The sequence below is a fragment of the Photobacterium sp. 270122K genome, from assembly GCF_059941365.1.
This window is the reverse complement of sequence record NZ_JBPOEN010000003.1, coordinates 346,029-461,371: the sequence shown is the minus strand read 5'-3', so window position 1 is coordinate 461,371 and position 115,343 is coordinate 346,029. Positions and strand designations below refer to the sequence as shown.

At 47.7% G+C, this 115,343-nt stretch carries 113 protein-coding genes and 1 riboswitch (2 of these 114 cut by a window edge); of the genes, 48 read left to right on the top strand and 65 right to left on the bottom strand.

Annotated elements, in window-relative coordinates:
- Positions 1-708, top strand: the 3' end of a protein-coding gene (locus ACSF8W_RS08200) for a glycosyl hydrolase family 18 protein (RefSeq protein ID WP_500846586.1). It extends 1,812 nt beyond the left edge of the window; only the last 708 of its 2,520 coding nucleotides appear in the window; the start codon falls outside the window, past its left edge; its stop codon occupies positions 706-708.
- 364 nt (positions 709-1,072) lie between these two features.
- On the top strand, positions 1,073-1,315 hold the full coding sequence (locus tag ACSF8W_RS08195; protein ID WP_500846584.1) for a hypothetical protein: 243 nt from the start codon (positions 1,073-1,075) through the stop codon (positions 1,313-1,315).
- A 257-nt stretch (positions 1,316-1,572) separates the two neighbouring features.
- On the opposite strand, the gene ACSF8W_RS08190 is transcribed toward ACSF8W_RS08195, so the two are convergent.
- Both ACSF8W_RS08190 and ACSF8W_RS08185 read right to left on the bottom strand, forming a co-directional pair.
- Positions 1,573-1,899, bottom strand: a complete 327-nt coding sequence (locus tag ACSF8W_RS08190; RefSeq protein ID WP_500846582.1) for a peptidylprolyl isomerase — start codon at positions 1,897-1,899, stop codon at positions 1,573-1,575.
- A gap of 496 nt (positions 1,900-2,395) precedes the next feature.
- Positions 2,396-3,082 (bottom strand): VC0807 family protein, encoded by a 687-nt coding sequence (locus ACSF8W_RS08185; protein ID WP_500846580.1) that lies wholly within the window; start codon positions 3,080-3,082, stop codon positions 2,396-2,398.
- A gap of 320 nt (positions 3,083-3,402) precedes the next feature.
- Between ACSF8W_RS08185 and ACSF8W_RS08180 the strand changes: the two genes are divergently transcribed.
- Positions 3,403-3,942 carry a hydrolase gene (locus tag ACSF8W_RS08180; protein ID WP_500846579.1) on the top strand — a complete coding sequence of 180 codons (540 nt, stop codon included), beginning with the start codon at positions 3,403-3,405 and terminating at the stop codon, positions 3,940-3,942.
- Positions 3,943-4,043: 101 nt separating this feature from the next.
- Here the strand turns inward: ACSF8W_RS08180 and ACSF8W_RS08175 are convergent, their stop codons facing one another.
- Positions 4,044-4,805 (bottom strand): DmsC/YnfH family molybdoenzyme membrane anchor subunit, encoded by a 762-nt coding sequence (locus ACSF8W_RS08175; protein ID WP_428478262.1) that lies wholly within the window; start codon positions 4,803-4,805, stop codon positions 4,044-4,046.
- Positions 4,806-5,371: 566 nt separating this feature from the next.
- Positions 5,372-6,775, bottom strand: a complete 1,404-nt coding sequence (locus tag ACSF8W_RS08170; protein ID WP_500846577.1) for an MDR family MFS transporter — start codon at positions 6,773-6,775, stop codon at positions 5,372-5,374.
- 299 nt (positions 6,776-7,074) lie between these two features.
- Here ACSF8W_RS08170 and nagA point away from each other — a divergent pair, with 299 nt between their 5' ends.
- Positions 7,075-8,199 (top strand): N-acetylglucosamine-6-phosphate deacetylase, encoded by a 1,125-nt coding sequence (nagA, locus tag ACSF8W_RS08165; RefSeq protein WP_500846575.1) that lies wholly within the window; start codon positions 7,075-7,077, stop codon positions 8,197-8,199.
- 94 nt (positions 8,200-8,293) lie between these two features.
- On the opposite strand, the gene ACSF8W_RS08160 is transcribed toward nagA, so the two are convergent.
- The gene (locus tag ACSF8W_RS08160; RefSeq protein WP_500846574.1) at positions 8,294-8,596 is read right to left on the bottom strand and encodes a hypothetical protein; all 303 of its coding nucleotides are present in this window, start codon (positions 8,594-8,596) and stop codon (positions 8,294-8,296) included.
- Between the two features lie 324 nt (positions 8,597-8,920).
- On the opposite strand from ACSF8W_RS08160, the gene ltaE reads away from it, so the two are divergent.
- On the top strand, positions 8,921-9,940 hold the full coding sequence (ltaE, locus tag ACSF8W_RS08155) for a low-specificity L-threonine aldolase (protein WP_500846716.1): 1,020 nt from the start codon (positions 8,921-8,923) through the stop codon (positions 9,938-9,940).
- 116 nt (positions 9,941-10,056) lie between these two features.
- On the opposite strand, the gene ACSF8W_RS08150 is transcribed toward ltaE, so the two are convergent.
- Together ACSF8W_RS08150 and nhaD are read right to left on the bottom strand one after the other, a co-directional pair.
- A complete protein-coding gene (locus ACSF8W_RS08150; protein WP_500846572.1) occupies positions 10,057-10,716 on the bottom strand; it encodes a hypothetical protein in 660 nt (219 codons plus the stop codon).
- A gap of 211 nt (positions 10,717-10,927) precedes the next feature.
- Entirely contained in the window at positions 10,928-12,316 is a 1,389-nt protein-coding gene (nhaD, locus tag ACSF8W_RS08145; protein ID WP_500846714.1) for a sodium:proton antiporter NhaD, read from the bottom strand.
- 295 nt (positions 12,317-12,611) lie between these two features.
- On the opposite strand from nhaD, the gene ACSF8W_RS08140 reads away from it, so the two are divergent.
- The 4 genes from ACSF8W_RS08140 (at position 12,612) to ACSF8W_RS08125 (ending at position 16,265) form a co-directional block, all read left to right on the top strand.
- A complete protein-coding gene (locus ACSF8W_RS08140) occupies positions 12,612-13,454 on the top strand; it encodes an ABC transporter ATP-binding protein (RefSeq protein WP_500846570.1) in 843 nt (280 codons plus the stop codon).
- A complete protein-coding gene (locus tag ACSF8W_RS08135) occupies positions 13,451-14,422 on the top strand; it encodes an ABC transporter ATP-binding protein (protein ID WP_500846568.1) in 972 nt (323 codons plus the stop codon). The genes ACSF8W_RS08140 and ACSF8W_RS08135 overlap by 4 nt, the downstream gene beginning before the upstream one ends.
- Complete coding sequence (locus ACSF8W_RS08130) at positions 14,419-14,889, top strand: DUF2753 family protein (RefSeq protein WP_500846566.1); 471 nt, start codon at positions 14,419-14,421, stop codon at positions 14,887-14,889. Before ACSF8W_RS08135 ends, ACSF8W_RS08130 begins: the two co-directional genes overlap by 4 nt.
- Positions 14,890-15,023: 134 nt before the next feature.
- On the top strand, positions 15,024-16,265 hold the full coding sequence (locus ACSF8W_RS08125) for a D-alanyl-D-alanine carboxypeptidase family protein (protein ID WP_500846565.1): 1,242 nt from the start codon (positions 15,024-15,026) through the stop codon (positions 16,263-16,265).
- A 111-nt stretch (positions 16,266-16,376) separates the two neighbouring features.
- Here the strand turns inward: ACSF8W_RS08125 and sgrR are convergent, their stop codons facing one another.
- From sgrR to fdhF, 5 genes are all read right to left on the bottom strand, one after another.
- On the bottom strand, positions 16,377-18,083 hold the full coding sequence (sgrR, locus tag ACSF8W_RS08120) for an HTH-type transcriptional regulator SgrR (RefSeq protein WP_500846563.1): 1,707 nt from the start codon (positions 18,081-18,083) through the stop codon (positions 16,377-16,379).
- 158 nt (positions 18,084-18,241) lie between these two features.
- Positions 18,242-18,664, bottom strand: a complete 423-nt coding sequence (locus tag ACSF8W_RS08115) for a hypothetical protein (protein WP_428478252.1) — start codon at positions 18,662-18,664, stop codon at positions 18,242-18,244.
- A 340-nt stretch (positions 18,665-19,004) separates the two neighbouring features.
- Positions 19,005-19,391: an NADH:ubiquinone oxidoreductase gene (locus ACSF8W_RS08110; protein ID WP_500846561.1), complete on the bottom strand. Its 387-nt coding sequence runs from the start codon at positions 19,389-19,391 to the stop codon at positions 19,005-19,007.
- A 708-nt stretch (positions 19,392-20,099) separates the two neighbouring features.
- A complete protein-coding gene (locus ACSF8W_RS08105; RefSeq protein ID WP_500846559.1) occupies positions 20,100-21,677 on the bottom strand; it encodes a glutamate synthase-related protein in 1,578 nt (525 codons plus the stop codon).
- Between the two features lie 228 nt (positions 21,678-21,905).
- Positions 21,906-26,093, bottom strand: coding sequence for a formate dehydrogenase subunit alpha (gene fdhF / locus ACSF8W_RS08100; RefSeq protein WP_500846557.1), 4,188 nt, complete (start codon positions 26,091-26,093; stop codon positions 21,906-21,908).
- A 371-nt stretch (positions 26,094-26,464) separates the two neighbouring features.
- Here fdhF and ACSF8W_RS08095 point away from each other — a divergent pair, with 371 nt between their 5' ends.
- Positions 26,465-27,418, top strand: coding sequence for a chemotaxis protein CheV (locus tag ACSF8W_RS08095; protein WP_500846555.1), 954 nt, complete (start codon positions 26,465-26,467; stop codon positions 27,416-27,418).
- Positions 27,419-27,500: 82 nt separating this feature from the next.
- Here the strand turns inward: ACSF8W_RS08095 and ACSF8W_RS08090 are convergent, their stop codons facing one another.
- The 3 genes from ACSF8W_RS08090 to pdsO all read right to left on the bottom strand — a co-directional run bounded on the left by ACSF8W_RS08090 (position 27,501) and on the right by pdsO (position 29,594).
- Positions 27,501-28,280, bottom strand: a complete 780-nt coding sequence (locus ACSF8W_RS08090; protein ID WP_500846553.1) for a PEP-CTERM sorting domain-containing protein — start codon at positions 28,278-28,280, stop codon at positions 27,501-27,503.
- 296 nt (positions 28,281-28,576) lie between these two features.
- A complete protein-coding gene (locus tag ACSF8W_RS08085; protein ID WP_500846551.1) occupies positions 28,577-28,813 on the bottom strand; it encodes a hypothetical protein in 237 nt (78 codons plus the stop codon).
- Between the two features lie 19 nt (positions 28,814-28,832).
- Positions 28,833-29,594, bottom strand: a complete 762-nt coding sequence (gene pdsO / locus ACSF8W_RS08080; protein ID WP_500846549.1) for a sortase-associated OmpA-like protein PdsO — start codon at positions 29,592-29,594, stop codon at positions 28,833-28,835.
- Positions 29,595-29,870: 276 nt separating this feature from the next.
- On the opposite strand from pdsO, the gene pdsR reads away from it, so the two are divergent.
- The 3 genes from pdsR to ACSF8W_RS08065 all read left to right on the top strand — a co-directional run bounded on the left by pdsR (position 29,871) and on the right by ACSF8W_RS08065 (position 33,902).
- Positions 29,871-30,557, top strand: coding sequence for a proteobacterial dedicated sortase system response regulator (gene pdsR, locus ACSF8W_RS08075; RefSeq protein ID WP_500846548.1), 687 nt, complete (start codon positions 29,871-29,873; stop codon positions 30,555-30,557).
- Positions 30,554-32,818, top strand: a complete 2,265-nt coding sequence (gene pdsS / locus ACSF8W_RS08070; RefSeq protein ID WP_500846546.1) for a proteobacterial dedicated sortase system histidine kinase — start codon at positions 30,554-30,556, stop codon at positions 32,816-32,818. The genes pdsR and pdsS overlap by 4 nt, the downstream gene beginning before the upstream one ends.
- 484 nt (positions 32,819-33,302) lie before the next feature.
- Positions 33,303-33,902: a hypothetical protein gene (locus ACSF8W_RS08065; RefSeq protein ID WP_500846545.1), complete on the top strand. Its 600-nt coding sequence runs from the start codon at positions 33,303-33,305 to the stop codon at positions 33,900-33,902.
- A 10-nt stretch (positions 33,903-33,912) separates the two neighbouring features.
- Here ACSF8W_RS08065 and ACSF8W_RS08060 read toward each other — a convergent pair whose 3' ends face one another.
- The 3 genes from ACSF8W_RS08060 to ACSF8W_RS08050 all read right to left on the bottom strand — a co-directional run bounded on the left by ACSF8W_RS08060 (position 33,913) and on the right by ACSF8W_RS08050 (position 36,525).
- Complete coding sequence (locus ACSF8W_RS08060; protein ID WP_500846544.1) at positions 33,913-34,209, bottom strand: hypothetical protein; 297 nt, start codon at positions 34,207-34,209, stop codon at positions 33,913-33,915.
- Between the two features lie 334 nt (positions 34,210-34,543).
- Positions 34,544-35,662 carry a glycine cleavage system aminomethyltransferase GcvT gene (gcvT, locus tag ACSF8W_RS08055; protein ID WP_500846542.1) on the bottom strand — a complete coding sequence of 373 codons (1,119 nt, stop codon included), beginning with the start codon at positions 35,660-35,662 and terminating at the stop codon, positions 34,544-34,546.
- Between the two features lie 227 nt (positions 35,663-35,889).
- Positions 35,890-36,525 (bottom strand): helix-turn-helix domain-containing protein, encoded by a 636-nt coding sequence (locus ACSF8W_RS08050; protein ID WP_500846540.1) that lies wholly within the window; start codon positions 36,523-36,525, stop codon positions 35,890-35,892.
- Positions 36,526-37,173: 648 nt separating this feature from the next.
- Between ACSF8W_RS08050 and gcvH the strand changes: the two genes are divergently transcribed.
- Together gcvH and gcvP are read left to right on the top strand one after the other, a co-directional pair.
- Entirely contained in the window at positions 37,174-37,551 is a 378-nt protein-coding gene (gene gcvH, locus ACSF8W_RS08045) for a glycine cleavage system protein GcvH (RefSeq protein WP_500846539.1), read from the top strand.
- Positions 37,552-37,699: 148 nt separating this feature from the next.
- Positions 37,700-40,597 carry an aminomethyl-transferring glycine dehydrogenase gene (gene gcvP, locus ACSF8W_RS08040; protein ID WP_500846538.1) on the top strand — a complete coding sequence of 966 codons (2,898 nt, stop codon included), beginning with the start codon at positions 37,700-37,702 and terminating at the stop codon, positions 40,595-40,597.
- Between the two features lie 135 nt (positions 40,598-40,732).
- Here the strand turns inward: gcvP and ACSF8W_RS08035 are convergent, their stop codons facing one another.
- The 3 genes from ACSF8W_RS08035 to ACSF8W_RS08025 all read right to left on the bottom strand — a co-directional run bounded on the left by ACSF8W_RS08035 (position 40,733) and on the right by ACSF8W_RS08025 (position 44,053).
- Entirely contained in the window at positions 40,733-41,125 is a 393-nt protein-coding gene (locus ACSF8W_RS08035) for a lysozyme inhibitor LprI family protein (RefSeq protein WP_500846536.1), read from the bottom strand.
- 2 nt (positions 41,126-41,127) lie between these two features.
- Positions 41,128-41,736: a DUF8812 domain-containing protein gene (locus ACSF8W_RS08030; RefSeq protein ID WP_500846535.1), complete on the bottom strand. Its 609-nt coding sequence runs from the start codon at positions 41,734-41,736 to the stop codon at positions 41,128-41,130.
- Positions 41,737-42,655: 919 nt separating this feature from the next.
- Positions 42,656-44,053 (bottom strand): MBL fold metallo-hydrolase, encoded by a 1,398-nt coding sequence (locus tag ACSF8W_RS08025; protein ID WP_500846533.1) that lies wholly within the window; start codon positions 44,051-44,053, stop codon positions 42,656-42,658.
- Between the two features lie 330 nt (positions 44,054-44,383).
- Here ACSF8W_RS08025 and ACSF8W_RS08020 point away from each other — a divergent pair, with 330 nt between their 5' ends.
- The 5 genes from ACSF8W_RS08020 (at position 44,384) to ACSF8W_RS08000 (ending at position 47,303) form a co-directional block, all read left to right on the top strand.
- On the top strand, positions 44,384-44,968 hold the full coding sequence (locus ACSF8W_RS08020) for a GNAT family N-acetyltransferase (protein ID WP_500846531.1): 585 nt from the start codon (positions 44,384-44,386) through the stop codon (positions 44,966-44,968).
- Between the two features lie 181 nt (positions 44,969-45,149).
- A complete protein-coding gene (locus ACSF8W_RS08015; RefSeq protein ID WP_500846529.1) occupies positions 45,150-45,638 on the top strand; it encodes an ABZJ_00895 family protein in 489 nt (162 codons plus the stop codon).
- Positions 45,639-45,784: 146 nt separating this feature from the next.
- Complete coding sequence (locus ACSF8W_RS08010) at positions 45,785-46,060, top strand: hypothetical protein (protein WP_500846527.1); 276 nt, start codon at positions 45,785-45,787, stop codon at positions 46,058-46,060.
- Positions 46,061-46,212: 152 nt separating this feature from the next.
- A complete protein-coding gene (locus ACSF8W_RS08005) occupies positions 46,213-46,653 on the top strand; it encodes a hypothetical protein (RefSeq protein WP_500846525.1) in 441 nt (146 codons plus the stop codon).
- A gap of 56 nt (positions 46,654-46,709) precedes the next feature.
- The gene (locus ACSF8W_RS08000; RefSeq protein ID WP_500846524.1) at positions 46,710-47,303 is read left to right on the top strand and encodes a class I SAM-dependent methyltransferase; all 594 of its coding nucleotides are present in this window, start codon (positions 46,710-46,712) and stop codon (positions 47,301-47,303) included.
- Positions 47,304-47,348: 45 nt separating this feature from the next.
- Here the strand turns inward: ACSF8W_RS08000 and ACSF8W_RS07995 are convergent, their stop codons facing one another.
- A complete protein-coding gene (locus tag ACSF8W_RS07995) occupies positions 47,349-48,236 on the bottom strand; it encodes a LysR family transcriptional regulator (RefSeq protein ID WP_500846522.1) in 888 nt (295 codons plus the stop codon).
- A 128-nt stretch (positions 48,237-48,364) separates the two neighbouring features.
- Between ACSF8W_RS07995 and ACSF8W_RS07990 the strand changes: the two genes are divergently transcribed.
- The gene (locus ACSF8W_RS07990) at positions 48,365-48,883 is read left to right on the top strand and encodes a lactoylglutathione lyase family protein (protein ID WP_428478225.1); all 519 of its coding nucleotides are present in this window, start codon (positions 48,365-48,367) and stop codon (positions 48,881-48,883) included.
- A gap of 78 nt (positions 48,884-48,961) precedes the next feature.
- Here the strand turns inward: ACSF8W_RS07990 and ACSF8W_RS07985 are convergent, their stop codons facing one another.
- The 5 genes from ACSF8W_RS07985 to ACSF8W_RS07965 form a co-directional block, all read right to left on the bottom strand.
- Positions 48,962-49,852 carry a 6-pyruvoyl trahydropterin synthase family protein gene (locus tag ACSF8W_RS07985; RefSeq protein ID WP_500846520.1) on the bottom strand — a complete coding sequence of 297 codons (891 nt, stop codon included), beginning with the start codon at positions 49,850-49,852 and terminating at the stop codon, positions 48,962-48,964.
- Between the two features lie 80 nt (positions 49,853-49,932).
- The gene (locus ACSF8W_RS07980; RefSeq protein WP_500846518.1) at positions 49,933-50,661 is read right to left on the bottom strand and encodes an acyloxyacyl hydrolase; all 729 of its coding nucleotides are present in this window, start codon (positions 50,659-50,661) and stop codon (positions 49,933-49,935) included.
- Positions 50,662-50,878: 217 nt separating this feature from the next.
- Positions 50,879-51,256, bottom strand: a complete 378-nt coding sequence (locus ACSF8W_RS07975; RefSeq protein ID WP_500846516.1) for a SpoIIAA family protein — start codon at positions 51,254-51,256, stop codon at positions 50,879-50,881.
- Between the two features lie 267 nt (positions 51,257-51,523).
- Positions 51,524-51,931 (bottom strand): hypothetical protein, encoded by a 408-nt coding sequence (locus ACSF8W_RS07970; RefSeq protein WP_500846515.1) that lies wholly within the window; start codon positions 51,929-51,931, stop codon positions 51,524-51,526.
- Between the two features lie 155 nt (positions 51,932-52,086).
- Positions 52,087-52,539, bottom strand: coding sequence for a methyltransferase family protein (locus ACSF8W_RS07965; RefSeq protein ID WP_500846513.1), 453 nt, complete (start codon positions 52,537-52,539; stop codon positions 52,087-52,089).
- Positions 52,540-52,695: 156 nt separating this feature from the next.
- On the opposite strand from ACSF8W_RS07965, the gene ACSF8W_RS07960 reads away from it, so the two are divergent.
- A complete protein-coding gene (locus ACSF8W_RS07960) occupies positions 52,696-53,208 on the top strand; it encodes a M48 metallopeptidase family protein (RefSeq protein ID WP_500846511.1) in 513 nt (170 codons plus the stop codon).
- A gap of 117 nt (positions 53,209-53,325) precedes the next feature.
- On the top strand, positions 53,326-53,751 hold the full coding sequence (locus ACSF8W_RS07955; protein ID WP_428478218.1) for a DUF3010 family protein: 426 nt from the start codon (positions 53,326-53,328) through the stop codon (positions 53,749-53,751).
- Positions 53,752-53,850: 99 nt separating this feature from the next.
- Here the strand turns inward: ACSF8W_RS07955 and lhgD are convergent, their stop codons facing one another.
- From lhgD to gloA, 6 genes are all read right to left on the bottom strand, one after another.
- Positions 53,851-55,176: an L-2-hydroxyglutarate dehydrogenase gene (gene lhgD, locus ACSF8W_RS07950; RefSeq protein ID WP_500846509.1), complete on the bottom strand. Its 1,326-nt coding sequence runs from the start codon at positions 55,174-55,176 to the stop codon at positions 53,851-53,853.
- A gap of 55 nt (positions 55,177-55,231) precedes the next feature.
- Complete coding sequence (locus tag ACSF8W_RS07945; protein ID WP_500846507.1) at positions 55,232-55,768, bottom strand: P-loop nucleotide/nucleoside kinase family protein; 537 nt, start codon at positions 55,766-55,768, stop codon at positions 55,232-55,234.
- 31 nt (positions 55,769-55,799) lie between these two features.
- Positions 55,800-56,501, bottom strand: a complete 702-nt coding sequence (locus ACSF8W_RS07940; RefSeq protein WP_500846506.1) for a class I SAM-dependent DNA methyltransferase — start codon at positions 56,499-56,501, stop codon at positions 55,800-55,802.
- Positions 56,502-56,605: 104 nt separating this feature from the next.
- Positions 56,606-56,764 (bottom strand): hypothetical protein, encoded by a 159-nt coding sequence (locus ACSF8W_RS07935; protein ID WP_500846505.1) that lies wholly within the window; start codon positions 56,762-56,764, stop codon positions 56,606-56,608.
- A 203-nt stretch (positions 56,765-56,967) separates the two neighbouring features.
- The gene (locus ACSF8W_RS07930; RefSeq protein ID WP_500846712.1) at positions 56,968-58,071 is read right to left on the bottom strand and encodes an alkene reductase; all 1,104 of its coding nucleotides are present in this window, start codon (positions 58,069-58,071) and stop codon (positions 56,968-56,970) included.
- Between the two features lie 28 nt (positions 58,072-58,099).
- The gene (gene gloA, locus ACSF8W_RS07925; protein ID WP_500846503.1) at positions 58,100-58,486 is read right to left on the bottom strand and encodes a lactoylglutathione lyase; all 387 of its coding nucleotides are present in this window, start codon (positions 58,484-58,486) and stop codon (positions 58,100-58,102) included.
- A 274-nt stretch (positions 58,487-58,760) separates the two neighbouring features.
- On the opposite strand from gloA, the gene ACSF8W_RS07920 reads away from it, so the two are divergent.
- Together ACSF8W_RS07920 and yidZ are read left to right on the top strand one after the other, a co-directional pair.
- Positions 58,761-59,990: an MFS transporter gene (locus tag ACSF8W_RS07920; protein ID WP_500846501.1), complete on the top strand. Its 1,230-nt coding sequence runs from the start codon at positions 58,761-58,763 to the stop codon at positions 59,988-59,990.
- Positions 59,965-60,933: an HTH-type transcriptional regulator YidZ gene (gene yidZ / locus ACSF8W_RS07915; RefSeq protein ID WP_500846499.1), complete on the top strand. Its 969-nt coding sequence runs from the start codon at positions 59,965-59,967 to the stop codon at positions 60,931-60,933. The genes ACSF8W_RS07920 and yidZ overlap by 26 nt, the downstream gene beginning before the upstream one ends.
- Positions 60,934-60,991: 58 nt before the next feature.
- Here the strand turns inward: yidZ and ACSF8W_RS07910 are convergent, their stop codons facing one another.
- The 7 genes from ACSF8W_RS07910 to ACSF8W_RS07880 form a co-directional block, all read right to left on the bottom strand.
- Positions 60,992-61,954 carry a GlxA family transcriptional regulator gene (locus ACSF8W_RS07910; RefSeq protein WP_500846498.1) on the bottom strand — a complete coding sequence of 321 codons (963 nt, stop codon included), beginning with the start codon at positions 61,952-61,954 and terminating at the stop codon, positions 60,992-60,994.
- A gap of 105 nt (positions 61,955-62,059) precedes the next feature.
- Positions 62,060-62,836 (bottom strand): MBL fold metallo-hydrolase, encoded by a 777-nt coding sequence (locus tag ACSF8W_RS07905; protein ID WP_500846496.1) that lies wholly within the window; start codon positions 62,834-62,836, stop codon positions 62,060-62,062.
- 162 nt (positions 62,837-62,998) lie between these two features.
- On the bottom strand, positions 62,999-63,463 hold the full coding sequence (locus ACSF8W_RS07900; protein ID WP_500846495.1) for a GNAT family N-acetyltransferase: 465 nt from the start codon (positions 63,461-63,463) through the stop codon (positions 62,999-63,001).
- An 83-nt stretch (positions 63,464-63,546) separates the two neighbouring features.
- Positions 63,547-63,762 carry a DUF3820 family protein gene (locus tag ACSF8W_RS07895; protein WP_500846493.1) on the bottom strand — a complete coding sequence of 72 codons (216 nt, stop codon included), beginning with the start codon at positions 63,760-63,762 and terminating at the stop codon, positions 63,547-63,549.
- Between the two features lie 196 nt (positions 63,763-63,958).
- Positions 63,959-64,561 carry a YceI family protein gene (locus ACSF8W_RS07890; protein ID WP_500846491.1) on the bottom strand — a complete coding sequence of 201 codons (603 nt, stop codon included), beginning with the start codon at positions 64,559-64,561 and terminating at the stop codon, positions 63,959-63,961.
- A 166-nt stretch (positions 64,562-64,727) separates the two neighbouring features.
- Positions 64,728-66,707 (bottom strand): alkaline phosphatase D family protein, encoded by a 1,980-nt coding sequence (locus tag ACSF8W_RS07885; protein ID WP_500846489.1) that lies wholly within the window; start codon positions 66,705-66,707, stop codon positions 64,728-64,730.
- A gap of 119 nt (positions 66,708-66,826) precedes the next feature.
- The gene (locus tag ACSF8W_RS07880; RefSeq protein WP_428478209.1) at positions 66,827-67,699 is read right to left on the bottom strand and encodes a LysR family transcriptional regulator; all 873 of its coding nucleotides are present in this window, start codon (positions 67,697-67,699) and stop codon (positions 66,827-66,829) included.
- A gap of 133 nt (positions 67,700-67,832) precedes the next feature.
- Here ACSF8W_RS07880 and ACSF8W_RS07875 point away from each other — a divergent pair, with 133 nt between their 5' ends.
- The 3 genes from ACSF8W_RS07875 (at position 67,833) to ACSF8W_RS07865 (ending at position 73,055) form a co-directional block, all read left to right on the top strand.
- Complete coding sequence (locus ACSF8W_RS07875) at positions 67,833-69,206, top strand: MATE family efflux transporter (protein ID WP_500846486.1); 1,374 nt, start codon at positions 67,833-67,835, stop codon at positions 69,204-69,206.
- 211 nt (positions 69,207-69,417) lie between these two features.
- Positions 69,418-69,518: riboswitch (cyclic di-GMP riboswitch) on the top strand.
- Between the two features lie 156 nt (positions 69,519-69,674).
- Positions 69,675-72,263 carry a glycosyl hydrolase family 18 protein gene (locus ACSF8W_RS07870; protein ID WP_500846709.1) on the top strand — a complete coding sequence of 863 codons (2,589 nt, stop codon included), beginning with the start codon at positions 69,675-69,677 and terminating at the stop codon, positions 72,261-72,263.
- Between the two features lie 264 nt (positions 72,264-72,527).
- A complete protein-coding gene (locus ACSF8W_RS07865; protein WP_500846484.1) occupies positions 72,528-73,055 on the top strand; it encodes a hypothetical protein in 528 nt (175 codons plus the stop codon).
- Positions 73,056-73,158: 103 nt separating this feature from the next.
- Here the strand turns inward: ACSF8W_RS07865 and ACSF8W_RS07860 are convergent, their stop codons facing one another.
- Entirely contained in the window at positions 73,159-74,451 is a 1,293-nt protein-coding gene (locus tag ACSF8W_RS07860; protein WP_500846482.1) for a methyl-accepting chemotaxis protein, read from the bottom strand.
- 173 nt (positions 74,452-74,624) lie between these two features.
- Positions 74,625-75,545 carry a LysR family transcriptional regulator gene (locus tag ACSF8W_RS07855; protein ID WP_500846481.1) on the bottom strand — a complete coding sequence of 307 codons (921 nt, stop codon included), beginning with the start codon at positions 75,543-75,545 and terminating at the stop codon, positions 74,625-74,627.
- Positions 75,546-75,681: 136 nt separating this feature from the next.
- Between ACSF8W_RS07855 and ACSF8W_RS07850 the strand changes: the two genes are divergently transcribed.
- Complete coding sequence (locus ACSF8W_RS07850) at positions 75,682-76,029, top strand: DoxX family protein (protein ID WP_500846479.1); 348 nt, start codon at positions 75,682-75,684, stop codon at positions 76,027-76,029.
- Between the two features lie 86 nt (positions 76,030-76,115).
- Here ACSF8W_RS07850 and ACSF8W_RS07845 read toward each other — a convergent pair whose 3' ends face one another.
- On the bottom strand, positions 76,116-76,568 hold the full coding sequence (locus ACSF8W_RS07845) for a hypothetical protein (RefSeq protein ID WP_500846478.1): 453 nt from the start codon (positions 76,566-76,568) through the stop codon (positions 76,116-76,118).
- A gap of 141 nt (positions 76,569-76,709) precedes the next feature.
- Between ACSF8W_RS07845 and ACSF8W_RS07840 the strand changes: the two genes are divergently transcribed.
- Positions 76,710-77,054, top strand: coding sequence for a hypothetical protein (locus tag ACSF8W_RS07840; RefSeq protein WP_500846476.1), 345 nt, complete (start codon positions 76,710-76,712; stop codon positions 77,052-77,054).
- Positions 77,055-77,197: 143 nt separating this feature from the next.
- Here ACSF8W_RS07840 and ACSF8W_RS07835 read toward each other — a convergent pair whose 3' ends face one another.
- The 7 genes from ACSF8W_RS07835 to ACSF8W_RS07805 form a co-directional block, all read right to left on the bottom strand.
- On the bottom strand, positions 77,198-78,373 hold the full coding sequence (locus tag ACSF8W_RS07835; RefSeq protein WP_500846474.1) for a tetratricopeptide repeat protein: 1,176 nt from the start codon (positions 78,371-78,373) through the stop codon (positions 77,198-77,200).
- A complete protein-coding gene (locus ACSF8W_RS07830) occupies positions 78,370-78,987 on the bottom strand; it encodes an energy transducer TonB (protein ID WP_500846472.1) in 618 nt (205 codons plus the stop codon). Before ACSF8W_RS07830 ends, ACSF8W_RS07835 begins: the two co-directional genes overlap by 4 nt.
- Entirely contained in the window at positions 78,987-79,391 is a 405-nt protein-coding gene (locus tag ACSF8W_RS07825; protein ID WP_500846470.1) for an ExbD/TolR family protein, read from the bottom strand. Before ACSF8W_RS07825 ends, ACSF8W_RS07830 begins: the two co-directional genes overlap by 1 nt.
- Entirely contained in the window at positions 79,391-79,951 is a 561-nt protein-coding gene (locus ACSF8W_RS07820; RefSeq protein WP_428480094.1) for a MotA/TolQ/ExbB proton channel family protein, read from the bottom strand. Before ACSF8W_RS07820 ends, ACSF8W_RS07825 begins: the two co-directional genes overlap by 1 nt.
- The gene (locus ACSF8W_RS07815) at positions 79,951-81,300 is read right to left on the bottom strand and encodes a MotA/TolQ/ExbB proton channel family protein (protein ID WP_500846467.1); all 1,350 of its coding nucleotides are present in this window, start codon (positions 81,298-81,300) and stop codon (positions 79,951-79,953) included. Before ACSF8W_RS07815 ends, ACSF8W_RS07820 begins: the two co-directional genes overlap by 1 nt.
- A 1-nt stretch (position 81,301) precedes the next feature.
- Positions 81,302-82,063, bottom strand: coding sequence for a DUF3450 domain-containing protein (locus ACSF8W_RS07810; RefSeq protein ID WP_500846465.1), 762 nt, complete (start codon positions 82,061-82,063; stop codon positions 81,302-81,304).
- 207 nt (positions 82,064-82,270) lie between these two features.
- Complete coding sequence (locus ACSF8W_RS07805) at positions 82,271-84,364, bottom strand: TonB-dependent siderophore receptor (RefSeq protein WP_500846464.1); 2,094 nt, start codon at positions 84,362-84,364, stop codon at positions 82,271-82,273.
- 263 nt (positions 84,365-84,627) lie between these two features.
- Between ACSF8W_RS07805 and ACSF8W_RS07800 the strand changes: the two genes are divergently transcribed.
- Positions 84,628-85,065, top strand: a complete 438-nt coding sequence (locus tag ACSF8W_RS07800) for a hypothetical protein (RefSeq protein WP_500846462.1) — start codon at positions 84,628-84,630, stop codon at positions 85,063-85,065.
- Positions 85,066-85,154: 89 nt separating this feature from the next.
- Here the strand turns inward: ACSF8W_RS07800 and ACSF8W_RS07795 are convergent, their stop codons facing one another.
- Positions 85,155-86,525 (bottom strand): histidine kinase sensor domain-containing protein, encoded by a 1,371-nt coding sequence (locus ACSF8W_RS07795; protein WP_500846460.1) that lies wholly within the window; start codon positions 86,523-86,525, stop codon positions 85,155-85,157.
- Positions 86,526-86,835: 310 nt separating this feature from the next.
- On the opposite strand from ACSF8W_RS07795, the gene ACSF8W_RS07790 reads away from it, so the two are divergent.
- Positions 86,836-87,462 (top strand): hypothetical protein, encoded by a 627-nt coding sequence (locus tag ACSF8W_RS07790; protein WP_500846458.1) that lies wholly within the window; start codon positions 86,836-86,838, stop codon positions 87,460-87,462.
- Between the two features lie 88 nt (positions 87,463-87,550).
- Here the strand turns inward: ACSF8W_RS07790 and ACSF8W_RS07785 are convergent, their stop codons facing one another.
- The 3 genes from ACSF8W_RS07785 to ACSF8W_RS07775 all read right to left on the bottom strand — a co-directional run bounded on the left by ACSF8W_RS07785 (position 87,551) and on the right by ACSF8W_RS07775 (position 90,776).
- Positions 87,551-88,453 (bottom strand): L,D-transpeptidase family protein, encoded by a 903-nt coding sequence (locus ACSF8W_RS07785; RefSeq protein WP_500846456.1) that lies wholly within the window; start codon positions 88,451-88,453, stop codon positions 87,551-87,553.
- 251 nt (positions 88,454-88,704) lie between these two features.
- Positions 88,705-89,829: an acyl-CoA desaturase gene (locus tag ACSF8W_RS07780; RefSeq protein WP_500846454.1), complete on the bottom strand. Its 1,125-nt coding sequence runs from the start codon at positions 89,827-89,829 to the stop codon at positions 88,705-88,707.
- Between the two features lie 203 nt (positions 89,830-90,032).
- Positions 90,033-90,776: a hypothetical protein gene (locus ACSF8W_RS07775; RefSeq protein ID WP_500846452.1), complete on the bottom strand. Its 744-nt coding sequence runs from the start codon at positions 90,774-90,776 to the stop codon at positions 90,033-90,035.
- Between the two features lie 265 nt (positions 90,777-91,041).
- On the opposite strand from ACSF8W_RS07775, the gene ACSF8W_RS07770 reads away from it, so the two are divergent.
- The 5 genes from ACSF8W_RS07770 to ACSF8W_RS07750 all read left to right on the top strand — a co-directional run bounded on the left by ACSF8W_RS07770 (position 91,042) and on the right by ACSF8W_RS07750 (position 95,691).
- Complete coding sequence (locus ACSF8W_RS07770) at positions 91,042-91,887, top strand: lipase family protein (protein WP_500846450.1); 846 nt, start codon at positions 91,042-91,044, stop codon at positions 91,885-91,887.
- Positions 91,888-91,955: 68 nt separating this feature from the next.
- The gene (locus tag ACSF8W_RS07765; protein WP_500846448.1) at positions 91,956-92,708 is read left to right on the top strand and encodes a nitroreductase family protein; all 753 of its coding nucleotides are present in this window, start codon (positions 91,956-91,958) and stop codon (positions 92,706-92,708) included.
- A 91-nt stretch (positions 92,709-92,799) separates the two neighbouring features.
- On the top strand, positions 92,800-93,303 hold the full coding sequence (locus ACSF8W_RS07760; RefSeq protein ID WP_500846446.1) for a hypothetical protein: 504 nt from the start codon (positions 92,800-92,802) through the stop codon (positions 93,301-93,303).
- A 127-nt stretch (positions 93,304-93,430) separates the two neighbouring features.
- Positions 93,431-93,970 (top strand): heme NO-binding domain-containing protein, encoded by a 540-nt coding sequence (locus ACSF8W_RS07755; protein ID WP_500846444.1) that lies wholly within the window; start codon positions 93,431-93,433, stop codon positions 93,968-93,970.
- A gap of 2 nt (positions 93,971-93,972) precedes the next feature.
- Positions 93,973-95,691 (top strand): ATP-binding protein, encoded by a 1,719-nt coding sequence (locus ACSF8W_RS07750; RefSeq protein ID WP_500846443.1) that lies wholly within the window; start codon positions 93,973-93,975, stop codon positions 95,689-95,691.
- A gap of 110 nt (positions 95,692-95,801) precedes the next feature.
- On the opposite strand, the gene ACSF8W_RS07745 is transcribed toward ACSF8W_RS07750, so the two are convergent.
- On the bottom strand, positions 95,802-96,983 hold the full coding sequence (locus ACSF8W_RS07745; RefSeq protein WP_500846441.1) for an amino acid aminotransferase: 1,182 nt from the start codon (positions 96,981-96,983) through the stop codon (positions 95,802-95,804).
- Between the two features lie 222 nt (positions 96,984-97,205).
- On the opposite strand from ACSF8W_RS07745, the gene ACSF8W_RS07740 reads away from it, so the two are divergent.
- Both ACSF8W_RS07740 and ACSF8W_RS07735 read left to right on the top strand, forming a co-directional pair.
- Positions 97,206-97,520: a DUF3081 family protein gene (locus tag ACSF8W_RS07740; protein WP_500846440.1), complete on the top strand. Its 315-nt coding sequence runs from the start codon at positions 97,206-97,208 to the stop codon at positions 97,518-97,520.
- Between the two features lie 321 nt (positions 97,521-97,841).
- A complete protein-coding gene (locus tag ACSF8W_RS07735) occupies positions 97,842-98,006 on the top strand; it encodes a hypothetical protein (protein ID WP_500846439.1) in 165 nt (54 codons plus the stop codon).
- A 117-nt stretch (positions 98,007-98,123) separates the two neighbouring features.
- Here the strand turns inward: ACSF8W_RS07735 and ACSF8W_RS07730 are convergent, their stop codons facing one another.
- From ACSF8W_RS07730 to ACSF8W_RS07715, 4 genes are all read right to left on the bottom strand, one after another.
- Entirely contained in the window at positions 98,124-98,525 is a 402-nt protein-coding gene (locus ACSF8W_RS07730) for a VOC family protein (protein WP_500846438.1), read from the bottom strand.
- 347 nt (positions 98,526-98,872) lie between these two features.
- On the bottom strand, positions 98,873-99,124 hold the full coding sequence (locus ACSF8W_RS07725; RefSeq protein WP_428478553.1) for a hypothetical protein: 252 nt from the start codon (positions 99,122-99,124) through the stop codon (positions 98,873-98,875).
- Positions 99,125-99,243: 119 nt separating this feature from the next.
- Positions 99,244-100,680 (bottom strand): ArnT family glycosyltransferase, encoded by a 1,437-nt coding sequence (locus ACSF8W_RS07720; RefSeq protein WP_500846436.1) that lies wholly within the window; start codon positions 100,678-100,680, stop codon positions 99,244-99,246.
- Positions 100,677-101,759, bottom strand: a complete 1,083-nt coding sequence (locus ACSF8W_RS07715; RefSeq protein WP_500846435.1) for a glycosyltransferase family 2 protein — start codon at positions 101,757-101,759, stop codon at positions 100,677-100,679. Before ACSF8W_RS07715 ends, ACSF8W_RS07720 begins: the two co-directional genes overlap by 4 nt.
- Positions 101,760-101,899: 140 nt before the next feature.
- On the opposite strand from ACSF8W_RS07715, the gene ACSF8W_RS07710 reads away from it, so the two are divergent.
- Positions 101,900-102,580 carry a response regulator transcription factor gene (locus ACSF8W_RS07710; protein WP_500846433.1) on the top strand — a complete coding sequence of 227 codons (681 nt, stop codon included), beginning with the start codon at positions 101,900-101,902 and terminating at the stop codon, positions 102,578-102,580.
- A complete protein-coding gene (locus tag ACSF8W_RS07705; protein WP_500846432.1) occupies positions 102,577-103,875 on the top strand; it encodes a sensor histidine kinase in 1,299 nt (432 codons plus the stop codon). The genes ACSF8W_RS07710 and ACSF8W_RS07705 overlap by 4 nt, the downstream gene beginning before the upstream one ends.
- Here the strand turns inward: ACSF8W_RS07705 and ACSF8W_RS07700 are convergent.
- A complete protein-coding gene (locus ACSF8W_RS07700; protein WP_500846430.1) occupies positions 103,832-104,254 on the bottom strand; it encodes a GtrA family protein in 423 nt (140 codons plus the stop codon). The two genes, ACSF8W_RS07705 and ACSF8W_RS07700, sit on opposite strands and share 44 nt — an antisense overlap.
- Before the next feature lie 193 nt (positions 104,255-104,447).
- Between ACSF8W_RS07700 and ACSF8W_RS07695 the strand changes: the two genes are divergently transcribed.
- From ACSF8W_RS07695 to ACSF8W_RS07680, 4 genes are all read left to right on the top strand, one after another.
- Positions 104,448-105,359 (top strand): polyprenyl-phosphate transporter, encoded by a 912-nt coding sequence (locus ACSF8W_RS07695; RefSeq protein WP_500846429.1) that lies wholly within the window; start codon positions 104,448-104,450, stop codon positions 105,357-105,359.
- A gap of 175 nt (positions 105,360-105,534) precedes the next feature.
- On the top strand, positions 105,535-105,996 hold the full coding sequence (locus ACSF8W_RS07690) for a hypothetical protein (RefSeq protein ID WP_500846427.1): 462 nt from the start codon (positions 105,535-105,537) through the stop codon (positions 105,994-105,996).
- Positions 105,993-106,583, top strand: coding sequence for an SCO family protein (locus tag ACSF8W_RS07685; protein WP_500846426.1), 591 nt, complete (start codon positions 105,993-105,995; stop codon positions 106,581-106,583). The genes ACSF8W_RS07690 and ACSF8W_RS07685 overlap by 4 nt, the downstream gene beginning before the upstream one ends.
- Before the next feature lie 173 nt (positions 106,584-106,756).
- Positions 106,757-107,020, top strand: a complete 264-nt coding sequence (locus ACSF8W_RS07680) for an Lpp/OprI family alanine-zipper lipoprotein (protein WP_047875312.1) — start codon at positions 106,757-106,759, stop codon at positions 107,018-107,020.
- 42 nt (positions 107,021-107,062) lie between these two features.
- On the opposite strand, the gene ACSF8W_RS07675 is transcribed toward ACSF8W_RS07680, so the two are convergent.
- A complete protein-coding gene (locus ACSF8W_RS07675) occupies positions 107,063-107,734 on the bottom strand; it encodes a response regulator transcription factor (protein WP_500846424.1) in 672 nt (223 codons plus the stop codon).
- Positions 107,735-108,548: 814 nt separating this feature from the next.
- Between ACSF8W_RS07675 and codB the strand changes: the two genes are divergently transcribed.
- On the top strand, positions 108,549-109,808 hold the full coding sequence (codB, locus tag ACSF8W_RS07670) for a cytosine permease (protein ID WP_500846423.1): 1,260 nt from the start codon (positions 108,549-108,551) through the stop codon (positions 109,806-109,808).
- A gap of 13 nt (positions 109,809-109,821) precedes the next feature.
- Complete coding sequence (locus ACSF8W_RS07665; RefSeq protein WP_500846421.1) at positions 109,822-111,108, top strand: cytosine deaminase; 1,287 nt, start codon at positions 109,822-109,824, stop codon at positions 111,106-111,108.
- Between the two features lie 171 nt (positions 111,109-111,279).
- Here the strand turns inward: ACSF8W_RS07665 and ACSF8W_RS07660 are convergent, their stop codons facing one another.
- Together ACSF8W_RS07660 and ACSF8W_RS07655 are read right to left on the bottom strand one after the other, a co-directional pair.
- On the bottom strand, positions 111,280-112,500 hold the full coding sequence (locus ACSF8W_RS07660; protein WP_500846419.1) for a S1 family peptidase: 1,221 nt from the start codon (positions 112,498-112,500) through the stop codon (positions 111,280-111,282).
- A gap of 186 nt (positions 112,501-112,686) precedes the next feature.
- The gene (locus ACSF8W_RS07655; RefSeq protein WP_500846418.1) at positions 112,687-113,172 is read right to left on the bottom strand and encodes a hypothetical protein; all 486 of its coding nucleotides are present in this window, start codon (positions 113,170-113,172) and stop codon (positions 112,687-112,689) included.
- A gap of 245 nt (positions 113,173-113,417) precedes the next feature.
- Here ACSF8W_RS07655 and ACSF8W_RS07650 point away from each other — a divergent pair, with 245 nt between their 5' ends.
- Positions 113,418-113,981, top strand: a complete 564-nt coding sequence (locus ACSF8W_RS07650) for a PhnA domain-containing protein (RefSeq protein WP_500846416.1) — start codon at positions 113,418-113,420, stop codon at positions 113,979-113,981.
- Between the two features lie 161 nt (positions 113,982-114,142).
- Here the strand turns inward: ACSF8W_RS07650 and ACSF8W_RS07645 are convergent, their stop codons facing one another.
- Entirely contained in the window at positions 114,143-114,811 is a 669-nt protein-coding gene (locus tag ACSF8W_RS07645; protein ID WP_500846414.1) for a YdcF family protein, read from the bottom strand.
- 158 nt (positions 114,812-114,969) lie between these two features.
- Positions 114,970-115,343, bottom strand: partial view of a YaeQ family protein gene (locus ACSF8W_RS07640; protein ID WP_500846412.1) — the 3' portion only. Its footprint extends 166 nt past the window's final position; the window shows 374 of its 540 coding nt (coding positions 167-540); its start codon lies off the right edge, out of view — the gene reads right to left on this strand; its stop codon occupies positions 114,970-114,972.

The following is a 115,343-nucleotide window of genomic DNA, read 5'->3' as shown; positions in this document are numbered from 1 at the left end:
ACGGCAGCCGGTGTTGTTGCTCTTGACGGTTCAGCATCAAAAGATGTTGATGGTCAAATCGTGGCTTACAGCTGGACACAAACATCGGGTCCTTCAGTATCACTGACTGGCGCGAACACCGTTTCTGCTTCTGCTAACATCCCGGCCGTCACTGTTGAGACGACGTTTGTATTCTCACTAACAGTAACGGACAACAAAGGTGCAACAGCGGTTGACACGGTTGTAGTAACTGCCACACCTGAAGGTAGCACGGGTCCGACAAATACTGCACCTGTTGCCGCTATTACTGCACCAGCAACTGCAAACGCAGGTGATGTGGTTGTTGTTGACGCAAGCGGTTCAAGCGATGCAGATAACGACACGCTAACGTACACGTGGAACATTCCAGCGGGCGTTCAGGCGACACAAAGCGGTTCAAGCCTGATGTTCACAGCAGGTAGCTACCCTGCAGATATGACACTGACGTTCTCAGTAACTGTTTCTGACGGTGAACTGTCTGACAGCGCAAGCGCATCTGTTGTTGTTCTGGGCGATGCACCAGTGGTTGAATGTCCAAACGCATACAAAGCAGGCGTTATTTACACCTCTGGTGATGTCGTTTCTCACAATGGCAAAGAGTACTCTGCCAAGTGGTGGACACAAAACCAAGAGCCAGGCACAACGGGCAAATGGGGTGTATGGAAAGAGCTTGGTGCAGCTGGCTGCTAATAAGCACTGTTCACAAGTAATTTCATTACTGTAAAAACCACAAAGGGATGCGAAAGCATCCCTTTATTTTTGCTTGTACCGTATTAAATAAGTGACGATGGAGAAGTTTAAAATATAGGCAGTTTTTCTCAATGTCGATATGCACTAGTCAAGTAAACTGGGATAATCAATCAAAATACTGACAAGTAATTATTGAACTATTTTCAATATATCCAGCGATAATCACAAATAAATAATAGACTAAACATTAGTTGCAATCTCTCGAACATCATGTTCACACTTACACGATCACTCTATTGTCTCGCGGATTTACTGTTATACATTACTCATCAATTAATAATCCTCTAAATACAAAGGTTACAAGATGAAAATTGAATACGTCACAAAATCAGGTAAATACAAAGATGAAATACAAATACCCCACCGTCAAAAAAACAATAAATACGTTGTAAGCCCAACTCGATTTTCAGCAGACTATATATATGTCGATACATATGAAGAAGTTTATGAACATTTACAACAGGGACTAAAGGTTAGAGTCAGTGGGCGAGATATCACAACATCTAGCAGTTTAGTAAAACTAAGCTCATTAATCGTTGAGGTGTAGCATTGTCAATACTTAATGCCACCCCAGAGCAACGCAACAAAATCACAACAATCCAATATTATTAACAAACATCCAGATACTCGAGAGAGAGTGGCTTCAATTTTCTCACTCCTAAGCATACAAAGAGATGCAAACTGCTTGAGTGATAATTATTTTGGCCGAGGTATTTCTGATTAATATTAAATAATACTTCCGCCTAGTTTCGGCATAAAAAAGGCGCACACTGCGCCTTTTTTATGCGATAAACCAATCATCAATCAAACGGTGTAAAGCACCTTGATCACGTGATAGCCAAATTTGGTTTTTACCGCCTCTGGGATCAAACCACGCAAATTCGGGTTCTTTAGTTTTAGGGCTTCACTGGTGCTGATCGCTTTACCAGAGAACACTGCCTTGTCGAATTGCGGTACCATTGCGCCTTTACGAAACTCACCTAAATCCCCACCTTTCTTGCCCGATGGGCATGATGAAAACTTGGTGGCCAGTGTTTGGAACTTCGCACCTTGTTTCAATTGGGAAATGATGTCATCAGCTTGTTCCTTGTGCTTCACAAGGATATGCAACGCATGCGCTTTACTGGCCATAACTCTTTGTCTCTTTCGGTATTATATACCGCGCATTTTACACGATAGGCCGATGAGCTCAAATAGATGACGTCAAATGCGATTATTCATCCTGCTGCTATCCACACTTTCACTACCCATAACCCGTATCAGCAATAACACGCGTCCCCCAATCCATTACCGCCAGCAAAAGCTGCGCCCATAAAAAAACCGCCTATTCAGGCGGTTTTTACTGTTCGATGACTAGCGTGTGTCCCTTAATTATTTGCACTATCGTTATAGGTCCAAAATTCGTGAAAGCAATCAAAATGGCGATGAACATAGTGGTTCTATCTTCAAGCCATTTTGGGCAGATAGCGCGGATTTTGGCCATAACCCTTCGGGCTGCGCTATTTCCTGCGCATGACTGCCTTAAAAATTGCTCATTTGGCCCACCAAATCACACATTTTTTAAGTTGTCCTGCTTGAAAATAGCAGCAGCGATGGACGCAACATAATTGAGGGACACACCCTAGCCTTACTCGGCTTTCAGGATCTGTGCAGATTCCAATTGCGTCATCTGACGAATTTTACGCCACATATAGAAGAAGATACCCATCATCATAATCATGGATGGGATCGCAATCATCGGATAGCTCACCAATGTCATACGGCCCAATTCTTCATTGAACGCTTGAGTACCGGATGGACTGGTCACAATCACTTTCGCCAGCACGTAGTTCATCACCGATGAAAATACGAAGGTTGAAGCGAACAGATAATTCGCGGTCACCAAACTGCGGTCAAAGGCTTGTCGGTTGCCCAACTCTTGCAGTTTTTCATGGATCAACGACATGTTAAGCACGGTATCGTTAATCAACATCTTGCTGACGACCGGGTACTTGGTAAACGTAGAAAGAAAAACACCTGTACCGATTAAGCCAGGGATCAGCGCTTCTTTCACCGCTAGCCACTTGTTATCAAGCTCTAGCAAACCGATACCGCCCGTCAATAAGACGCTCACGATACCTAACAGCGAGATGAAGTTGAATTTCTTGTACTTGAAGAGTTCATACCCGCCAAAAATAACGGGGAAAGCCAAGGCAACAAGCAAACCGCCAACAGCGCCAAGGTGCTCATCGCTACTGAATTTCATCAAAATAACGGAAGGCACAATGACATTGAAAATGATGTCGTTCAGTGGGCTAGGTTTCTTTTCTGTCATAATATTTTACAAACGTCTCCAAACTGTATACATCTGCATTGTTCCGCGAATTCTTGCTGCTGTAAACCCTCTGTACGTTACAAAAGATTAAATCAGCCCTGCAGAGCTCTCAAAACAGCAAGAAAATGCTAATTTACTTAATGTTCAGCCCCGTTAACGCGGCTAATTATCGTTGCCACCACGGTATACTGTCGACGTTTACACCACATAACACATCCGCCGACATAGATTGTATAGCACCAATATTGCCCTATTGGCTATATTCAATAGAAAGCATGGCGTCACAATGACGCGCCACACAGACAGAAGGAATGTCGCTTATGCTCTCCCACTCCGATACCGCATTAGTCATCGTCGATGTACAAGGCAAGTTAGCCCACATGATGGATGAGAAAGAAACCCTGTTCCATCACCTCGCCACCATGGTCAGCGGCGCAAAAGTGCTTGAGTTGCCCATCATTTGGGTTGAGCAGTTACCGGACAAATTAGGCCCAACGATCCCAGAGATCGCACACCAACTTGAACACCTGCGCCCTATCGCTAAAAACACCTTCAGTTGCTACGGCAACGACGCCTTTGTGGCCGCGCTGGAAAACACAGGATGCCGTAATGTGTTAGTCATGGGGATAGAAGCCCATATTTGTGTGTATCAAACTGTGCGCCATTTGCTGGACAAGGGCTATAACGTCGAAGTGATCGCTGATGCGGTTTCTTCCCGCAAGCCGCACAATAAAATGATCGCTCTGGAGAAAATGCAGCAATGGGGGGCGGCATTAACGACAACCGAAATGGTACTATTTGAATTACAAGGTGTCGCGGAAGGGGTTCGCTTTAAGCAGTTACTGTCAGTCATTAAATAAAAAACAGCCGTGACGCATTGCCTCGTCACGGCTGTGTTGTCATTCAATAAAGCACCAGCGATGGCCCCGACTGTTAATAAACGGCGGTTAGTAAACGACTGTTAGTAACCGACGCCGGCACAGTAAGAAGAAACAATCATCAACACCAACGCAAATGTCATGACATTCAATGCGGGTTTACTCTTGGTCAGCAACGGCATAAACCACACGCCAACGGCTGCAATCAATAAGCCTAAGCTCGTCACCTGGGCAATAAACGGGGCTGCCTCCCCTCGTGTTTCCGCCAATGATGCCAAATCCGTTAATTGTGGCAAGCCTGTCAAGAAACAGATCACCATGATTACGGCCCCAACGTAAGGCAGAGCACGGTTAAATTCATCCACTTTATGTTCGGCTTTTACAAGGGAAGCATGCGCCAGCAAGGTGCCACCACAGAGCGTCGTCGCCAAGAAATGCGACGCCACTAACCACTGTTCACTACGAACAAATAATCCATGCAGCAGATAAGCGGTTCCGGCAGCAATCACTAACACCAAATACGCTTTACGTAGGCGATCACTGCCCACCAAGCCTTTTTCTGCAAACCAATACAGCAGTGCTAACGCAAAGAAACCAACCACCATCAAGGCCTCTTGCCCTAACATGGGTGAGACAGAAAGCTGAGAAAAAATCAGGGTAATTTCACGTAAGAACAAACCACTGAACAGTAGCAGCCACAACGCAGGCATCGTACGGTGCAAACGATCCATCTGACCAAAGCAGAGCTTACCCGTCAGAATACATCCACCCAAAACAATAAAAGCACCAATCGCTAATTGGTAAAAAACACTTGAAAGAATCAATGGCCATTCGTACCAAGCCATAACTCACACCTCTATGCAGCAACGTGTTGCTGACTCTCATTATTATCAAAGCTGCGTATTGTGCCCTACCTCATCCCTTTGTTCTATCTCTATCTGCAACAACGACCAAGAAGCATCAACTCGTCACATCGCGGTAGATTGACAACCTGATTTCAGAATAGAATTAAGTACTCAATTTTCATATAATTAGATTTAAAACAAACTAAAAAACAAAGAACTAAAACTTACCCAATAAACAACGGTAACCATATGAATGTGCTTGTGTTGATGATATATTTTCTTTTATTCCCACTAGTACTTGCTTTTGACAAATACACTACACACGAACACTTTCGTATATCCCTAATAGGTATTGATATAACTGCCACCTACTTTGCTATTAAAGTTACAAACACTAAAGTGAAATCAAGGTTTGTATCAATATTAATGTGGTCATACCTTTCTATAAAACTATTCTTAGGAATATTTATTATTATATTTTCATTTGATGCAGGATTAAGTATTTAAATACACTGAAATTAGGAGAGACGAAAAGTCTCTCCTACACATCTATTCCGGATGCAACATCACTTCACATCATGCGGTCGCTGAGTCGGTGCAACATCATTCGACAACGACTGTGCTTTCAATCGCCACACCGTGATCACAAACGCCAGAATCGCAATCATCGCCATGCCGCCGTAGGTTAACGTAAACCCCGCCGCCAATTGTTCAGGGGCGAAATCTTTCAAGCCATGGGCACTGCCCTCACCAACCAAGACCGGAACTTTAAGGTGGAACAATGCCGCACAGAAGGCTACACCAATTGCGCCACCCAATTCACGCCCATAGCCAAAGAGGGACAAACCAATGCCGCGATCACTGGCAGGCAACACGTTCTGTACCACCACGTTGAGCGAAGGTAGCGTAAAGCCTAGCCCCAACCCCGCCATCGCCAGCGCGACAATAGGCATGATGCCCATATACAATTGTCCCATTGCCAATGCCGACAACGCAAAGCCACCCACCACCAGTGATTTGTAGTAACCGGTTTTGGCAATGCGCTTACCGCCACAATACGCACCGCCAGTGATGCTCATCATGAACACCATCATGTATAAACCACTGGCAGACGCCGACAAACCTTGCTCCCACTGCATCTGTAGCGGCAAATACACCAGCACAGCAAACATCAACAACTGGGAACACATGATCAATAGTACGCTGATCGTGTAACCCGGTAACGTCAGCACGCGCATAGGAATGATCGGATCCGCAGCACGGCGTTCCACCAGCACCAAAAGCAACACTGACACCAACAAGCTGATCGCCAAAATCTGATTATCAATCACCGATTCGGGTGAAAGCAGCAACAGTAAAATGGTCGTCACGGCCATCAATAAACCCGCGCCAAACCAATCAAATCGGCTTTTCCGCCCTTTATTCAGGTGTTTGAGTTTGGTATTGATCAACCACAATGCAATCGCCCCGAGTGGCAGGTTAATCCAAAAAATCCAACGCCAATTCAAGTGTTCCGCAAAATACCCGCCCAGCAATGGGCCAGCAATGCTGGACACCGCATACACCGCAGAGATATACCCTTGGTATTTCCCCACCTCACGCGCAGGGATACAATCTGCAATCACAGTAAAGGCCAATGCAATCAATCCACCGCCACCAATGCCCTGCAACACACGCGCACCAATCAAGGTCGGTAAATCTTGCGCTAATCCACACGCCACCGAACCTAACAAAAACAAGGCAATACTCACGTTAAGCATTTTAACGCGACCAAACATATCACTCAGTTTGCCGTACAAAGGCAGCACTGCCGTCGCCGCAAGCAAGTACGCCGTGACAATCCATGTTAACGCTTGGCCCGCGCCTAATTCTTCTCCAATAATGGGCAAGGGTGTAGTAACAATACTTTTTTCCAGCGAACCCAGCGCAATCACCAACGCTACGCTCGCAAATATGGTTTTCGGCGACATATTTATTCCTCAATAAGACGCAGTATGATAAATCATGCTGCTCGCTTCTGAAATAGCCGATACTCCGCCTGCCTATAAAAACTGACAACAATGTCAATATGTTATGCTTCGATGCTACGCGCTTAAAGTCCCTGTCATGCTATTGACATCATAGTGGAAGTGGTCTAACTTAATTTTAATTAAAAATTAAGTTAAGCGGTTTGGTCTTCTTTGATCAGTTAGTGCTTGGTCTGTTAGTGTTTACGATGAAGCCATGGCCATACCGCTTTGTAAGAATTTGCTTGCTAAGAGGATTGCCTATGTACGCCATCACCCACGTTAACGTTTTCACCGGCACGTCAACCCTACACAATCACGCGATTGTGGTTGAGGGTGACACCATCAACGCCATTGTACCGATGAAAAACGCTCAGCTTCCAGAAGAAACCTATTCAGCACAAGGCCTTACCGCTACCGCCGGTTTTATTGATTTACAACTAAATGGCTGTGGTGGCGTGTTGTTTAATATCGATATCGAAAAAAATACGCTCGATATCATGAATAAAACCAACCTGAAAAGCGGGACCACCCAATACCTGCCAACGTTCATCACCAGTGAACACGACAAGATGTGTCAGGCGATTGATGTGGTGGCTGACATAGAGAACAAAGAAGCCGAAGGCATTTTAGGCTTGCACCTTGAAGGGCCGTTTATCAGCACAGCGAAAAAAGGCGCACATGCTGAAAATCACATTCGTGTATTGGATGAGTTAACCGCCCATTACCTTGCGGATAATCAGTCTTTGATTTCGGTTGTTACACTCGCCCCCGAAAATACATCGCAAGCCGTGATCAATATCCTCAATGATGCGGGTATTACCGTGTCGATGGGCCACACCAACGCCAATTACGATGAATTAGCGGCGAAACAAAATATCAGTATGGCCACCCACCTTTATAACGCGATGACCCCACTAGGTTCACGTGAACCGGGTGGCGTCGGTTATATTTTTGATAAAAAACCCCATGCGGGGATCATCGTCGACGGTATTCACTCTTCGTTCGCTTCCGTGCGCATTGCCCATGAAATGTTGGGTGAAAAACTGTTTATGGTGACGGATGCGGTTACCCCTGCTGGCACAGATATCACCGAATATGACATGGCAGGGATTCAAGCCTATGTGACTGATGGTAAATGTCATTACGCTGATGGCACCATTGCTGGCGCGGCCATTACCATGATTGAAGGGGTGCGTAATCTTATTCAACACGTGGGTGTCAGCCGCGAAGAAGCGTTGCGCATGGCAAGCCTATATCCGGCGAAAGCGATGGGGATTGATGATCACTACGGCAAATTAGAAAGCGGTTATAAAGCCAATATCACACTTCTCAACGACAATAATGAAGTGTGTGGTGTTTTCCAAATGGGGACAAAGCGCATTTAATCCGCTTCACGAACTCCGTGTTTCTTTTTTATCTCCGAGAACAATAAAGCCCTGTTAAACAGGGCTTTTCATTCAGGCACCCATACGCGAACATTCATAAATCACGCATAAGTGCTTCGTACTCGTCTTCCGCAGCTTCAATCAGTTTGGCAAGTTCTCTCGCATCATCACTTGTTAGACTCACATGCCACTTTACCGTTTCCGATTTGGGGCCTTGTTTGCACAGCAGCTCCGTTTTCTTGCCTCGCGTTTCAAACACAAGTTGCTCGAACGGTGCCGTGAAGAGGTTGTTTTTTTCTAAGACATTGACTTTAAGTTCACCAATGGGATTCACTGTCACATCCACATGAAGTCCCGCTTTTCCCGGTATAATAAACTGTCTGTTTTCGGTCAACATACGCCAGCCTCCGATCTGTCTTCACCCTGTTTTGTCCATGCACATAACACGCACTACAACAACTTCACAACGCCGCATCATCGTTGGACATCACTCGCATAAACACTGGGTTTCAGTGTCACTTTTGCTCTCTCTAAGTTTAGCCAAGTCACATTCCATTCGTTAACATTTCCCCCCTACAACAAACAGATTCCGTTGTTTTTTTGCCTTGCATCATAAATTCAAACATTCATTGCCGAAAATCGTCATGGTCAGTGGCGATTTCTCAAAAACAAACTAGGTGCTATATTGGCTTTTCACTATGACGAGCCCAAGGAAGTAATGATGATTGATTTTCGCTCAGACACCGTAACCCGCCCAACAGAAGCCATGCGACAAGCGATGGCAACAGCAGACGTTGGCGATGACGTTTATGGCGACGATCCCACGGTGAATGCACTGGAATGCTGGGCCGCCGAACGCCACGGTTTTGAAAGTGCGCTGTTTTGTAGCTCTGGCACACAAGCTAACCTACTCTCATTAATGGCGCATTGTGAACGGGGAGATGAATACCTGTGCGGGCAACAAGCTCATAACTATAAATTTGAAGGGGGTGGCGCGGCCGTATTAGGTTCGATTCAACCTCAACCGATTGAAAATGAGAATGATGGCACCCTGCCCTTTACCAAATTAGCCGCCGCCATCAAACCACTCGACCCGCATTTTGCCCGCACCCGCTTACTCAGCTTAGAAAATACCATCAATGGCAAGGTGCTTCCCCTCGACTATTTGGCACAAGCTCGTGAGTTTGTTGACACACACGGTTTAAAACTGCATTTGGACGGTGCCCGTGTGTACAACGCGGCTGTGGCACTCAATGTCGACATCACCGAAATTAGCCAGCACTTTGATTCCATGACCATTTGCTTATCCAAAGGCTTAGGCGCACCCATCGGCTCCTTGGTGTTGGGCGATCACGCTTTCATTCAACGCACACGCCGCTGGCGTAAAGTGCTGGGTGGCGGTATGCGCCAAGCTGGCATTTTAGCGGCCGCCGGCAAAATTGCGTTGACGGATCACGTCGAGCGTTTAGCCATTGACCATGCGAATGCAAAATATTTGGCCGAGCAACTGAATACCGTATCGGGCTTCACGGCGAATGTTCAGCATGTACAGACGAACATTTTGTTCGCCAAAGTGGCTGACACCATTGATCAAGCCCAGCTTGTAGCGACGTTGAAAGCGCAAGGTATCTTGATCACCGCCGGTCATCCGATGCGGTTTGTCACCCATCAGGATATTTCCCGCGAAGACATCGACACCTTTATTACAGCACTGAAAGCCGCTGTTGCAGAGCAAAGCTAAGTCGCTGTATTTCTTTATGCGGCAAAGACAAGAAAAGCACCCTCGGGTGCTTTTTCTAATAGAACCTTTGCTAATGGTACCATTGCTAATGCTGCTCTCTATTACGATCACTTAGCCTAAAAACGGTACCCCAGGCTCACGGTCGATAATCCGTGTTCAACGTCAATATCGTCATCGTCTAATGTCGTCGGCACCACCAAACGTAGCCCGAGTTCCCAACGTTTATAGTTCACCACCGCACCAAGGTGCGCGTTCACACCCAACCCAGCAGCGGAAAATGCTGTTTGCTGCCCCGTTGACGTGTCAGCGGTAAGTTTACCGTCGATATCGACATAATGTGCACCGACCCCAACCTCAACGCGCCAACTTTTGCATCCAGTACACAGGTCTTTATCGCCCCACTGATAAAACAATACCGGCGTAAAAGACACGGAATACCCGTCCAATTCACCATCACGAAAACCCTGATGATCATCGCCATCGTAATCCAGCTTAAAATAGCTGCCGCTTAATTCCGTGTGATAACCCCAGCGCGTCGTTTCTGTGAAATACGCCGGCGGTTGAATCAGCATCAGAAAGGGACTGATCGCGGTCGATGAATTAAATGGTGCATCATCAAACACGCCCGCCTGACTGACCTCAACATTGCCACTGGCTTTTACCACGCCCAACTTAACCGTTGGCATGCGCAGTACTGTTTCCATATCCATCGCCACGGCCATCGACAATGGGCTCAGTAAAGCGATCGCGAGCCCCACATATCCAGCGTTATTCATGCGTCATCCTTTTCGACATCCCAACAGCAAGGATTCAACGTATCCTGTGTGCTTCTTTTTTTAGTAAATCACATCAATAACTTAAAACAAATATCGACCTGCATAACGGGCCCACTTTCGTCAACATTAGTGACAGCCTACACACTTCCGTCTTATCTAGGCCGTATCCACTGTTTACTATTCAAACAATAATGAGCGGTCCCCCCCCCCGTTAAAACAAATGTTGATTGAGCCAAAGGTGACAAACGATACTTGCGGCATAACCCAGTGCAATCACTGGCATCCACTTCAGATGCCCAAAGAAGGTATATTTCCCATGCGCCGCCCCCATTAACGCAACCCCCGCCGCTGAACCGATCGATAGCAAACTGCCTCCAACCCCTGCCGTTAACGTCACTAATAGCCAATTACCCAGGCTGAGATCAGGCTGCATCGTCAACACCGCAAACATGACCGGTATATTATCCACCACAGCAGACAGTAAGCCGACCACGATATTGGCCCACACCGGATCCCACTGACTGTACATGACCTCTGAGACCATCCCCAGATACCCAAGCAAACTGAGCCCACCCACGCACATCACCACGCCATAGAAAAACAGTAACGTGTCCCACTCGGCATGAGAGACCCGCTTAAACACATCAAACGGCACGACAGAGCCCAGTCGCTTTAAGGCCACGTCATCATTATTCGCCACGGCAGCAGCTTTCTTTTTTTCCAGTGAACGCGGCAAGGTTTTGCGCAGATAAAAGCCAAAAAATTGTAGATAGGCCAACCCCATCATCATGCCGATAACCGGCGGGAAATGGACCACAGCATGGAAAGCGACAGCCGTCATAATAGTCAAAATAAACAAGCCAACAATTCGCCGCGCCCCCCGCTTCAGTTCCACATACTCATAAGCGGTATTCGGCTGGGTTTTCGGTACAAAAAACGCCATGATCACTGCAGGAACAAGGTAGTTCACTAAAGAAGGGATGAATAAATCAATGAACTCAACGAAGCTGACTAACCCCGCTTGCCAGACCATCAAGGTCGTAATATCGCCAAACGGGCTGAACGCGCCGCCCGCATTCGCGGCAATCACAATGTTAATACAGGCAATGTTGATAAAGCGGATATTGCTACCTCCCACTTTCAACACCACTGCGCACATCAACAACGCCGTGGTTAAGTTGTCTGCAATCGGCGATATGACAAAAGAGAGAATGCCCGTAATCCAAAACAAGGTGCGATAATTGAAGCCTTTACTGACCATCCAGGCTTGTAAGGCATCAAACAACCGTCGCTCTTCCATCGCACTGATGTAGGTCATCGCCACCAACAGGAAGAGCAATAACTCGGCGTATTCCAACAAATTATGTTCAATGGCACGTTGTGCAACGTCGGTCGCACCATGCTGCTGATACACATAACCAATCATTAGCCAAATCAATCCTGCCGCCAACAGCACCGGTTTCGATTTACGCAGTTGTAAGTATTCCTCCCCCATCACTAAGCAATAGGCCAAGGCAAAAATCACTAATGACACATAACCAATGGGGGATTGAGTGAGGTCTAAACCGGCCGTCGCGGCCAATGTGGGCGGGGCAATCATGCTAAGCACAACAACAATGATAAGGTGACAGACTTTCATCCTTTCTCTCTCCTCCTGAGGTATACGTATTTCTATTTCTCATTCACACAGTGTACACATTCCTTTTTGACAATTTCGTGAGGTAACATCCATTTAACATGTTCGCATAGACACGCCTTTTTTACATTCGGCAATGAAAACGTGCAACGTATTGTGTTCTTTTGCAGTAAGGATCACTAACTCGTGGATTGGACCTTACATTAAATGCAAATGCGAATTATTTTAATTCAGATTAATAATTAGCATGGAGTACATTATGGAACAGGCTTACCATCCCGATCCCCTGCTTCAGGTGCGGTCGCTTGAGGTGACCTACATCACTGAAAAAGGTGACTTCAAAGCCGTTAAGCGCGTAAGTTTTGATATTGGTAAAGGGGAAATTTTCGGCCTCGCCGGTGAATCCGGTTGCGGTAAAAGCACCATTGCCTTTGCCATTAACCGTCTGCATAAGCCGCCCGCGTTAATCACGCACGGCCAAGTTCAATTCCAAGGCAAAGATTTACTGTCGCTGACCGAACAAGAAATGGGTGTTATCCGCTGGCGTGACATCGCCATGGTTTTCCAAAGTGCGATGAACTCTCTCAACCCTGTACTGCCACTGCTTGAACAATTTTCAGATGTGATGCGCCACCACTTGGGTTATAGCCGTCAACAAGCCAAAGAACGGGCCGAAAAGTTATTGGATTTGGTCAATATTCCCCGAGATCGCCTGAATGACTACCCGCACCAATTCAGCGGCGGTATGCGTCAGCGGTTGGTGATTGCCATTGCCCTGAGCCTGAGCCCCAAACTGATCGTCATGGATGAGCCAACCACTGCCTTGGATGTGGTGGTGCAACGTGAAATTTTGCAGCAAATTTTCCAGCTACAGAAAGAATTTGGCTTCTCCATTTTGTTCATTACCCATGACTTGGCGCTGATGAGCCAACTGTGTAACCGCATTGCCGTGATGCGTCACGGTGAAATTGTTGAAGTGAATACGGCAAAAGCGATCCGCAATGATCCCCAGCACCCGTACACGCAGCAGCTTTGGGCTTCATTCCCGAACATTCACGAAGACGCCAGCCACATTACGATCAGCGAGGAAATCACGGCATGAACAATCACACGAACAAGAATGTGAACCCGCCCCTGACCCCAATCATTGAAGTCAATAATGTCGTCAAAGACTTTAAAGCTGGCGGTGGCTTTAGCAGCAGTGAAACATTCCGCGCGCTCGACCACATTAACTTCAAACTCTACCCCGGCCGCACGTTAGCTCTGGTCGGGGAATCAGGCTGTGGCAAAAGCACCTGTGCCCGATTGATCACCAAAGTCCATGACGTTACATCGGGTGAGATTCTGTTTAATGGCACCAACATCAATGAGATTAAAGGCCGTAAAGACACGTTAAATTACCGCAGTAAAGTACAAATGGTCTTTCAAGACCCGTTCGGCTCACTCAATCCCACCCATACGATCCGGCACCACCTGACGCGTCCATTATTGATCCATGGTCGTGTCCCTGATAAAAAAGCGGTGCAACCCAAGCTGGAAGAATTAATGGCGTTGGTAGAATTACCGGTCGATGACCTGGAAAAATACCCACACCAACTCAGTGGTGGCCAACGCCAGCGGGTTAACTTAGCCCGAGCCATTGCGGTCGGTGCCGAAGTGATTCTGGCCGATGAGCCGACATCGATGCTGGATGTCTCGATTCGCCTCGGGGTGTTGAACTTAATGAAGGAAATGAAGCAGAAAATGGGCATTGGTTTTCTGTACATTACGCACGATTTGGCGACCGCGCATTACATTGCAGAAGAAACCGCCGTCATGTATCGGGGGAAAATTGTTGAGTGGGGCGATACCCATTCTATTTTGCGCAATCCCACCCACCCTTATACGCGACTTTTGATCTCTGCCGTACCGGATCCGGATTTACCGTTTGCCAATCTTGTCGAAACTGAACCAAACTATTCAGTAAGTGCCGATAAAATCCGCGCATTAAGCATTGAACCGTCAGACGGTTTCCAACAGCTTGGCGCCAATCATTTTGTCGCGAACTGGAAAAAGGACAAGGTGGCATGACAGAAATCATATGCTGGCTAGATCAACTCAAAGCACACTTGCAGCGTGAATCTGAAAACGGGATCCCCTATTTGGTTCACGCCGTCAACCATACGCCTGAGGCCGTTTTTGGCCCCATCCACACCGAACAGCACAGTGAAGCGCTGGCCTACTGGTTTGCGGCTTGCCAACAATTACACCGTCGCTTCCAGCAACAAGGCGACAGTGAGCAGGCCTACAGCTATCAGCAATTTGCCTACAGCAAATTACAGGCATTAGCGAGTGATCCCCAGCAAGATCCCGCAATGACACGCTGGTGTTTAAAAAAGCTCGATCGCATGATTGTCAGTATGATGGAATTTTGCCAGCAACAGTCATCAGACCGTTGGCAACAAGAAGGCAGCGCTTTAGTTGAATTGCATGTGGTCTATATGCAAGGCCAACAGCATATGAATCTGGCGTATTCACCGACGTCCGCCTCCCGGTAACTCCGCACGACGAGTGCAGTTACCGTGTCAGCTTTGTCATTCAGGCAAAGCTGACAGCAAATTCATCCACTTCCGTCAAAATTTTACTAAGCTAAGTAAAGTATTGATATGACATGTGCAGGGATGAATTCGCTATGACACAAACCCGAACACTCACACTTCGCCATACCGTCGCTCCCCTCCTCTCTGTATTGGCAATGGCCTTTGTCGCGGTACTGCCAGCGCAGGCGAGTACCGTTCCAACACCGCCAGAAATCGCAGCGAAAGCCTGGATATTGATGAGTTATGAGTCTGGTCAGGTTATTGCGGGGGAAAATATAGATTCGCCACACGCACCGGCCAGTTTAGTGAAAATCATGACCAGCTTTGTGGTAGGAAAAGAACTCAAAGCCGGCCACATTACCGCTGACGATTTGGTCATTATTAGCGAAAATGCGTGGGGGAAGAAATTTCCGGGTTCCTCGAAAATGTTTCTGAACGTCGGGGATGAAGTGTCGGTGGATGATCTTAATCGTGGCGTGATCATTTCATCGGGCAATGATGCCACCGTTGCATTGGCAGAGCATGTCGCAGGCCACCAGCCTGCGTTCGTGGAAATGATGAATAAGCACGCCGAAAAAATTGGCATGACCAACAGCTACTTCTCTAATCCGCACGGGCTTGATGCCAACGAACAGGTCATCACCGCGTATGACATGGCATTGCTAACTCGCTCTCTGATCCAAGAACTCCCCACCCTTTATCCCATGTTTAAAGAGAAGTCCTTCACGTTTGGTAAAATCAAACAAGGCAACAGAAACGCATTACTGTGGGATACCACCATCAATGTCGATGGCGTTAAAACCGGTTATACCAAACAAGCCGGTTACAGTTTAGTTTCGTCAGCAGAACAACACGGCCAACGTTTAATTGCTGTCGTACTGGGTACAGACAGCAGCCAAGCCCGCCGCACAGAAAGCAAGAAACTCCTGACGTGGGGCTTTCGCTTCTATCAAGATATTCAACCGCAATTTAGTGGCAAAGAACTCGCCCCGCTAAAGGTCTGGTATGGTTCCCCTTCTTCGATCAACCTTGAAGTTGCCGATGGTGGCATCATTACGGTGCCACGCAGACAACGCAAACAGGTCGAACACCAGATCATCTATGACTATAACCTCGAAGCACCGGTTGAAAAAGGCCAGCAAGTCGGCAAAGTTGAATGGTATCTCAATGACGAGATCATTGCTGAGCAAGCGCTGCTTGCCAAAGAAGAGTCAGAAAAAGCACCGTGGTATCGGTCGATGGTTGACGTTGTATGGCGACCGATTAACCAATGGTTCACCGCGCAGGATTGGGATCCACGTGATGACGATAAAAACCGCGGTAGCGCGCAGTAAACATTTCACTCTTGGTGCTTCATATTTGCCACATGGCAAACGCGACCTAAATCGCCAATACAAAAAACCCTGTGAGCAAATCACAGGGTTTGTTTTTATTTCACTCACGCATCACGATACATCGTGCTCGGGTTTCATCCACACCGACTTGAAATCAAACCACCCCATCGAGTTAGATTGCATACCCTGCACTACACCCGAATCATCCACCCCTAACCAGTTATGGAACAAAGGCAAGATTTGACCAAACTCTACGAGCTTGGCGCCCAATTGCTGACACGGTGACGGCACGTTTTTGTTTCGTCGCCAATGCGCCACCTCGGCCTCCAAAGCGGCAAACTCTTCTTCCGGCATCGCACGAGCGATATGGTCGAAATTAAAGAACCACGCCAGCAACGCATCATCGCGGTAATTCATCAGGCTCATCCCGCCCAACCAGATATCAATTTTACCCGCATGTTTACCGAGTGCGATCTCCGTGGTCGATAGCTCGAGGATTTTTAGCTTGATGCCATCATCAGCCAAAATATCTTCTATCGCTTTTGCCACATGCGGATAAACCGGATGCTGACACGCAAAGGCAATCGTCAAGGTCCGTTTTGCTGGCGGCGCAGCCACTGCGCGACTCACCAACGGCACATGCGCCCACCCAGGTAAAATCCCGTAGGCATTGGTTAAACGAAAATCACCAATTTGCTCTTTGTTTAATCGCTGCAAGATATTCAGCGCGGTTAAGCGCCCCTGCAAATAGGTTAGCCACAGCGGATCAACCGGCAGCCCCGACACGCGATTAAACAAAAGGTAGTTACAGCCTTCATCGAGTTTCAATCGCGTCGATGTGCTCACGCCCCCCAATTGGGTCGCATCAGAGGCAGGTTGTAAATAACACGATGCCACTTCAGACAGCATCCAAATATCTACCACATCAATCAATGCACGGAAGCCGAAATACTGTTCAAACGCCTCAAGCTTGAAGCGTTTATTGTCATTTTGAATCACCTTATACGGGCCGGTGCCGATAGGAAACAGCACAGTCCGATCCGTACTGTCCACATCCGCAGGCTGTATCACAGCCACCAAATTGGTCAGTAAGTCTGGAAAACGGTGATCATCCATTGAGAGATGGATATCAATGGTATTGGCAAAAGGCGCATCCACACAGTGAATATGACTAAATAACCGATGCGTTTTCACTTTCTCAAACGTCGCAATAATATCGCGATGCTCAAGCAGTCGCCCATCATGGAATCGTACCGACGGACGTAAATAAAAACGCCAATGTCGTGGGGTGATTTCCTCCCAATGGTGGGCTAAATCCCCTTCGACTTCCTCTTTTTCATCATTAATGCGCGTAAGGCCATTAAAAATTTGTCGAACAAGGTGCTGTTCCGAACGCCGCAAAGGCTGAAGAGGATTCAAATTACTGAAAGCGCGGTAATACGGCAAGCGTACAATTTGTTTACCGTGTGCCGTCGTGTGACCCAACTGTTCTTGAATGATTTGCGCGAGTTTATCGGCATTATTACCTAATGCCTCTAAGGCCGGCTCTAACTTACCTTCCGCGACTAAATTTCGCGCATGATTGAGTTGTAACTCACTGTCCGTACTGTGAAATATCAAACGAGATTGTTTACCTCGCCCAACTGCTGGCTCCCACGCAATCCAGCCAGTATCGACCATTTTATTGATCACCATACGCACATTACGTCGCGTACAAAAAAGCACTTCCGCAATATCTTGCAGATTTGTATCGCTGTCTTGACCAGAAAAATGATGATAGAGGCGTTGAAACTGAGACTTGAGCCGTTGACCACTCATAAAAGAGGAACCTACATGAATTAGACATACCTAAGTAGACTTCCTATTTTAACGTAAATCCTTGAATGTACCAGTGCAGATCCAATTTCGTTCACTCACGGTTAAGGTCTTATGCCTTAATGGAGCGCGATTAAAGCATGCCAATGGCTCAACAACAGTTAATTAAACATGGAAGCATCCGTATCTGCCACCATCAGTTTATGGCTGTCTTTCAAGCGCACATGCTTGTAACCCCCATTGCCGTAATAATCTCGGCAAGAATTCAACACCCAATCACGGTAATCATGTAACTGCTCTCCATTGAATTGGTGGGTAGAAACCACCCCTTCCGCCCAAGACAGGGCCATGAATGACACTAATTCCCACTGATTACCTGCCAGTGATTTCGCTTGATGCTTAAAGTGTTTTTCTAGGCCAATCAAACTTTGGTATTCTCGATCGCTGTAGTCATCTTGATTGAACACAATAGGCGGGACAACAATTTTATAGCAACGCGCCAATTCTTTTGCCCTGCTGAGATCCGCAGCCGCAACGGTATGGCTAAATAAGACCAGCAAAATCAAAACAATTGTGGTTTTCATTCGAATTTCCACCCCTCATCAACATGCCTATATTGCAACACAGCAATCGAGCCTCACTGTTCTAAAACTAATGCAATTACCACGCCCAAATTTACCGACAAATAGGTGGAATTAGTTAAACACTTGTCTCTACGATAACTTCTGCGTTTTCTCTTCTACTCTACTGTATATCTTTCATTCTATTGCAATTTGGTATATCGATTCGGTAATTGCAAATTGCGATCTGTTTTCGCATTGATGAAATCGTGTTTTCGGTAGACATGTATCAAATTGCGGCAACAAAAAACGGGCTAAACGCCCGTTTCTTCTTTTTTCTGTGACAAACGTAGACATCAGTCAATCAGATTGTCTTAGCCGCTAAAGAGGCTTCTGTTTGCTGTTTAGCCAACTGTTTTTTCATTGTGAACTCTCGCCACACCGAATACAGGTAGGTCACAACAATCGAGAAGAACAAGTAAGAGAGCGAGAACACAAACGGGGAATTAATCACATCGGCTTTCAGCCCCCACATCACCCCTGTAATCGTCACCCCAATTTTGGCCATCAACCCCATGAGTAACATCAAGAATGCGAGTTGCGGATAACGGGTCGAACAACGAAAAGCCAACCAATAAGCCGATCCCACGGCAATAGCGGCAATACCCAGCCCCGCCATAAACGAATGAAAATGCTCACCGGAAAATACGCCTGCTGATGCCGATAAAAGTAAAATTAATGCTAATTTCATACACACCCCCTTAGGAAAAGTAGAAAATGCGTTCTTTCTTCACTCACTCATTAGATGCGACTATTTTCTCACTTTTAATCAAAAATGCACACTGCATATATTTTGACCTATCGCGGTATAGCCTACACAAAATCATCAGTTTACATTTTGTAACACGTTAACGCACTGACCTTTCAGAGTATATACCAGAAAGGTAACACCCGTGTTAATGCAGCTGTTTTATGTAAGAAATTGTACGCTTGCTCTCAAAAGCAACGTTTCTTTCTTCATGCCGCCTAAACATGCCGAACACATCAGCATTTACCGCTTACTTTGTGGGTATTTACGAAATAAAATGATGATTTTATCAAGACGCTAATATGACAAATTTCGCACACACCGTAAGACAAATACAACACGACAGACCTCCCTTCTACTTCGAGACACAACCGTCACTATCCCTAGCAGCTCCCATACCTCTCCACCCAACTCACCTTTACTTACACTCTCTTGGGGACACTTCATGTGGTTGCGTTTTTCGCGCACCTGCCGGCGTCTGAGGGGGATATTTCCTATTCGCTTTCCCTTTGCATGCGGTGTTGCTGGCAGCCGTCACCATCGGCTTCTTCTGCGGTGTTGACCACCTAAGCGGACGCAAAAAAGGAAGGTCATCGCCTTCCTTTTGTTGTTGGTTAAGAGCAGCCAAATTGATGTTCAGGAGGATTAACATTACGTTTTATCGACGGCCGTTATTCCGGCATATTTCACGCCTGAAAGCAGTGCCATCTCACGGTGCCATGTCGCCAAATCATTCGCATTGAACTGGCTTAACTCATTGTGTCCACACGCTCTCGCCATCACTTTCATTAACTCGGTTGATGCATCAAAGAAGTTTTGCAGTTGCTTCGAGGCTTTCTCTACGTTTAATCGCTGACGCAAATCCGCTCGTTGCGTGGCAATTCCTGCCGGACAATTATTGGTATTACACATGCGAGCCGCCACACACCCGATAGACTGCATGGCGCTATTGGCAATCGCGACCCCATCCGCCCCTAACGCTAGCGCTTTGACAAAGTCGATCGGTACCCGTATGCCACCGGTGATAATCAAGGTGACACGGCCACTGGCCCCCACCTTATCGAGGTATGCTCTAGCACGGGCTAACGCCGGAATAGTAGGAACGCTAATATGATCGCGAAACATCTCAGGCGCAGCACCGGTACCACCACCGCGTCCATCCAGAATGATGTAGTCGGCACTGGCATCCAACGCAAATTGGATATCCTCTTCAATATGATTGGCACTGAGTTTAAAGCCTATGGGGATCCCGCCTGTGACATTACGTACGTGATCGGCAAAACGCTTAAAATCTTCTGTTGTGTGTAAGTCTGTAAAGGTTGGCGGCGAAATCGCGGGTGTACCCGCTTCAATACCCCGTACTTGCGCAATTTTACCGATATTTTTCGCCCCCGGCAGATGGCCACCCGTGCCGGTTTTTGCGCCTTGCCCGCCCTTAAAATGAAACGCTTGTACCTGTTTGAGTTTTTCCTCGTCATAACCAAATTGCGCACTGGCTAATTCGTAAAAATAGCGACTATTAGCGGCCTGCTCTTCCGGCAGCATGCCACCTTCTCCGGAACAAATACCCGTGCCTGCCAGCTCTGCCCCTTTGGCTAAGGCCACTTTCGCTTCTTCCGACAAGGCACCGAAACTCATGTCTGACACCAACAATGGGATCGCTAATTTCAACGGTTTTTTCGCCTGCGGGCCAATCACTAACTCTGTCGCCACTGGCACATCTTCCTGCAACGGTTGTGTCGCCATTTGTGCCACCATGATTTGCAAGTCATCCCAGTGTGGTAATAAATGACGCGGCACACCCATGGAGGTCATTGGCCCATGGTGACCCATGTTTGCCAATCCCTCTCGCGCTAACTGGTGAATAAAGGCCACGGTTGGCTCGTCAGTCGTGGCTTTGGCGACGGGCATGTCATTTCCACCAGAATGTTTTTCTTCTGTTTCGGGTTCAGATTCCTGATCTGGCGCCTCTTTACCCACAAGTTCGGAGGAAAACTGTTGATGGGTCCCATCACAGAAAGGGGCATCTCTTGTGTATTTACAGCGACAAAGAAAGGCATCACCACTGTCTTTAGCGGTAAAAGCGTGCGGGGTAAAATCGGTGCCAGCATGGGAACCATCACAGTAGGGTTGGTTTTTAGAGCGGCCACAGGTACAGAAATAATATTCTTGTCCTGCCTGAAGTGTCACTTTGATCGGTTTATTGTCTGCAATAATGGGCTTGCTCATACGCTACACGTCCTATGATTTCTTGTTATGTTGATAAATCACTTTATAGCGTAGAAGAAAGCATATGATTGGTCGTACTCGTCGGTCAATACGCCGTCACATCAACAATTTGATCCCAATGATCCCATACCAGCTACAGCCTACAAATTTCAGGCGAAAAAAAGCCCACACTGGCGAACCCAGTGTGGGCTTATGTCATTTAACGCATCAAGGCGATATTAAACCGGATTAAGCAGGCAGTATTTCTACTTCGGCTTCTGTCTCAGCAACGTGTGCTTTTTCGATCTTCACCGCAGCCACCTTGAACTCAGGGATCTTGGCGTGCGGGTCTGTCGCGGTCACGGTCAGTTTGTTTGCCGCTGATTCCACAAAGTGGAATGGCACGAATACCACACCCTCTTGCATACGCTTGGTCACAAACGCTGGCGTTTCGATGCTGCCACGGCGTGTTGACACTTTCAGCATCTCACCGTTACTGATCCCCAAACGCTCGGCATCTTGCACTGAAATCATCGCACGCGGACCGGCCAGGTTATCCAACCCTTTGGTCTTACGCGTCATAGTGCCAGTGTGGAATTGTTCCAACAAACGGCCTGTGGTCAGTACCATTGGGTATTCCGGATCTGGCAGTTCAGCCGCGTAACGGAACGGTACCGCCGCCATCTCACCCTTGCCGCGCATCATGCTGTCTTTATGCATAATACGCGTACCTGCATGTGACGTGCTTGGACATGGCCACTGAATGCCTTCTGCCCCAACGCGATCCCATGTGATGCCCGCATACTGTGGCGTCAGCACATTGATCTCATCGGTAATATCACGTACCGATTCATATGCCCAATCACTGCCCATAGCGTTAGCAATGGTTTGGATAATGCGCCAGTCTTCCATTGCTTCACCCGGTGCACGCAATGCTGGCGACACACGCTGAACGCGACGCTCGGTGTTAGTAAAGTGACCAGATTTTTCAGCAAACGAGAACGATGGCAATACCACGTCCGCGAGCTGTGCGGTTTCGGTCAGGAAGATATCCTGCACCACCAAGAAATCCAATCTCGCTAATGCTTCCAGCACGTGCTTCTGATCAGGATCACTCAGCACAGGGTTTTCACCCATCACATACAGACCACGTACCTGCTGCTTACACGCCGCATCGACAATTTCTGTCAGTGTCAGGCCATCTTCTGCCGGCAGTTCCGGACAATCCCACGCTTTGGCAAATTTCTGGTGTGCCTCTGGGTTACGGATTTTCTGGTAACCCGGGAAGTCTTTCGGCAATGCACCCATGTCACACGCACCCTGTACGTTTGACTGACCACGTAGCGGGTTAATACCGCCGCCTTCAATACCGATGTTGCCACACAGCATTTGCAGGTTGGCAATCGAACGCACGTTGTCGTGACCCGTCGTATGCTGCGTAATACCCATGGAGTAGTACACTGCCGTACGCTCTGCAGTACCGATCATCTCTGCCATGTGCAGCAGATCCGCCTGCTTCACGCCGGTGATCAGTTCTACATTGGCTGGTGAGTAATCCTCACGCATCACTTCGTCTTTCAGCACATCAAAGCCAGCGACACGTTCAGCGATGTACGCCTCATCTTGCCAGCCGTTTTTGATGATTTGCTGCATGATACCGTTCAACAGCATCACATCCGTACCCGGACGGTGCGCCACATACAGTGAGGCATGATCCGCGATCTCAACGTGTTTTGGATCCGCCACCACCAAGCGCGCTTTACCCGCACGCAATGCCTGCTTAATGTGCGAGGCAATGATTGGGTGTGCCGCTGTCGTATCCGAACCAATGATGAAAATCAGATCCGAATGCTGAATGCTTGGGATGTCGTTGGTCATCGCCCCGCTGCCCAGTGACGCTTCCAAACCCGTTACGGTGGTGGAGTGGCACAGACGCGCACAGTGGTCGATGTTGTTGGTTAACAATTCACGACGGAAGAACTTCTGGAACGCAAAGTTATCTTCGTTGGTGGTTTTCGCTGATGAGAAGCCCGCCAGCGCATTACCGCCGTGAGTCGCTTTAATCTCACCCAGTTTGTCAGCCACCAAAGCAATGGCTTCAGACCATGTCGCTTTTTCCAGCTTGCCGTTACGGCCACCGCGACGAATAAGCGGGTGCGTTAGACGCTCTTCACTTTGAATAAAGTCAAAGCCAAAGCGGCCTTTCACACACAGCATGCCTTGGTTGACCGGTGAGGATTTCGCCCCTTGTACGTAGCGGATCTTGTTCGTTGCTTCATCAACAAACATGGTGACCTTACAGCCCACGCCACAATAGGTACAAATGGTGTCAACCGGCGTCAGCATTTCAATGCGACCTTGTGAACGGTCACGACCATCCACCAGCGCACCGGTTGGACATGCTTGCACACACGCACCACACTGCACACAGTTTGAATCGCCCATTGCCTGACGGTTATCAAAGCCCGGACGACACTCTGGACGGTTAGCACTGGTGCCGTCTTCATTTTTCATGAAGCTCAACACGCCGTGTACGGTTTTCTCGTTACACGTCTGCACACACTGGCCACAACTGATACAGCGGTTCGCATCAAATACGATGAATTCGGCGCTGTTATCCACGGCGAACTTCTGGCAATCTGCCATCGCTTCTGCGGTTTGCTCGGCTTGGTATTCGGTGGAATAGTCACGCAACTTACAGTCAGTATTCGCCTGACAACCACATTCCAGACAACGTGCGGCTTCACGCATCGCGTCTTCATTATCAAAGCCCGTTTCCACTTCCGCAAAGCTCAATTCACGCTCAGCCGCCGTCAGCTCAGGCATGATCACACGCATCGCTTTTTGCAGACCGGCAAATTGTGCTGGGTCAACCTGCTTCACGCTCGGTGCTTTTTGCGCATTAAACGGCTTCACCGGTACAGCTTCCATATCGCCGTGTAGGAAACGGTCAATGGCATGGGCGGCCACACGGCCATCCGCCACCGCTTCAATCGCGGTTGCAGGGCCACGGCGTAAGTCACCAATACTGAAGATGTTTTCTATACCCACGTGCATGGTGTGTTCACAAGATTCCACAGTCTGCCAACGGGTGATCGGCAATTCCAACGCGTCATCATTCAGGAATGACAGATCCGGCTTTTGCGATACCGCTGAAATCACTGTATCAAAATGCTCAAGGACATATTCGCCCGTCGGTACTGGACTACGACGACCAGACGTATCCGGCTCGCCCAACGCCATTTTTTCCAGCTTCACTTCTGTCACACGGCCGTTTTCATCCGCCATGTTTTCAACAGGGTTTGTCAGGAAGTGGAATTTCACCCCTTCGTGCTCAGCTTCGGCGATTTCGTAATCTTCCGCAGGCATTTCATCGCGGGTACGACGGTAGATCAACGTTGTGTCTGCACCATCACGCACGGCAGTACGCGCACAGTCGATGGCGGTATTACCCCCACCAATCACGGCGACTTTCTTGCCCGTGGTGTATTGCTTGTCAGTGACGTAATCTTTCAGGTAATCCACACCCAAATAGCAACCGTCGAGATCGCTGCCGGTGTAGTGCATTTCTACCGCTTGTGAGGCACCCACCGCCAAACAAACAGCGTCATACTCTGCCATGAGCTCAGACAATTGCATGTCTTTGCCTAGAGACTGGTTGGTTTTTACTTCCATCCCATTGCGGCAAATTAGCTCAATTTCTTTGTCCAGAATCGCTTTTGGCAAACGGTACTCAGGAATACCGTAACGCAGCCAGCCACCCGCTTTCGGCATCGATTCAAACACCGTGACAGCGTAACCTTCATTGCTCAGGTAATAACCACAGCTCAAACCGCCCGGGCCACTACCAATAATGGCAATATGCTTACCTTTGTCGGCTTTACGCGGTGGCACGTATTGTTCTTGGGCTTCTAAGTCGATATCGGCCGCGTGGCGTTTTAGCTGGCGGATCGCCAGTGGTTCATCCACGATGCCACGACGACATTCCGCTTCACAGAATGCCGGACATACACGACCAATAGATAGGGGCATTGGCAATGTACGCTTAATCACTTCAACCGCTTTTTGATGATCATTCTGGGCGATGTGATACAGGTAAGATTGGATATCCACGCCAGCGGGACACGCCGTTTGGCACGGTGCTTCACAGTCTGCGTAATGATCCGCCATGATGCGGTTCAACGCCTGACGACGGTGTGCGCTCAACGCGTCACTTTGTGTGATGACTGACATGCCAGCTTGTGCGTTAACTTCACAAGCACGCTGCATACCCTGCCCGTCAATCTCCACCATACAGAGATCACACGGTACTTTTTCACCGCTTTTGTTCAGGCCACACAGCGAAGGAATTTCAATCTGATGTGCTGTTGCTACATCAAGGAGTGACTGTTGACCGTCGACAGTAATCGACTGCCCGTCAATGATGACATTGTTCATAGTTGTCTCTTCTGTTGCTGGCACTGGATGATATAGATCATTGTTAAAATTGACCTTTTTATTATTTATTGACGTATCGAGAGCAACGATACACCGCACAGTGCGCAGAATGCTAACCAGCGAAAACGTTAGGTTTACGCTGATAAAGCGGAACCATTTACATTATTTTGTGAACAGGGTAACACTTAGTGGATAAAAATCCTTGATTTGGGACAGTGCGGCGTTTATTTCAATATGGCGACACTTCGCAATGAGACTTGCTTTTTAGGTGTGTATTTTCAGATTTATATGCGCATTGAGCGTGACTTTTCAGGGTATATCCCAGTATAATTTACTGATAACCCGAACAATTACCAAGCTCGAAACATCGTATGGCGACAATATTAGATTCAGTGGATCAACGCACCAAATTGGTCGGTGAAAACCGATTAGAATTGTTGATCTTCCAAATGCACACCGCGCAAATGTTCGCAATCAATGTATTTAAAGTCAAAGAGGTAGTAAAACTGCCGAAACTGAATCGTCTGCCAGGCTCACACCCGCACATCACGGGTGTCGCCAATATTCGTGGTGTTTCGATCCCTGTTATCGATTTGCGCCGTGCGATTGGCATGCGCTGTGACACGCATGAAGGCGAGTACAATATCATCATCACAGAATACAACCGTTCTGTTCAGGCCTTTATGGTCGGCCAAGTGATGAATATTGTGAACCTGACATGGCGTGATATTCAGCCGCCACCCAAGCAAGTGGGGAAACACAATTACCTGACCGCCATTACCAAAATACCGCGTGATGGGTTTGATCGCTTAGTCAGCATTATTGATGTGGAAAAAGTGCTGGCAGAGATTGTCGATTACGACATTCAAATTTCCAATGGCGTGCTAGATAACACCATCGTTAATCATTTTGCGGGCAAGAAAGTGTTGATCGTAGATGATTCATCGACAGCACGTGCGCAGATCCGCGATACCCTGTCACAACTTGGTGTCGAGGTGATTGAAGCCAGCGATGGCCTAAAAGCCCTTACCCTACTGAAAAGTTGGTGTGACAGCGGCAAGTCGGTGCACGATGAAATCATGATGATGTTTACCGATGCTGAAATGCCTGAAATGGATGGCTATAAACTGACTTACGAGATCCGTAACGACCCTCGCATGAGCGATCTGTTTATCGCCCTGAACACGTCACTGAGCGGCAGCTTCAATGAAGCCATGGTGGAAAAAGTGGGCTGTGACCGCTTCATCTCTAAATTCCAGCCGGATTTACTGGTCGAAGTGGTACAAGATCGTTTGCGCGATATGCTAACGGCTGCTGCGTCATAGCCCTATGCATTGCGAAATGCGAAGCACGAGAAAACTCGCCCTATTGGCGAGTTTTTCATTAGGTCCTTACCTGCAGTCTGAATTAGGCTTTCACTAATTCTGCTTGTGCTTTACGACGACGGGTATAACCCAAGCCCATCAAGCCTAAACCGAACAGCGCCATTGATGTTGGCTCTGGTACTTTCAGTGCATCAATAGAAAAGTCAATCGATGGCGTGCCGCCCACCCCTTCAGTATTGATAACAAACTCAAGCGCACTTACATTACTAAAATCAGCAGTACCAACAAAATCACTGAACGCAAATGAACGTGAAATTGGCGTCATGGTTCCAACACCGACATCTGATAATGTTGAGAAACCAGCCCCCAGATCTGACCAAACATTGATAGCAAATGAGAAACCAATATCAGAACTTAATACATCTAGGATGAACGCATTACCGTATGAAAGAAAATCCTCTGAACCTAGACCAGCGGTGTCAACTGACGTAGCATCGCCGTCTTTACCATCATATTGCAAACTTGCGGTGGCAACATCACCGTCACCGGTCGCATAGCTTAAGCTGCCACTATCAACACCCATGAGCACGCCATCAAAGGCACTGCTACCCTGTGTTAATAGCTCAACATAAATGTCACGTTCACCCCCCAGAATGCTGGCATCCATGTATGTGTCACCATTACCAACCCCATCAACCACGGCATCAAACGCCACACCATCTGTTGTATCAGTCGGATCTAGTGGTAAAGAAATTGAACCAGGTGCACTAAAATCATCAATCACAAATGTCGCCTGCGCCTGTGATGCAAATACCATTGAAGCTGCTACCGCTGTGTACAGTCCGTATTTAGTCATTTTCATGGTGTATCTCCCTGCCATTAGGTTGTGTTTGCAAAGTTGTTTGAACATCATCGTGTTACATATATAACAAAGCAGCATCTGTGCCACTTTTTGCACAACATACAAATCAATGACTTAGAGATTTATTTTTTTCACACACGGACAGAGTGTAAAAAAAACCGACAGTTTTCACGGCGTGATACCGTCCATTCGCTCGCGCCTAACAATAAATGAGACTGAAATGCAGCACTGACAGTTTCAATAGCATTTCAAACCACAATGATTCATCCATGACGGTGACTCCCTACCCTTAACCTTTATTTAGCTCGGACCTCTGGAATGTGTTGCTCAAAATAGTTGGCATCCAACACCCCGTCTGAAGACCACGTTGATTGATCTTCCCACACATGCAAGGTCTGCCCATCCGGCGTATCAATACGTAATGCCGTGACATCATCGCTCTTTACACCAATTTGCAGGGTTAAGATAAGTGTGAGGAAGAAGGAGAGCATCCAGCATGATGCTCCCGTCATATTGTCTGTTTCTGTATTCAATGCGATACCTGCTCTCAGCTTAATTCAGGCTATTGGCGGTGCTGACTGCGCCATTACCACTGCGCAACGTCACACGACGGTCAAAAAAGTCCCCTTCAAAGTTTTGCTCGGCTTTCAAGGGTTCTTGATCCCCATAGGCGGAGGCAAAAATCTGATTGCCATCAACACCGTGGCGTTCTAAATAAGTACGCACGGCTTCGACACGCTGTTCTGACAGGATAAGGTTCTTCTCACCATTACCCCGGCGGTCTGCATAGCCTGACAGCTCCCACTTAATGTCTGGCGCTTGCTTCATGACTTCCGCAATTTCATCAAGCTGGGTTTTGAAATGCGGTTCAATCTCGGCTGACCCCGTGCGAAAATGCACATTCATCTCAAGGGCCAAATCGATGTCACGATCTTGAACATTCATCAAGTCATAACGTTCTTGTTCTAGGCGGGCAATGTCGATTTGCGCTTGGTTGTAACGCTGGCTAATGTCTTCAAGCGCCACATTACGTGCAGCCAGTTCGTCCATTTCTTCCGTTTGTGCCTGAATGTAACCGTCTTGACCGACAGCCGTGCCGACAATACCGCCCACAATGCCACCGATGGCTGCGCCGACGGGCCCACCAATCACCGCACCCAGTGCGGCGCCGCTGCCAAAGCCGATTAAGGTTTCTTGCTCACCCACTTGGTATTGGTCGTTCTGATCGACAGATTGTGACGCCATCGCAGACGGTGCCGCTAGGCTGGTAACGAATAGCGTGGCGATTAGGGTAGAAATTAGCTGCTTTTTCATGATGTCATCCTTATTGATTGTCTGGTGCCAGTTGACGTTGTTGTTTGATTTTTTAGTGTTGCTTCAGTGCGTCTGCACCGTTTCGATGAGGTTATTAAAGCAAGCAGATGTGGCATCAGAAGGGACAAAAAAAGGCAATGTCGTGATCAATTGTGGCAAAAAAATGGCAATCGCCTTATTTCGCTGAATCGCCCTTTTCAGGCAGACAATTTATTGTATAGTCACTGCATTACGAGACAGCGAGCGGCAGTATTCAGGCCCGCCAAGGTAGAAAAGATGAAGAAAATTGTCATTGTGGAAGATGAACAAGCGATCCGCGAAAACTATATCGATGTACTCAGAAAGCACGGTTACGATGTACAAGGTTATGACAACCGTCCCGATGCCCAACAGGCGTTTACGGAGCAGTTGCCCGATTTGGCCATTATTGATATTGGCTTACAAAATGAAATCGACGGCGGCTTTGCCCTGTGCCAATCCCTGCGCGCGCTCTCACCCACGGTGCCGATTATCTTTCTAACGGCCCGTGACAGTGACTTTGATACTGTGTGCGGCCTACGCATGGGCGCGGATGATTACCTGACCAAAGACATTAGCCTGCCCCATTTAATCGCCCGTATTGCCGCCCTGTTTCGTCGCAGTGACTTAATGGCGACCCCGACAGAACAAGACACGCTGATGGAACGTGGCGCACTCACCATTGATAAAAATAAGATGCAGGTATTCTGGAATAAGCAGTTGATCGAGCTGACAGTGACGGAATTTTGGATGGTGTACGCGCTGGCCAAACGCCCAGGGCATGTCAAAAGCCGTCATGATTTAATGGATGAAGCACAAGTGGTGGTGGATGACAGCACCATTACGTCGCACATTAAACGCATCCGTAAAAAATTCATGCAATTTGACAGTGCGTTTGATCGCATTAATACCGTGTATGGCATGGGCTACCGTTGGGGTTCATGATGATGCTAGAACGCTTACAACGCCTTGAGCCTCATCTGAAAGACTGGCTGCAATCAAAACGTGAAAAACCGTCTCGCCTGCGCTCACAAATGCGGTTTGGTTTTGGCCTGCGCACCAAGGTGATTTTGATTGCCAGCTTGTTGTTAGCCCTGCCGTGGGTCGGCTACAACTATGTGCTGGAAATGGAAAAAATCCTACGTCAAGGGCAAGAGCAAACCTTGATCGGCACCACTCGCGCACTAGCAACGGCGTTGAATGAACGCCCTAACCTGTTTAATGATCAGGCCAGCTTTTTACAGTCTGTCCAGAAAGGCCGCGACCTGTATGCCTATGATTTGAATGCCCCTATCACGCTGAATGGCGAGTTAGACGACTGGGCCGATTTAGACGACAAATTGGTTGATTACGGCCGCGATTATGTGCAATTCAGTCGCCGTCCATATCGGGCATCCAGCCTGCACTTCCGCCACGTGGTCGGTAAGCATGATGGCAACCTGTATGCGGCTTTTGAGGTCAGCGACAGTAAGCCTGTCATGCGCCGTCAAGGGGCTGCGCGGGTCGACCGCAACGATCATCTGATCATTGCCATGACCTCGCCAAGCGGTGAGTTCCATCGCTACGTCATCGCGGCGTATCAAGATGGCAAGATTGATGCGTGGCAAGTTAATGGCGACATCAACGATCCAGACAACCTAAACCCCGTTGATACAATTCAAGGCTACTGGCGCACCACGGACACGGGGTACAACATTGAACTGCGTATGCCGCTCACTTTGCTGGGCAGCAAGCTAGGGTTTGCTTTATACGATGTGAACAGCACCCGCAGTCGCGATATCGACACCATTCTGGGCACCTCGAATACCAACCACCAGCACAAGCTGGGTACGGTGTTAGTGCCGTCGCCAGAAATTGAACAGATCCTAAAAGGAATGGGACACACCAGCTCTCGCATCTGGGTGGTCGATCGTCACCAACGGGTATTGGCACAAACCGGTGATATTCAGCAATCTAACGGTATGTGGTCATCCTCTATTGATCAAAATGAAGAGAAAACCTGGTGGTCACGGTTAACAGAAACCTATCTGCATCCACTGTACTACCGCTATTTGCTCACTGAACCGGCACCGTTTACGGACTCGCTGAAAGATGCTGCCGCGGTGCAGAGCGTGCCGCTGTTTCAGGCATTGCAAGGGCGGGGCTATTCCCAATGGCGCCAATCGGAAGATGGCAACACCATGCTCTTGTCAGCGGCCTACCCTATCTGGCTGGATAACAATGTCATGGGTGCCGTGATTGCCGAAGAGTCTACTATTGGCATTCAAACCCTCACCAATCGCGCATTGGAAGAATTGCTTAACGCGCTGGTGGCCATTATTTCCATCGGTACCCTGACGCTGTTTTTGTTCGCATCGAAAATTTCCAACCGGATCCGTCGGCTGCGTGATGAAGCTGAACATGCCATCGACAGCCAGGGGCGGATTCAGCAACCGATTACGGCCATGAAAGAAAGCGACGAAATTGGTGACCTTAGCCGCAGCTTGGCCGCGATGGTGTCGCGTTTAGGTCAATACAACCATTATCTGGAAAACCTGTCGTCCCGCTTATCCCATGAACTGCGTACTCCCGTTGCCGTGGTGCGCTCTTCCATTGAAAACTTAGCCATGCAGCAACCGGATGAAGAGTCACAACGTTATATCGACCGGGCACAAGAAGGGGTACAACGTTTAAGCACCATTTTATCCAGCATGACGGAAGCCACTCGCATTGAGCAGAGCTTGCAAGGGGCAGAAAAAGAACACTTCCCCTTTAATGAGCTTGTATCGGGTTGTTTGCAGGGGCATGAAATGGCCTACGCCAGTCATACCTTTGCCGTGAAGGTCGAGAAAAATGTATGGATAGAGGGGGCGCCGGATTATTTGGCGCAGCTGCTGGACAAGTTAATCGCGAACGCGGTGGATTTTAGCCCATCGGATGAGCCTATTTCAGTGACTCTGGCCTCGCACATGAGCCATACACAACAGGGCTATGCACAATTGGTCGTCAGCAATAAAGGCCCACTGCTACCTGCCAATATGGAAAATCAATTACTCAATTCCATGGTTTCGGTACGCAGCCAAGATAAACAAGGCAAACCGCATTTGGGGCTGGGGCTGTTTATTGCGCGCTTAATTACGGAATATCATCACGGTAAAATAACACTGCGGAATCGACAGGATTTACAAGGGGTCGAAGTTATCGTGCAACTGCCGTTGCAACCCTGACATAACGCTTAAAAGCACCGCAAGGTGCTTTTAAGCCAACAATGAAGCAGAAAACAACCCTATAGCTACGGCAATCGCCACCACCACCAATAGCACGTCAAACAACATATTGCGCATAATGGCTTACTCATCAAAACGGATAAGAATTAAGTCAACGTGGTTGGCCTAATTGAAACACACTCCCTGCCGACAGCAGACAGCCATAAATAAAGAACATCAACCAGTGACGGTGTCGCCGTGTACACTCGTTGATGACAATGATGATATTACGCCCTTTTTCTAAATAAGAGCTGAACAGTCATCACAGAGGAAATGAAAAATTCTCCTATTGTGGCTTAACACAAAACACCACTGTAAGCACATGTAATATTTAAACTTTACTTGGGCTCATCTCGACTATTTTAACTTTACTCATTGCCGTAAGAGGGGGTTTAACAGGATAAAGACCCCTTTGTAGGGTATCGAATCAGGAGGAGAGGAAAGAATGAAAGCCGTTACCTTTTTATTTATCGCTTCCTCTCTTCTTTTGTCCGCGCACGCTTTAAGCAATCCCGTCCCTATCAATCAATTTCACGCCTTACAGGTGTTAGCCAATTTCAAAATCAGTTCCAGTCAATTGCCCATCGGCATCGATGGTAACCACCGCAGCCTGCTGGGTGAAGACGCTAACGACAATGACATACGGGATGATTTTGAAGCCGCGCTATTGGAAAACTACCAACAACCGGAATATGTGGCCATGGGCGCATTAGCTGCTCACCATTGGCAGACGATGTTACAGGTGATGAGTGAAAGTGACTGGCGCCCCAATGAACGTGATGCGCACCTGATGCTGAACACCCATAAGGCGATTGAACGTTGCTACGCCTCATTACTCAAGCAAAATCCAGACATGTTTCAGCCCTCAGCAGTGTATTTCAATACCCCCCAGCGCTTGGCGGCACAAATCAGCGTGAAAAAGATCCTTCGCTTTTCCATCGACAGCACCCCACACGAGCACATTATCAGCGTCAACTACGATAAACCTTGTGATGTCTTCATGTATTTAGCCGATAAGCAAACACCCGTCGAAAACACCTACTGATCCACCCCACCTACTGATCCACGCCACTCTTGGCTTTATCCGCCGTTGGCGATGCCTCTAATTGCCACAAGGATTCAGTGAGTGCATCCGTTTGCGCCGTTAAGGCTTGTTCTTTCTCTTCAATCGCACGGTATTGGGATTCACACACTTTTTCCGTCACGGAATCGTCCCCGTACGTCTGCATACAGCGCTGCATATATTCATCAAAGACCATCAATAATGGTTCTGCCGATAACGACGTCGTGACGCCTAAGCTGCTTATCACAATGGCGCAGAGTAACGGTAAGGTAGGTGGTATTGGCCGCATAGTGTTGCCTCTTTCATCTGGTCGGCGAAAACAGCGTTAATCGCCCGTCAACATCCTGATCTGCCTACATCCCTCTCTCTAAAGAAAGTTGATATCAAGCCTTTATGCCACCCTGAATATGAGACAAGTCCTCATTTGGCATGCATAGAAAGGCACTGCGTAGTCATCCGCCCACTTTCTGATATCTCTGGTCATCAAAACAAAAACACCCAAGCCACTTTCGTCGCTTGGGTGTTGATATAACTTGGTTGATGAAGAAACGGTGAACTACCGTGTATTCACCAAACCATTACTCGCTTCTCGCTTCTCGCTTCTCGCTTCTCGCTTCTCAGCATCAACCACGATAATAACGCTGTGGCACAAACGGCATTTTCTCAACGACCATCGGCAACTTCTTCCCACGGACTTCCGCAAAAATCTCGGTGCCTAACGCCGCAAAGTCGGTTTGTACGTAAGCCATCGCCACCGGCACGCCTTTGGTGGGGCCAAAGGTGCCACTGGTGACAATACCGATTTCGTTATCTGCCGCATCAAACAATTTACTGCCTTCACGGACCGGCGCTTTAGATTGCCCGATTAAACCCACACGTTTGCGGGCCACGTCTTTGGTTTCAATCTGCGACAAAATCACATCCGCGCCTGGGAAACCGCCCGCGCGTTCGCCCGTGGCATGACGTGCAGGGCTAATCCCCCACAGTAAACTGGCCTCAACCGGCGTGGTGGTGATATCAATATCATGGCCATACAAACACAAGCCACACTCTAAGCGCAATGAATCACGCGCGCCTAAGCCAATCCACTCAACCTCTGCGTCAGCCAGCAAGAGTTTTGCAAAATCTTCTGCCTCTGCGGCGGGTACCGAAATCTCAAAACCGTCTTCCCCGGTGTAACCAGAGCGGCTGACCAAACATTCCACCCCGTTCATAGTCAGGGCTTGAGCATCCATAAATACCATGTCGCTCACGGCAGGGTTAACACGGGCTAACACCTCGGCGGCTTTTGGCCCCTGCAACGCCAGCAAAGCGCGATCATCAATCACTTCCAGTGTCACATCGTCCGGCAGATGCGCTTGAATATGGGCGATATCCTGCGCTTTACAGGCCGCATTCACCACCACAAACAGGTGATCACCAAAGTTGGTCACCATAAGATCATCCAAAATACCGCCCTGTTCATTAGTAAAGAACGCATAACGCTGCTTACCTGCGGGTAAATCGATAATGTCCACCGGCACCAAGGCTTCCAATGCTTTGGCCGCACCGGCGCCGTGTAAACGCAGTTGCCCCATGTGTGAGACATCAAACAAGCCAGCCGCTTCGCGACAGTGAAGATGTTCTTTACGTACACCCAGCGCATACTGAACAGGCATGTCATAACCTGCGAATGGCACCATCTTCGCGCCCATCTCAATATGTAGTGCATGTAATGGTGTGACCTGTAGTTCTTGCGTCATACGTGTATTCTCCATCCACCGCACAGGGCGGTTTGCTTCCATAAAATCGTTATACCGATGTTAATGAATCATCATCAGTGTTTCGTATAATAAACAAGGTTGACGACGACACCAACCGCCTGCCGTCACAGAAAATCATTCTCGAACAGACAGGACGAACGTCACTTGCCCGAGCGGTTATCCCTTATCTCTTTGTTTATGAAATCGCAAAAATTGCAACAAAGCCATTACGATGCCGTGACCCATAAAATCAGCGCATCCTCGTCACTGACCGACGTTAGCATGTGCCCCATATTGGCATCGTAATACACCGAATCCCCTTCATTGAGGGTCACAGGTTCATAAAATTCGGTATAAAACAGCACCGAGCCTTCCAAGATCAATAAGAACTCTTCGCCATCATGGCGGATCCAGTCTGGGTAATCGTCAAAGTGACGCGCTCGTACCCGCGACTTGAACGGCATCATCTTTTTGTTGGTCAATTGCGTCGCCAACAATTCATGTTCATAGGTAGTGGTGGGATGCGGTTTGCCGGCTTCTTTCAAGGTGATATCCCGTCTGCCGGTGGCTTTAATTTGCTTAGGTGGCGCAAAAAGCTGTGGAATATCAATTTCTAACCCACTAGCTAATTTCTGCATAGCCTGAAAAGTGGGAGAAATTTGTTCATTTTCAATTTTGGATAACGTCGAGCGCGCCAAGCCGGTTCGCTTGCTGGCCTCTTCCAGTGTTAAGCCCAACGCCACGCGGATTTCTTTCAGGCGCTTACCCAGTTGCAACGGCTCAATCTTGTCGCTGCGGTCATTTTCTAGCTCTTTGACCACCGTCATAGACGGGTATACATCCACCGCTTGTTCATCACTCATACCGCCATCCTTGATTTTCATCATCTAAGACTGTCGCCTCTGACCATCACCACAGATTCAGATCATTGCCTTCATACCATGAGTCTTAACACCATGACGTGATCGATATTTACCACGGGATGAGCAAGCTCAACCTGACATGACTCACCAGACATTGTGGTTTTCCCGCATATTTTCTGACATTGATAGTAAGAATAGTGATGACAAAAAGCAAACGTTTGCGTAACATTGCGTACATTAAAGTGTTCAATGTTCCACTATTGGAAATTTTTGTTTGATCGGTTTTCTACAGGGCGCTATGTTATTTAGTTGTTAGGCGGTTGTTTTTATCGACCTGTTCGCGATAAGGCACAGATATCAAAGGTTAAAAAGGGTTTTGTCGTTTTCATCACGCCTTTTTTCGCCAAATCAACGTATAACCAGAATAAAAATTGCGCGTTGCGCCCCGTAATAAGGCCGCTTTTTCAGGCTCTCTTTACCGTTACGTACGCCGTAAAGTATCGGGACAGCGAATAATTCCGCTGACAAGCAAACAGGCAGGTACGCCAACACTTTGGCCTTTATGAAAGACATGCACATTGGGTTGAGCCCGCGTTCAACCGGACATCATCAACATCATTTGCAGATTGATTGCGCAAGGAGTTTTACATGGAAAATACACTGAAGTTCACTGAAAGCCACGAGTGGGTGCGCGACAACGGTGATGGCACCATCACAATGGGGATCTCGGATCACGCTCAGGGTTTACTTGGTGATGTTGTATTTGTTGACTTGCCGGAAGTCGGCGACCAAACCGAAGCGGGTGAATCGTTCTCGCTGGTGGAATCGGTAAAAGCCGCGTCTGATATCTATGCCCCTGTGACGGGTGAGATCATCGAGATCAATGAGGATCTGGAAGAAAGCCCTGAGCTGGTGAATGAACAGCCGTATGACGGTGGCTGGATTGCCAAGATTAAACTTACCGATGCGGACGAACTCAATAACCTCATCGACAGCGTGTCTTACCTCGACAGCATCGACGAATAACCGTGCAAAGGCTTTCAGGCACTCCTGAAAGCCTTTCTTTTATCCCCTATCAAACATAGGGATTTACCACGATTATTCCCCTCGCCCTGTAGCATGCTCACCTGCAGTGGCGGTAACCATTCAGGACTGAACTATTCAGGATAAGACCATGACCGACATGACACTTCTACAAGCACTCAGTGACGACACAGAATTTGCAGGTCGTCACAACGGCCCGGATGCCGCACAACAACAAATCATGCTTGATGCCATTGGTGTGGCCACTGTGGATCAACTGATCGATGAAACCGTGCCTGCCGCGATTCGACTGCCAGCCCCTATGGATTTGGCCGCGCCGCAAAGTGAAGCGGATATGCTGGCCGCCCTGAAAACCATTGCGCAGAAAAATACCCTTCATCGCAGCTTTATTGGTCAGGGTTACTACAACACACACACGCCGAACGTCATCCTGCGTAACGTATTAGAAAACCCGGGCTGGTACACCGCCTATACCCCCTACCAGCCAGAGATCTCCCAAGGCCGTTTAGAATCGTTGCTGAACTACCAGCAGATGATCATGGACTTAACCGGTATGGAACTGGCGAACGCCTCCCTGCTGGATGAAGGCACTGCGGCGGCCGAAGCCATGACTCTGTGTCAGCGCGCCAGCAAAAACAAAAGCAAAGCCTTCTTCCTGTCGAACGACTTGCACCCGCAAACTATTGATGTTGTTCGCACTCGCGCCCATTTTATCGGTATTGAAATCATCTCAGGCAAGGCAGAAGAATTAGACAACCACGATGTGTTCGGTGCCCTGCTGCAATACCCGGGTACCACAGGCAACATCACCGATTTAACTGACATCATCACCCAAGCCCACAGCAAGAAAACCTTGGTGGCGGTGGCGTCTGACCTGCTTGCTCTGACCGTATTGGCCGCCCCTGGCGAAATGGGTGCTGATGTCGTGGTCGGCTCTGCCCAACGCTTTGGTGTACCCATGGGCTTTGGTGGCCCACACGCCGGCTTCATGGCGACCAAAGACAAACACAAACGTACCATGCCGGGCCGTGTGATTGGTGTTTCCAAAGATGCCCGTGGCAACCAAGCCCTGCGCATGGCGATGCAGACCCGCGAACAGCACATTCGCCGTGAAAAAGCGACCTCAAACATCTGTACCGCACAGGCACTGCTGGCAAACATGGCCGCTTTCTATGCCCTGTACCACGGTCCGGAAGGCCTGCGTAAAATCGGCCGCCGCGTTCATCACCTGACGGCGATTTTGGCCGCAGGGTTACGCAATGCCGGTATTGCACTGGCGAACGACACCTTCTTCGACACCCTTACCCTGAACACGGGCAAGAAGACCGGCGAGTTTTATCAAAAAGCGCTGGATGCGGGCATGAACCTGCGCCGTTTCCCATGTGGCACCGCGCTGGGTATCAGCATTGATGAAACCACCACAGTGAATGACATTGAAGCCCTGTTAGCACTGTTTGCTGATAGTGAACTGAAAGCCTCTATGTTCAGTGATGACATTGCCAGCGACGAGTTTGCGGCCATTCCGTCTGCTTGCCGCCGTACCAGCGCATACTTAACCCATCCGGTATTTAGCCAGCATCACAGCGAAACGCAGATGATGCGTTACATGAAAAAGCTGGAAAACAAAGACTACTCGCTCACCCACGGCATGATCCCACTGGGCAGTTGCACCATGAAGCTCAATGCCGCTGCAGAGATGATCCCGGTGACATGGCCTGAATTTGGTGCCCTGCACCCGTTCGCCCCTGCCGATCAAGCCAAAGGCTACGCCGAGTTGGCAGACAAACTTTCCGCGATGCTGTGTGAAATCACCGGTTACGATGCGTTCTCGCTGCAGCCTAACTCCGGCGCACAAGGGGAATACGCCGGTTTAGTAGCGATTCAGCGTTACCATGAAGCCAACGGCGATGCGCACCGTAATGTGTGTTTGATCCCAAGCTCTGCCCACGGCACGAACCCGGCTTCAGCGGCCATGGTATCGATGAAAGTCGTGGTGGTCGGCTGTGATGCACTCGGTAATATCGATGTAGAAGACTTGAAAGCCAAGATCGCCCTGCACCGCGATAACCTCTCTTGCATCATGATCACCTACCCGTCGACCCACGGCGTGTATGAAGAAGCGGTTCAGGAAGTGTGTGAACTGGTGCATGAAGCTGGCGGCCAAGTGTACTTAGACGGCGCCAACATGAACGCACAGGTTGGCCTGACCAATCCGGGCTTTATTGGCTCTGACGTGTCACACCTTAACCTGCACAAAACCTTCTGTATTCCTCACGGCGGCGGCGGCCCGGGCATGGGCCCAATTGGTGTTAAAGCCCACCTTGCCCCGTTCTTGCCAGGGCATGTGGAAAAAGAGGCCACTCAACCGCAGCATGATCAATTGCAATACGCGGTCTCAGCCGCTGATTTAGGCTCTGCGTCTATTCTACCTATCTCGTATGCCTACATTGCGATGATGGGTGAAGCGGGCTTAACCGAAGCCACCAAACTGGCGATTTTAAATGCCAACTACGTGATGGAGCGTCTACGTCCGCACTACTCAGTACTTTACCGTGGTACCCATGGCCGCATTGCGCACGAATGTATTATCGACATCCGTCCGCTGAAAGAAGCATCCGGCATTACGGAAGAAGATGTGGCGAAACGCCTGATGGACTACGGTTTCCACGCGCCAACCATGTCGTTCCCAGTTGCAGGTACGCTGATGATTGAGCCGACAGAATCGGAAGATCTGGCTGAGCTGGATCGCTTCTGTGAGGCGATGATCGCCATCCGCCACGAAATCACCCGAGTACAAGACGGCGAATGGGATGTGAAAGACAACCCATTGGTGAATGCCCCACACACCCAAGCTGACCTGATGGATGCTGAGTGGAACCGCAGCTACAGCCGCGAAATCGCTTGTTACCCGTCTGCCCATGCGAAAGCTGCCAAATACTGGCCAACCGTCAACCGCGTCGATAACGTGTTCGGTGACCGTAACTTGGTGTGCTCATGCCCAAGCATTGAGAACTATATGGAAGAGTAAGGGTTTTGGTTTCTAACCGTTAAAGCAAAAGGCGAACCGAGTGGTTCGCCTTTCTAAAATTTACATTGATATTTATACATATAATCTATTAAATAACTTTTAAATATGAAAATAGATTTATTAACGCAGCATCACTTAATACGTACCTGACAGTTCATCAACTCTAACACTGTTCATTTTTATGATACAACTCTCGTAAGCTACTTTATAGACAGGACTACTTTCTTCTATTTCAAAAGCTACCGACTTACAAGTGTTATTTCTATATTCAACCCACGAACCCTGTGCTTTATTAATGAAATCAACCAGCTCATTACCTAATTTCTCATCAGCAATATAATTATTCAAAACACGAGATTTAACGATTGAAATTTGTTTTGATAAACTTTCATTTGATAATGACACTTTATGACTAATACAGGATGCTAACTCATGAGAATTAGGAATATTGTCACAGTTTCCAGCAACAACAATTGATGAAGAAAAGCTAACCACTAATAGAAAGTAAGCTCTAACAGCCAATTTCATATCTATATCCTTCTAGCCTGAAGATAGCCAACTCGGTTTCTACCAGCTTCATATGATTGCATTGTAGCATTCCCATTAATATAAGTGATTAACTCATCATAATCGTTATTCATTCCGGCCACCATAGGATTAGGGCCTTTTGTAAAACCCTGATAAACAAAATCAACCAATATATCTCTTATTGGTTGATCAAGACTATCCCATTGCGTTCTGTTGTTACCAAATCTATTCGTCCACTTATTATAATTATTCTTAGCTCTTGTCACATATACCGGGTAGATATTTTCAAACAATTTAACCTGTTGAAGGTGCGTTATTTTACCAATAACATCAACCTCATTATCAACAAACCGCCCTGCTCTGCCACCTTTTAAATAAGCACCATTAGATAGTAACTTAGCATCAGAGGTTATTATCCCTGCCGCTATCATATCCTTATATACTGATGCTTTATCTCTTTCTCCCATGTCATAACCGCGTCCAATTGTCACTCCGGAATTTTCATTCCCAGGCCAATGAATAACACGACTAAAATATGCCGAACTTTCAGTATCATTGCCTTCCGCATCAAACGTAACTTGGCCTTCAGAAACCGTTAATAAACCTGCCATCTATGTTTGTTCCCTCTAATTTTTTGACGTCACATATTATCACACAATTATATAAATTATTTCTTACATACTAACTATTAGATGGACATTTCCCATTTCACAACTCCTACGACATCTGTTTCACTAAAATTGAAAACAACATCACATATCAGGCGGCACAACCTATATCCGTAATTCTGATGACATTTTATAATGTATTTTCCGTCAATAGTGAATAACGCTAGATGTAACAGTTAAGTCATGAAGAAAGGCAAGGAAGTCTTATGCAATACCGACGTGCCCCCACAGACGACATAGACAGCTTGATTGCGCTGCTGCAAGAAACGGCAACCTGACGATATAGCACTCACCTTGAAACGTATGACGGTGGAATATCATTGCTTAACAATAAGTTGCAAGTTATTCTCTCCCCCATCCAGGCTAACAAGCAGTGTCTTTCAAGCCGTACTTTTCGGGTCATATTTTTCGATCCGTACTTTTATAAATAGCACCTTCAGTTGAGCAAAAAATGGGACCTGATAATAAAACGCTACTCATCAGATTTATCTCCTTAATTGGGCTAACCAGTTTTCTGGTGTTCGTGGGTTATAACTTCGCGACAGAAGGGATACATGATGCGGTCATTTTCACCCCAGTGATCGATGATTTTATGTGGGGAATCATCTGTTCATTGGTGGGTGCTGTGAGCTTCTTGATTGCGTATAAAGCCTCCTCACTGTTCACAAGATCTCGGTATGTTCTGCAAGGTGCGTTTTTCTTACTGGGCGGGATCAGCATGCTTTTTGATGGCATAAACGCTGTTTTCTAATTGAATCGCTCGAATAAATAGAACGCTAATCGATTGCACCATATTGATTCTTAGCCCCGTCATTGGCGGGGCAATTTGATTTGATTACCTGTAACCGAACTTAGCAACTCACTACACGTACACTTTCTCACCATATTTTACGATGTGGACAGGTTTATCGAGCTGTTCTTGAATCACACCTTTGAACACTTCCTGTTTCTCCAACTCGCCGTGTATCAAATATACCTTCCCTAACTGTTCAAACTCACTCATCCACGCAAGCAGATCGGTTTGATCTGCATGGGCTGAAAATCCGTTGAGCGTGTGGATTTGAGCATTCACATTAATGGTTTCATTAAAAATCCGAATGGACTCTGCCCCCTCTATCAGCTGTCGCCCCAACGAGCCTTGCACCTGAAAGCCAACAAAGATGACACTGTTGCGCTCATCCCATAAACGGTGCTTGAAGTGATGCAAAATACGGCCACCGGTACACATGCCGCTGCCCGCAATAATAATGCAGCCCTCTTCCTGTTTATTAATGCGCATGGAGTCTTTGCTTTTGAGTGAATAGTGCAGATAAGGGAACTCAAAAATCGCCCCATCACGTAACAGTATCTGTTGCGCAGAGTCATTCAGTTCTGCGTGGTAGTGGTTATAGATCTGCGTGGCGCGTATCGCCATGGGCGAATCTAAGTACACTTTACAGGGGGGCAGCGCTTTGTCGTAATACATCTCTTTGAGCAGTAGCAATACCTCCTGCGTCCGCTCAACCGCAAAGGATGGGATCAACACATTACCCCGGTTATTCAAGGTATTGATGATGATGTCTTTAAACTCGGTGATGGTTTCATCTAAAGGATTATGATCACGATCGCCATAGGTCGATTCAATATAAAGCACATTCGCTGTTTTAACGGCATCCGGCGGCGTCATGATCAGATCCCGACGGCTGCCAAGATCCCCACTGAATACCAGTGTTTTTTTATGGCCGTCTTCGTTGATGTCGATTTGAAGGGTTGCCGAGCCAAGAATATGCCCGGCATTTCTGAAGGTCACGGTAACGTCAGGCGTTAACTTAATGGCTCTATTGTAATTGGCGTATTGAATGATTAAATCAAACACCGCTTTCACATCATCACTGGTATAGATAGGTGGAGGGATCTGTTTTTCGCCGCCGACTCTTCGCGCCTTTTTCATTGCCGTTTTATAATCTTCTTCGGCAATTTTGGCGCTGTCCTTTAAAATGACCTCAGCCAAATCCATGGTTGCGCGCAAGGCGATGAGTCGCCCATCAAACCCTTCCTTCACCAATTTCGGCACACGTCCGACATGATCTAAGTGCCCGTGGGTGAGTAAAACGATGTCGACATCGTTAGGATCAAAATCAAAGGGCGCATACGTCTGTTCTTCATTTTCACCTTGAAAATAACCACAGTCGATCAGAATGTTAGGCCCGTTGTCGAGTTGTAGAAAGTGGCAGGAACCGGTAACCGTCTCTGCGGCACCAAATGACTGGATAAAAGACATAAACCCCTCCCTAGCGATGATGCGTTAACAATAGTATTGCTCGCATTGCTAAGTCTTTGACAGATTAAAGATGTGTTCAGGCTTTCATAAAGATAATTATCACTATTCATTGGAACGTTCCGTGACAACGCACTGATATTCAGGGTTTGCATCGAACATTGCCATTACACACAGCTTTCGATCCCCCTATCAATTCCCGCCCCTACTACTTGCCGCATCCGTTCTTACATGGATACTGACTAAACGTGCATTCACAAGGAAAGCTGAATGTATCTCCATCACATTGCGTTCGCAGTGCCAAGTAAAGGATAGGCGAGAAAAGGAAGTCACATGCATATTCGACGCGCCACCACCGATGATATCGACAGTTTGATTGCCTTACAGACAAGCTGCCACATTGCCCATGTCAGTTGCAGTGAGAAGTCTGATGGCTTCCTCAATACGGTATTGCCCGTTGAGCTATTACGCACGGTGATTGACACGGAAGACGCCATCTTTGTGGTTGAAGAAACCCAAGACCCGCAACACCCACCCACCATCGTGGCAATGGCGATCTGCGCATCTTGGGGATTTTGGTCCTTCTCTGACAACCTCGTTCGCATTGCTGAGCAACTGGTGAATGTGCCATACAGCAAAGGGCCGCTGACGCAATCAAACAGCTATTTCTGGGGGCCAGTGTGCGTCAGTAAAACCTATCGTGGAAAAGGGGTGTTTGAAGCCCTCTTTGCCTATAGCCTGAATGCGATGCAAAGCCACTACCCGTTTGTTTACACCTACGTGCATACCGACAATGTGCGCTCTTATGTGGCGCACACAACAAAAGCCGAGTTTGTGTTTACTCAGCATATTGCCATCAATGGGCAGATGTTCTGTGAAATGGTGCGTGAAAGCGGCAGTGTTGTAAGGCGGCGCTGAACGACAAAGGACTGGCACAGACATGGAATCGGCATTTGTCGAAATGTGTCAATACAAATGACGACGATAAGATATTTTAATAGAAAGTTTAGAACGTGTTTGTATTTACCTTGTTCGTTCGTTGATTCAGCGCATTATCTGTAGATACTGACACCCTTGATATACACAAGGAAGTCATATTATGGATAGCAATACACCTTCTACTGATGCGGTACCGGTCAAAAAGTACGTCATCATGTTCAGTGGCCTGTATGCGGCCTTACTACTCGCTTTTCAGGTAGTTGTAACTGCTTTCGATTTAGACCTCGGCTCAGGGGTTGGGGTTGGTATTTTAGTGGGTGCGGTGATGGGGGCTTCGATCCAGTTTGTGACGGAGCAAAAACGCGCACCCAATAAAATCGAAAAGCGTAGACTGGTAGGCTATAGCTTACTGGCTTCGATGTTAATCGCGATGACCTCTTTGCTATTTGAAATCGCCTATTATGCTGGCGAACATTTTTTCGTTGAACTGTATTATTTTTGGCAATCCCTTCCCTATTGGGGATGGATGATCGCAGTTCTGGCTGGCACACTCATGCATTGGATGGTGCTTGCCATAGGTTTTGGTTGGAGCGCGAATACATACGTAAAGCAATTGGAAAAGCAGAAACAAAAGGCGAAGCAGTTGTAACTCTTATTAAGCACAAGGAAACAATACGTCGACACAACACAACGAGACATTGCCACGAATCCGTGCGGCCAATCGCGCAACATCGTATACTCTCCATATTGTGACTAATCGTCTTGTTTCCTTCATTTTCATACTATATTGCCATTATGAGCTACGCCGAGATCCAAGAAAAAATTGCCCGCTTTACCTGTATCGAAGAGGCACTGACCTATTTCGATATTGGCTTTGACAGCACCTTCATCAATGAATATCGCACACCCTTAATGAAAGCGTGTTATGGCTATGTACTGCTCGCTAAACCGGATGATTGGTTTTCGGCGCGCCGTGCATTTAAGAATGGCTATTGTAAGATTCAACGTGGTCGTTTAGATCGTCACACCCGTTCTGCCTGTCGCGGCTGTACCACCTGCCAGCGGCGGTGAGCCCCTATCACCTTAGCCTTACTGTAAACCCTCCCCCTTTCTTGCAGTGATCTTCGCGCGTTGCCTCGCTTTTTTCATCCTCCGTCCCAACGTGTGGTTTATCCAACTTTTCTGTCCGTTATGATTGTTCAAATGACAGGGATAAACGACAGTTGGATACGATGAAGTTTCTCGTTTTATTTGGGTTGGTGCTACTGCCTTTTTACAGCTTGAGCCACGTTAACCTCGTAGACGTCTCACCGGTTTCACTTAATAATCAAAAAAATACGATAGTCTTCGTCTTCGTCGAAGAAGGAAATACGCATACGACAACACTGGAAATCAAACGCCGGAAAGGCTGCCTATCCAATGGCAACCATTTAGGCTCAAGCACACCTGCCGACTTTCAACAGGCTGTTACACTATTAAAGGAATATGTGGATGCGGGTGAAACATTTTTGTTTGGCTTACATGCGCTGCCCATCCCTAAACGTCCCAATGCTTATTGGGCAGTCAACGTAAAAACCATCACGACCTCTGCGGGAGCCACTCCCTACGTGCGCAGTGTCAGCACCGATGTAGGAACAGATCACTGCCCGTATCATCCGCAGTGAATATCCCATCCCATCACATCCATCATTCAAATGCACACAAAGGACAATATTTCTTTATGGATAAAAACGCGGAAAACTGGCGACAATTTTACAATAAAGCATTGCGTCGTCCTCATGCGCCACGCACTGAACGTGCGATTACATTAAACCAATCAGGATCGCGCATTGCCGTTGACTGTGGTTGTGGCACCGGCAGCGATATTCAATTTTTAGCCTCGCAAGACTACACCGTGCATGCTTTTGATATTAATTCTGATGCGATCACCATTTGCCGTGAGCGGTTCGAAGCTCATGCCCACATCTTTCTGACACAGGCAAGCTTCGAGACGTTTACCTACCCTCAATGCGGTGTGCTTATCGCCAATTCCAGCCTCTTCTTTGCCGACCCCGACACGTTCACATCAACATGGCAACGGCTTGTCGCCAGTTTAGCCTCTGGCGGTGTGTTTGCTGGCGATTTCATGGGAGTGAAAGACAGTTGGGCCGAAAATTATCGCTCACCCACCGCCCCAGTGACACGTACGCAATTGGCGTCCCTCTTGGCGGATTTTGACATCATCGAATGGAATGAACGTGATGCACAAGGTACGACCATGCTAGGATTTGAGAAGCATTGGCATACCTACTCTGTACTCGCGATAAAGCGGTGATAGTCGTTATGCCTTATTCGCAGGCATCAGCGAATCAGTTCAACATTACGCAAATTTGCCGTCCAAGGTTTCAATCACTTGCTGATAACGGGCAGGCAAATCCCGGTTGCGCTTGGTGACCACATACAGGGTTTCCACTACCGGAGAATGAGGCTGATGCACCACCAGCTCTGCATGACGAGGGAACGCCTCAATCGCACTTTGCGGTAAAACGGTAAAACCGATCCCTTCGGCGACAGGCAGTAAAATCTGACTCAGTTGGTTGATATAACTGACGGCTGGTACGTCATCCACATTCAAGTTGGCAAATTCCGCATTCCCGCATTGCTCAAAATACAGTGACAGATAATGTGCGGCATCTGGGTGCATGACGGCACCGCGTTGCTGCAACGCTTCGGGCGTGATGGAGGTATCAGCATAAGCCGATGGCAGCACCAAACACAGTGGCTCCTGTCCTAATACACGGCTGTGATACAAACTGGGGTTAGGAATATGGGTAACAATGCCCAAATCAACCGTTCCTGCTTGTAAACCATCGAGAATTTTATAATTCGGCGCCACTTCTAAGGAAATCGTTAATTTAGGATGTTTTTTTTGCAGCGTCAGCAGTTGTGGATACAACCACAATGCCAACGAGCCGGAACAGGATATCCGACACACGCCTTCAAACGGATCATCAAAGCTTAAGCTATCCAGCAACTGCTGCTCTTCTGCGGCAACCCGTAAGGCATAGTCATACACCAAGCGCCCTTGCTCGGTCAGTTCAAACTGCTTGTTAATACGCTTGATCAAATCATGTCCGCAGGCCACTTCCAGCTTTTTGATGTGCTGGCTAACGCCCGGTTGCGTCATGAAGAGTTTTTCGGCGGTTTGGGTGAAGTGACCGATCTCAATCAGGGTTTTGAACGTATTAAGCCAGACGGGATTCAGCATGCTGTCGTACTCAAGCAGTTAATAAATTTCCATTATTATAATGACTGCTCGCCATAACAGCTATTTCTCATTCACGCTGTCGTCCCTTCCTCATCGTCAATCTACCATCAGCAAGTAAGAGGTGAAGTATGTCATCGCACACACCCGAAAGACCCTATCCGCGCACCTTCTCTCATATTGGTATTTCAGTGCCCGATCTCGACGCTGCCGTAAAATTCTATACAGAGGTGCTGGGATGGTATCTGATCATGCCACCGACTGACGTCGTCGAAGATGACTCCGCCATTGGCGAAATGTGTACCGATGTGTTTGGTGCAGGCTGGGATCGCTTCCGGATCGCACATATGTCAACCGGTGATCGCATTGGGGTGGAGTTGTTCCAATTTAAAAATCAGACCAACCCTGAAGATAACTTTGAATACTGGAAAACCGGCATCTTCCATTTCTGTGTACAAGATCCAGATGTGGAAGGATTAGCGAAAAAAATTGTGGCCGCAGGCGGGAAACGACGGATGAAAGCGCCACGCTATTATTACCCGGGCGAAAAACCTTATCACATGATTTATATGGAAGACCCATTTGGCAACATTCTGGAAATTTACTCTCACAGTTATGAGCTGCACTACTCGGCAGGCGCCTATAAATAAATCGAGCTAACACTCTCAAATGAAAAAGCCCCAGCACACAGGCTGAGGCTTTCATTTATCGGTATGAATCAAGAGCGATTACTGTTGGCGACCTGTACTGGTGGCCATAGCGCCTTTACCGACACCTTCGTAGGCCACCACCTCAATGGTTTTACCCATCGCAACGTCGTCACGCACTTGCTCAGCAATAAACTGTGCCAGCAATTCAACCGTGGTGTCAGTTTCGAGTATGTCCGTTTCAGCACGGGCAATCGCCAGCTCAAACTCGCCTTGTGGCGCGGTGTAACGGAAACCGTAATGGGTGTCATTCGATACGCTCGCCCACTGACTCAGATTCAATGCGCTCACCGAACATGCGTCTTCTTGACTGCCGAGGTAGATATCTTGCCAGCGGTTTGCCCACTGCTGTTCTAACGCGGCATCTCGCAAACCCTCAATGTACAACTCAACCGGCGAGCGATGACCGTGCGCAATACGCTGACAGTTGCCATCATGCTTCTTGAGGCCGTGTGTGTAATGATAGAAAGCACCGTCAATGTGTTCATGGCGAAGCGTTAACGCTAGCCCTTGTACATTGTCGGGAAGTTTACCTGCCAACACCTGATATAAGTGGCGGGTTACAGACTCAATCGTTACTGTGGTTTCATCAATAAAACAGTAGGCTTCGTCTGGGCAATGAAGGTGCATGCTGTTATCGCCGCGCAACAAATCAACCGTCGAATAACCCGGCTGCGTCGATGCAATACGAATGGCTTCGCTTTGGCTCGGCACAATCAAACGGTGATCGACGTATTCATCGACAATCTGTTTGATTTGCTTTTTCACGCGACTGAAATCAAGCACCATGCTCATTTCATTCAGCTCACCCGACATCACGACATCGAGAATCCAACTTTCTCCTACCATGCCACGCGCTTCGCATAAATACGATGCATCGATAACCGTAAGATCTCTTACAAATAGCTTCAAATTGAAGTCCTTATTGATTCAGGTTGCGGCATCGCATTATACGCAGCTAAATTTCTGAGTAAACAGGTAGGTTAAGCCGGTCAGAAACGGTAATTCGCCCCCAAATACGCCGAACTGACGCCTTTTAATTGCGATTCCACCGTCACCGCTTCTCCGGTATCGGTTTCGGCTTGCCAGGCGCGGCGGGTCGATGGCAACACGGTATGCCGAATCCCCATTTCAAGCGCTAAGCGTTGCGTGACTTCCCAGCCCAACCCGGCCTGAACGCCAAAAACGATGCCGCTGTCGTCATAATTGTCAGGGAAATCCGAATCGGTTTCCGCGAAGGCGTAGCCCACATGCAGCCCGACAAATGGGCGTATCGTCAAATCTGGCTGGAAAAAGTGATCCGCACTGATCAAGTGAAGCATCGCCAGTGTGTCGTAAGCGTCTTGCCCATCAAACTGAGTGGTTGATGTATGGTATTCAAAGCTGTAATACACTCGCCCACGCTCATCAGGCATGTACGTACCAATATCAAACGCGCCGAAGCCGCCAATGCCACTGTCTTCAGAGTCAACGGTGCCCCCTTGGGCAAAAATAGCGCTGTCATCATTGCCGATCAAACTGGCGCCACCGCGCACACCGGCAAAATAACGGAGGCGTTTAACGGGCGTAGATTCAGAGTGAGACGCTGCCGCACTTGGCATCACTTTATCTGCTTGTTTCTCTGTTGTTTTTTCTACATTATCAGCCCAACCGATAGCGGGCAGTAAAGACAGTAAAAGCGCACTGCTTAACACTGTGTGTTTCAATATTAATCGACTCATTGTGCAGTTATACCCAATAACGAGGTATACACAGTCTCGATTTGGCTGTGTACATCATCCCTAAAATACAAAAGCCATCATAGGCCGCGATATCGGCACCGATGATAAAACGCGATATAAGCAGCCCGTTGCTTAAGGCTGCTATCATAGTAATTCAAGTGATATTTCAATGCCATATGGCGAGTCGCAGATTACGCATCGCGACTGTCCAAGCCCGTTACACCCGCAGCCAGTTAATCGCATCCATCGAGTCATCAAAATACCGCACTTCACCACTGATGAACCAAGCGCCGACTTTGCTCATAATTTCTTGCCAGCGTTGGTTACCGTATATCGCCACTTTGTGGAATTTACGGCCATGCTTTAACCCGAGTTTTAAATCATCCCACGCGGCCTGCAACTGCCAGCCTTCAAATTCCGTGCCGTCGATATAGACGTTAATGATGGGATCCTCTATCCCTTCCATTGCATCTTCAATCAAGGGGATGATTTTTTCATAGTCACTGTGTGTCAGCGTGCCTATCGCTTTAAACTCCATGAAAATTTGATTGCCTACTTGTTCAACATCAATATGAATACCGTGAATATTGCTCATACCGAGTCCTCTTATCGTTAGTGCCACACATTACGAAAATTACGACTGTCTCAAGTGTATACCGTTTCTCAAAAGGTGGACTAACCACAGCGTGCGAATCACGCAGAGATCAAAAAGAGCGCCGACAATTGGCGCTCTTTAGCAGAAGAGAATTCATTAACAAAAAAGCTCTCTGTTCACGGTGAGGCGGTGATCAACACGCCCTGCGAGATTCAACATAAAAGCAAGCTATCACTCACACGATTACCTTAATAAATTCACCTTACTTCAATGAATCAGCATCGCCTCTATGGCAATTAGCTGCGTGCTGGCTAACGGCACATCGCTGGCAAACAGACCTTTATCTTCATAGTGCACCTCAACTTCCCCCGGTAAGGTATCCAGCAATTCGCATAACTCTGCCAATTGAAATTCATCAACATCCGATGACAATGTGACTTCCGCACGAACAATTTCACTCACGTGATAGCCGGCTTGTTTAATCGCCAATTTCAATGCCACGATTTCTTGTTGTGCTTGGGTCAGTAAATGAAGGTGTTTATTGGCACCACAAGGTTGGTCATGCCGAAAGGTTGGGCGAATAAAGGTGACATCATCACCTTTGGCAAATAAACATGCCAAAGGTAAACGCAGAATAGGCAGCACATTTTGTTGCCATGTACATTTCAATCCCATACCTGACTCCTTGTGGTGATAATGTAATGGTAAAGGTGATATACCTCGCATCTTTATTAATCATAGTCAGGATTTTTCTACTGCGGTGGTATGTAAAATACATTAACTTGCGTTATTCGTCTTTTCCCCTCATTTTTATTGCGAATTAACAGTCATTAAAACCAACGTCTTACTTCTTGGCAGTATTTCGTGTATCTCTCACCAAACATCGCCTCTAAAACCGCCTCTTCCGCTGCGATCTGGAAATGATTCATATAAAGCACAAAAAATAACAACATGATCACATTCGATAGCGCAGAAAAATACACGAATGCGGCTATCAGGAAGCACAGCAGGGCGAGATACATCGGGTTGCGCGTGTACTGATAAATGCCAGTTGTGACTAACTTAGACGTTTTATTCGGGTATCGGGGATCAATGGTCGTTTGTGCCACGGCAAAAGCGCGTACACCGGCTAAACCGAGTATCACCCCTATCAAGCACAGCCCACCCATAACCAGCCACTGGCCCTGAAAGGCAAAAGTGTATAACGGCCAGTATTGCGTCAACGCGTACATGCCCGCGAGGGTAAGTAATAAAATCAATGGTGGCGGTAATCGTAATTCCATCTTGTTTTCTTCTCCTTTATCGTAAAAAACGGCGTATTACGCGTTTAGCTCAGTGGCACTTTGGTCTAACGGGACAACACGACTATCGCTCGCTTGCGCCGTTGTCGCAAGGCCGTTAAAATTCGGCCTTTCTGTGTTTCTTAAAAGCGAACAAACATGCAAGAACTCAAATATCTTCAAGGTTATCCGGCTACACTGACAGATCAAGTCCAGACCTTGATCAAAGAAGATAAACTCAAGCGGTTCTTGCTAAAAAAATACCCGCAGCCTCACGATATTCAATCTGAAAAAGCCTTGTATGATTTCGTGATGGAGATTAAAAACCAGTATCTGCGAAAATCTGCACCGATCAGCAAAGTCGCGTACGACAGCAAAATTCACGTGGTGAATCATGCGCTCGGGTTGCATACTTTCATTTCTCGCGTGCATGGCAATAAGCTTAAAGCAAAAAATGAAATCCGCGTGGCTACTGTGTTTAAACACGCACCGCTGCCTTTACTACGCATGATTGTGGTACATGAACTGGCCCACGTCCGCGAAAAAGAACACAATAAGGCGTTTTACCAATTGTGTTCGCACATGGAGCCGGACTACCACCAGCTAGAATTTGATATGCGCCTGCTGCTGACTCAGATGGATCGAGACGGTTCAATCTATAACGCGGAATAACGCAACACACCCGAACGCAGCTGTGATGAATTATATTTGAGCTTGTGTCATGAAAAATCTGACATTTGCCACACTTTTGCCTACAATACCCCGCTAACAATATATTTAGGTGTTTACATGAAAATTTGTGCTGTTGAGCTACGTAGCAACGAAGCAGTGATCTGTCTTCTGACAAAAAGTAACGGTATGTTTGATATTCCTGAGTGCCGTTCACAAAAGTTCATCATGCAGGATTCTCTGGATAATGAGCAAATGCGCAAATTCCAGCAGACATTCCACAAGCTACTTGAAGACTACCAGATCGATCGCGTTGTGATCCGTGAGCGTGAAACGCGCGGCAAATTCGCAGGTAGCTCTGTAGGCTTCAAAATGGAAGCCGCTATCCAGCTAATTGAAGGCGTTGAAGTTGATTTCATGTCAAACAACGACATCAAGCAAAGCATGAAGCGTAACCCACTGGGCATCGACTTCCGCGCAACAGGTCTTCGTCAGTTCCAAGAAGCGGCGTTCACGACCGGTTATGCATACCTAAGCACAAAGTAATCGACCATGTGCTAACGTCTTCAACGACGTAAACCGCTTAAAAAGCCAGCCTTCGCGCTGGCTTTTTTGTTTTTGCATCAGGCCGAAATCACACCTCGTTCACGCTGAGTTTGCATCCAGATCCGCCCCCTGTTTTTCGGCCACTTTGTCACAAATGTAATTGCCGATAGGAATAGCCGACGTCGCCGCCGGTGACGGCGCATTACACACATGCAAACTGTGCGCACTTTCGGCAAATAAGAAATCATGGACCAAGGTGCCATCTTGCATCACCGCTTGAGCGCGAATGCCCGCAGGATAAGGTAATAAATCCTGCACGGTAATTTGCGGACAGTATTTATTGACCAACGCCAAATAGCCCGGTTTCCACCACGCGTTCTTCAGCTCTTTCAAGCCGACTTTCAGATTTTTCGCCGTCACTCTCCAGAAGCCTTGAAAACATACCATGTCGCGAATATCACGCCAGTCGACGTTCCAACGGCCGTACCCTTCTCGCTTCCAGCCTTGCACCGCATTGGGCCCAACGGTAACAGAACCATCAATCATGCGGGTTAAATGCACGCCCAAAAACGGCAAATCTGGATCGGGGATCGGGTAAATCAGGTGATTGACGATCTGGTTGTGTTTTTCAGGCAGGCGGTAATATTCACCGCGATAAGGAATGATTTGAAAGTCGGTAGGCAGCCCCATCATCTGGGTCATGCGATCGGCCATCAGCCCGGCACACACTACCAAGAAACCGCCGTGATAAACCTGTGACGATGCTTGTTCTAAACGCACCGTCTCTGAACACACGGTCACGCGCACACCGCGCTGCGCGTCTTCCAGCCCTGTCGCCGCCGTATTGAGCATCACGCGCCCACCCAACGCTTCAAACGCCGCCGCCATTTTCTCGGTGACTTCACAGTAATTCACAATACTGGTCGTGGAGACTTTGATTGCGCCTAATCCCACGATATTGGGTTCGGCCTCGTTGAGTTGTGCGGCATCTAACAATTGCACATCAATGCCATTTTCCAGACAGCGGTCGTACAGTGCCTGCATGCGGGTATATTCAACAGCATTGGTCGCCACCAGCAATTTGCCACAGTTCTCGACGGCAATATCATGCGCCGCGCAAAACTGTTTCGTAGCTTCCACACCCGCTTTACAAAACGCGGCTTTCAAACTGCCCGGCGCGTAATACACACCGGCATGGATCACGCCGCTGTTATGACCCGTTTGATGGCGGGATAACGCAGCCTCTTTTTCAATCAACAACACCGATTTAGCCGGATACCGTTGCTGCAATTGCCAAGCGGTAGACACACCGACAATCCCCCCGCCAATGACAATGTAGTCATAGTATGTGTGATCATTACTTTTATGAGCATCGCTTATGAGGCCATCGCTTTTATAAGCGTCACTGGTGGCTTCCTTTCCCATCTCGTTATTCTCCTTTCACGCACCATTCATCAAAACGCACGATAAAAACGCGCCATTAGAATAGTTCGCAGTGCATTAATGCAGCGAGCAACGCGCGTACCGATGCGTCAACGGGTTCGCCTTGGGTATCAATACGAATGAATTTGCCGCTGGTGATGGCCTGTTCATCCCACGGCTCATAATGCCGCTGCTGAACTGCTTCCCACGTAGGTAAAACCAAATTGGCCACCGTATTTTCGCGCTGTTCAACGCGAAAGCGGTGCTCGCTTTCATCACTGCAAAAGACTTCGATGTTGATATAACGCGCCCCCGCACTCAAGGCAACTTGTTGCCATTCTTCACGGGTTAAGGCGATAGGGTTACAACAGTCTGCAATCACACTGTTCCCTTGCAGCAGGTTATCCTTTGCCACACGGTAACTCAGGCGGTACCCCTCGCCTTCCACCTTAAACTGGCACAAGTCACGCAATGCTTGTTCGATGGTATCAATACGAAGAAACACCGCGCCGGTTTCTCTGGCGAGTCCTTGTGCCAAGGTGGTTTTCCCGGCTCCGGGTAGCCCTGAGAATATAAACAAAATAGGTGTGTTCATTCACGCTCCTTGTGTCATGTCGCTGACGTGTTTAAGCAGGCTTCTGACACGCGATAAAGATGAAATTCGGCTTGGTCGACAAGAACGCGTAGTGATCGGCCGACATGGCTTTCACGGCATCACTCACCATGCCTTCGTTCATGCCTGTTACCACTAACCCACTGCCAGCAATGGCCTGCACAATTTCGGTCAGTGAACGACGGTAGAATTGCACATCGACAGGTACGCCAACGGTATCCCACACATCACGCACTATCTCACGCTCGAAGTAGTTACCCGAGGTGGAACATTCGAGATCCGCAAACGGATGATGGGTTGAAAACACAAAGCGGCCGCCTTTTTTCAACACACGTGCAATATCGGAGAACAACGGCGTAAGGTCTTCCAAGTAGTGGATCATCAACGGTGAAATCACCAAATCCATGCTTTCATCCGCTTCGCTAGGTAGACCTGTCGACAAATCTTGGGCGTAACACGTAACGCGATCATCGAATTTGCGCGTCACGATATCGACCATCTCTTGAGAATAATCGATACAGGTCAGTTTTTCTGCTCCGTTATCCAGCAAGTATTGCGCATAGACGCCGGTACCACAGCCTAAATCCAGCACGTCACACCCTGCCACGTCACCGATTAAGGCTTGCAGTGATGGGCGTTCGTAATGGGCGTTATAGATATTATCTTGTACTGCCGCATCGTATTGTTCTGCGTATTGCGTATAAAGTGTAGACATCGTCCATTTCTCAGTTCATCAGCATCAGTCGCCATGATAAATGACTTTAGGTTTTCGTCATAACCTTTGACTGCGCCTGACATAAAAAAGTGAGCATATGCGCATCACCCCAACAGCCAGCGTCGCGTGCCTGCATCTAATGACTGATTGACGTTGTTGGATAGAATAACGGTTTCTGTCGCTTCATGACGCCCCGTTATGATCATCATGGTGGCGACAATCGAGGTTACTAAGAGTAGTGGGATTTTTAAGGCTAACGTCATGTATTTTCTCCCTGTCATACTGTCCAGCTTTCCCGTTTTAAACGGATCACATGGACAGGCTACAAGGTAAAACGACGTAAAAATTGAATATACCGGCTACGTTCAAAACGAGAAAATCACAGCATGTTGAAAACAACACACTGCGATCACTGTGACTCAATTAGCCAACCCGCTAAGACGATAAATAAGCGGATAACGGTTAATTACACAGGCGTATACGCCGGGTAATCCGTCAGGCCTTGTTCTGCACCACCAAACAAGGTGTTTGGATCGTGCATCGCCAATGGATAACCGTGCTGAATACGGTTCGGCAAATCAGGATTCGCAACAAACGGACGACCAAAACCGATCATGTCAGCCAGCCCATCGTGAATGGCCGCTTCACCTTTTTCTGCATCGTAACGGCCTGCGTAAATCAGCACACCTTTGTAGGCTTCACGTACGGCCTGTTTAAAGGCCATTGGCGTGTCTGGGGCATCGTCCCAATCCACTTCGGCAATGTGTAGGTACACAACATTCAATGCATTCAACAATGCGGCTGCCGCGGTATAGGTTTCTACCGGTGTCGCATCCACCGTGCCGTTCAGTGACGTAAACGGTGCCAAACGCACACCCACACGATCAGCACCAATGGCATCGGTCATCGCTGCGACGACTTCACCTAAGAAGCGCAGACGGTTTTCAATTGACCCGCCGTATTCATCGGTACGGTTATTGGCTTCAGAATCGATAAACTGGTTCACCAAGTAACCGTTCGCCGCATGCAATTCGATACCGTCGAAGCCCGCTTCCATCGCATTCACAGCCGCTTGGCGGTACTGATCAATTACGATTTGGATATCCGCTTTGGTCATGGCGCGTGGTTCAACCACATCCACAAAGCCCGGCGCATCGGTACCGTTGTCGATGAACACTTTCACGTTTTCCGCTTTCAGTGCAGAAGATGAAATAGGCTGCTCACCGCCAATGTTGTCTGGATGCGTCACACGGCCGACATGCCAAAGCTGCGCAAAAATCGCCCCGCCTTGTTCATGTACTGCGTCAGTCACTTTTTTCCAGCCTTTGATCTGTTCAGGCGTATAAATACCCGGCGTCCAGGCATACCCCTGACCCAGTGGCGAGATCTGTGTACCTTCTGCGACAATCAAACCGGCAGATGCACGCTGTGCGTAATACGCTGCCATCATGTCATTCGCAATGTTGCCCGGCTGACTGGCACGAGAGCGTGTCATCGGTGGCATGACAATTCGGTTGTTAAGGGTTAATTGGCCCAGTTGTACAGATTGAAACAGGGCGTCAGTATTCATAACAGTCATGATTCACTCTCTTTTTTTATTAGGCAGCAGTCTGGATCAGTTCGATTTGGTAGCCATCAGGGTCTTTCACAAAGGCAATGTGCGTTGTACCGCCTTTCACCGGCCCCGGCTCACGGGTCACGTTGCCACCCAGCGCTTTTATCTTATCGCAGGCCGCGTAGATATCATCCACACCCAATGCAATATGGCCGAATGCCGTTCCCATGTCGTACTGGTCGGTATCCCAGTTATGCGTTAGTTCAATCGTGGTGCCGCTTGGATCGTTCTCATAACCGACAAATACTAAGGTGTAACGGTATTCCGGATTTTCTACACGCTCTAACAGGCCCATGCCCAAAACATCGGTGTAAAACGCGATAGAGGCGTCCAGATCCGTCACGCGGATCATCGTATGTAAAAACTTCATGCTGCATCCTATTAAGACATGGGAATGTATGTGCAATGTGTCATCGCTTTCTTGATGAGTATCCTAGCGCGTCAATACACGCAACCGAAATTATCATTATTTCTTATCTTGATAATCTTTTGTTATGTACCTTGTGTTTGTCACTTATTTCCAGAGTGTTTGTCGCCTGTTTCCTGAGCATTTGTCGCATAAGGAAATACCTGATGTCAGAAAGGTTACTCGCGGTCTTTCATCATCCTCACTATTATCGCCACACTGATTTTGTGAGGTTGTCATGTTTCGATATCTGCTTTGTAGCTTTGCCTTTGTCTTGCTTTACCCAACGGCGATTGATTTGTATTTAGTGGGATTACCGCAAATCGCCCAAGCTCTTGGTGCGAGTGAATCCCAGCTCCATATTGCATTTTCTGTCTATTTAGCCGGAATGGCCGCCACCATGTTATTTGCCGGTAAACTGGCCGACCGCATTGGCCGTAAACCCGTCGCGATGGTGGGTGCCGCCATTTTTGCTGTCGCGTCGTTGTTAGGCGGCCAAGCAGACAGCAGCACACCATTTTTAGTTGCCCGTTTTGCCCAAGGCATTGGCGCAGGAGCCTGTTATGTGGTGGCGTTTGCAGTATTGCGTGACACGCTGGACGACCAGCGCCGCGCTAAAGTGCTGTCTATGCTTAACGGCATCACCTGTATCATTCCCGTAATTGCGCCAGTGATTGGGCACCTCATCATGCTGTATTTTCCGTGGCCGACCTTGTTCACCACCATGGCGGCAATGGGGGTATTGGTCTGCTTACTGGCGACAGGCGTACTCAAAGAAACCAATCCGAACCGACTTCACCGCACAGACCCAGATCTAGAGAAACAGACAGAGACAGACACACAAGAAACCTTTACCACGCCGTATTTCATCAGCCGCGTGTTGATCAGCGCACTGGCTGTCACCGTGATTCTGACGTTTGTGAATGTGTCTCCGACCGTGCTGATGAACGGCATGGGGGTCTCACGCGGTGAATATGCTTCAACCATGGCACTGACCGCATTGGTCAGTATGATCACGTCTTTCGCAACCCCGTTTGCCATGGCATGGGTGGCACAGCGCACCTTGCAGCTTTTATCACAAGGGCTGTTTCTGTTGGCTGCGATACTGCTTGCCTCAGCATCACTCTATGATTTGCACAATATGGTCACGCTTGTGGGTCTTGGGATGATTTGTGCAGGGTTCTCGGTAGGGTTCGGCGTCACCATGAGTCAGGCACTCAGTCCGTATGCTCGCCGTGCTGGGGTGGCCAGCTCGCTGTTGGGCATCGCGCAAGTATGTAGCTCGGCCTGCTTTATCTGGCTGATGGGCTTGTGTGGTGTGACGGGCTTAGCCATGTTGATCGGCATTTTGCTCACCACTGGCATTATCAATGCAGCTTTACTACTATGCGTGGCAACAACGCCGCTTTTATCACAACAATCACCACAAGCCGCTGAGCCAAATGAAGAAATCTCTTGCTCGTCTTGATTTGAATTTGCTTTTCACCCTGCAGCTGTTACTGCAGGAGTTGAGCGTGTCTAAAACCGCGAAAAAGCTCAACGTTACCCCCTCGACGGTCAGTAAATCCCTCAATAAACTGCGTGACTGGTTTGATGACCCTTTGTTTGTCAAAACCCCACAGGGATTAAGGCCGACACCACTGGCAATGAGCATGGCGCAGGATCTGTCTGACTGGATGCAGATGGGCAGCCAGCTGTTAACCAAGCGGGGCGATGAAATTCCTGATGGGGTGCAATTCCACTTAGCGATGGAATCCCCCATGCTGCTGATCCACCTGCATGCCCTGTCGCAGCAGATCTACCAACGCTACCCAAACGCGAAGGTCAAAGTCAGCAGTTGGGATTACGATTCGTTAGAAGCGATCATTCAGGGCGATGCGGATATCGGTTTTACCGGGCGAGAGAGCCACCCGCGCTCGCGCGAGTCATTGGATCTACTGCCTTATTTCGTGAATTTTGAGGTGCTGTTTTACGATTCACCCATGGTGTATCTGCACAAAGATCACCCCACCTTACAGGCCCAGTGGGATCTGGATGCTTTCTTGCAATACGGGCAAATCAATACACTGTGGGAAAAGAGTGAAAGCTGGGCGTTGGATGAAATTCTGAAGGAAACGGGACAGTCGCGCACTATCGCGCTAACGCTGGAAACCTTTGAACAATCGCTGTTTATGGCGGCGCAGCCGGGGCAAACCTTGGTCACCACTGCACCGCAATATTATCAGCATTACTGCCGTCAAATGCATCCGAATTTGGTGTGTCTGCCGATCCCGTTAGACGCCATCGCGCAAGAGAAACTGAAAATCCCATTTACGTTAATCTGGCACAAGCGCAATAACCAGAACCCGAAAATCCAATGGTTGCGGGATGCGATTAAAGCCTTGTATGCCCCTACGTCAGATCGCGCATAATATAATCCGCTCGTGATGGAGAACGCTCAAAATAAAGACAGCTCGGCGGCCATCGTATCTATTGATGAAACGATTTTCGCCACTGATTCGGCGTCACGGCAAAGCACTGTTTGAACTTCTCCCTGAACGTTAAGGTTGAACTGAATCCTGTTTTCATCACAATCTGCTCCATCGTGCAGTCGGTAGTCGTCAACAGCTCTTGGGCTAATTGCAGACGCTCTGCCGCTAACCATTCTCCCAACGACATCCCCGTCGCTTGATGAAATTTACGGGTAAAGGTGCGTCGGGTCATCATCACCGACGCTGCCAATGCATCCAGCGTGTATGGTTTATCGAGGGCTTGACGGATCGTCGTGAGCAAGGCGTTAATGCGTGCATCTGCCGTGGTTTCCGGGACAGGCCGTTCGATGAATTGCGCCTGCCCGCCATCACGATGTGGAGAAACCACCATCCTGCGGGCTAATCGGTTCACCACATCGGTACTGTAATACTGACGGAACACATACAGGCAACAATCAATACTGGCGGCCGTACCTGCCGAGGTGATTAAGCCGGCATCTTCCACATACAGGGCATTGGTATCTAACCGTACATCCGGAAAACGCTCAGTAAAATCGGCCTCTAACTCCCAATGCGTGGCGGCACGCTTCCCAGAAAGTAACCCCGCATAAGCCAATACATACGCCCCTAAACACAACCCAATGATCTTTGCCCCTCGCTGATGGGCAGCCACCAGCGCCTCCAGCAATGCCTCACTCGGCCGTGCCGCAACATCATGCCAATACGGTAAAACAATAATGTCGACTTGTGCCAGCGCCTCTAACCCGTGTGACGGATGCATTTCCATCCCTAATGAAGAGGTCAGCGGCCCGTCTTCTCCAGCGACCATCACCAAATCAAAAAAGGCTTCACGTAAAGTTTCCGGGCCAAAAACCAATGTCGGCACAGACACATGAAACGGACTGAAATGATTGAAGACGACAACCGCAATTGAAGGCCGTGTCACAGGGGCTTTACTCATTTGCTCTACACACTTGGTTTACACATTTTGCTTGGACATTGCCTAATCTAGACATTGTTTAATTTAGGCATTCGCTTTACAGATTCATTGCTGCTCTGTTCGCATTCACAGACGGATCGTTTCACCGTCTTCAGGGATATGTACCCATTCTCCCAATACATTCACCGCCACATACTCACGCAGTGTCTTACGGGTCACTAATGTATGGTTAACAGCGTCCATATGGGTGGTCACAATCTGAGCCTGAGGCAAGATCTGATGCGTTTTCAATACGTCCTCTTGCCCCATGATAATAGGCCCAAAGCCTAACACATGCGCCCAACCGGTATTCAATATAACCACACTCGGCTGTACATTTTTCATTGTCTCTTCAATAGCTGGCGTCCAGATGCTATCACCCACCAGATACAACGTCTCTTCATCCGGATGCGATAGTATCACTCCTGTCACCTCACCTAATCGCTCAGCCAGTTCTGGTTGTTGATACAATGCATCCGAACCATGCTGGCACGCCGTTCCGGCAAGAGAAATGCCCTCAAAGGTTACTCCATCAGCAAAACACGTCAGGTTGGTAAAACCCTGCGAACGCAATAATTGCGCGTCGTGCTCATCCTGAACAAACACCAAGATGTCTTTGGGGATCAGTGTCACCGCCGCCTCATCCCAATGGTCAAGATGAGTATGGGTCAGCAACACCGCATCAATATTAAGCAGTGTCGCCATCTCTATCGGCAAATCGGCGGTAGGAAAACGCAGGTGTGATTGTACGGTACCAGGAAAACCAGGGTACGCGGCTTTCTCGGCCAACATAGGATCGACAAGGAAGGTTTTCCCTGCATATTGAATCAATTGGGTTGCATTTCGTACTTGTGTGATGTGCATGGCCACTCTCCAAAGTCTGTCACTGGCTGTTTATGGGACACAGTGTAAGTGACACTCATACCTCGAAATAGTGGCCTTAAGGCCATATATGGATAGAATCGGGACAATTTACGGTATGCGCCTTATTGGCCTCGCGCAGCCATATCTGAAGATTACGTATGATCAGTGATCATTCCCGGCATAAATCCACATAGACGCAGTTTGCCCCGCTCGCTCAAAACCAAGGGATTCATAAAAAGCGATGGCTTTGCCGTCAGCAGTCAGCATTTGCTGATGAAAGCCGGCATAACGGGTTTGCATGAGTTGCATCATCTGGCGGCCAATCCCCTGCCCCTGTACATCAGGATGCACCAACATGTGCGGGTAATACACCACCAAGTGCCCATCTGAAATGGCATTGCCGATACCCACTAACCGCCCGTTCAGGCGAGCGGTCACCAAACTGTCGGAATGAAGTAAAGCGGGAATAAGCTTTTCGGGAACCTGCGCCGATGACCATTCATTGGCTCGATAAAGGGCAATCACTTCAGTCTGCTCTATGTCACAACTGAACGTCACTTCCAGCGTTTGATTTTGCGTATGGTTTTGAACCGTATCGGCGGTATTAGGGTTGTCTGTCTGTTGCATGGCATTCCTTGCTCTGTTGAAAAATTGAACTCACCATGATGCCAAATGCCACCATGAATTCAACGGGTATTTCGGTGCAGGCATTAATCCCGTCGCAGTGGACGAATGACTGACTCCAGCCCTTCAATTTTGAACTCCAAGGCCAACGCCATCAGCATACCTAGTTCACCTTCCGGGAAGCCTTGCTTTTGAAACCACAGCAAGTATTCATCTGGTAAATCAATGATCACGCGACCGGCATATTTGCCGTACGGCATTTTTGCATTGGCCAATTTAATCAGATGTTCTTTATCAAACACGTCGTTCTCTTCTTCTGGTTTGCTTATTTGCTTGTTTGCATGAGCTCTGCATTAGCGCAGTAATGGTATGGCGGGCATGTTAGCGTTATTAAGGGACTTCGGGTAGCAATATGGACTAGCTACAATCGCGATGGCCTAAAACAAACACAGCCGACAATCGCCGGCTGTGTTTTTCATATTCATACTACAACATCGCTTATGACGCAGGCTTAAACACCAGGTTGGCGTTAACTGGCACCGTCAGCAAGATAGATTTGAGTTTGGCGATCTCTTTCAGCTTGCCAATCCCACCATCCAGATCAAACTGACTGGCTGTTACCATCACTGGCGCCAAAGTGTTGACCAGCAATCCGCCACCTTCTAACCCTGTGATCTGTACTTTGGCCGGAATATCTTGCGTTTTACCGTGCAGATTGAGTGAGAACGTAATGTCATCAACACGGGTTTTGCCCGGTGCAAGACTGGTTAAAATAGCACTGTCGACCTTGGCGTTGATGATTGCTTGTGGGTACTCCTTGGTTTGGAACAACAACTCTTTCATGCGCGTATCACGAATTTCAATGTTGGTGTTCACGCTGGCAAGGTCAATCGCCACCATCACCGCCCCTTTATCATCAATCGTGCCACTCAGTTGCTTGAAGCCGTGATTTTCTACCACTGCATCATTTTTAACTGAGGAAAAATCAATCTTAGATTGAGCATTATCTAATGCCCACCCCGCATAGGCAGAGGCTGACAATGCCCAAATGCTGAATCCCATCCCGAGTACACTGCCTGCTTTTTTCATCGTTAACGCCATGACTCACTCCTTTCTCTTAGGCTAATTGTTATCGTTTCTTATTCGCTTACAATTGTAACCGAATATGAGCGATTGAAAAAACCATGTGAATATCAATGATAAATGGCAGCGATGGGAAAACCGCGTGCTAAAGCAAACACGATAGTGTGGAACCCAAGAAAACCAGTTAATCCCGCTCCTCGATCGGCGGGAATGCGATACGCTCGCCTTCTGCCGTCAGGATGGCAATATCAATCGGTTTACCTTGCGCGTCTAATCGCACTTCACCGATGGCACTGCGGTTAATCAAGCGACGGTTACCGGGTAAATCCGGATCGCGCTTGAACACTTTCAGTCGCTTACGCTTGGTCAGCCAGTTCAGCGGCGAGCGTGGGCTATACAGAATGCGGTCCATAAAGTCACACACCCGCAATAAGCCGTTCGGGAACTCATTTTTGATCCCACTGCTAGTGATTTGATAAATATTCGGGCTGCATTTGCGAAAACGCAGTTTTACGTCATAGGCAAATGAGTAATGCACATCGCCTGACAAAATCACGAAGTTAGTCGGTGTTTTGGTGTGGGTAAAAATACTGATCAAGGTATTGGCAGAACCCGGGTGTGTCATCCAGTTTTCGGCATCCACCAGCAACGGTTGGCCTAACCATGTCATGCCCCGTTGCAGCATTTCGATGAACTTCACCCCGAACATCGGCGCGGCAGACACGATGATCACCGCCGGTTCATGGATCAATGATTGGTGCATCTCAATCAAGGCTTCCCAATCCATCAATCCAGAGGGCTTATTCATTTTCGATTCTGAACGCCAGCGGCGGGTACGGGTGTCCAATACCAGCATTTTCGGCGATGTTTCCACCGTGTAGTGCCACTGTTCAAAGCGGTAGAGGTAGTCAATCACACTGTCTTGGCGATCCCGATTCGGCTGGCTGAAAAAGTCCTGCATACGTGCCATAAAGGTCGTATCGAAATTTTCAGGCGCATTCCCCCACCCTTGGAACAACCAATAACTGAGTAACCCATTACCGATGATCCGGCGTGAGAACGGGTTGTTGTACGCCGCCTGCTCCCAACCCACGGTCAAGTTCCAGTCGTCGGTGACGTCATGGTCATCGAAAATCATGTATGTCGGTAAATGCGCCAATAAACGCTGTACTTGCGGCAAACCGGCAACAAATTCATCGATTACCGGCTTTTCGTTTTTCCACACTTGTTGCCATTGGGGCGCTAACGTGTGGCCATGCCAGGTGAATTGGGCCTTTTCCAACTTGCCGCTGTCGACAAACCGCCACAGTACCGGCGACCACACCAATAAGTACATGGCAACGAATTCGCTCAATGTAATAAGGTGATTATTGGATTCCCGCGAACTGAAGACGGGCACTTTACGGCGCAGCCAGTTGGCGACACTCGGAATGCGCTCAAACACTTCTTCGCCGCCTTCTAAATAATGCGGCAGAATTTTATCGCGTCGGTAAAAATTATCAGGGTCCGCAAACAACGCAGTGCTGTTATCGATCTGCGATTTTTCAAAACTTTCACCGTGCAACCCTAACAGCGCGATCACTTGTTGGATCGCATCCAACATCGGGCCGGCCACATGGTCGGCGTAAATTTGATCGCCGCTCATCATCAATAAGCTCGGGCGCTCATTCACCGCTTGCGTGGCGACTTTATTGTCTGCGGCAACCAAGCTGTCTTTGCTTGGGTAATGCGGGTTACGGCACGAGCCATGCATCACGTAATCTGCCTGCGTTTTAATGGTAAAACGGATGCGTGATTCGCCATCATACAACAGGTGTGGTAATTCTGCGGTCAGATCGCCCTGCTGGGTAATGATCTGATAACTCAGTGGGGTATTAACCGGAAAATCGCCGGCAAACGTCACTTGATAGATCCACGCACGCTGGCCAATCTGAATGTGTTGGCCTGTCGCTAAATCGCCGGTGAAAAAAGGAGATGCAGCATCGGATGACACCGTGTGTTCCTGATCTGCAGGCTCTTTATAAACACGCACAGCACCTTCCAACGGCTGTGACACTGCCAGCCACAGCGTGATCTGTTTCGCGGTGACTTGGCGCAAAATCGGCCCCGCCAAAATCAGTGGCAATGGCTGAACAAAGTTAGGGGTAATGCAAGACTCTGGCATAGCACAAAAGATCTCTTCGTTGTTCTTGTTATAGGACAAATTTGTTCGACGTTTATAGGACAGTAACAGGCTGATTTGGTTTTATCACTATTCTCAAAAAGAATACCTTTTCGTGTGATCTAGAATATTTTTTCCAGCTCGCTGTACATCCATTCCATCACGGGCCCAATGCCTTTATCTCGGCGTTTGACGATGCCGATTTCAACCATCAATGGATCAGGGATCGCCTCGCTGGACAATTCGACTAAATCATTCGCGTACCATTGTTCTTTCGCCACGTGCTCGGGCACCAATGCCCAGCCTAAACCACGGATCACCAAAGCGGAAATCATGTAGTAACTGTCGATATGCCAATAGTTAGCCGCTAACGGCTTGGCCTGCCCGATGCCCAAGCGATCACGGATCACCAATTGGCGATATTGGGTGAGATCCTTAATCTGCGGTACGGCAATGGCCGAGAGCGGATGGTCACGCGAGACAATCAATGAATGTTTAAACTGACCCACCGAGGTAAATTCAAGGTTCTCTGGCAAACTGTGCTGATGAAACAACACACCAATATCTGCTTTACCACTGGCCGCATACTGCGCAATGTCCTGCTGTGAGCCATTAATGATGGTCAGTTTCAACAACGGAAATTCCTGTGCGACCGCTTCAAACATGATCTCAAAGGCAGTGACGGGCACCGCTTCATCAATGGCAACGGTGAACATCGTTTCTTCACCGGTCGAGACCGTCATCGCCCGCGAACACATGCGTTGGCACTGCGCCAATACCGCCTGTGCCTCAATGTACATGTCTTCCCCGGCAGGGGTTAGCACCGGTAATCGCGCGCTGCGGTCAAACAAGTCGAAACCTAAATCCACTTCTAAATTGGTGATTGCCGTGCTGACACGTGACTGTGCCTTACCTAATTTTCTTGCGGCAGCAGAAAACGACCCTTGCTGCACGGCGGTGACAAAGGCGTCTAATTGATCAATGGTCCAATTCATTATGATTTCACTTTTCCTGCTGTGACAGTAGACACTGGCAATACACCTATCCGGAAAGCGGATGGATACCAACTTCAATCAATCTTGATTATAGCGATAATACCCTCATAACTCACAAAGTAGAATAATAACAATGCAAGAAATTTCATCCAGCAGCATAGATACCAGCAGCACCAGCAAAACGTTCTGGCGCTTTGCGATCCCATCTATCGCCGCCATGCTCGTGAACGGCCTCTACCAGGTTATCGATGGTATTTTCGTTGGTCACTACATCGGCTATGAAGGCTTAGCAGGGATCAACCTTGCATGGCCGGTGATTGGTGTTTTAGCAGGCTTGGGTCTGCTGGTTGGCATGGGTGCCGGTAGCTTAATCTCCATTTTCCGTGGCGAAAACAACACCAGTAAAGCACAACAAACGCTGTATACCGCATTGGGTTTAATCGGCCTTGCCGGCTTACTAATGATGGTGTTGCTCAACATGCTTGCCCCTACCCTATTAATTGCACAAGGGGCCACGGGTGATGCCTTGGCAATGGGCAGCGCGTATATCGAAGTATTCAGTTGGGGCGCTATTTTCACCATTGCATCCGGTGCCCTGCCGATGCTGATCCGTAACGATGAAAGCCCAAACTTTTCAACGGGCTTAATGATGAGCGGTGCGGTGATCAACATTGTGCTGGATTACCTGTTCATCGGACATTTCGGGTGGGCACTGCAAGGTGCTGCCATTGCCACCATTATTGCGCAAATCAGTATTACGGTGGTCGCTATCCTGTATTTCTTTTCGCGCTATTCCCAACTGCGATTAACACTGCGTAACCTGTGTTTTAATATGGACATGGCCATCAAAACAATTGGATTAGGCGCATCAAGTTTATTTATGTATGCCTACTTCAGTTTTATGGTTGCCCTGCATAATAAACTGTTCATGAGCTACGGCAGTTCAGTCCATGTCGGGGCATATGCCATTGTCGGTTATTTGGTCACCATGTATTACCTACTGGCGGAAGGCTTAGCTAGCGGTATGCAACCGCCGGTCAGTTATTATTACGGGGCAAAACAAGGTGAGAAAATTCGAGCCACATTAGTAATTGCTGCCAAAGCGGTACTTCTGACGGGTATTGGTGCGATTGCGCTTCTGAATATTTTCCCGAACACCCTTGTGGGCATGTTCAGCCAGAATGAGCCGGTGCTTGCACTAGAGACGATCAACGGTATTCGCTTGCACCTGTTTGCCATGTTCTTGGATGGGTTCTTTGCGTTGGCTTCCGTGTACTTTATGGCGATAGATAAAGGTGGTAAAGCACTGATGATATCACTGGGTAACATGCTGATTCAGCTACCCTTCTTGTACGTCATGCCAAAACTAATGGGTGTAGACGGTATCTGGCTCGCGGTCCCACTGTCTAACCTTGCGTTAGCTGTGATTGTTATTCCTATGGTGTGGGCAGACGTCAACCGTCGCGCCACGATGAAGCCTGACAACGACATGGTGCTGGCTAGCTAATTAGCGTGCGGTATCACCCCGTTCTATACACAAAAGCGCCTATAGGGCGCTTTTTATTTATTGGCCGTGTCTATTTATATGACTTACACGCTTATGCGTTAAATTACGTGAAGCAACATCACAAATATATATTTACGTATTCGCTAAGCGCAGCATAATCTACATTTTAAATTGCACAAAATAAGCATTCTGCTATTTATATCCCCAATACTTGTGACAACGGCAAACTGCATGAAAATGCAGGACGCAAAGTTTCCGGTCTAAGGAATCGGCCTTTAACCCACCCTATTCTATGACAGCGGGACTGCCTCAAGTGGAGCACGCCTCCTCCTTCGTTGACCTCGTATTATACAAACCGCGTCTCACCTTGGTCTGTTTTTTGACTGAAACCCTGTTACACGCCAACAGGTGAGCATGCCTTTTTCTTCTGTATAAACGGAGCCTAATTTGAAAAAGTCTCACATTGCTATGCTTGTCGGCAGCCTGTTGGCCACCGCTGGCGCACACGCTGCCGCCCCCGGAACACCTAACCTTGATTGGGGCACACACACTTACGCACTGGTTGAATTAAACCGTGATGCACAAAGCTATAAAGACATCGTCGTTGCGCGCCACAAAGACATCCCTGTGACTGTTTCATGGCAGACATGGAGCGGCGACGCTGCACAAACGGCAAACGTATTGCTTGACGGCGAAACCGTCTGGACGGGCAAAGGCAGCAGCAAAAGCGCGACATTCAATGTCAGCAAAGGCGGCGTGTATGACATGACGGTTGAGTTATGTAATGCCGATGGCTGCAGCGAAAGCAAATCTGTCACATTGACGATTGCCGATACAGACGGTAGCCACTTGGCACCGCTGGCTCCTGCTCTACAAGAAAATAACAAGCCTTACACCAATACCTCTGGAAAAGTGGTCGGCACTTACTTTGTTGAATGGAGTGTTTACGGCCGTGAATTCCCATTAAATAAAGTCCCAGCACAAAACCTGACTCACATGCTGTACGGCTTCACCCCTATCTGTGGGGGAGATGGCATTAACGATAGCCTAAAACAAATTCCTGGCAGCTTTGCGGCTCTGCAAAAAGCCTGTGCGGGCACACCTGATTTTGCGGTCGCCATCCATGACCCATGGGCCGCGATTCAGATGGGCCAAGAAGGCGTGAACAACTGGCAAGACCCCTACCGTGGTAACTTTGGTCAGATGATGGCGCTGAAACAAGCCTACCCTGATCTGAAAATCCTGCCGTCTATCGGTGGCTGGACGCTGTCTGATCCGTTTTACTTCATGCACGACGAAAGCAAACGCCGCGTCTTCGTGAACTCGGTAAAAGAATTCCTTCAGACATGGAAGTTCTTCGACGGTGTGGATATTGACTGGGAATACCCAGGCGGTGGCGCAGCCAACCCTGAACTGGGCGATAAAGACAAAGATGGCGAATTGTACGTGACACTGATGAAAGAGTTACGTGCCATGTTAGATGAGCTATCGGCAGAAACCGGACGCACTTACGAGCTCACCTCTGCAATCGGCGTCGATGTAAAGAAAATTGACGTAGTAGATTACAACCGCGCGCAAGCATACATGGATTACATCTTCCTGATGAACTATGACATGTTCGGCGCGTTTGATTTGAACACCTTAGGCCACCAATCTGGCATTTACGATGCAAGCCATAACCCAGCGGTAAAACACACGGTTGAACGCGGTGTTAACGACTTGCTGGCACAAGGTTTAGATCCGAAGAAATTAGTTGTCGGTGTGCCTAAATACGGCCGTGGCTGGAAAGGCGTACACAACATCACGGGTGATAACCCAATGACGGGCCAGGCAACCGGTGCGATTAAAGGCACATGGGAAGACGGTGTTCTAGACTACCGTGACATTGCCGATAACCATTCTGGCAATGGCTGGGAAAGCCGTTACGACGAGCAAGCAGAAGCATCGTATAAGTGGAACCCTACCACCAAAGAACTGATCACCTACGATGACGAACGTGCCGTTAAAGCAAAAGGCCAGTTCGTGCAAGAGCGTGGCTTAGCCGGCCTATTCTCATGGGAAATTGATGCGGACAATGGCGACCTGTTGAACGCAATGCATGAAGGTTTAGGCCATGGTGACGGTGGTATCACCCCACCACCAGCACAAAACAAACCACCGGTCGCGAATGCAGGGGCTGACCATGCAGTGATGGGCCCTATTGATGTCACACTGGATGGATCTAAATCTTACGATCCAGAACAAGAAGTCATGACTTACCAGTGGACGCAAACAACGGGTGAAGCCGTGGTCATTACTGGTGCCGATCAAGCGAAAGCCACCATTCGCGTACCCGTAACAGCGGAAGACACACAGTACACGTTTGCACTCGTTGTCACGGATACTGAAGGCCAGACGGCACGTGACGCGGTAACGGTCAACAATAATGCGGAACAAGCCAACCAAGCGCCAGTGGTTACCCTACCGGCCTCGCTGACGGTTGAAGCAGAAGCAACGTTCTCGATCAACGCGAAAGCCAGCGATCCAGACGGCGAACCTCTGACGTACAGCTGGACGGTGTCACCACAGTTCGACATTTTGTCTGGTCAAGGTACGGCAACACTGCGCCTGAAAGCGCCTGCAGTATCGGAAATCACGCAAGAAAACGTTTCGGTATTGGTGTCTGACGGTGCATTAGATGCCACCGCAGCGATGCGCATCACGGTTGAACCTAAAGAAGAAACGGGCGGTGGCGACTGTGACATTACCGATCCAAACGCGGGTAACTACCCAGCATGGACTGGTGGTGCGGTATACAACACGGGCGATCAAGTCAGTCACGATAACTTGGTTTGGCAAGCAAAATACTGGACACAGAACAATGTACCCAGTGCGACAGCCGACCAATGGACATTGATCAGTGATGCTGAGTTTGGCTGGAACAAGGGTGTCGCTTACCAAGGCGGTGAGCAAGTCAATCATGATGGCCAGCGTTGGGAAGCCAAATGGTGGACCAAAGGCGAAGAACCGGGCAAGGCTTCTGTCTGGGAAAATATTGGCGAGTCTTCTTGCCAGTAAGCTAAACCGTTAAAACGTATTTCCACTTCACGCCTCTACCGCTCTGCGGTGGGGCGTTTTTTCAACCTACTTCCCCCCACCATTAAACAATTCGCTCATTGCATAAAAGCCACACACATTATAGTGAATTAACTCGCATCCCCCTTTTGATGTCGTACTCTAATTACGCGTTTTAGCTTACATTTCTCAATGACTCGCAGCCAGCATCATCGGCTCAACAACTATTTATTACTTAGAGTTCTGCCATAAATGGGATACTTTGGAGTGCGTTTTAAAAAACCAATGATAGGCATTTGGAGTGCGGCTTTATTGTCGTCATCATTCTGTAACGCCGATGGCATTCAACAAACGGCAATTAGCGGCCTCCAACACGGCAAAATCTTATCTGAATTTTTAGCTTATTTATCTTCTACTTCCGTCCAGAGTAGGATCATTTTTGCCAAAAACGTTGAGGTTACCGATCCAAACATATCAATATCTAACCCATGGAAAAACGCGTACAACTGCGATGAAGATGGGTCTGACGGCAGCGCCATCATCATTATTGCTGATACGGTGCATGTACTCACTGCTTGTGGTGAGTTAAATAGCGATGAATATGATGAGATGTTCATCGAGAAACAGCCTTCAACGGTTATTCCACAGGGTTCTGCACGAAGCGGATTGCCGAATGACATTATCAAAGACCTAGATGTCATCATGGTGCCTACGCCTGCTACCATTGATACGTACATTGTCTGGGATGGCAAAAAGTTTGTATTTTCCGCACCTTTAGAGCCTGAATATCGATAATCCCTTCGTCTATCCTAGAAATATAAATTGTAATATACAAAAAGAGGCCAACCGGCCTCTTTCTTATCGCGATAAATGTGGTGAATACAGATACTGTACCCTATTACATTTTCTGCTCGTTCAGATTCATCACGGTACTGGAGACATTTTCTGCCCCTTTGTAAATCTCTTCCATCACGGTTGAGACTTCTGACATCTTCGCACTGCCCAAATCTGAAATAGTGGCAACTTCTTGCATGAACTGGGTGATATCTGTGGTCAATTCTTGGTTTTCATCAACCACATGGGTAATTTCAGCCGTTGATTCTGCCGTGCGTGACGCCAGTTTTCGAACTTCATCAGCAACCACAGCAAAACCCCTACCCTGATCGCCCGCGCGTGCCGCTTCAATGGCCGCATTCAATGCTAATAAGTTAGTTTGCTCTGCGATGCCTTTGATCGTCAGTACAATCTGAGAAATGTTATTTGAACGCTCATTCAAATCCGTAATTTTCGCCGCAACACCCGCAACTTTCTCACTGATTTCATGAGAAACTTCCACTGACTCTTGCAGTAGCTTAGAGCCTTCTAGGGCAATTTGTGAGGTTTCAACCGACGTGCTGTAAGCCACTTCTGACGCTTGTGAAATGGCAAGGTTACGCTCAACCTGCTCGGTAACATCCGAAGCAAACTTCACCACGCTAACCACATTGCCCTGCTCGTCCATGATGGGGTTATACGTTGCTTCAATCCACACATTGCGCCCGAATGAGTCTCTACGCAAAAATTGCCCTGATTTGTAACGGCCCGCTCGTAGATCTGACCAAAAATCTGGATTTTCACGATAAAAGTCATCGAAACAGAACATACGGTGGTGTTGACCGATAATTTCACTTTCACGGTATTTTAGTGCATTCAAGAAATTATCATTAACGCTGAGCACCTTTCCATCGATAGAGAACTCAATCACAGCCATCGATTTATTCAATGCGTCAATCACACTTTGTTTTTGCGCGTCCGTTTTATGCACACTGGTCACATCGGCTGCAATCTTGAAGACGCGCTCAACATTGCCTTGATCGTCAATAACGGGAATGTATGTCGCCGACAGAATCACGTGATGGCCGTCTTTACAGATACGCGTGAACGTCCCTTCAAACGCTTCGCCAGCAGCAAGCGAACGCCAGAAATCAGCATATTCAGATGAATAGGTATAGCTGGTCTCACAGAACATACGATGGTGCTTATTCTGAACTTCCTCAAGTGTATAGCCCACGCAATTTAGAAACTTATTGCTAGCAGTCAAAATATTGCCGCTTTTGTCGAACTCGATATAGGCCGTATTTTTAAAAATAGCAGCGTATAAATTTTGCTCAAAAGAGGGCTTGCTGACAGCTTGTTTCTTTCTGAAAAACATAGTGTTACTTAATCCTATTCATATTATTGTTATTCGCATACCTGACACAAAACAGCATACGGTTACATTTTCTCACAATAAGATACAAAATGGATAGTAATTTATCTATTAATAGTCTTTGTAGGAATATTCCCACGTAATTTCAGTATATAAGATATATTTCATTAGATACTTTAACTCACCGGATTATCATTAAAATAATCCACCAAAAAGTCGACAAAAGCACGAATACGATAGGGTTGATAGGCATCGGCTTTAAAAACGGCATGCATAGGTAAACTCATCGCCTGATACTCAGGTAATACCGGCTCTAATACACCAGATACAAAATGTGGTTCTACCATCCAACGAGGCAAAGCAGCAATACCATGTCCTAACAAGGCCATTTTCAACAACATCTCAGCACTGTCACTGGTAAACACTTCCTGCACGTGAATATTGGCCTTATTCGTTGGTTCTGCAGCCTCATAGACGGCCCATTGATGCGATGGACGGATCAACGAATAGGTTAAACAGGCGTGGGAGGATTCACCATATTTGGCTAAATCCTCTGGGGCTGCAGGTATCCCCCGTCGCGCTAAATAATCAGGCGCAGCCAAAAATACGGCGGTGTTATTAAATAAGAACCTTGCCTTATAGCGAGAATCTGAGAGATCCGCGACACGGATAGCCACATCGATATGACGCTCGATAAGATCAACTTGCCGATCGCTCACCGACACATTCACGGACAATGCTGGATGAAGCGCCATAAATTGACTGATCGGCGCTGCCAATAGTTGCGTGACCATCACACTTGGGACAGACAGGCGTAACTCTCCACGGACTTCAAGGCGATCGCCTCTTAAACGCGTCTCGATGGTATGCATGCCTGTCAAAACCTGCTCACAATGTTTCGCATATTCATCCCCTTGTGGGGTTAACGCAATTTTTCGGCTATTTCGGTGGAACAAAGCAAAGCCAACTTGCCGTTCAAGCCAGGCGATTTTCTTACTCACCGCACTTTGCGTCAGGTTCAATTCATTGGCAGTCGCCGTAAAACTGCCAAGTTGAGCGGTACGGATAAAGACATTCAGACAATCAAACTTATCCATTTTGCATTCTCACGGGGAATGGTTGATATGCCGAAAATATCATTTATCCACTCGACTAGGAATGGTTAAATTCAGCCATGCCGCCAGACAAAATACGGCACATAACAATAACGTACTCACGAACGAGAGGTAACCCATGACCACCCTGACAATCAGCCTATTAATCGCCTTCTTTGTGTTTGCCAGTTCCATCAAATTACTGGGTTGGCAACGCTTCATTTTTGACACGCAATTGGCTTTCTTTCATAAATACGGCTTAAACCGAGTTTTCATGTTTTTGGTCGGATTGGTTGAACTGACGGGCGCATTGCTGTTAGCGGGCTATCTGCTCTCCCCTGTGCATCATCTACCACTTTGGGCAGGAGCGGGCTTATTGGGAATGACATCTCTAGGGGCGTTGTTTTTCCACTTCCGCTTTGATGGCTGGAAAGATGCAGTTCCGGCGATGATCACGCTGGCACTATCGCTCATCGCCATCATGTAAGGACTGCAACCACAGTGTAAATACGTAGGCAATACAACGATAAATGGCGCATCCACATGCGCCATTTTTATGTATTTATCGGATCGTTAAGCCGGATCGACAGTCCGTGATTCAGGTACTGATCCAACGGTAAATTCGATATCAATTATGCATGAATGCGTGGGGCAGTAATTCACCCCCCACCCTATAATTGCAGCCGCCATCCACATCACAGCATACGCATCAATACTTACAATAAAGACCAAAAAGCCAATCCCGAAAAACAATGCAAGGAACAATTGACTATTCGCGCTCTCTTTCTCCGCAGACGTGGTTTCTTTGGCTGCTTGGAAAAGTCCACACTCTTCATCACGATCCGTCGGAAACAGTTTGGCCTCACATTCACAGGTATAGACACCTGCTGTTTCTATTTCTGTAACAATTTGATGGGTGAGCACCGTTTTTGTCTGACAGTGTCCACACGTTAATTGGTAACCCGCAAGCATCTTCATTCCTTTTTTGAGCTTGTATGACGATGTCAGGAAATTACCGATAATCATCAGACAGGTCGAGACGATAAATGACTATTTTCGATCAAATCTGCAATGTTTTAATTTTAAAATCATTAATTTACAGCGCAATTCTTGATAGAGTAGTCACAGATAAGGTAATAATCCGATAATTTCAGAAGGATCGTAACGGTGACCTATTTTTCTCGCGCTTGGCACGGCAACATTGCCATCTGGCAAGCGGTTGTACTCAATGGCGTATTGGGCTTTATTCTGACCTTTATGCTAGGCGCCTTGTTAGGCTTAGGTGTGGTGGCATTACAAGAGAACGGCGTCATTTCAGCCAATATCATTGTTATCAACAACGGCATATTGTGCACCCTTTTCTTGGCCTATACGGTGTTTGCCGTGCGTTCAGCATGGACAACCGCCAAACATGCTAAGCAGGCTGTCAGCCATGGCCTGACTAAGTGCTGGGCGGTATTGTTGGGGCTATACATGATCGGCGTGATTGCCAGAATGCTCGGTTTGGCCTGATCAGAAAAACCGGCGGTATGATAAGAATCGATATGTAATGAGCACACAATAAATACGCAATAAATGCGTAATAAAAAAGAGGCCTGATGGCCTCTTTTTTATTCGTTGACTAATCGACTGTACGCAATCGCGTCAATGCTTTTCTAGCTTTCCATCTTACGCATCTGGTTCAGGTACTGAATCCAGCTTTTCGATGCCGATGTCGACTTGATGTTATCCGCACGCTTGGCGTGAATAATCGCCTGATCGAAGTTGTCCAGTTTGTAGTACGCACGCACTTTGGCTAATTCCACATCAGACGCATGGCGTTTACTGGTGACTTTATCCAGCTGCGCAATGGCACGTTGGTATTGGCCTTCTTGCAACAATAACTGCGCCAATGGCCAGCGGTATTTGTTATTCAGCGTGGCGGCAACTCGCCATGCACTAATTGCTTTATCCCACTCTTTGGCCATTTGCCAATATTGTGCCTGAGCAGAAACAAGCTCGACATCGGTGTTGGCGTGGTCAAGTTCGGCATACAAACGGGCCGCACGTTCCGGCATTCCTCGCTGTGCATACAATTGACCCAGCGTTTTCAGATCTTGCTGAGTCAGAGCAATACCATTACGTTTCGCCAGTGCCAAAGTCTCAAGCGCTGATTTTGAATGACCAATACGCAATTGAATACCCGCCAACTGCTGCCACCATACGGTTTTCTTCGGTTCCAGCGTGATCAGTTGCTCCAGTGTCGGGATCGCCCCTTTCCACTGTTGTAACTGCAACTGTGCCCCTAGCTTTAACGTCAGTGATTGTACATCCGCTTTTTTAGCATAACGCTGTTGCTGAGCAATGGCCTTTAATACGGATTGCCATTCAGAAATCTGATAATGAGATTGTGCGATACGGAACCACAATTCATCCGCCTTTTGATTAGCCGGTACCGATTTCGTCAACGCATAGTAATGCGGCAGTGCCTGCTTATATTGCGCATCAGACAATAAGATATCGGCCAACATGCGTTGCGTGATCCAGGCTTGCTCGTCTTCTAACAGGCCACTTTTCACCGCAGCAGTAAGATTGGCAATGGCTTTTTTGCTGTTGCCTTGCTGCCAGTAAAATACACCCAGCATGCGCTGAACAAATGCTTCGTCATAATCACGGGATGGGTCTAACCCTTCCAGCATCGCAATGGCTTGATCCAGCTTATCGTCTTGCTGAAGCGTGTTGGCCCGCTGTACTTTCCCTGCGGTGAATTGTGATAATTCCGCCGATGCCGTGCTCGAAAATGCGCCTAACGGTAAAGCCAGCGCAACGATGAGTGCGATTTTCTTCATCATTTTTGAATTTTAAACTCCAGTCTGACCGTTTGGCCTACCTGTGCAATCGCTTTGCCATCCAATACCTTAGGTTGATATTTCCACTTTTTCAGCGCGCGCATCGCTTCACGCTCAAACAAGCGGCGTGGTTTAGCATCAATCACTTTTACTTCCGTTGGGCGGCCTTGGGTGTCAATGGTAAAGGACATCACCACATAACCTTCCGCGCCTTGCTTCATCGCACGAGCAGGATAACGTGGCTCTACGCGGTATAACGGCATGGCTTGCTGATTAGCGCCGAAATCAGAAAATGTCGGCATATTGATAGCTAACCCTGACACCGCTGTGTCCAAGTTCAAACTCGGCATACTCGGCGCCACGGTATTGGTGACGGCTTGTGTGCTGGCCGTTGGCATCGCTTGTGGCGGTGGCTCTGGGGTATCCGGCTTTTCAGGCACCGCACGTTGACGACGACGGGCTTCGCGCTCTTGCTCCACCATCACCATATCAATGGCGACAATTGTTTTGTCATTTTCAGCACGCTGATGCCCGTTGTCCACCATCCAGGCCATAAAGGTAAATAACCCTAACGCCATGGCCAGTGCAATCGGTAATGCGACCAACAAACGCAACATTAGCCTTTCTCCGCTGCCAGCGCGATGCTCTTCACGCCCGCACCTTTCGCGGCATCCATCACTTTCACAACGGTACCATTGTACGCGTGCTCATCCGCTTGGATCACCAATGAGGCGTCAGGCTGCTCAAGCAACATGTGTTCAAGAGTTGCTTGTACGCGTTCTACATCAACGACTCGTTTATCAATATAGATATCATTGGCTGACGTTACGGCAATGAAAATACCGGCATCTTTCTGACTAACCACATTGCTGGCCTGTGGGCGGTTCACTTCCACCCCAGACTCGCGAACAAACGAGCTGGTCACAATGAAGAAGATCAGCATGATAAAAACGATATCCAGCATGGATGTCAGATCGACCTGTGCATCCTCACGGGCCGACGACGGACGATTCAGTCGCATCACTGACTCCTCAATAATTTTTCTAACTTTAATTCACGAAATTGACAGGCTTTGGCTAACCGAGAATGAATAAACATCCCGGTTAATGCGGCCACCATACCGGCCATGGTCGGCAGGGTCGCTAATGAAATGCCTGACGCCATTAAGCGGGGCTGGCTGCTGCCTTGGGTCGCCATGACATCAAACACGGAGATCATCCCCGTTACAGTGCCTAACAAACCTAACATCGGGCAAATAGCCACCAACACTTTGATTAAATTCAAATGTTGGTTAAGAGCAATATGCGCTTGGCTTAACCAGCCGTTGCGCAGCGCATGGGCATACCACGAGGTTTGATCCCCCCGTTCTGCCCATGCACTTAACCATTGCTGCTGCTGTTTTGGGTAGGTAACCAGCAAGTACAAGACCCGCTCAACCACCAATACCCAACACAACACGACAACGGCGGCCAACCACCAAAGCACTTGGCCACCCTGGTTCATAAACTGCTCTAATGAATACCGCCAGGCGTCAAAAACTGACATAGGTGCCAAGGTGATTTCAAAAAGGCTGTTTTCCATTACGCTGACATTCCTGCTTTTTCGGCTTGTTCAGCAACAAGGCTGATGCCCTGCTTCTCAAGGATATTGCGAATGTTATCCGCTTGGGTGCTCAACATGTTGTGCGCCAACAGCAACGGCATCGCCGCCACCAAGCCCAATACCGTCGTCACCAACGCCATTGAAATACCGCCCGCCATCACCGTTGGATCGCCATTACCAAACTGGGTGATCACTTGGAAGGTTTCAATCATACCGGTTACAGTACCCAACAGACCTAACATCGGTGCCAGTGCCGCCAGCAGTTTCAGCATCGACAGGCCTTTTTCTAGGCCATGTTGCTCATCCACAATCGCTTCAAGCAGGCGCAGTTCCAGCGCTTCAACACTGCGTTTTTGATCTTTGCTGTACACACTCAACACACGACCCAGTGGGTTGTTACCCGGTACCGTTGGGTTTTTCAATTGGCTGCGGATCTGCTGACGAATCACGGTCAACTTCGCACCTCGGAACAGCGCAATGATCAAGCCGATCGCCAATAGACCAATGATGATATTACCGATCACCCCACCGAACGCGAGGCGGTCGGTCAATGTTGGACTGTTCGCCAGTTGCTCTAGCATGATACCGCGTGACGGATCCACCACGGTTGCTTGCAAACCGGTTTGGGTTAAATCATGCATACCAGCAAACACTGGACCGTTGTCTGGCTGCTTCAGGTAGGATTTTGCCACTTCACGCTGACCATCCCACGCCATGTAGCCTTGTTCACCAATCAGACCCATGCTGCCTAAACGGTAAGCATCAACGTTAGCACGGTGACCTTGGCCATTAATGAATGGCACAGACACCGGGCGCATTTCACGGCTTGCTGCAATTTGCTCTTCCAAGCCTTGCCATAGGCCGGTTAATTGCGTCAATGACGGCAACGCTTTGGCTTCTACAATGTCATTCACCACATCGTGGTACGCATGGCGGTCAACGCCAGTAACTGAGGTGGTCATTTCCGCATCTAAATCTTTCGCGGCTTGACGTACCACACCGAACAACTCACCTAAGCTACCGGTTTCCAAACGCAGTTGTTCTTCTAACCGTGCCAGTTGGTTTTCGTTATCGCTGAACGTTTTGCTCAACTGATCGGTTTCCGCTTGCAGCTGTTTACGTTGTTTTAGCAGCGCATCACGTTGTGCTTTGATCTCTTTTTCCGTTAGGTTGAAGCCTTTTTCACGCTGTTGGTTATGGGCGTTTTCGACTTTTTGCTCTTGACGGGTTTGATCTACCAATGATTGACTCGACAACGTTTGGCTGGCACTAGCGGTCATCGGAATGCTGAATAGGCACAGCGCCACGGTTAATGCTTTGAATTTCATGTTAGTTATTCTCCACATTCACAGAGACTGGCAGCGTTAGCAAACTCGGCGCAGCGGTTTTTGAGGCAATCGCAAAGGCTTTATTGATGTCTTTGCTGTAGTCACTGGCAAGGGGTTGCCAATGTGCAGTGTTGTCGTTCCATGCCCAAAACTGGGTACCGTCAAGACTACGGGCAACAAACGAGACTCGTCCTAAATACAGTAGGTCGGCGTCAATCTGAGTGTCAGCCAGAGCGATTTGCCCTTGGTAGATACCCATCTTGGTGCCGTAATCCATTTCAATTTGGTAGGCTTCAAGGATACGGCGGTACTTTTCGGCGTCACTGATATCCGCCTGCACCATCATTTTTCCTAGCTTTTCGATACGCGCCAGACGTTGCTCTTGACGAATAGGCTTGTCGTTGGCCACGCTCTCTTTGAGTCCATCCAACATGCGGTACATCAGTGGCACTACCCCTTGGCGGGTCTCTTTAATGCCTGCAATTTGCGTATCGAGACTCTTCACTTCTTCGGTTTGGCTCGCGACCAAGTTCGCCATGTGGTCACGGTACACGCGCAAGTTTGCCACTTCTTCTTGAAGTTGCTCAATCTCTGCCGTCATTGATAATGTTGCTTCCGCACTTTTATCAATTTTCTTTTGACTGCTGGTCGATGCCTGATTCATCGCGCTTTCAACCGAACGCGCATCGCTCAGTGCACTGGCCTGTGCGCCTGTAATGCTGCTAAACATCAAAAGGGCTAAACTGGTTTTCTTTAAGTTCATTTGATCGTCAATCAAGTTAAATAAGTGAAAAAAACACAACACGCGAGATTCCATTCGGGAGAGCGTGAGGCTATATCGTATTAGAAACAAAAAACGGCGCTATTATGCCGCAAAACAACAATCTTTCAAATGCAAATAAATATCATTTGTATAAAAATACAACGAAAAATGGGGAAGCTTTCACTTCCCCATTCATTCTTCACATTATTAGTAGCTAAACTGTACGGTTGCCATGTAATTGCGACCTTCACCAATGATGGTTTTGGTCTGGCTGCCACCGGCTAAGTAGTCGGTATCAAACAGGTTGTTCACATTTAGGCGCATAATAACGTCTAGGTTTTCGTCATACTTGATAGTATGAGCAACGCCGGCATCTACACGGGTGTAGGCGTCTTTTTTGTAGGTGTTTTTCTCATCACCAAAACGCGAACCTTCGTAGAACAGACCCAAGTTAATGTCTGTGTTGTTCGTCACTGAGTAACGAGACCAAATGCTGGCAGCAAACTCAGGCACGTCAGCAGGACGGTTACCGTCGATGCTTGTATCTGTCGGGTCAACAATCTTCGCATCTAGGTAAGTCATGCTACCGTTCAGCGCCAGTTGCTCAGTTACGTAACCTGAAACAGAGAACTCTGCACCACGGTGCTTTTGCTCACCGACCTGTGTAGTAATTGAAGTATTACCACCCGTGTTCACATCTTCGTTCACGACTTTGTTTTCTTGCGTGATATCGAAGATAGCACCCGATACTAACGCTTGACCATCAAACAGCTCCCACTTTGAACCAAGCTCGTATAACGTGCCTTTTACTGGGTCCAATTCCATGCCGTCGTTCACATCATTTTCGTTATCGACCGGATCTTGAGGTTCAAAGCTTTCAGAGTAAGTGAAGTAAATCGAACCGTTCTCTGCTGGATGGTAAATCACCGCTGCTTTTGGCAATACGTTGTTGTAATCACCTGCTGCTGTTTCATGACGGTCAAAACGTACACCCGCCAGCACCTGCCAAGCATCGTTAATCGTCACCATGTCTTGCAGGTAAATACCGTAAGAATCGCGTTCTGTTGGATCTTTCTGCTTGCCATTGGAGTAATGCAGATCGGTTGGTTTGATCATTGATTCACCAACAGCAACCTCATAACCGTTTTTCAGGTACTGACTTTGGGTTTCATAGTGGTAACCCAACCAGTTAGCCCCCACCAATAGCTGGTGTGACATGCCGGCAGCATCGAATTCACCGATGAAATCCACGTTCGCCGTATCAAACTTCCAGTTATCCCAACGGTCGTACGCGTTGTATTTGAACGTGCCTGTCGCTGCATCATATGTGGTTGGATCGGTAAAGCTCTCTGTGTCACGACGTTCGAAGTCTTGACGGTTATAGCTCGCTGACATGCGCCATGTATCAGTCAGGTGGGTATTCACGTCCACACCGATGTTTTCCACATCGTTTTCGATGTTTGACCACTGTGCATCCCAGATGTGCTTCTCACCTAGAACTGGCTCGCCATCTACGATCCACGCACCGGTATCCACGCTGCCGTTGTCGTTAGTACGGTCGTAGTGGAAAGACACGGTTGTGTTGTCTGTTACATCGTAATCAACAAACAAGCCGCCCACAAAACGTTCGGTTGATGGTGTGCTGCCATCATTGTAACGACGCCATGAGTCGTAGTTGTGTTTCGCGACGATAGCACGGGCACGTAGCGTTTGCGCTTCGTTCAGGGCACCGCTCACGTCAACCACAGTACGTGATTCGTTATCAGAGCCGATATCTTGGCTTACATTGACTTGGGTTTCATAAGTTGGCTTCTTCGCCACCATGTTGATCAAGCCACCCGGTGCTGATTTACCGTAAAGCAAACCCGCAGGGCCTTTCAATACTTCTACACGCTCAAGCAGTTCAATCGGCTGACGGTAGTGTGACCAGTGTTGTTTACCGTCACGTAGGAAGCTGTCGCCACTATCAAGTTCAAAACCACGCAGGAAAAAGGTTTCACGGTTACGGCCTTTGCCGCCTTCCGAAATACTGGAGTCATTACGTAGTACTTCACCCAACGTAGTCGCACGCTGCTCATCGATCACTTGTTCGTCGATGATGGACACTTGTCCTGGGGTTTCAAGCTGTGTGGCTTCAATGCGCATAGCGCTGGTGTTAGTGTCGGCTTTATAACCGTAGTCACGACCTGTAACCACCATGTGCTCATCCACTTCTGTGGTTTCAGTGTGCGTTTGTGCAACAACAACCGGTGTGGCAAGAACAGCACCAATGAACAAAGCCAACTGACTTTTTGAAAACATATTCCGTTACTCCAAAGTAATGCGTGGTACTCATGCCGGATAGTTAGTATTGTCAATCGGCAGTGTGGCTGTACCTAAGAGCGCTTGAGCGCCGCTAAAATTCTGAAACGAAATATAAGTGATAACCATTACCATTTGCATTCAATTTACAATCTTTGCATTTGTAATAATTTTGTCAGCATGTTGCTCATCATCATAAAACCTGTTATTTCGCACGCCGAGAGGTATAATGCAGCGGTTTTTTATTATCCGGTATATATGAAGTGACAGAAGTAAACCTAGATGACGTTCGTCGCCAACTTAATGCGTTAAATCTTATTGCTGAAAAAATGCGTATTGTCACTGTGTCCGCTATGGACGAAGACATGCTAGAAAGCTGCACCAAAGTGGAAGGTGAGAGTTTTTACAACAGCTATATGAACGTGATTTACTGTAAAGGCGAGCGTTATGTGCTGGGTTACCGTTGCGAAGAAACGGTCATTGACCACGCTATTATTCGCAAAGGCGACAAGTATTACGACCCTACCCTGCAAGTGGAAGGCGATTTCAACGAATACCAATACGCAATTCTGACTGAATTCACAGTATTCGACATGATGACACATGCCAAATCGAACAAAGACTTCCCGCCTGACGTAGATTACCTGCGTAGCAAAGCGAGCAAGTTTAAGAACGTGATCAAGCCTGAAGCTAAACAGTAAGATCCCGTTACCACTTTACGGTCTGACAGCTTCATGCTTTATAGGAAGCTGTCAGCGTGCTCTCTTTTACTCACCGCTTTCTTGCTTTGTTACGATGATTGAAAAGTCAGCGTTATACGAAAACCCTCAGGCACGTTTGCTGCCACAACGTCTCCGTTCATCAACGCCATCGACTCTTTAACGATCGCCAACCCTAGACCATAACCGCCTGCAGATTTCTCTCGCCCAGCTTGCACACGGGTAAATGGGTCAAAAATCGACGGCAAGTACTGCGGTGGAATACCATTGCCACTGTCCGTGATCCGAATATCTGCGCCCACCAGCGACACCACGATCTGCGCATCCTCACCCGCATATTTGATGGCATTGCCAATCGTATTGTTCAACACGCGTAACACTAATGTGTGGTCGGCCATAACCCAGTGTGGCTCTCGTGCCCTGCCCGGTTCACCGGCGAGGGATAACGTTTGTGTGCCATGCAGCCCTTGTTGCATCTTAGAGAGGTGCTGTTCGCAAAGTGCATGTAGATCAATCGGCACTAACGTGGGTTGATAGTGGGCATTTTCTAACTGACTAAACGCTAAGATTTCGTTCACCAACGCATTCATCTCGTTGGATTCGTTTTCTAATCGTTGTAAATAAACCTGTTGTTCATCGGGCATCTTGCGTCTTAACAGATGCAATGCCAACTCATGACGCGCAAGCGGCGTTTTCAGTTCATGAGAGACATCGCGGATCAGCCGCTTTTGTTTGGCATTCAAGGCTTCAATGCGCTGCGTCATATGATCAAAGCTCTCTGCTAACGCTTTAAACTCCGTGACACTGTCACCAACCTCTTGACTGACGCGCACGGAGAAATTCCCTTCGGCTAATCGGTGGCTCGCCTCTTGCAGTTTTTTCAACGGCGCTTGCAGGTAGCGCGTCAACAATAACGACAACACCCCTAGAATAAGTACCGCTATCACCGCTTTGATGGCAGTAAAATAGTACGTAAAGATCCGTGCGGGATGCAGTTGATGGGGAAATTGGATCACCAGTCGATCACCAGATACCAACGGCAAAGTAATAATGGGTTGGTTCACTTTATTGTCGAACCGGGTATCTATATCGCGAGCAAACCGCAATTTGAAGGCAAAATGCGGGTGCATTTCACGGCCACTGAGTTCTTCATTTTGCGCGTCAAGCACGAACACTTTAAACGGCTGCGCTTCTTCCCACGCTGCCAGTGCCGCCCTATCACCACGTTCAATCATGACTTCGGCTTGATCGGCCATCTCTTGCATTTGGGCTTGTATCGGCTTGGGAATATGCAGCAGCGTTCGAACCAACGCCGCTTCCGCCAAGTTTTGCAATAACAGAATAATAAACAAGCTAACAGCAAAGGAAGAAAAAAGCTTAAACGCCAACCCTTCTTTGTTACCAAGGTGGAAGATCGCTTTTATCGTCGGGAGGGTTTTCATTTTAGTCGAACATCATGTTGGGCAGCCGCAGCAAGGGTAACATATCTTGCCTTTTAAACCTCATAGCGCTGACTGCACGATAGATAAATAGAAATGATGAACAAAAAAACGGGGATGATTGAGGCAAAATTGGCCTGATTCGCATTTTTTCGCTGTTTCAATCGAACCCACCTATAACTCTTGAGGTGATGCGTTAGGTATAACAGGGCATCTCCCTTATAGTGGAAACGTCATAATGCACAATGAACGTAACGGAATCACGCTCACGTATGGCAACATTCTAAACAAATTGCTTCAGCAAGGAGGTCACATGAAGCGCATCATTTTGTTTATTTCTCTTTTGCTTCTCGCGGGGTGCAGTAATGGGATTGCGGTCAATATTCCCGACCCGATCGCATCATCGCATGAACACAGCGGTTATCTCGTCGGCACCCTCGGGGTCAATACCGTCTGGCCTGCAACCGGCAACAAAATTGTCACCACATTGAATATCCGTCATATAGAAAGCAAGGAAATGATCACGGTCAGCCGGTTTGATTCTTCCCCTGATTTTGAAACCGACGCACTGGAAGGGCAATTATTCACCTTGCCTTTACCTGCGGGTCACTATGAGTTGGATTCAGTGAGTTTCAAAGGCAGCAATGGTATTCAAACCGTGAAATCTAAGTCGGTCAGCAATGTGGGCGGACACATTATCATCGCACCTAATCAAGTGACCTATATTGGACAATTTATAACGTCCAGTTTGATTGCCAAAAGCCCGCTCTGGAATACCAAGTACCCTAGCGGCTTTGCCAAAATTCACCATGATTTCGTGGCTGAACGCGACAAGCAAATTCTCGATGACCAACACCCTGAGCTACGCACCTTGGTGTTTGTCCCTTCCCCGCTTGAAGGTTTGGATGACCAACGTCTGATTTCAACCATTATTGAATAACATCCCCTTCTCCAAGCAATAAAAAAAGCAGCGATTACGCTGCTTTTTTATGTTGAAGCACTGACGTGTCAGTGACCGAATCCATCGATTATCTCAGTTTGATCGGTAAGCCTTGCTGATCATTCAATGCGCGTGATAGCGCCATGCTAGCTTGATCATCACTCACGACCGCTGACACCAAGGCATCAGAGGCATTCACGGCTTTGAACTCACCGAGCTGCGCTTCATCTCGAGAAAGTGGTTCATGCACTTCCACGTAAACGGAACCGTCTGGCTCTGTGGTTTCTTTCACCGGCTGATTGATGATGCGCACGACCGTACCACGACGCACTTGTGCAAATAGCCATTCAACATCCCATGGGTTCATACGAATACAGCCTGAGCTGACACGCATACCAATACCAAAGTCTTTGTTGGTACCGTGGATCAAGTACTGGCCGCCCCCTTGTGAGAGTCGCATTGCATAATCACCCAATGGGTTTTCTGGCCCCGCAGGCACGACGCCCGGTAGCTCAATATTGTGCTTTTCGCGGTACTCTTTACGAATGTTGGCAGTCGGTGTCCACGTTGGGTTCTTGATCATTTGACTGATCTTCGTGGTCATGCGCGGTGTTTCACGCCCTACACGGCCGATCCCAATCGGGAACACGTACATTTTTTCGCTGTTTTTCGGGAAGTAATACAAGCGGAGCTCAGCCAAATTGATCACTATTCCTTCGCGCTTCACATCCGGCAGGATGAGCTGCATAGGAATAGTCAGCAATGAGCCCGGTGTTGGCAGAAAAGGATCGACCCCAGGGTTCGATGCCATCAGCAGTAACAGCCCCACATCATATCTATTCGCAATATCTAATAAGCTATCGCCTTCCATGACTTGGTAATACTCCATGACGCCCACAAGCTTACTGTCTGGCGCAGGTCGATTGTACTCAACCGCGTGTGCCGACAACGACATGAAACTAACAAGCATTAAGAGCAATAAGCGTCTCAAAACAGTGCCTCCATCAATGTAACCCCTCAATTATGGCAAATTTCATTCAATGACTCGATCTGAGCGCGTTATTTCTCACTTTTGAGAATCATCGCGCCAATTCTACGTCACCCGTTAAGCGCTTTCGTCATTTTAACGTCAAGCCTGTCACTGGCCTGCATTCTATCACTATGAGGCGTGCAACAAAAACGGGGCCTCGGCCCCGTTCGCAACTCACACTGTTTTTATTGTGAAGCACCGACACATCTTAGCTATGCATACTGTGCCGTTAAGCGTTCCCATGCCCTTCGCTGTTCATCCAGACGGCACTTCATTTCATGGTATTGCTGCATAAATTCGAAACTATCGTAGTGCTGCAACAAGTGTTTTTTCTTCAGCTCCAGCATGCGCTTTTGGGCGGCATAGTAATCCGCCATTTTTTGCAATAGGGCTTCATATTCTTCATCCAACCGCTGTAAACGCGCTTGTGGGTTTGGCAAGGCTCTAAGCTTTTTCTGTACACGTTGATGCAGCATGGCCGCACGTGCTTTTTCCACTTTGTCTTCCGGACTGGTACGCAAGTTCTTGGCCATGCCCATCCATGCGCAACTTTTAATCAACCATTTTGTTGGGTCAAACTGCCACCAGCGAATACCGTTACGGTAATCATTTTCAAAAATGTGGTGGTAGTTATGGTACCCCTCACCAAAGGTCAACAAGGCCAAAAAGCCATTATCACGGGCGGTATTGTTATCCGTATACGGCTGTGTACCCCAGATATGTGCCAATGAATTAATGAAAAACGTCGTGTGGTGGCTGAGCACTAAACGTAATACGCCCACCAATAATAACGCGCCCCATACATCGCCATGGATCAGGCCAAAGACCAGCGGAATACCGACATTGGTGGCCACAGCCAATGGCACATAATACTTATGCTGCCACATCACGATAGGATCTTTCTGTAAGTCACGACAATTGCTGTAATCACTGTAACGACTGGCTTGATAATCACGCAGCATCCACCCGATATGGCTGTAGAAAAACCCTTTTTTCGCGGAGTACGGATCTTTGTCATTGTTATCCACATGACGATGATGCACGCGATGATCCGATGACCAGTGCAAAATACTGTTTTGCAGGGCGAACGCCCCACCAATCGCAAATATCGCCCGCATCGGTTTATTGGCTTCATAGGTTTTATGTGACCACAGACGATGGTAACCCGCCGTAATCGACATGCCACAAAAAGTAAACGCCACCAGTAGCATCATGATTTGTGCGCCATCGACACCCACGTGCCACGCATACAGCGGCGTGCCAATCAGGGCAATCGCCATGGTTGTTGTAAACAGTACGACATTAAGCCAGATCAAAGGGGGTTGGGGGGTCGTCATCCTTATTAACCTTTTTGTTGAATTTTCGCTCGTTCAATTTGAGCTTACACTTGTAAGCCAGAATAGTCACGAAAACGTTTGCCGTCAATATGGTTAATGATGGTTCAATTGAAAAAAAGTGTTCTTGTTAACTGCGTCTCTTAATTAAACACGGATAACAAAAAAGCGCCTTTCGGCGCTTCTTGTCTGCAGTGTCATAAAGATTATGCACCCTGTTGTTGCTGCTGTTCTTGCTGTTGCTGTTGCTGTTGCTGTTGCTGTTGCTGTTGCTGTTGCTCAAGCTTGACCGCATCCAAATCGGCCTGCAACGTGGTCACTTCTTTTTCACGCTCATCATGCAGTTGAACGAGAACCGCATTATCGTTTTGCTGCTGTGCCACTGACGCTTCCAGTTCTTTCACTTGTGCAGCTAAGGCTTGCACCTGCTCAAGGCTTAACTCTAAGTCAGATTTCAGCTTACGCGCATTGCGTTGGGCAACTTGTTTCGCTTTCAGCGCTTTATTGGTATCGGCATCGGCTTGTTCTAGCTCTTCTTCGCGGACTTTCAATGCCCCTTCTAACGTGGTGACCGTGGCATTTAATTCCTCAACCACTCTTTTGTGTTGCTCGAGATCCGCTTCCAGATCCGCCACTGACGCCACTGACAGCCCCGCTAACATTTTCCATTGCTCACTAACATTGCGCGTAAATTGGTCCATCACATCAAAAGGGAAGCACAACGCTTGTTGTGTATCACCGGTTGTCTGAAACTGCTTATCCATTGCTTCCAACAATTTCAAACTGTGTTCATAACTTTGTTCTATCGCTTGCTTGGTGTTCGCCACCGTGATTGACTCCACCGCTTTCCCTGCCAACATCATGGCTTGAAACTGTTTGATGATAGCCTCAGGCTGTGTTGCCTGTGTGAGTTGAAGCAATGGGTGAGATTTAAAATCATATTCCATCATGTATTTCCTGCCATGCGTTAACGAACAATAAGTAAAAAGAATAACTCCACCGTTTACTATTCTTATATCAAATCACATACTTTTTGCGCATTGATGTTCATAAAGTTTGAAGTCAATTCAATGAAATCGCAGTCTATCAATGTGACATGACATTTTTTCGTCCCCTTTCACTACCGAGATCACGGCGTTGAGCGCCGCCACTGTCACACACTTGCTATAAATAGCCGCTAGAGTTAAGTGACTGATACGCCACTATCGAACAGCCATGAAACGGTTAAAACGCTACCAATACGAACACTACGCCATTTTATGCAGTTTGGCGTACCCATCGACCTTTAATCACACGCTCTATGGGTTTAGCAAAAAGGGACGCCATGAGATCACCGATCGCTGGGGGCGTACGGTGATTCGCTTGCTCTGGAGCGAGAAAAAAGACGTTGTGGTGGTGTTTAAAGGCACGCAAAGCCTGTGGGATTGGATGATGAATCTGGCCTTTTTCCCTAAAAAAATCCCGGCGGGCGACACGCATTGCCATGTCCATTGGGGCTACTATTCCTTACTGGAACAACGCAGCAAATTCTCAACCACGCCAGAACGTGCGCATTTTAGTAGCAATCTTAACGCGGAAATACAGCACAACAGTGAACAGCTAAACCTGCGTAACCAAACGCTGTACCAGCAAATTGAGCACGTGCTTTTGCCGTTAATCAAGGCAGGGAAGAAAGTCGCGTTCACCGGTCATTCTTCTGGCGGCGCGATGGCCATTCTGGTGGCGCATCGCTTATATCAAACCCATCCCCATGCCATAAAACGCATTGTGACTTTTGGCCAACCGGCCACGGGATTTTGGAGCTTCAAACAGCAGTACCCCTTGTCACAGCACACTTACCGTATTTGCTGTGATCTGGACATGGTGACGTTCCTGCCCCCTATCCCACTCATCTATTGGCACGTTGGCAAAATGTTGTGGCTCCACAACGGTAAAATCTACGAAGACACCCCGACGTTTCAGCGTTTTTACCGCTCAATCATCAGTTGGTTATTACGCCCCATCACCTATCACTACATGAACAAATACATTCGCAATAAAGACTTTTTCGACAAACACTGAATACTTCATGCCATAATGCCTGACCCGTTATTCATTGTTCACCCCATTGAAGCCGTCAGGATGTTCTTATGTCAGATCCCATGCCAGATGCCATATCAAACACGCAACACGTGTATAGCGAACTCGTTCACTCTCGCCGCTCCGTACGAAAATATGATCCCACCGTGCCGTTTGATCATGACGCCGTGACGCGTGCGCTGACACTGGCAACACTGTCCCCCAACAGCTCCAACATGCAATTGTGGGAGTTTCACCGCGTTGTTTCCGATGAAAAACGCCGCACACTCGCCCACTACTGCATGGGACAAAACGCCGCTAAAACCGCCAATGAACTGGTTGTTTTCGTGGTCACGCCATACAAATGGAAGGGGCGAGCACAAGGAAACGCCATGCAGGTACGAAATGCCTTTGAAGGGCGAAATGACGCGACCGCAAAACGGGCACTTAAATACTACGAAACCTTGATCCCATTTGTTTATCGTAATGACAAATGGGGTATTCTCGGCATGGGGCGTAAACTACTCACCTTTTGCCTTGGTTTGAAAAAACCCATGGTACGTGAAGTGAGCAAAGCCGATTTACGGGTGTGTCTACACAAAAGCAGTTCGCTGGCCGCGATGACATTCATGACCGCCATGCGTGCAGAAGGTTACGACACGTGCCCGATGGAAGGGTTTGATTCTGCACGAACTAAACAGCTATTAGGGCTACCGCGCAACGCTGAAATTACCATGATCATCAGTTGTGGTTCACGCGCTGACGATGGGATCTACAGTGACAGACACCGTGTAGAAGCCGATGACGTTATTTTTAATCATTAATTAAGCATTTAGCCGCGAACCCATACCTTCCGTCTATTATTTACGGTATGGTGTGGGTAACTAAAAGCAACGATAACGGTCAGCAGTCTCGATGCAACAATTAATTAATCTAAAGAATACGTGGATGGCCAGCCACATTGTAGACGCCGAGTTTCCAACCCCACTCAGCGAAACTGGCCTTGCGCTCTATCAACGTGATCAGCCCTTGTTGAATGCCACCTCGGTCACTGAGCCTTTGGAATCACCGGATGGCTCCTTATCGATTTACCCTGTTGACTGCCATCCCCTGACTATTCGTTATTCACTTGTGTTGGCCAGCAAATGGGACCAAAGTGATGACGAACAAGAAGCCCTTGTTGAATACCTCACGCAAATTATGCTTGAGCCTGCCTCACCGGCGCAATTGTTCGTCGGCTTCTTCAAAGGTAAGCCCGCAGCCTGCGGCATGATCTATCACGATGCCGAACACGGCACTTTGGTAGCGGATGTGCATGCGCTCTCTCTGCCAAACCAAACAGCACTGATCAAAGAGATGAAACTGGCACTCCTTAAACAGTCTGAAGCGTCGTTACCGACCCTGTTTATTGAAGAATAATCCACACCACTTCTCATGATTGTCTTAAAAGTCAGTTTAGGCTGACTTTTTTGTTCGACTTTTTTGACCTCCCCCTTTTCCTTTCCCATAATTTTTATATAAGCATATCAACGTAATGTGGGGCGCTATGAAAGGAATCATTTTCACTGAGTTTATTGATCTGGTTGAAAACGAATTTGGACTGGATGTGTGTCAGAAAATGTTTGATGACACCAATAACAGCGGGGCTTACACCACCGTGGGCAGTTATGATCACCGAGACTTGGTCAAACTCATTATGGCGCTCAGCAACATCACCCAAATTTCGCCTGAAATACTTCAGGAGGTTTATGGTGAAGCGGTGTTTAATAGCCTACTGGAAAGCCTACCCGGCATGCCGAATCATGAACACAACACCTTTAGCTTCATCCAACGGGTAGAAGAGCATATCCATACCGAAGTGAAAAAGCTCTACCCCGATGCCTCGCCCCCTAAATTTCAATTCTTATCATTAACCTCAAGCCGAATGGTTATGGATTACCACTCTGCACGCTGTATGTCACATGTCTGCATGGGGCTCATTAAAGGCTGTGCTAAACATTTCAATGAGCACGTTAACATCACCATGGAGCCGTATAACCCGTCCAAAAGCCATGTCCGATTTTCCATAGATTTGATCCCGGGGTAAGCATGGAGGCAGACAAACACATTGCATTGCTAATAAAGAAAGTCGACCGAGAGCGCTCTGCAAGACAATCGGCGGAAAAGCTGCTGGAGATAAAAAGTCTCGAGCTGTTTGACGCAAAGAAATTAATTGAAAAAAGCTTTGAAAGAGTCAAAGCACAAGCAGAACTCGACTCAGAATTATTAGCCTATCAAGCCAAGGTAGAAAACCTGCTGTTAGTGTTTGGCCGCAAATTTCTCAAACATCCCCCGTCTGTGTCATTAATTAAAGAATTGGCAGACTCACTGGTGGACAGTATCTCCGTTCGGGCCTGTGGCATTGCGATCAGCGGTTATCCCGATAGCGATATTGCCATTCAACATACTTCTGGCAGACAGCAGGCGTGGCACTGTCCGGTCGACCTGCGTCATATTCCTCACCATTGGGATGCCAATGAAGGGGTGTTATGGATCTCTTTATATAATGACACCAATACACAGGGCTTTTTCGCTACCAAAATTCACGCGTCAGGATCGTGGCTCAATACCATTCAAAAACACATGCATCTATTTAGCGAAATGGTGCGATCGTCCATCGACCGACAACTTAAACTGGAAGAGGCGATCCTCGCCCGAAAGCGAGCTGAAGCATCGGAAAAGTCCACCCGTGATTTTCTCGCCATGATTAATCATGAACTCAGGACGCCGCTAAATGGCTTGTTAGGCACGGCGGAATTAATGGCTGACACCCCTTTAAATGCCCATCAGGCTCGGTTACTGAGCACCCTTGATCACTCTGGTGAATTATTACGTGCCATCATTAATGATTTGTTGGATTACAGTAAAATCAACGCCGGCATGCTGGAACTCACGAATAAGCCTTTCGATTGCCACAGCATGGTGGTGATGCTCAATGATATATTCCAACACCGGGCCAATGAGAAACAACTGCACCTTTCCATTTCAACACCAAGTTCTACCCCCCGCTGGATGGTGGGCGATGTCGACCGAATCAAACAAATTTATGTCAATTTGATAGGCAATGCCCTCAAGTTCACCACGGTAGGGGCCGTAACAGTAACCATCGAATGGCGTGAAAACCACCTATTTTTCTCGGTCACGGATTCTGGTTGTGGAATCCCGAAAGCAAAACAGGCGACCTTGTTTGATCCCTTTACCCAAGTCGATAATTCCAGCCAACGTAATCACGAAGGCACCGGTTTAGGACTGGCCATTTGTAAAAAACTCGCCGAGCAAATGCAAGGGCGTATCGATGTTGAAAGTACCGATGGCGCAGGGGCAACCTTCACCGTCAGTTTACCGCTCACGCTGTATCAGCCCCCCGTTGATACCGGCGATGCCGAATATAACGATGCACAACCTATCGATAACCTGTCTGTCTTAGTGGTCGAAGATTTAAAAACCAATCAAATGATCATCACACTCATGATGAAGAAGTTTGGTATCACACCATTGATTGCCAATAATGGCCAAGAGGCATTAACACTGCTGGAAAATGAAACCGTGGATATCGTATTGATGGATTGCCGAATGCCGATCATGGACGGCTATTCCGCCACACAACAATTGCGCGCCCAAGGCTACACAAAACCGATATTGGCACTTACGGCAGGAACCACACGCGCAGAGCGAGAAGAATGTATTTCAGCGGGGATGGACGATATTCTCTGCAAACCCTATCAAGCCAGTGAACTCAGGGAAATGTTAGAAAAATGGGGGGCCTAATGCCAGCGCCCCCTTTTTGCGATTAATAGCCGATGTTTTAGCGCGTTATGTCGAGCGCTTTGTCTGGCTGGTTGTTCGTGTTTGCGCACTGACCACAACGGCAGAATCAATCAACGCGAGACAGTCAGTAACGCATTCGCCACGTAATCCAACTGATGTTCTTGCAGACCGGCAATGTTAATTCGGCCATCCCCGACGGCATAAATCGCATGTTCATCACGTAAACATGCGATTTGCTCTGGTGAAAGACCCGTCACGGAGAACATGCCTTTATGCTGCGCAATAAAATCGAACTGATGAGAACCTTGTTGCTGCACAGCGCTAACCAACCCCGCACGCAGTCGCAATAGGCGCTGGTTCATCCCGTCTAATTCTTGCTTCCACGTTTGCGTGAGTGTGGCATCATTTAAAATGGTCGCGACCAATGCCGCGCCATGATCAGGCGGCATGGTGTAGCTTGAACGCGCCAAATTCAAAATGCGCCCTTTGGCTTTTTGTGCATTCGATAACGTATCACTGATAACGATTGCCGCACCGGTGCGCTCGCGGTACAAACCAAAGTTTTTTGAACAAGACGTAGCAACAATCATTTCTTCTACATTGTTCGCCATGTATTGCAGACCGGCCGCATCTTCCACCAGCCCCTGACCAAAGCCTTGATACGCAATATCGACAAATGGCATGAAGCCTTGCTGGTTCGCCATTGCCGTGATCGCCTGCCAATCAGCAAACGTGATATCGGCCCCTGTTGGGTTATGGCAACAACCGTGCAATAACACCACATCTTTCGGACCGGCTTTCGCAAGCTCGGCCAACATGGCGGCGGAATCTACCTGCTTGGTTTCAGGGTTAAAATACGGGTAATAGCGTACCTTCAAACCCGCTGCTTCCATCACCGGTTTATGGTTCACATAGCTCGGGTTAGAAATCCATACCGTCGTCTCTGGCTGTGCAACGTGCATTAAATCTGCCAGCATACGCAATGCACCACTGGCACCAGGGGTTTGCACTGCTGCTGCACGCGCATGTGCTGATGTGCCCGATAGCAGTAAATCCATCATCGATTGATTGAATTGCTCGTTACCGGCTAAACCGACATACCCTTTGGTCGTTTCATTCGCCATAACGTGTGCTTGTGCCTGCTGAACCGCCTCCATCACAGGCGTAATACCCTGATGATTACGATATACACCAATGCCCAAATCCACTTTCTCTTCCCGCATATCCTCCCGAAATGCTGCCGATAACGACAATATAGGGTCAGGTTGCGCCGCTGCCAGTTGTTTAAACATGTTTAAATTCCGTTTTGTTGTGAATGCGTTATTTGAATTATGTTGTCTTTCTCTCAAGCTACCACTTCATTTTCAAAACGTCATCATGTATTTGCGTGATGAATATCAACAGGTAAATTTGATCTATAACAAACCTTATCCCCATTGGTGTTGCAGACCGCTCCAGAGCGCCTAAATTTATAGGAGTGACAGACTCATCACCCCACAGGGTGACAGGAGGTTATGATGAAAAACAGTGTTGATGTTCGTACACTGCTCAGTGTGTATGAGAAAATTAAAACACAAGGCCATGCCATTGATTTTGGGAGTGAACTGGAAGGCGTTCAATGTACCGAGAATCAAGACGGTTACCGCGTGAGCTTGTCTGATGGCATCGTCAGCCTAGACATTAACTTTCATAACACATACCAATTCCATACCCGAAATGAAGATCCGGATTCAGTCATAAACCAAACGACCACCGAGTTTCATAACAACAATGAAGCGCAAATCCAAGCCTTCCTCAAAAAGCTAGCGCAGTTAGACGAAAAATACTGAACCACTCCTCTCGCAGATTGTGCGCCTAATGATGGCGCACAATGTTGATCCTGTTTGATTTATGACATAGCTTTGACATTACGCTGACAGTTATCTCACTAATTTTTTTTACTCTGATAAGCCTATAAACAACGCTGATTGACCACGCCATAACGGCGTGAATTACTCATCAGTCAATACGGATTAATAACGCGGACTGTTTGGCCATTCAGATGCCATTCAACCTACTAAGCGTACCGTTAATAAACATAACAAGAAGCACACTATTGCAAAATTATTTTCCGCAATAGTGCAGACATTCGATAACAGAATGAGAGCATCATGCACGCACAACACCTCAATAAAAAAGAAGCTGAAGCAGTAATTCGCGCACTGGAAGAGTGCTATCGTCGTTTACAGGCCGCGAATGTTTCCGCTCGCGACTTAACCCAAGAAGGGTTTTCACTGCTGTTTCAATCGGCATATCATGGCCTCAGCCATAAATAATGCGCCTGTGAATAATCGGGCACACTCTTTCGTTACCCCACAAAAAAAGCTCAAGAATACATCTTGAGCTTTTTAATATCGCGACGGATTAAATGTTCCATCGTCTTTCAGCGTTGATCACACATCCCAATCAAGGTTTTGCAATACGACGCGGTAACCATCCGTATCCTGGAACGTTTTACCGACCGTTTCCCAATAAGGGTTGCTTGAATCAACCACCACGAAACCGGAGTCAATCATGCTGCGGCACGCTCTTTCCCACGCTTGGCTGCAAGGGAGGTAAAACACCAACAGATGCTCAGCACCACTCGGGGCTCGACCGATTTTCTCACCAATTTTACTGACGAACTCAATATGGTAACTGTGTTTTTTATGCCCAAGCACAATGCCATCAAACCCATCGTGATCATCAAACTGCTTCAGCACATCAAAGCCTAATGCTTTGCTATACATTTGTGCCAATTCTTTTACATTATCGGTCGGTCTTACCACACGAAGTGTCGAATCAATAGGTAGCATAACAAAACAAACTCCATTTCACTTTTCAATAAATAAATAGTAAGACTCAAATAGCGGTTATTCAACACCGTCACTCGCTGCACCGCGCATTCCTTGATGTCTATCACACTCAAATGACGTTATTATTTATTTACCGTCAATTCATAGGCCTTTATTTACTATTTTTATTTGCGAAATATCTTAACTAGCACGTAAATATATCGCCATTATTTTCTGTGATAAATTCAAAATTAACACCATTTACAGGGTATGCTCCCGCGATTTTATATTCATTTATTTTATACAAAAAAAAAGAAGCCGCCGGGGTTGGCCGCTTCTTTACAATAACAGGTAAATCATCATATTGACTATGCGATGTCACCACTGGCTAACAGGGATATGCTATCAGGGCTGAATTTTTGATAGCTAATTTCTGCCTTCTTTGGTGGGTAGATAAACTTAATGACCTTCACCACATACTTCGCAATGATATGGCCATGAATGTCTTTTTCGTCATACCAAAACGTATCGACATCCATTTTTTTGCCTTCGTCCCACTTCATATCCGTTCGAACAAAAGCATGTTCACTGGGTATTCCCAATAATTCACGGTACATCATGATACTCCAACCTAATTTCATTGAACTAAACTGAAATCATATTCCCACAATTATTTAAAGGCCTTTGTTTACCCTGTCACAGTTTAAAAAATGACCACATCCAGTTTCAAAAGCCGTGATCAGCCACCAATTTTGCAATGTACTAGCTGTCGTTTACTGGACTCTGCGCGTAACTCACACCGCTGTTTATCCCATAAAAAGCCCGATGGAATCATCGCTTTTTCTACCACCACAAACAAATCACGCTGTTGCTGATGCAGAAAATCGGTCAGTTCTGAAGAGGCTAGCGTCGCTTTCCCCGCAGAATAGAATTGGGCCGAGAATGGGCGCTTATTCAAATACACCAAAGGTGTGCTTTCTTTCTCTGCTTGTACAGACCATACTGCCATCAAACTTTTTTCTGGCTCTTTCCCCACCACATTCAGATGTAACAAACCCGCGACGATAATCAGCAATACGGGTGTGACCAATCCCACCTTGAACACCTTCTCTGGCAGGTTTTGCTGACTATGGTAGCCCGCGATGAGCAACCCCAATGCGGGCAGGCCCGGCATCACATAACTGGCTAAAATATTGCCCGCCAAGGTGAATAAGATCATCGGTGCCAACAACCAGCACCATAAGAACCCCATATAGCCATGGGTGGTTTGAACGCCCTCTTCGCCCGCGTTAAAAAAGCGCATCACTTGGTAAAACAAAACCGGCGCCCAAGGCAGTGCGGCTAAAAACCAGAAGACCCAAATAGTGCCGCGGACTTCATCATGCGCCGAACCATACAAATCTCCCTGCCAGCCGCTGACCACAAACCGTTTAATGTGCTCGCCAATAATGAAATAATTCAAAAATCCCGGGCTTTTCCATTCAGCCAATATGTACCAAGGGAGCGAAAGCACAATAAACAGTACTGTTCCTTTTACCCACGGTAAGCAGTGCGGTATTTGCTTCCACCGTTTATCCTGTGCCAGCCACAGCGTTAAACTAATGCCGACTAACACCAAGGCTAAAGGCCCTTTCGCTAACATGCCAATCGCCAACCCGACAAAGAACATGTAGCCCCAAAACGGGGATTTTTTCGCCCAGCTCAGCCAAAAACTGACCATGCTTAGGGTCACACCCAACGTCAGCGCGGTATCTGTCATGACAGCACCGGAAATCACAATAAACGCCGTTGTGCTCGCCAAAATAGCCGTCGCTAGCCATGCTTCATCCCGACCGCGTACTTTCGCCGCGAGCACCCACGTCAGCAGCAATATCACTACACCGACAACTAAGTGCGGCATACGCGCGGCAAATTCATTCACACCCAGCCATTCAAAGCCGGTGGCACTCAACCACGTAAAGAGCGGCGGCTTACCCCAAAACGGCACATTGTAATCAAACATCGGGGTCACCCAATTGCCCGTCTCGTACATGATCCGCGCCATTTCGCCGTATCGGGCTTCTGTGGTATCCATTAACGGATAGACACCCAGTGTTAAAAGTCGAACGATCACGGTGCCCACAGCCAGCATCATGGCAAAACGGGTTAAGGTGAAGACGGTTTTTTTCTGGCTCATGCGTTGAGTCCTTTTGCCACAGAGTGTTGTACTCGTTGTAAATGACGGTGTTCAGCAGTACCGTATTTAACGATGTCCTGCTCAGCGAACTTGTCTTCCATCACGACAAATAGCGGTCGTTGTTTCGCTTCAATGAATATTCGCCCTACATACTCCCCCAACAATCCAATCGACAACAATTGGACACCGCCCAAAATGAGCACCACCAACATCATGGAGGGATAACCGGCAACGGGATCCCCAAACAACAGGGTTTTTATCAATACCGAGCCTGCCAATAACAATGCCACCAACGAGATCAATAGCCCCGCTCCCGTGGCCAGTCGCAGCGGGCGCGTACTAAAAGAGGTGATGCCTTCAAAGGCTAAATGACACAACTTCCGGTAATTCCACTTGGTTTCCCCCGCCAAACGGGGATCGCGATCAAACTGCAACGTTGTCCGCTTAAAACCCGGCCACGCAAATAACCCTTTCATGAAACGAGTGCGTTCCGGCAATTTATTGATCTCATCGACAACGCGACGGTCAATCAGGCGAAAATCACCCACATTTTCAGGAATGGGCATATCTGTTAACTGATTAATAACCTTATAAAACGTGGCTGCAGTAAAACGCTTGAACCAACTTTCACCATGGCGTTGACGACGCTGCATGTCGACCACATCAAAACCGGCACACCATTGCTCAAACATCGCAGGGATCAATTCCGGGGGATCTTGCAAGTCTGCATCAATTAGCACGACGGCTTGACCTTTTGCCGCTTTCAGTCCTGCGCTCATGGCGGCCTCTTTGCCGAAATTTCGGCTCAGCCTTAGCGTGCGCACCTGATGTTGCTCACTCTTCAGTTGTGTTGCGATGTCCCAACTCTCGTCGGTACTGCCATCATCAACGTAGATCAATTCGCACGGTTGATTCAGCGCATCTAAAGCCTGACAAACACGTTCATGGCATGCTGCCAATACCGCTTGTTCATTGAACATGGGAATAATGACCGAGAGAACCGGTGCTGACCGCTGATAGGTAGATTGATGATCTCGCGGGTGCTCACGATGATGTGAAAGCACGGTAATAGTAGACATGATAAACCTCGAATAAATTAACCCGCCTCGTTCTTGCACATATGGTATGCCATTCCCTGTCAGAAAAAGGTCATCGACATTTTTTTCACCTTTCTTTGTGGCATTATTAGGCCAATCTATTTTTTGCGGCAGGCTATTTCATGAAGCTACTTTTGGTTGAAGATCACCAGGATATCGCGGGTGTCATTTTCGATTTCTTTGAAATAAAGGGATACACCCTTGATTACGCGAACAATGGTCAACATGGCTTTGAACTCGGGTGTCAGAATCACTACGATTTGATCATATTGGATGTAATGTTGCCAAAGATGGACGGCTTTACCGTGTGTAAACATCTACGCGAACAAGGGGTTGATACCCCCATTTTAATGCTGACCGCCCGTGATACGCGTGAAGACACCTTGCAAGGATTTGAACACGGTGCCGATGATTATTTGGTTAAACCGTTTGATCTTGAGATCCTTGAAGCCCGCATAAAAGCTCTGACCCGCCGTCGCCAAGGCGAAACCGCCGTGTCGACGTTAACGTTTGGTGAACTTCAACTGGATCTGAGCAGCCATAACCTGATGCGAGATAACTGCTGTTTTGCCCTAAACCCGACCCTGTTTACGATTCTAAAACTGCTGATCACTCGGGCACCGAAAGTCGTCAGTAAACAAGAAATGATCGCGGCACTGTGGGGCGATGACGAGCCGGAAGGCAATGTACTCAGAAGCCATATCTATCAGCTCCGCAATCAGATCGATAAACCGTTCAAACATGCGTATATCAAAACCGTACCGAAAGTGGGCTATCAACTGATCCAGCAGGATGACAAATGAATAAAGCCTTCATGAAAGTTAAAAGTGCCAAGCAACTTACCTTTACCTATTTCTCTATTATTGCGTTTGGCATTGTAACGCTGCATTTTACTCTGCTCGACGCGACCTTAGAAAATTTTGAGCAAATCAATGCCAAAAATCGTCTGAACTATGCCAAAGGAATTGCGGAACAGTCCTTAGCTAGCGCCCCACAGGATCACTTTGCCATTCCACCATTCAGCCATGCCTATCTGGATAAAGCCTTGCTGCCGGATGATTTGGTCTTGCCGGAAGACTTGCCACAAGATAAAGCGATTGAATTATTCAATGCAGAATCCGGAGTGACGGATCATTTCATTATGCACACGCAGGTGACGGTCGCAGGAAAAATGGTTCCCCTTTACCTGATTTACTTCGATGACATTTATGAAATCAGCGAAGAAGAGATCTTTCTAAATCAAGCCAAGCAGTTATTTATCTCACTGATTTTATTGGTTATCAGCTTGATGGTGGTTCTCAAGGTTTCGAGTCGCCTGACTGATCCCATCACGCAATTGGCAAATGACATTGAACAACGTAAAACCGATGATTTGTCTCCCATCGTGGCACCGAAAGGCATCGCATCACGTGAGCTGCTACAACTGGTCGAGAGTTTCAACGAATACCATCAACGCATTCAAGCCCTGATCGATCGCGAACGTGCCTTCAATCGCTACGCCAGCCATGAATTGCGTACACCGTTAATGGTCATGAAAGGGGCGATTTCTTTGTTGGGGCAATCCAATGAACCCGCCTTTATTGATAAACAACGTCAAAGGTTACTGCACGCCAGTAATGAAATGAATGATTTTGTCACGACCTTGCTCTCTCTCACCCGTGAAGATGATCTTGATTTGCTGACTGAACGGCCGCTGGATTATGATGAAATCGCGGATATCATGCACGCCCATGCCCATTTATTAGCCCATAAAGACGTATCGTGGAACGTGAACATCGCTTCACCGATTGCCGTGAAAATGCCAACAACTACCTTCAACATTTTACTGGGTAATTTGGTAAAAAATGCCTTTGCGTGTACCGAAGAAGGTAGCGTAACAGTTACCGTCAATGAGCACGCCATTCAGGTGCAAGATACCGGCATTGGCTTAGGCTCAAAGCCACGCGGGGTGGAAGGTTATGGCTTAGGGTTACTTATCGCTAATGACATCTGTCGCAAATACCACTGGCAGTTAACACTCGCCAATACCGACACCGGCGGATGCTGCGCCACCATTATGCTAGGGCAGACCGAAACACCCACCGATCTGCCAGCGTAAAGTTGATCACCATACCCAGTAGAATGCCAGGGGCTATGGCAACGTAGGGCCAGCAAGTCATCCACAGCGGGCTCTGCGCTGCCAGGCTCATCATCAACGGCGTGCCCCATTGCATGAATACCCAATAACAGCCCACATTAGGCACAAACCCAACACAAGACGCAGCGACAAATTGCATCCATTGCTGGCGAGGTGGCGCGTTGACCCCACCGCGAAAGGTAATGTGTCGATTCAGCCACCAATTGGATGAAGCCGCTAACCAAAAAGCTCCCACGCGAGCCACGGCAAACGGCCACCATTGTGAGAATACCCACAAGGCACAGACATCCACCACAAACCCACACCCACCGACAACCGAGAAGTACATTAACCGTTTCACTATTTCCCCCTTTCACTCTACCGCGCGACATAACAGCCTCGCTTCTGCACGTAAAACCACAGGCTACGTCAGTGAAGATGTAAAAAATGTCTAAAACCGCTTTTCACCTTCCATCACCGATGAAAAAGCACTTTTTTTTCACGTTAAATAGGTATAATGCCACCAGTTTCTCATTCAATTACTACGGAAAACCATGAGTAAAGTATTTACTTTTCTAAAAGGGATGGCCATGGGAGCGGCGGATGTCGTACCTGGTGTTTCTGGCGGTACCATCGCCTTTATTACAGGCATTTACGACACACTATTAGAAAGTATTCGTCGTGTTAACCCAAGCCTGATAGGCCTTTGGCGTCGTGAAGGATTCAAGGCGGCTTTTGCCCATGTGAACGGCACTTTCCTGATTCTGCTATTATCAGGCATTTTAACCAGTATCTTTACCTTTGCCCGCGTGATCACGTGGATGTTGCATACCCACCCGATCCCACTGTGGTCCTTTTTCTTTGGTTTGATCATCATTTCGGTGATCCACATGTTTAAGCAAATTGAAAAATGGAATGCAACCTGCATTATCGCCGTCATTGCCGGTGCCGTGTTTGCCTACGGGATCACCGTATTGCACCCGCTGACTCTCGAACCGACCTATTTCAATATTGTGATTGCAGGCTCTATTGCTATTTGTGCCATGATCCTGCCGGGTATTTCAGGTAGCTTCATTTTGCTACTCCTCGGCATGTACGGCCCTATTTTGGGTGCAGCAAAGTCAATGGATGTTGTGACACTGGGCCTGTTTGCCACAGGCTGTGTCATTGGCTTGTTGTCATTCTCTCACGTACTGTCTTGGGTGCTGCGCCACTACCGCGATATCGCGCTGACGTTCCTGACTGGCCTTATGATTGGTACGCTAAGCAAAATCTGGCCATGGAAAGAAACCCTCACGTGGCGCACCAACTCTAGCGGTGAGCAAGTGCCGTTGCTAGAGCAAAACCTGTCGCCGTTCAGCTTTGAACAAGCCACTGGCCACCCTGCACTGCTGGGTTACGCTATCTTGGCCATGATTCTGGGTATCGCCTTGGTATGGGGCCTAGAGAAAGTGGCGGAGAAATAATCGCCCCGTCATGTGAACACTGACACCAATAAGCAGCCGCTTGCCTCTATGTCTTTATCAAACAGAGGGATAAGGCTGCTTTTCTTTTGCTCCATCACAAAACGAACAGCTTCTTTCTACGTGTCATCCCGCCAATGGTATGATCGGCCATGTTTAATGTGTCGGTAACCTGTCCATGTTCTTAACCTTCCATAAATATGCGCTGCTTATCGGTCTGACCGCCGTTTCCCTGATGATCTATTTTCATGATGCGCCGTTGCCGACGCTCAGTTCGTCATCCTCCCCTGTGTCACAAACACACTGTGCGTTGTCCACTGCGCCTTGTCACCAACAAGGGACGGCAATATCATTAGACAGAGACGTTATTCGACCGATGGAAAAAGCGCGTATCACCGTAGATTGGCCTGCGCTGCCTGCGGATGTCACTGCACTGATGCTGTCGCTGGAGGGGGAAGAAATGATGATGGGGGTGTATCAAATGCCATTAACCCGTCAGACCTCGGACACGGCGTTTTCCGGCGAGCTAACACTGCCTTTTTGTACGTCTGAACACATGACGTGGCTCGGTCAGATTCATCCTGCCGGTACAACAGATAACCGTCAGTCGCTTTCTATTTCAATAAGGATGATCAAGTGAAATACCAATGGATAATTCTTGCACTGGCGTTAGGTGCCGGCTTATTTGCAAGCTTAGTGGTGGATAAACGCAACAATGCGAATTTTGAACCGGACTACCCGATCAGTCTTTTGGAAACAAAAGACAAAGCCGTCGATCTGTATCGAACCGATGACCCACGTGTCCGGGTGGTTTATTTCGGTTATACCCACTGCCCAGACGTTTGCCCGACATCGCTGGCAGTCATGTCTGCCGCGTTACAAAAAATTGAACCAGCACAACTTGATCGCTTGTGGCCCATCTTTATTACGCTCGATCCTGCACGGGATACGCCTGAAAAAAGTGCCGAATACGCGCAATATTTCCACAAAACAATTATCGGGATGACGGGTACACAAAAACAAACCCAGGCGCTGGCAGAAAAATACGGCGTGCTATACATGAAAACCGAACTAAAAGACTCCGCGTTAGAGTATGCCGTTGACCATAATTCGTATTTTTACTTCCTTGCACCAGACGGTACGTTACTGCAAAAAGTACAACATACATTGAACCCTAATCGGTTGGTGGAAGCGATAAATACCGTACTGGACGCCCCTGCAAGCTGACATTAATAGCACGACACAGACCCGCCACGGCGGGTTTTCTCAACTTTGAGAGAAAAAAATTGCCAATAAATGGGTGATTAAGCAGCAATTTGAGCCATGTCTGCCATACTAACTCTGCCGATTGATTATTTAACACTCGGTTTGTAGTGGCAAATAAAGGAGAAGAAAGAAAAATGAACCGTTCATTATCTATCCTTACAGGTATTATTCTGAGTGCGACTCTGATTGGTTGCTCTAGCTCAGACGAAGTCGATCAAATGCAGCAACTCACTAACAAAGTCGATATGCTCTCTGATCAGGTAGGTGCTTTGCAAAGTCAGCAAGATCAAATGGCAGGCGCTGTTAACGACGCTCGTGCAGCATCCGACGCAGCTTACCAAGAAGCAATGCGCGCTAACCAGCGTATTGACAATATTGCTAGTTCTTACAGAAAGTAAAATACAAAAGTGGCGCTTATGCGCCACTCTTTTTTCCTGCGTTTAGGCCAAATGGCCAACGGTTTCAAGAAAACTGTACCCCTTTCCCCGCACCGTCTTTATATGCTGCTTCGACAAACCTGATTGGGTCATTTTTCGGCGAATGTTGCTGATATGCATATCCAAGTTACGATCAAATGGACTTAAGTCTTTCTTTAAGACCACTTTTTGCAGTTCCGCTTTTGAAATAACCATACCGTTATTCTTCACCAAGTACTCCAATAATTCACACTCGGTACCGGTAAGCGGTAGCTTTAGTAACTGGTCAATCACCACTGACGCAGAGTATCCCGCACTACTGCGTTGACGTTCTAAGCCCACTCGTCGCATCATGGCTGTCATACGTGCCAGTAGTTCCGGAACACGAAATGGCTTAGGCATAAAATGATCCGCCCCCGCCTGCAAACCATTCAAAAGCGTCGTTTCATCATTCAATGCCGTCAGCATGATGATCGGCGTGGCAAAACATTCGCAAATTTGACGTGCGACTTCCATGCCATCCGCCTTTGGCAACATGACATCCAATAAGACGAGATCAACAGCATGCGCATGTAAATACGCTAAGCCTGACTCACCACAATGTGCATAATGTACGTCATGCCCTTCTTCACTTAATACTTCATCAAGCAATTCGCACAATACAACATCATCATCAATTACGAGTATTTTTGACACAAATTCACACTAATAAAAATCATTATCATTACAATGTGGATTATTCAGGGTAAACGGCACACAGGCAAGTAAAATATCCGCTCTTCATGGCAATTTTCTCGCCAACTTTTAACCGTATTGCGTTTCATTTGTGTAAATTATCCTGCATCAAGATCATTGAATTTACATGTCTTTTGCCACTCATAAATCTTGACTTTAGCAAAAGCGGCACGGGGATTAGGCTTCAGGCATTTCCCACAGAGTTACTCACAGCTTCTGTGGATAACAAAGTTATCCACAATCTAGCAGCCACTCACTCCGGTCGATCGCTTGCCTTTTTGAGCTCAGCCCCACCATCGTTTAACGCGCACATAAAACGAACAATTCTGCCAAGCGAAACAGCTTAAAACAGCGAACTAAATACAAATATCACGCCTACCCCCTAATTTTAACACCTAACCTGTGCTTTGAATGCATATAATATACGGAAATATTGATTTATCATCATAACGACGAAAAGCAAACGTTATCCATCAAAATCAAAAATACATAAACACCATTTTTGGCACATAAACACACTTGCATAACCAGTAAGGCGTAAATGCACATAATTGCATCCACAAACTGCACGATACAAACGTTTACCTGTGATTATAAATAAAAAAATCATAACTCAAGCCACTGATTATTAGAGAATAAAAACAAAACACACCAACAAAGGTACACCTAAGACGAAAATCATCATTGACATCTAAAACCATTAAAATAGAATACGCGCCGTTTACCTACTCGGTAGGTATAAAAGGACAGATACTTATAACGCAAGAGGTATACAATGGCTGGTGATAACAACTACAGTTTGGGGCCTGTGCCACAGTCGGCACGAAAAGGTGTGATTTCCCTTACCATGGTGATGTTGGGGTTAACCTTCTTTTCTGCCAGTATGTGGACAGGGGGGACATTGGGAACCGGTCTCTCCTATGATGATTTCTTCCTCGCTGTGCTTATTGGTAACCTCATTCTCGGTATCTATACTTCTTTTCTTGGATACATCGGCGCCTCTTCTGGTCTTTCTACTCATCTTCTTGCTCGTTTCTCTTTTGGTGCCAAAGGCTCCTGGTTACCCTCTCTGCTGTTAGGCGGCACACAAGTGGGTTGGTTCGGTGTTGGGGTTGCAATGTTTGCCATCCCGGTGCATAAAGCCACTGGCATTGACACCACTGTTCTTATTCTTGTTTCCGGTCTCTTAATGACCGTCACCGTTTACTTTGGCATTGCCGCTCTGATGATTTTGTCAGCCATTGCCGTTCCAGCGATTGCCCTGCTGGGTGGTTTCTCCGTCTTTGAAGCCATTAACAACATCGGGGGCATTGAAAACCTTCAAGCTCTCACCCCTGAACAACCGCTCGACTTCTCTACCGCACTCGCCCTTGTTGTTGGCTCCTTCATTTCTGCTGGCACACTCACTGCTGATTTCGTTCGCTTTGGCAAAAAGCCAATGAGTGCCGTCATGGTGACCATGATTGCTTTCTTCCTCGGTAACTCTCTGATGTTTATCTTTGGTGCGGCCGGTGCCGCCGTGACGGGCCAATCAGACATTTCAGAAGTGATGATCGCGCAAGGCCTGCTTATCCCTGCCATCATTGTGCTTGGCCTGAATATTTGGACAACCAACGACAACGCGCTTTACGCCTCTGGGTTAGGGTTTTCCAATATCACCGGCTTACCGAGTAAGCACCTCGCCATGATCAATGGTGTGATTGGTACCCTGTGTGCGGTTTGGCTTTACAATAACTTTGTCGGCTGGTTAACATTCCTTTCGGCGGCAATTCCTCCTATTGGCGGTATCATCATTGCAGATTTCGTGAAAAACCGTCATCGTTACAAAGATTTCGCTAACGCTGAATTTAAAACCGTCAACTGGGCCGCTATTATCGGTGTCGCCATCGGTGTGGCAGCTGGCCACCTACTGCCAGGTATTGTCCCTGTGAATGCCGTACTGGGTGGCGCAATCAGCTTCCTGATTTTAGACCCACTGTTAAACCGTAAAGCCGCTCAAACAACAACGAAAAAAACATGTGCGACTCACGCATAAAGGACAAAAAACGATGCAAACCTCAACTACTCTGATTCAAAATGTCACGCTGCGCGGCAAGGATGGCCTGCATCAAATCCTCATTGAAGACGGTGTCTTTAAGACTATTGCGACAATGGATGAAGCATTAGCACATAACGGTAATGTACTGGATGGCGAAGGCGGCATGGCCATTGCGCCGTTCTGTGAGCCACATATTCATCTGGATACCACCCAAACGGCCGGTGAGCCAAACTGGAATATTTCAGGCACGCTGTTTGAAGGCATCGAACGCTGGGCAGAGCGTAAATCCATGCTGTCCATTGACGATGTGAAGCAGCGCGCCAAGCAAACACTCAAATGGCAAATTGCCAACGGTGTACAGCATGTTCGTACCCACGTCGATGTGTCTGACCCGACGCTGATTGCGCTGAAAGCCATGCTGGAAGTGAAAGAAGAGATGAAGCAATGGGTAGACATCCAAATTGTGGCCTTCCCACAAGAAGGGATCTTGTCTTACCCAAACGGTAAAGAACTGCTGGAAGAAGCCGTTAAGCTTGGCGCCGATGTGATCGGTGCGATTCCGCACTTTGAATTTACCCGCGAATACGGCGTAGAATCACTGCATTACGCGTTTGAATTGGCACGCAAGTACGACCGTCTGATCGACGTACACTGCGATGAAATCGATGACGAACAGTCGCGCTTTGTTGAAACCGTTGCCGCACTGGCACACAAATACAACATGGGCGACAAGGTCACTGCAAGCCACACCACGGCGATGCACTCGTACAATGGCGCTTATGCCTCTCGCCTGTTCCGTCTGTTGAAAATGTCAGGGATCAGCTTTGTGGCCAACCCGCTGGTGAACATTCACCTGCAAGGCCGTTTCGATGATTACCCGAAGCGTCGTGGTATCACACGCGTGAAAGAGATGCTGGCCGCCGACATTAACGTGTGTTTCGGCCATGATGATGTCTTTGACCCATGGTACCCACTCGGCACGGCCAACATGCTTCAAGTGCTGCATATGGGTCTGCATGTGTGTCAGATCATGGGCTACGACCAAATCAACAATGGCTTGGATTTGATCAGCACAAAGTCAGCACGCACCCTGAATATTCAAGACCGCTACGGCATTGATGCTGGTAAGCCAGGTAACCTGATCATTCTACCGGCAGAAAATGGCTTTGATGCGGTTCGCCGTCAGGTGCCTGTGCGTTACTCTATCCGTCACGGTAAAGTGATTGCTGAAACACAACCTGCAACGACCCAAATCCATTTGGGTGACGCGGCCGAAGCGGTAACGTTCCGTCGTTAATCAGTTAATAGCTGAATCCGTTAATCCGGTTTTCGTAAGCCACAAGCTTTTGTGACAAACAAAAATGCCACCTGTTAACCGGTGGCATTTTTTATGTGCGGCTTTTATGTGCGACAGTAAGGTCTATGTCATCAGCACGCTGTCAGCATTCGACCACAGTGAAGCTCATGTTCACGCTTTACGGCGAAGCCAGCCGAGCGCCAACAATGAAAGTAAACCTGCACCAATGCCACCACCCGATCCTGAATTCTGGATCATGTCACAATTTGTGTGGCTAACACCGTCTGAATTCGGGTTACACTGATTCGTTTTATCATCGGCGATAAAATTCGGTTCTGTTATCGGACTGCTCGGGACATTTGCAATTGTCTTTTGTACCCACGCATTGTATGTACCGACACGGGTATAGAATGACGGACGGGACACTGAACCACAAATCGGTGTACCCACGACACCGCCACTGACGATACCAATCTGAACCCAATTGCCATTGGCATCTTGCGCACGTAACGGACCGCCACTATCCCCTTTACAAGAGTCAGCACCGTAATCACCGGTATAAATCGGATCTTTGTCAACCGGGTTGCCGTCTTCGTCAGTTTCAGGATCCGGTTCGACGATAACAATGTCATCGCGAATTTCTGGTGAAATGCTACAAATCTTCGTGACATCAAACGGGCTTTCGATAATGCCATGAACGGTATTGCCTTTCTCAATCAACTCGAAGCAATCTGCAATAGGAAGATGTGTTAACTCGGCGGTTTGTAATCGGTTGGGTATTTCAGAGCCACCAACATCGACTGCACCCCACCCTGATACCGACGTATTTTTCACACGGTTAGCGGCATCCCATTCTGCGGATAAACGTGCGTCAATTTCATCGGCCACCTCAGAGGTCGCGAGGGTAATCGGTGTCACACTGTCAGCCGGAAACGCACGGTGAACGCGCAACAGCGCAATATCGCTGTATAGCCCGGTTCTTTTAACCGTAATCTCCCCGTTGTAGTCTTGTTCAATCTCACCATCTGGGGCGTAATCAGGGTGCACAACCACATGAGACACCGAATACAAATTGCTGATAGAGGGTAGACTGAGCGTCGGAGAGCCAACGGCCACATTCAGGTTATGGGGTTGGATAACGAAGTATTTACCCGTCGAACCCGCGGTAACCACACAGTGGGCGGCAGTGACTAGCCAATTGTCAGCAATGACAGAAGCACCACAGTTGTGTGCATTATCTGCGGGTACCACACGCAATGAAGCCATCCAGCTTTGGGTACCGATATCAGTAACGGGATCACCACCGACCACATACGGGGTGATGTTTGATGCGTTTGCCGCCATCGACGAGAAACACATCGCGGTTGCCAATGCCAGAAAAGCCTTTTTCATGCCTGAATACTCCAAAATCCATTTGTTTTTGGGAGCGTATCAGTGCACAAGGCGATGAAAAGGTATAAAACCCATTTATGCGAGTGAACACAGCGTCGTAAACGCCGAATATAGCGCCTTCGCAATCATTCCGTGTTTGAGATCACACTATTGTTCAGCGGGGCTGACAACAACATGACGGCACACTTAATTCACTTCGTTACCCGTAATTGGACAGTGACTGGTGGTAATATCAAAATCCACATATTTCCCACCCAAATGGGAAGCAATCGTTGGATAAAAGCCTAACTGTGCCGCTTCATCAATATTTTCCATATCAATGGTATAAATTTCAACACCAAGCATTTTTACGGTATTTGGCAAGCACGTGCTGCTGTCGCCCGATAAAAAGCAGGTTCTTTCGCTGGCATCAATATAGCCACATTGCTTTTCTTCTTTAATACCAAGGTTGCTGAGACCATTGACATCCCCCTCAGGTAGTCGTTCAAGAATATCAAATAAGCTATTCTCTTTTGCTTCTTCTATCGTGTAATAGTGGGTAAATCCATCAATTTGAAGCTTAAAGCCATCGACAGCAAAAACACGGGTATTGCCTTCTATCGTCGCTTTTACGTCTTCATCTTCACAGCCTAAAATAGCCAGTGCAGACAGTAAAATTATCGCCTTTTTCATTATTGTCCTTAATATTTCAACAATTCTCGCAGAAGACGGTCATTTTAGCGTTAAAATAACGGAATACGACCTTTTACTATGCAGATATTGTACATCTGCATTTTCGTGTGAATTTCATACACTACAGCGTTGAATATTGTGATCTTGATCTGGATTCCTTCCCTTCTGAGGATTTGGTGGCATAATATAAACCGAACAGTTACCTGTATGGTAAATTCACCATTACACTTCTACGGACTAATCCCATGAGTATTGAATCAATCGTTAAGCAGCGTTCAGGCGCAAAATGTGAACTATGTGCATCTGAAGATAACCTAAGTGTCTATGAAGTACCGGCATCTCCAGACAAAACAGCCGGTAGCTGTGTGATGCTATGCGGTACTTGCCATACTGAAATCGAAGATGCTGATACGCTAGATCAAAACCACTGGCGTTGCCTAAACGACAGCATGTGGAGCCAAGAGCCTGCTGTACAAGTAATGGCTTACCGTATGCTTAAACGTCTTTCTTCTGAAACATGGGCACAAGATCTGCTTGATATGATGTACATGGAAGAAGACAAAGTTGAGTGGGCTGAAAAAGGCCTATTGGCTGACGAAGACAAGCCACGCGATGTTAACGGCGTTGAACTGAAGAAAGGTGACGACGTCACTATCATCAAAGATCTGCCAGTTAAAGGCTCTAGCATGGTGATCAAACAAGGTACTGCGGTACGCGGTATCAACCTGACTAACGACCCTAAACACGTTCAGGGTAAAGTAGACGGTCAGACCATGTTTATTATTGCAGAATACTGCCGTAAGAAATAAGGTGCACTTGGGTAGCCTCTCGGGCTACCCAACCTTTCAATCGTTTTCTCTTCACTTCCACTTAGCGTCAATCCGTTTGCTTCACGTCAACGCTCTCGTCTTCGCCTCAACGTCTCTTTACACAACCAAGCAGATTTTTTCATGTATCGGTATTTAGGGAATCAACCTGTCTTTCTGATCGGATCATCCAGCAATAAATGCTCGTGAAAACCTAATGCCACCAAGGCTTCAAATGCCTGCCACACATCCTCGGGTATTGTCTGCTCAATCGCAAAACCGTAAGACGGGTACACTTTTATCCGCTGCAAATCCCCCAGCATCACATTGATCACATCGCTATACGACAAGAGTTCATTCGGGTAGTTATCAAAACGGATCGGCGGTGAACTGACAGTCACGGTTTTACCCGGCCATACCTGCATAAACGTGGCGTAGGTTCTGCGCTCCATAAAGGGCTTTTGAACCAAGATAAAACGCTGCGGATCTAACCCCTTCATCGCTAACAATGCTTGGGTAAATTGAATATTTTCGCCGGTATTGGTGGAATGCGGTTCAATGAGAATAGCGTCTTCAGGCACGCCCATGTCGATTGCAATGGCCGCAAAGGCTTCGGCCTCTGAACGTTCAAACAGTCCCGCAGTTAATACGCCGGCACCACCTGACATCACGATATACGGCGCGTAGCCGTCAAGATAGAGTCTTGCAGCATGTTCGGCGACACGAATGTCATTGCTGCACAGCACAAAGAGACAATCACTGGGGGTGATTGTGTGGTTGAGTAAGTGGTAATCCCATACTTTAGTGGCTAAGGCATGAATGTGGGAAGACATGGCAATACTCCCTGTTTGCGTATATTCACGAAAATTCAATGGCAGCCTAAGCTGCCATACATAATAGGAATATACCCTAGATTGACCACGAATAATGACTTTTCAATGACAAGCGCGTGATCGGGGCGCATTTTCACGCCAAGACCTGTAAATAAGGCTTAGCGGTGCCACCATTCAGGGGTTAATGTGCAGCTTTTATCACCCGCACTCAACCAGCCTTGCTCACCTTCAATGGTCAACTGCAGCTGCATGGTACGCTCAACCATGGTTTCAAGAATAGCCAAGGTTTCATCATCAAAGAACACCACTGACACGTTACCAAACTGCGTTACTTTACTCTTGTTTTGCTTCCACCAAATCGCCGCAGCATTATCGCCGTAAGTGGCAATGATCACTTTCTTGGCTTTATGTGCTGCTTTTTTAATGCGCTTTTCATCAGGCTGACCCAGGTCGATCCACAGATCAATGTCATCCGTCAGGCTTTTCGTCCACAATGCCGGTTCATCAGCTTCACACAACCCTTTCGTGAATT

Excerpts from the sequence above, each read along its gene's own strand:
- ACSF8W_RS07720 (WP_500846436.1), bottom strand. The coding sequence starts at position 100,680 with ATGAGCCAGAAAAAAACCGTCTTCACCTTAACCCGTTTTGCCATGATG.
- ACSF8W_RS07755 (WP_500846444.1), top strand. The coding sequence starts at position 93,431 with ATGAAAGGAATCATTTTCACTGAGTTTATTGATCTGGTTGAAAACGAA.
- ACSF8W_RS07890 (WP_500846491.1), bottom strand. The coding sequence starts at position 64,561 with ATGGCGTTAACGATGAAAAAAGCAGGCAGTGTACTCGGGATGGGATTC.
- ACSF8W_RS08170 (WP_500846577.1), bottom strand. The coding sequence starts at position 6,775 with ATGTCGCCGAAAACCATATTTGCGAGCGTAGCGTTGGTGATTGCGCTG.
- codB (WP_500846423.1), top strand. The coding sequence starts at position 108,549 with ATGGCTGGTGATAACAACTACAGTTTGGGGCCTGTGCCACAGTCGGCA.
- ACSF8W_RS07940 (WP_500846506.1), bottom strand. The coding sequence starts at position 56,501 with ATGTCTACACTTTATACGCAATACGCAGAACAATACGATGCGGCAGTA.
- ACSF8W_RS07990 (WP_428478225.1), top strand. The coding sequence starts at position 48,365 with ATGTCATCGCACACACCCGAAAGACCCTATCCGCGCACCTTCTCTCAT.
- ACSF8W_RS07830 (WP_500846472.1), bottom strand. The coding sequence starts at position 78,987 with ATGTTGCGTTTGTTGGTCGCATTACCGATTGCACTGGCCATGGCGTTA.
- ACSF8W_RS07680 (WP_047875312.1), top strand. The coding sequence starts at position 106,757 with ATGAACCGTTCATTATCTATCCTTACAGGTATTATTCTGAGTGCGACT.
- ACSF8W_RS07835 (WP_500846474.1), bottom strand. The coding sequence starts at position 78,373 with ATGATGAAGAAAATCGCACTCATCGTTGCGCTGGCTTTACCGTTAGGC.
- ACSF8W_RS07955 (WP_428478218.1), top strand. The coding sequence starts at position 53,326 with ATGAAAATTTGTGCTGTTGAGCTACGTAGCAACGAAGCAGTGATCTGT.
- ACSF8W_RS07690 (WP_500846427.1), top strand. The coding sequence starts at position 105,535 with ATGTTCTTAACCTTCCATAAATATGCGCTGCTTATCGGTCTGACCGCC.
- ACSF8W_RS07995 (WP_500846522.1), bottom strand. The coding sequence starts at position 48,236 with ATGCTGAATCCCGTCTGGCTTAATACGTTCAAAACCCTGATTGAGATC.
- ACSF8W_RS08030 (WP_500846535.1), bottom strand. The coding sequence starts at position 41,736 with ATGGCAGGTTTATTAACGGTTTCTGAAGGCCAAGTTACGTTTGATGCG.
- pdsR (WP_500846548.1), top strand. The coding sequence starts at position 29,871 with ATGAAGAAAATTGTCATTGTGGAAGATGAACAAGCGATCCGCGAAAAC.
- ACSF8W_RS07770 (WP_500846450.1), top strand. The coding sequence starts at position 91,042 with ATGAAACGGTTAAAACGCTACCAATACGAACACTACGCCATTTTATGC.
- ACSF8W_RS07660 (WP_500846419.1), bottom strand. The coding sequence starts at position 112,500 with ATGAAAAAGGCTTTTCTGGCATTGGCAACCGCGATGTGTTTCTCGTCG.
- ACSF8W_RS07825 (WP_500846470.1), bottom strand. The coding sequence starts at position 79,391 with ATGCGACTGAATCGTCCGTCGTCGGCCCGTGAGGATGCACAGGTCGAT.
- ACSF8W_RS07920 (WP_500846501.1), top strand. The coding sequence starts at position 58,761 with ATGTTTCGATATCTGCTTTGTAGCTTTGCCTTTGTCTTGCTTTACCCA.
- fdhF (WP_500846557.1), bottom strand. The coding sequence starts at position 26,093 with ATGAACAATGTCATCATTGACGGGCAGTCGATTACTGTCGACGGTCAA.
- ACSF8W_RS08050 (WP_500846540.1), bottom strand. The coding sequence starts at position 36,525 with ATGAGTGATGAACAAGCGGTGGATGTATACCCGTCTATGACGGTGGTC.
- ACSF8W_RS07970 (WP_500846515.1), bottom strand. The coding sequence starts at position 51,931 with ATGGGATTGAAATGTACATGGCAACAAAATGTGCTGCCTATTCTGCGT.
- ACSF8W_RS07750 (WP_500846443.1), top strand. The coding sequence starts at position 93,973 with ATGGAGGCAGACAAACACATTGCATTGCTAATAAAGAAAGTCGACCGA.
- ACSF8W_RS07730 (WP_500846438.1), bottom strand. The coding sequence starts at position 98,525 with ATGCTACCTATTGATTCGACACTTCGTGTGGTAAGACCGACCGATAAT.
- ACSF8W_RS07935 (WP_500846505.1), bottom strand. The coding sequence starts at position 56,764 with ATGACGTTAGCCTTAAAAATCCCACTACTCTTAGTAACCTCGATTGTC.
- ACSF8W_RS08000 (WP_500846524.1), top strand. The coding sequence starts at position 46,710 with ATGGATAAAAACGCGGAAAACTGGCGACAATTTTACAATAAAGCATTG.
- ACSF8W_RS08020 (WP_500846531.1), top strand. The coding sequence starts at position 44,384 with ATGCATATTCGACGCGCCACCACCGATGATATCGACAGTTTGATTGCC.
- ACSF8W_RS07705 (WP_500846432.1), top strand. The coding sequence starts at position 102,577 with ATGAATAAAGCCTTCATGAAAGTTAAAAGTGCCAAGCAACTTACCTTT.
- ACSF8W_RS08105 (WP_500846559.1), bottom strand. The coding sequence starts at position 21,677 with ATGAGCAAGCCCATTATTGCAGACAATAAACCGATCAAAGTGACACTT.
- ACSF8W_RS07745 (WP_500846441.1), bottom strand. The coding sequence starts at position 96,983 with ATGTTTAAACAACTGGCAGCGGCGCAACCTGACCCTATATTGTCGTTA.
- ACSF8W_RS08125 (WP_500846565.1), top strand. The coding sequence starts at position 15,024 with ATGACACAAACCCGAACACTCACACTTCGCCATACCGTCGCTCCCCTC.
- ACSF8W_RS07855 (WP_500846481.1), bottom strand. The coding sequence starts at position 75,545 with ATGGATAAGTTTGATTGTCTGAATGTCTTTATCCGTACCGCTCAACTT.
- ACSF8W_RS08015 (WP_500846529.1), top strand. The coding sequence starts at position 45,150 with ATGGATAGCAATACACCTTCTACTGATGCGGTACCGGTCAAAAAGTAC.
- ACSF8W_RS07760 (WP_500846446.1), top strand. The coding sequence starts at position 92,800 with ATGCAACAATTAATTAATCTAAAGAATACGTGGATGGCCAGCCACATT.
- gcvP (WP_500846538.1), top strand. The coding sequence starts at position 37,700 with ATGACCGACATGACACTTCTACAAGCACTCAGTGACGACACAGAATTT.
- ACSF8W_RS08140 (WP_500846570.1), top strand. The coding sequence starts at position 12,612 with ATGGAACAGGCTTACCATCCCGATCCCCTGCTTCAGGTGCGGTCGCTT.
- ACSF8W_RS07775 (WP_500846452.1), bottom strand. The coding sequence starts at position 90,776 with ATGATGGAATATGATTTTAAATCTCACCCATTGCTTCAACTCACACAG.
- ACSF8W_RS07850 (WP_500846479.1), top strand. The coding sequence starts at position 75,682 with ATGACCACCCTGACAATCAGCCTATTAATCGCCTTCTTTGTGTTTGCC.
- ACSF8W_RS07875 (WP_500846486.1), top strand. The coding sequence starts at position 67,833 with ATGCAAGAAATTTCATCCAGCAGCATAGATACCAGCAGCACCAGCAAA.
- ACSF8W_RS07960 (WP_500846511.1), top strand. The coding sequence starts at position 52,696 with ATGCAAGAACTCAAATATCTTCAAGGTTATCCGGCTACACTGACAGAT.
- ACSF8W_RS07790 (WP_500846458.1), top strand. The coding sequence starts at position 86,836 with ATGAAGCGCATCATTTTGTTTATTTCTCTTTTGCTTCTCGCGGGGTGC.
- ACSF8W_RS08195 (WP_500846584.1), top strand. The coding sequence starts at position 1,073 with ATGAAAATTGAATACGTCACAAAATCAGGTAAATACAAAGATGAAATA.
- ACSF8W_RS07870 (WP_500846709.1), top strand. The coding sequence starts at position 69,675 with ATGCTTGTCGGCAGCCTGTTGGCCACCGCTGGCGCACACGCTGCCGCC.
- ACSF8W_RS07860 (WP_500846482.1), bottom strand. The coding sequence starts at position 74,451 with ATGTTTTTCAGAAAGAAACAAGCTGTCAGCAAGCCCTCTTTTGAGCAA.
- ACSF8W_RS08180 (WP_500846579.1), top strand. The coding sequence starts at position 3,403 with ATGCTCTCCCACTCCGATACCGCATTAGTCATCGTCGATGTACAAGGC.
- ACSF8W_RS08060 (WP_500846544.1), bottom strand. The coding sequence starts at position 34,209 with ATGCGGCCAATACCACCTACCTTACCGTTACTCTGCGCCATTGTGATA.
- sgrR (WP_500846563.1), bottom strand. The coding sequence starts at position 18,083 with ATGAGTGGTCAACGGCTCAAGTCTCAGTTTCAACGCCTCTATCATCAT.
- ACSF8W_RS07805 (WP_500846464.1), bottom strand. The coding sequence starts at position 84,364 with ATGTTTTCAAAAAGTCAGTTGGCTTTGTTCATTGGTGCTGTTCTTGCC.
- ACSF8W_RS07845 (WP_500846478.1), bottom strand. The coding sequence starts at position 76,568 with ATGATTATCGGTAATTTCCTGACATCGTCATACAAGCTCAAAAAAGGA.
- pdsO (WP_500846549.1), bottom strand. The coding sequence starts at position 29,594 with ATGAAAAAGCAGCTAATTTCTACCCTAATCGCCACGCTATTCGTTACC.
- ACSF8W_RS07810 (WP_500846465.1), bottom strand. The coding sequence starts at position 82,063 with ATGAACTTAAAGAAAACCAGTTTAGCCCTTTTGATGTTTAGCAGCATT.
- lhgD (WP_500846509.1), bottom strand. The coding sequence starts at position 55,176 with ATGGGAAAGGAAGCCACCAGTGACGCTTATAAAAGCGATGGCCTCATA.
- ACSF8W_RS07795 (WP_500846460.1), bottom strand. The coding sequence starts at position 86,525 with ATGAAAACCCTCCCGACGATAAAAGCGATCTTCCACCTTGGTAACAAA.
- ACSF8W_RS07975 (WP_500846516.1), bottom strand. The coding sequence starts at position 51,256 with ATGAGCAATATTCACGGTATTCATATTGATGTTGAACAAGTAGGCAAT.
- ACSF8W_RS07945 (WP_500846507.1), bottom strand. The coding sequence starts at position 55,768 with ATGAACACACCTATTTTGTTTATATTCTCAGGGCTACCCGGAGCCGGG.
- ACSF8W_RS07715 (WP_500846435.1), bottom strand. The coding sequence starts at position 101,759 with ATGTCTACTATTACCGTGCTTTCACATCATCGTGAGCACCCGCGAGAT.
- ACSF8W_RS07930 (WP_500846712.1), bottom strand. The coding sequence starts at position 58,071 with ATGAATACTGACGCCCTGTTTCAATCTGTACAACTGGGCCAATTAACC.
- ACSF8W_RS07710 (WP_500846433.1), top strand. The coding sequence starts at position 101,900 with ATGAAGCTACTTTTGGTTGAAGATCACCAGGATATCGCGGGTGTCATT.
- ACSF8W_RS07695 (WP_500846429.1), top strand. The coding sequence starts at position 104,448 with ATGAGTAAAGTATTTACTTTTCTAAAAGGGATGGCCATGGGAGCGGCG.
- ACSF8W_RS08160 (WP_500846574.1), bottom strand. The coding sequence starts at position 8,596 with ATGTTGACCGAAAACAGACAGTTTATTATACCGGGAAAAGCGGGACTT.
- ACSF8W_RS07910 (WP_500846498.1), bottom strand. The coding sequence starts at position 61,954 with ATGAGTAAAGCCCCTGTGACACGGCCTTCAATTGCGGTTGTCGTCTTC.
- ltaE (WP_500846716.1), top strand. The coding sequence starts at position 8,921 with ATGATTGATTTTCGCTCAGACACCGTAACCCGCCCAACAGAAGCCATG.
- ACSF8W_RS08175 (WP_428478262.1), bottom strand. The coding sequence starts at position 4,805 with ATGGCTTGGTACGAATGGCCATTGATTCTTTCAAGTGTTTTTTACCAA.
- ACSF8W_RS08185 (WP_500846580.1), bottom strand. The coding sequence starts at position 3,082 with ATGACAGAAAAGAAACCTAGCCCACTGAACGACATCATTTTCAATGTC.
- ACSF8W_RS08090 (WP_500846553.1), bottom strand. The coding sequence starts at position 28,280 with ATGAAAATGACTAAATACGGACTGTACACAGCGGTAGCAGCTTCAATG.
- ACSF8W_RS08190 (WP_500846582.1), bottom strand. The coding sequence starts at position 1,899 with ATGGCCAGTAAAGCGCATGCGTTGCATATCCTTGTGAAGCACAAGGAA.
- ACSF8W_RS07905 (WP_500846496.1), bottom strand. The coding sequence starts at position 62,836 with ATGCACATCACACAAGTACGAAATGCAACCCAATTGATTCAATATGCA.
- ACSF8W_RS07820 (WP_428480094.1), bottom strand. The coding sequence starts at position 79,951 with ATGGAAAACAGCCTTTTTGAAATCACCTTGGCACCTATGTCAGTTTTT.
- ACSF8W_RS08130 (WP_500846566.1), top strand. The coding sequence starts at position 14,419 with ATGACAGAAATCATATGCTGGCTAGATCAACTCAAAGCACACTTGCAG.
- ACSF8W_RS08010 (WP_500846527.1), top strand. The coding sequence starts at position 45,785 with ATGAGCTACGCCGAGATCCAAGAAAAAATTGCCCGCTTTACCTGTATC.
- ACSF8W_RS07665 (WP_500846421.1), top strand. The coding sequence starts at position 109,822 with ATGCAAACCTCAACTACTCTGATTCAAAATGTCACGCTGCGCGGCAAG.
- ACSF8W_RS07765 (WP_500846448.1), top strand. The coding sequence starts at position 91,956 with ATGTCAGATCCCATGCCAGATGCCATATCAAACACGCAACACGTGTAT.
- ACSF8W_RS07650 (WP_500846416.1), top strand. The coding sequence starts at position 113,418 with ATGAGTATTGAATCAATCGTTAAGCAGCGTTCAGGCGCAAAATGTGAA.
- ACSF8W_RS08110 (WP_500846561.1), bottom strand. The coding sequence starts at position 19,391 with ATGAAATTAGCATTAATTTTACTTTTATCGGCATCAGCAGGCGTATTT.
- ACSF8W_RS08095 (WP_500846555.1), top strand. The coding sequence starts at position 26,465 with ATGGCGACAATATTAGATTCAGTGGATCAACGCACCAAATTGGTCGGT.
- gcvH (WP_500846539.1), top strand. The coding sequence starts at position 37,174 with ATGGAAAATACACTGAAGTTCACTGAAAGCCACGAGTGGGTGCGCGAC.
- ACSF8W_RS08065 (WP_500846545.1), top strand. The coding sequence starts at position 33,303 with ATGAAAGCCGTTACCTTTTTATTTATCGCTTCCTCTCTTCTTTTGTCC.
- ACSF8W_RS07740 (WP_500846440.1), top strand. The coding sequence starts at position 97,206 with ATGATGAAAAACAGTGTTGATGTTCGTACACTGCTCAGTGTGTATGAG.
- ACSF8W_RS08115 (WP_428478252.1), bottom strand. The coding sequence starts at position 18,664 with ATGAAAACCACAATTGTTTTGATTTTGCTGGTCTTATTTAGCCATACC.
- ACSF8W_RS07965 (WP_500846513.1), bottom strand. The coding sequence starts at position 52,539 with ATGGAATTACGATTACCGCCACCATTGATTTTATTACTTACCCTCGCG.
- ACSF8W_RS07980 (WP_500846518.1), bottom strand. The coding sequence starts at position 50,661 with ATGAGTCGATTAATATTGAAACACACAGTGTTAAGCAGTGCGCTTTTA.
- ACSF8W_RS07885 (WP_500846489.1), bottom strand. The coding sequence starts at position 66,707 with ATGCCAGAGTCTTGCATTACCCCTAACTTTGTTCAGCCATTGCCACTG.
- pdsS (WP_500846546.1), top strand. The coding sequence starts at position 30,554 with ATGATGATGCTAGAACGCTTACAACGCCTTGAGCCTCATCTGAAAGAC.
- ACSF8W_RS07645 (WP_500846414.1), bottom strand. The coding sequence starts at position 114,811 with ATGTCTTCCCACATTCATGCCTTAGCCACTAAAGTATGGGATTACCAC.
- gloA (WP_500846503.1), bottom strand. The coding sequence starts at position 58,486 with ATGAAGTTTTTACATACGATGATCCGCGTGACGGATCTGGACGCCTCT.
- ACSF8W_RS07725 (WP_428478553.1), bottom strand. The coding sequence starts at position 99,124 with ATGATGTACCGTGAATTATTGGGAATACCCAGTGAACATGCTTTTGTT.
- ACSF8W_RS08135 (WP_500846568.1), top strand. The coding sequence starts at position 13,451 with ATGAACAATCACACGAACAAGAATGTGAACCCGCCCCTGACCCCAATC.
- ACSF8W_RS07815 (WP_500846467.1), bottom strand. The coding sequence starts at position 81,300 with ATGAAATTCAAAGCATTAACCGTGGCGCTGTGCCTATTCAGCATTCCG.
- ACSF8W_RS08035 (WP_500846536.1), bottom strand. The coding sequence starts at position 41,125 with ATGAAATTGGCTGTTAGAGCTTACTTTCTATTAGTGGTTAGCTTTTCT.
- ACSF8W_RS07735 (WP_500846439.1), top strand. The coding sequence starts at position 97,842 with ATGCACGCACAACACCTCAATAAAAAAGAAGCTGAAGCAGTAATTCGC.
- ACSF8W_RS07880 (WP_428478209.1), bottom strand. The coding sequence starts at position 67,699 with ATGAATTGGACCATTGATCAATTAGACGCCTTTGTCACCGCCGTGCAG.
- yidZ (WP_500846499.1), top strand. The coding sequence starts at position 59,965 with ATGAAGAAATCTCTTGCTCGTCTTGATTTGAATTTGCTTTTCACCCTG.
- nagA (WP_500846575.1), top strand. The coding sequence starts at position 7,075 with ATGTACGCCATCACCCACGTTAACGTTTTCACCGGCACGTCAACCCTA.
- nhaD (WP_500846714.1), bottom strand. The coding sequence starts at position 12,316 with ATGATTGCCCCGCCCACATTGGCCGCGACGGCCGGTTTAGACCTCACT.
- ACSF8W_RS07780 (WP_500846454.1), bottom strand. The coding sequence starts at position 89,829 with ATGACGACCCCCCAACCCCCTTTGATCTGGCTTAATGTCGTACTGTTT.
- ACSF8W_RS08025 (WP_500846533.1), bottom strand. The coding sequence starts at position 44,053 with ATGTCTTTTATCCAGTCATTTGGTGCCGCAGAGACGGTTACCGGTTCC.
- ACSF8W_RS08150 (WP_500846572.1), bottom strand. The coding sequence starts at position 10,716 with ATGAATAACGCTGGATATGTGGGGCTCGCGATCGCTTTACTGAGCCCA.
- gcvT (WP_500846542.1), bottom strand. The coding sequence starts at position 35,662 with ATGACGCAAGAACTACAGGTCACACCATTACATGCACTACATATTGAG.
- ACSF8W_RS07655 (WP_500846418.1), bottom strand. The coding sequence starts at position 113,172 with ATGAAAAAGGCGATAATTTTACTGTCTGCACTGGCTATTTTAGGCTGT.
- ACSF8W_RS07900 (WP_500846495.1), bottom strand. The coding sequence starts at position 63,463 with ATGCAACAGACAGACAACCCTAATACCGCCGATACGGTTCAAAACCAT.